Source organism: Actinomadura macrotermitis (assembly GCF_009604375.1).
GTDB lineage: Bacteria > Actinomycetota > Actinomycetes > Streptosporangiales > Streptosporangiaceae > Spirillospora > Spirillospora macrotermitis.
Map to the genome: position 1 here is coordinate 1,450,231 of NZ_WEGH01000002.1, position 105,664 is coordinate 1,555,894.

The 105,664-nt window shown below is 73.5% G+C and carries 122 protein-coding genes, 1 pseudogene and 1 riboswitch (2 of these 124 running past the window's edge); of the genes and pseudogenes, 68 read left to right on the top strand and 55 right to left on the bottom strand.

Annotation, left to right across the window (positions count from 1 at the left end; genetic code table 11):
* Nucleotides 1-99 carry the 5' end (the start) of a hypothetical protein gene (locus ACRB68_RS18695; RefSeq protein WP_153533843.1) on the bottom strand. It extends 480 nt beyond the left edge of the window, so only the first 99 of its 579 coding nucleotides appear in the window; it begins with the start codon at nt 97-99; its stop codon lies off the left edge, out of view.
* A 102-nt stretch (nt 100-201) separates the two neighbouring features.
* A riboswitch (cobalamin riboswitch) is annotated at nt 202-402 on the top strand.
* Between the two features lie 94 nt (nt 403-496).
* Here ACRB68_RS18695 and ACRB68_RS18700 point away from each other — a divergent pair.
* From ACRB68_RS18700 to ACRB68_RS40215, 3 genes are all read left to right on the top strand, one after another.
* Nucleotides 497-2,851, top strand: a complete 2,355-nt coding sequence (locus ACRB68_RS18700) for a ribonucleoside-diphosphate reductase subunit alpha (protein WP_328594400.1) — start codon at nt 497-499, stop codon at nt 2,849-2,851.
* Nucleotides 2,852-2,883: 32 nt separating this feature from the next.
* Nucleotides 2,884-3,879: a ribonucleotide-diphosphate reductase subunit beta gene (locus ACRB68_RS18705; protein ID WP_153533845.1), complete on the top strand. Its 996-nt coding sequence runs from the start codon at nt 2,884-2,886 to the stop codon at nt 3,877-3,879.
* An 85-nt stretch (nt 3,880-3,964) separates the two neighbouring features.
* On the top strand, nt 3,965-4,123 hold the full coding sequence (locus ACRB68_RS40215) for a hypothetical protein (protein WP_194293361.1): 159 nt from the start codon (nt 3,965-3,967) through the stop codon (nt 4,121-4,123).
* 4 nt (nt 4,124-4,127) lie between these two features.
* Here ACRB68_RS40215 and ACRB68_RS18710 read toward each other — a convergent pair whose 3' ends face one another.
* A complete protein-coding gene (locus tag ACRB68_RS18710) occupies nt 4,128-4,868 on the bottom strand; it encodes an AfsR/SARP family transcriptional regulator (protein WP_153533847.1) in 741 nt (246 codons plus the stop codon).
* 455 nt (nt 4,869-5,323) lie between these two features.
* On the opposite strand from ACRB68_RS18710, the gene ACRB68_RS18715 reads away from it, so the two are divergent.
* The 5 genes from ACRB68_RS18715 to ACRB68_RS18735 all read left to right on the top strand — a co-directional run bounded on the left by ACRB68_RS18715 (nt 5,324) and on the right by ACRB68_RS18735 (nt 9,519).
* The gene (locus tag ACRB68_RS18715) at nt 5,324-5,815 is read left to right on the top strand and encodes a hypothetical protein (protein ID WP_153533848.1); all 492 of its coding nucleotides are present in this window, start codon (nt 5,324-5,326) and stop codon (nt 5,813-5,815) included.
* A 218-nt stretch (nt 5,816-6,033) separates the two neighbouring features.
* Nucleotides 6,034-6,342 (top strand): hypothetical protein, encoded by a 309-nt coding sequence (locus tag ACRB68_RS18720; protein WP_153533850.1) that lies wholly within the window; start codon nt 6,034-6,036, stop codon nt 6,340-6,342.
* Between the two features lie 148 nt (nt 6,343-6,490).
* Nucleotides 6,491-8,437 (top strand): sensor histidine kinase, encoded by a 1,947-nt coding sequence (locus tag ACRB68_RS18725; protein WP_153533852.1) that lies wholly within the window; start codon nt 6,491-6,493, stop codon nt 8,435-8,437.
* Nucleotides 8,434-9,102, top strand: a complete 669-nt coding sequence (locus ACRB68_RS18730; RefSeq protein WP_328594401.1) for a response regulator transcription factor — start codon at nt 8,434-8,436, stop codon at nt 9,100-9,102. The genes ACRB68_RS18725 and ACRB68_RS18730 overlap by 4 nt, the downstream gene beginning before the upstream one ends.
* Nucleotides 9,103-9,207: 105 nt before the next feature.
* Complete coding sequence (locus ACRB68_RS18735; protein WP_153533854.1) at nt 9,208-9,519, top strand: hypothetical protein; 312 nt, start codon at nt 9,208-9,210, stop codon at nt 9,517-9,519.
* A gap of 65 nt (nt 9,520-9,584) precedes the next feature.
* Here the strand turns inward: ACRB68_RS18735 and ACRB68_RS18740 are convergent, their stop codons facing one another.
* Nucleotides 9,585-10,298 (bottom strand): AfsR/SARP family transcriptional regulator, encoded by a 714-nt coding sequence (locus ACRB68_RS18740; RefSeq protein ID WP_153533856.1) that lies wholly within the window; start codon nt 10,296-10,298, stop codon nt 9,585-9,587.
* A 128-nt stretch (nt 10,299-10,426) separates the two neighbouring features.
* A complete protein-coding gene (locus ACRB68_RS18745) occupies nt 10,427-11,266 on the bottom strand; it encodes a patatin-like phospholipase family protein (protein WP_153533858.1) in 840 nt (279 codons plus the stop codon).
* A gap of 110 nt (nt 11,267-11,376) precedes the next feature.
* On the opposite strand from ACRB68_RS18745, the gene ACRB68_RS18750 reads away from it, so the two are divergent.
* The 3 genes from ACRB68_RS18750 to ACRB68_RS18760 all read left to right on the top strand — a co-directional run bounded on the left by ACRB68_RS18750 (nt 11,377) and on the right by ACRB68_RS18760 (nt 13,653).
* Entirely contained in the window at nt 11,377-11,985 is a 609-nt protein-coding gene (locus tag ACRB68_RS18750) for a superoxide dismutase (protein ID WP_153533859.1), read from the top strand.
* 133 nt (nt 11,986-12,118) lie between these two features.
* Complete coding sequence (locus ACRB68_RS18755) at nt 12,119-12,532, top strand: acyl-CoA thioesterase (RefSeq protein WP_153533861.1); 414 nt, start codon at nt 12,119-12,121, stop codon at nt 12,530-12,532.
* Nucleotides 12,529-13,653, top strand: coding sequence for a zinc-dependent alcohol dehydrogenase family protein (locus tag ACRB68_RS18760; RefSeq protein ID WP_153533863.1), 1,125 nt, complete (start codon nt 12,529-12,531; stop codon nt 13,651-13,653). The genes ACRB68_RS18755 and ACRB68_RS18760 overlap by 4 nt, the downstream gene beginning before the upstream one ends.
* On the opposite strand, the gene ACRB68_RS18765 is transcribed toward ACRB68_RS18760, so the two are convergent.
* The gene (locus ACRB68_RS18765) at nt 13,643-15,073 is read right to left on the bottom strand and encodes an amino acid permease (protein ID WP_207709730.1); all 1,431 of its coding nucleotides are present in this window, start codon (nt 15,071-15,073) and stop codon (nt 13,643-13,645) included. The two genes, ACRB68_RS18760 and ACRB68_RS18765, sit on opposite strands and share 11 nt — an antisense overlap.
* Nucleotides 15,074-15,309: 236 nt before the next feature.
* On the opposite strand from ACRB68_RS18765, the gene ACRB68_RS18770 reads away from it, so the two are divergent.
* Nucleotides 15,310-15,525: a hypothetical protein gene (locus ACRB68_RS18770; protein WP_153533865.1), complete on the top strand. Its 216-nt coding sequence runs from the start codon at nt 15,310-15,312 to the stop codon at nt 15,523-15,525.
* Between the two features lie 7 nt (nt 15,526-15,532).
* Here ACRB68_RS18770 and ACRB68_RS18775 read toward each other — a convergent pair whose 3' ends face one another.
* Entirely contained in the window at nt 15,533-15,676 is a 144-nt protein-coding gene (locus ACRB68_RS18775) for a hypothetical protein (protein ID WP_153533867.1), read from the bottom strand.
* Nucleotides 15,677-15,803: 127 nt separating this feature from the next.
* The gene (locus tag ACRB68_RS42065; protein ID WP_268890382.1) at nt 15,804-15,929 is read right to left on the bottom strand and encodes a hypothetical protein; all 126 of its coding nucleotides are present in this window, start codon (nt 15,927-15,929) and stop codon (nt 15,804-15,806) included.
* Between the two features lie 217 nt (nt 15,930-16,146).
* Between ACRB68_RS42065 and ACRB68_RS18780 the strand changes: the two genes are divergently transcribed.
* Nucleotides 16,147-16,581, top strand: a complete 435-nt coding sequence (locus tag ACRB68_RS18780) for an Hsp20/alpha crystallin family protein (RefSeq protein ID WP_153533869.1) — start codon at nt 16,147-16,149, stop codon at nt 16,579-16,581.
* A gap of 73 nt (nt 16,582-16,654) precedes the next feature.
* The gene (locus ACRB68_RS18785) at nt 16,655-16,984 is read left to right on the top strand and encodes a helix-turn-helix domain-containing protein (protein WP_153533870.1); all 330 of its coding nucleotides are present in this window, start codon (nt 16,655-16,657) and stop codon (nt 16,982-16,984) included.
* Between the two features lies 1 nt (nt 16,985).
* Here the strand turns inward: ACRB68_RS18785 and ACRB68_RS18790 are convergent, their stop codons facing one another.
* Nucleotides 16,986-17,720, bottom strand: coding sequence for a PaaX family transcriptional regulator C-terminal domain-containing protein (locus ACRB68_RS18790; protein WP_153533872.1), 735 nt, complete (start codon nt 17,718-17,720; stop codon nt 16,986-16,988).
* Nucleotides 17,721-17,784: 64 nt separating this feature from the next.
* On the opposite strand from ACRB68_RS18790, the gene ACRB68_RS18795 reads away from it, so the two are divergent.
* From ACRB68_RS18795 to ACRB68_RS18820, 6 genes are all read left to right on the top strand, one after another.
* Complete coding sequence (locus tag ACRB68_RS18795) at nt 17,785-19,563, top strand: acyl-CoA dehydrogenase family protein (protein WP_153533874.1); 1,779 nt, start codon at nt 17,785-17,787, stop codon at nt 19,561-19,563.
* A gap of 73 nt (nt 19,564-19,636) precedes the next feature.
* Nucleotides 19,637-20,206 (top strand): PaaI family thioesterase, encoded by a 570-nt coding sequence (locus tag ACRB68_RS18800; RefSeq protein ID WP_153533876.1) that lies wholly within the window; start codon nt 19,637-19,639, stop codon nt 20,204-20,206.
* Nucleotides 20,207-20,971 (top strand): crotonase/enoyl-CoA hydratase family protein, encoded by a 765-nt coding sequence (locus tag ACRB68_RS18805; RefSeq protein ID WP_153533878.1) that lies wholly within the window; start codon nt 20,207-20,209, stop codon nt 20,969-20,971.
* Nucleotides 20,972-21,074: 103 nt separating this feature from the next.
* Complete coding sequence (locus ACRB68_RS18810; protein ID WP_153533880.1) at nt 21,075-22,325, top strand: cytochrome P450; 1,251 nt, start codon at nt 21,075-21,077, stop codon at nt 22,323-22,325.
* Nucleotide 22,326: 1 nt separating this feature from the next.
* Nucleotides 22,327-23,427: an NAD(P)-dependent alcohol dehydrogenase gene (locus tag ACRB68_RS18815; protein WP_153533882.1), complete on the top strand. Its 1,101-nt coding sequence runs from the start codon at nt 22,327-22,329 to the stop codon at nt 23,425-23,427.
* On the top strand, nt 23,424-23,822 hold the full coding sequence (locus ACRB68_RS18820; protein ID WP_153533885.1) for a DUF4334 domain-containing protein: 399 nt from the start codon (nt 23,424-23,426) through the stop codon (nt 23,820-23,822). Before ACRB68_RS18815 ends, ACRB68_RS18820 begins: the two co-directional genes overlap by 4 nt.
* Here ACRB68_RS18820 and ACRB68_RS18825 read toward each other — a convergent pair.
* From ACRB68_RS18825 to ACRB68_RS18845, 5 genes are all read right to left on the bottom strand, one after another.
* Entirely contained in the window at nt 23,819-24,931 is a 1,113-nt protein-coding gene (locus ACRB68_RS18825) for a hypothetical protein (protein ID WP_153533887.1), read from the bottom strand. The two genes, ACRB68_RS18820 and ACRB68_RS18825, sit on opposite strands and share 4 nt — an antisense overlap.
* A 46-nt stretch (nt 24,932-24,977) precedes the next feature.
* Nucleotides 24,978-25,589 carry an HD domain-containing protein gene (locus ACRB68_RS18830; protein ID WP_153533889.1) on the bottom strand — a complete coding sequence of 204 codons (612 nt, stop codon included), beginning with the start codon at nt 25,587-25,589 and terminating at the stop codon, nt 24,978-24,980.
* A gap of 24 nt (nt 25,590-25,613) precedes the next feature.
* Nucleotides 25,614-26,246 (bottom strand): TMEM175 family protein, encoded by a 633-nt coding sequence (locus tag ACRB68_RS18835; protein ID WP_194293362.1) that lies wholly within the window; start codon nt 26,244-26,246, stop codon nt 25,614-25,616.
* A gap of 62 nt (nt 26,247-26,308) precedes the next feature.
* Complete coding sequence (locus tag ACRB68_RS18840) at nt 26,309-26,962, bottom strand: response regulator transcription factor (RefSeq protein WP_328594403.1); 654 nt, start codon at nt 26,960-26,962, stop codon at nt 26,309-26,311.
* Nucleotides 26,950-28,062, bottom strand: a complete 1,113-nt coding sequence (locus ACRB68_RS18845; RefSeq protein WP_194293363.1) for a sensor histidine kinase — start codon at nt 28,060-28,062, stop codon at nt 26,950-26,952. Before ACRB68_RS18845 ends, ACRB68_RS18840 begins: the two co-directional genes overlap by 13 nt.
* Before the next feature lie 124 nt (nt 28,063-28,186).
* Between ACRB68_RS18845 and ACRB68_RS18850 the strand changes: the two genes are divergently transcribed.
* Entirely contained in the window at nt 28,187-29,641 is a 1,455-nt protein-coding gene (locus ACRB68_RS18850; RefSeq protein ID WP_153533895.1) for an alpha/beta hydrolase, read from the top strand.
* 332 nt (nt 29,642-29,973) lie between these two features.
* Nucleotides 29,974-30,567 carry a hypothetical protein gene (locus ACRB68_RS18855; protein WP_153533897.1) on the top strand — a complete coding sequence of 198 codons (594 nt, stop codon included), beginning with the start codon at nt 29,974-29,976 and terminating at the stop codon, nt 30,565-30,567.
* Nucleotides 30,568-31,306: 739 nt separating this feature from the next.
* Here ACRB68_RS18855 and ACRB68_RS18860 read toward each other — a convergent pair.
* A complete protein-coding gene (locus ACRB68_RS18860; RefSeq protein WP_153533899.1) occupies nt 31,307-31,531 on the bottom strand; it encodes a hypothetical protein in 225 nt (74 codons plus the stop codon).
* A gap of 36 nt (nt 31,532-31,567) precedes the next feature.
* Between ACRB68_RS18860 and ACRB68_RS18865 the strand changes: the two genes are divergently transcribed.
* Complete coding sequence (locus ACRB68_RS18865) at nt 31,568-32,947, top strand: HNH endonuclease signature motif containing protein (RefSeq protein WP_153533901.1); 1,380 nt, start codon at nt 31,568-31,570, stop codon at nt 32,945-32,947.
* Nucleotides 32,948-33,764: 817 nt separating this feature from the next.
* Nucleotides 33,765-34,340 (top strand): UTRA domain-containing protein, encoded by a 576-nt coding sequence (locus ACRB68_RS18870; RefSeq protein WP_235959439.1) that lies wholly within the window; start codon nt 33,765-33,767, stop codon nt 34,338-34,340.
* A gap of 13 nt (nt 34,341-34,353) precedes the next feature.
* Here ACRB68_RS18870 and ACRB68_RS18875 read toward each other — a convergent pair whose 3' ends face one another.
* The 3 genes from ACRB68_RS18875 to ACRB68_RS18885 all read right to left on the bottom strand — a co-directional run bounded on the left by ACRB68_RS18875 (nt 34,354) and on the right by ACRB68_RS18885 (nt 36,525).
* On the bottom strand, nt 34,354-35,151 hold the full coding sequence (locus ACRB68_RS18875) for a GntR family transcriptional regulator (protein ID WP_153533903.1): 798 nt from the start codon (nt 35,149-35,151) through the stop codon (nt 34,354-34,356).
* A gap of 166 nt (nt 35,152-35,317) precedes the next feature.
* A complete protein-coding gene (locus ACRB68_RS18880) occupies nt 35,318-35,767 on the bottom strand; it encodes an NUDIX hydrolase (RefSeq protein ID WP_328594405.1) in 450 nt (149 codons plus the stop codon).
* Nucleotides 35,764-36,525 (bottom strand): GntR family transcriptional regulator, encoded by a 762-nt coding sequence (locus ACRB68_RS18885; protein WP_153533905.1) that lies wholly within the window; start codon nt 36,523-36,525, stop codon nt 35,764-35,766. Before ACRB68_RS18885 ends, ACRB68_RS18880 begins: the two co-directional genes overlap by 4 nt.
* A 252-nt stretch (nt 36,526-36,777) precedes the next feature.
* Here ACRB68_RS18885 and ACRB68_RS18890 point away from each other — a divergent pair, with 252 nt between their 5' ends.
* From ACRB68_RS18890 to tgmC, 4 genes are all read left to right on the top strand, one after another.
* On the top strand, nt 36,778-37,029 hold the full coding sequence (locus ACRB68_RS18890) for a hypothetical protein (RefSeq protein ID WP_153533907.1): 252 nt from the start codon (nt 36,778-36,780) through the stop codon (nt 37,027-37,029).
* A 195-nt stretch (nt 37,030-37,224) separates the two neighbouring features.
* Nucleotides 37,225-37,521: a putative ATP-grasp-modified RiPP gene (tgmA, locus tag ACRB68_RS40220; RefSeq protein ID WP_194293364.1), complete on the top strand. Its 297-nt coding sequence runs from the start codon at nt 37,225-37,227 to the stop codon at nt 37,519-37,521.
* A complete protein-coding gene (gene tgmB, locus ACRB68_RS18900; protein ID WP_153533911.1) occupies nt 37,521-38,474 on the top strand; it encodes an ATP-grasp ribosomal peptide maturase in 954 nt (317 codons plus the stop codon). The genes tgmA and tgmB overlap by 1 nt, the downstream gene beginning before the upstream one ends.
* On the top strand, nt 38,471-39,643 hold the full coding sequence (gene tgmC, locus ACRB68_RS18905) for an ATP-grasp peptide maturase system methyltransferase (RefSeq protein WP_153533913.1): 1,173 nt from the start codon (nt 38,471-38,473) through the stop codon (nt 39,641-39,643). Before tgmB ends, tgmC begins: the two co-directional genes overlap by 4 nt.
* 4 nt (nt 39,644-39,647) lie before the next feature.
* On the opposite strand, the gene ACRB68_RS18910 is transcribed toward tgmC, so the two are convergent.
* Complete coding sequence (locus ACRB68_RS18910) at nt 39,648-40,556, bottom strand: NAD(P)-dependent oxidoreductase (RefSeq protein WP_153533915.1); 909 nt, start codon at nt 40,554-40,556, stop codon at nt 39,648-39,650.
* A gap of 56 nt (nt 40,557-40,612) precedes the next feature.
* Between ACRB68_RS18910 and ACRB68_RS18915 the strand changes: the two genes are divergently transcribed.
* The 3 genes from ACRB68_RS18915 to ACRB68_RS18925 are packed head-to-tail and all read left to right on the top strand — an operon-like array spanning nt 40,613 to nt 42,834.
* Nucleotides 40,613-40,972 (top strand): hypothetical protein, encoded by a 360-nt coding sequence (locus ACRB68_RS18915; RefSeq protein ID WP_153533917.1) that lies wholly within the window; start codon nt 40,613-40,615, stop codon nt 40,970-40,972.
* A complete protein-coding gene (locus ACRB68_RS18920; RefSeq protein ID WP_153533919.1) occupies nt 40,969-41,949 on the top strand; it encodes a nitronate monooxygenase in 981 nt (326 codons plus the stop codon). The genes ACRB68_RS18915 and ACRB68_RS18920 overlap by 4 nt, the downstream gene beginning before the upstream one ends.
* Before the next feature lie 60 nt (nt 41,950-42,009).
* On the top strand, nt 42,010-42,834 hold the full coding sequence (locus ACRB68_RS18925) for a polysaccharide deacetylase family protein (protein ID WP_328594406.1): 825 nt from the start codon (nt 42,010-42,012) through the stop codon (nt 42,832-42,834).
* On the opposite strand, the gene ACRB68_RS18930 is transcribed toward ACRB68_RS18925, so the two are convergent.
* The 3 genes from ACRB68_RS18930 to ACRB68_RS18940 all read right to left on the bottom strand — a co-directional run bounded on the left by ACRB68_RS18930 (nt 42,831) and on the right by ACRB68_RS18940 (nt 44,608).
* On the bottom strand, nt 42,831-43,799 hold the full coding sequence (locus ACRB68_RS18930) for a YihY/virulence factor BrkB family protein (protein WP_328594407.1): 969 nt from the start codon (nt 43,797-43,799) through the stop codon (nt 42,831-42,833). The two genes, ACRB68_RS18925 and ACRB68_RS18930, sit on opposite strands and share 4 nt — an antisense overlap.
* A gap of 66 nt (nt 43,800-43,865) precedes the next feature.
* Nucleotides 43,866-44,054, bottom strand: a complete 189-nt coding sequence (locus ACRB68_RS18935; protein ID WP_153533921.1) for a hypothetical protein — start codon at nt 44,052-44,054, stop codon at nt 43,866-43,868.
* 2 nt (nt 44,055-44,056) lie between these two features.
* On the bottom strand, nt 44,057-44,608 hold the full coding sequence (locus ACRB68_RS18940) for a hemerythrin domain-containing protein (RefSeq protein WP_153533943.1): 552 nt from the start codon (nt 44,606-44,608) through the stop codon (nt 44,057-44,059).
* Between the two features lie 437 nt (nt 44,609-45,045).
* Between ACRB68_RS18940 and ACRB68_RS18945 the strand changes: the two genes are divergently transcribed.
* Complete coding sequence (locus ACRB68_RS18945) at nt 45,046-45,648, top strand: DsbA family oxidoreductase (RefSeq protein WP_153533945.1); 603 nt, start codon at nt 45,046-45,048, stop codon at nt 45,646-45,648.
* Nucleotides 45,649-45,662: 14 nt separating this feature from the next.
* The gene (locus ACRB68_RS42510) at nt 45,663-48,353 is read left to right on the top strand and encodes a helix-turn-helix transcriptional regulator (RefSeq protein WP_153533947.1); all 2,691 of its coding nucleotides are present in this window, start codon (nt 45,663-45,665) and stop codon (nt 48,351-48,353) included.
* On the opposite strand, the gene ACRB68_RS18955 is transcribed toward ACRB68_RS42510, so the two are convergent.
* The 3 genes from ACRB68_RS18955 to ACRB68_RS18965 form a co-directional block, all read right to left on the bottom strand.
* Entirely contained in the window at nt 48,334-49,227 is an 894-nt protein-coding gene (locus ACRB68_RS18955; protein WP_153533949.1) for an alpha/beta fold hydrolase, read from the bottom strand. The genes ACRB68_RS42510 and ACRB68_RS18955 overlap by 20 nt on opposite strands.
* A gap of 70 nt (nt 49,228-49,297) precedes the next feature.
* Nucleotides 49,298-51,913, bottom strand: a complete 2,616-nt coding sequence (locus tag ACRB68_RS18960) for an AAA family ATPase (protein WP_153533951.1) — start codon at nt 51,911-51,913, stop codon at nt 49,298-49,300.
* A 7-nt stretch (nt 51,914-51,920) separates the two neighbouring features.
* Nucleotides 51,921-54,812, bottom strand: coding sequence for a BTAD domain-containing putative transcriptional regulator (locus ACRB68_RS18965; RefSeq protein WP_328594408.1), 2,892 nt, complete (start codon nt 54,810-54,812; stop codon nt 51,921-51,923).
* An 87-nt stretch (nt 54,813-54,899) separates the two neighbouring features.
* On the opposite strand from ACRB68_RS18965, the gene ACRB68_RS18970 reads away from it, so the two are divergent.
* The gene (locus ACRB68_RS18970) at nt 54,900-55,784 is read left to right on the top strand and encodes an NAD(P)-dependent oxidoreductase (RefSeq protein WP_153533955.1); all 885 of its coding nucleotides are present in this window, start codon (nt 54,900-54,902) and stop codon (nt 55,782-55,784) included.
* 14 nt (nt 55,785-55,798) lie between these two features.
* Here the strand turns inward: ACRB68_RS18970 and ACRB68_RS18975 are convergent, their stop codons facing one another.
* On the bottom strand, nt 55,799-56,617 hold the full coding sequence (locus ACRB68_RS18975; protein WP_153533957.1) for an MBL fold metallo-hydrolase: 819 nt from the start codon (nt 56,615-56,617) through the stop codon (nt 55,799-55,801).
* Between the two features lie 112 nt (nt 56,618-56,729).
* On the opposite strand from ACRB68_RS18975, the gene ACRB68_RS42515 reads away from it, so the two are divergent.
* Nucleotides 56,730-57,338: a helix-turn-helix domain-containing protein gene (locus tag ACRB68_RS42515; RefSeq protein ID WP_207709731.1), complete on the top strand. Its 609-nt coding sequence runs from the start codon at nt 56,730-56,732 to the stop codon at nt 57,336-57,338.
* A 21-nt stretch (nt 57,339-57,359) separates the two neighbouring features.
* On the opposite strand, the gene ACRB68_RS18985 is transcribed toward ACRB68_RS42515, so the two are convergent.
* A complete protein-coding gene (locus tag ACRB68_RS18985; RefSeq protein ID WP_328594411.1) occupies nt 57,360-57,719 on the bottom strand; it encodes a winged helix-turn-helix transcriptional regulator in 360 nt (119 codons plus the stop codon).
* Between the two features lie 94 nt (nt 57,720-57,813).
* Here ACRB68_RS18985 and ACRB68_RS18990 point away from each other — a divergent pair, with 94 nt between their 5' ends.
* Nucleotides 57,814-58,461: an NAD(P)-dependent oxidoreductase gene (locus tag ACRB68_RS18990; protein ID WP_153533959.1), complete on the top strand. Its 648-nt coding sequence runs from the start codon at nt 57,814-57,816 to the stop codon at nt 58,459-58,461.
* A 39-nt stretch (nt 58,462-58,500) separates the two neighbouring features.
* Here the strand turns inward: ACRB68_RS18990 and ACRB68_RS18995 are convergent, their stop codons facing one another.
* Nucleotides 58,501-58,944 carry a nitroreductase family deazaflavin-dependent oxidoreductase gene (locus tag ACRB68_RS18995; protein ID WP_153533961.1) on the bottom strand — a complete coding sequence of 148 codons (444 nt, stop codon included), beginning with the start codon at nt 58,942-58,944 and terminating at the stop codon, nt 58,501-58,503.
* 119 nt (nt 58,945-59,063) lie between these two features.
* Here ACRB68_RS18995 and ACRB68_RS19000 point away from each other — a divergent pair, with 119 nt between their 5' ends.
* Together ACRB68_RS19000 and ACRB68_RS19005 are read left to right on the top strand one after the other, a co-directional pair.
* Nucleotides 59,064-59,756, top strand: coding sequence for a TetR/AcrR family transcriptional regulator (locus ACRB68_RS19000; protein ID WP_153533963.1), 693 nt, complete (start codon nt 59,064-59,066; stop codon nt 59,754-59,756).
* 32 nt (nt 59,757-59,788) lie between these two features.
* Entirely contained in the window at nt 59,789-60,469 is a 681-nt protein-coding gene (locus ACRB68_RS19005; RefSeq protein ID WP_153533965.1) for a DUF5995 family protein, read from the top strand.
* Here ACRB68_RS19005 and ACRB68_RS19010 read toward each other — a convergent pair.
* Nucleotides 60,466-61,044: a TetR/AcrR family transcriptional regulator gene (locus ACRB68_RS19010; RefSeq protein WP_328594413.1), complete on the bottom strand. Its 579-nt coding sequence runs from the start codon at nt 61,042-61,044 to the stop codon at nt 60,466-60,468. The two genes, ACRB68_RS19005 and ACRB68_RS19010, sit on opposite strands and share 4 nt — an antisense overlap.
* Nucleotides 61,045-61,116: 72 nt before the next feature.
* Here ACRB68_RS19010 and ACRB68_RS19015 point away from each other — a divergent pair, with 72 nt between their 5' ends.
* Nucleotides 61,117-61,947, top strand: coding sequence for an enoyl-CoA hydratase/isomerase family protein (locus ACRB68_RS19015; protein WP_153533967.1), 831 nt, complete (start codon nt 61,117-61,119; stop codon nt 61,945-61,947).
* A 49-nt stretch (nt 61,948-61,996) separates the two neighbouring features.
* Nucleotides 61,997-62,596 carry a dihydrofolate reductase family protein gene (locus tag ACRB68_RS19020; RefSeq protein ID WP_153533969.1) on the top strand — a complete coding sequence of 200 codons (600 nt, stop codon included), beginning with the start codon at nt 61,997-61,999 and terminating at the stop codon, nt 62,594-62,596.
* On the opposite strand, the gene ACRB68_RS19025 is transcribed toward ACRB68_RS19020, so the two are convergent.
* The gene (locus ACRB68_RS19025; RefSeq protein ID WP_153533971.1) at nt 62,580-63,512 is read right to left on the bottom strand and encodes an AraC family transcriptional regulator; all 933 of its coding nucleotides are present in this window, start codon (nt 63,510-63,512) and stop codon (nt 62,580-62,582) included. The two genes, ACRB68_RS19020 and ACRB68_RS19025, sit on opposite strands and share 17 nt — an antisense overlap.
* A 128-nt stretch (nt 63,513-63,640) precedes the next feature.
* Here ACRB68_RS19025 and ACRB68_RS19030 point away from each other — a divergent pair, with 128 nt between their 5' ends.
* On the top strand, nt 63,641-64,471 hold the full coding sequence (locus tag ACRB68_RS19030; RefSeq protein WP_153533973.1) for an NmrA family NAD(P)-binding protein: 831 nt from the start codon (nt 63,641-63,643) through the stop codon (nt 64,469-64,471).
* Between the two features lie 70 nt (nt 64,472-64,541).
* On the top strand, nt 64,542-65,681 hold the full coding sequence (locus tag ACRB68_RS19035) for an FAD-dependent oxidoreductase (RefSeq protein WP_153533975.1): 1,140 nt from the start codon (nt 64,542-64,544) through the stop codon (nt 65,679-65,681).
* Here the strand turns inward: ACRB68_RS19035 and ACRB68_RS19040 are convergent.
* Genes ACRB68_RS19040 through ACRB68_RS19050 form a run of 3 tightly spaced genes read right to left on the bottom strand, consistent with a single transcriptional unit; the run spans nt 65,662 to nt 67,851 of the window.
* Nucleotides 65,662-66,438, bottom strand: a complete 777-nt coding sequence (locus tag ACRB68_RS19040; protein ID WP_153533977.1) for a DUF1963 domain-containing protein — start codon at nt 66,436-66,438, stop codon at nt 65,662-65,664. The genes ACRB68_RS19035 and ACRB68_RS19040 overlap by 20 nt on opposite strands.
* Complete coding sequence (locus tag ACRB68_RS19045) at nt 66,404-67,240, bottom strand: cytochrome P450 family protein (RefSeq protein WP_153533979.1); 837 nt, start codon at nt 67,238-67,240, stop codon at nt 66,404-66,406. The genes ACRB68_RS19040 and ACRB68_RS19045 overlap by 35 nt, the downstream gene beginning before the upstream one ends.
* Nucleotides 67,241-67,284: 44 nt before the next feature.
* Nucleotides 67,285-67,851, bottom strand: a complete 567-nt coding sequence (locus ACRB68_RS19050) for a PadR family transcriptional regulator (protein WP_153533981.1) — start codon at nt 67,849-67,851, stop codon at nt 67,285-67,287.
* A gap of 86 nt (nt 67,852-67,937) precedes the next feature.
* Between ACRB68_RS19050 and ACRB68_RS19055 the strand changes: the two genes are divergently transcribed.
* Nucleotides 67,938-69,116, top strand: a complete 1,179-nt coding sequence (locus ACRB68_RS19055) for an FAD-dependent monooxygenase (protein ID WP_153533983.1) — start codon at nt 67,938-67,940, stop codon at nt 69,114-69,116.
* 4 nt (nt 69,117-69,120) lie between these two features.
* Here ACRB68_RS19055 and ddaH read toward each other — a convergent pair whose 3' ends face one another.
* The 3 genes from ddaH to ACRB68_RS42080 all read right to left on the bottom strand — a co-directional run bounded on the left by ddaH (nt 69,121) and on the right by ACRB68_RS42080 (nt 70,650).
* Nucleotides 69,121-69,927 carry a dimethylargininase gene (gene ddaH, locus ACRB68_RS19060; protein ID WP_207709732.1) on the bottom strand — a complete coding sequence of 269 codons (807 nt, stop codon included), beginning with the start codon at nt 69,925-69,927 and terminating at the stop codon, nt 69,121-69,123.
* Nucleotides 69,928-69,991: 64 nt separating this feature from the next.
* The gene (locus tag ACRB68_RS41365; protein ID WP_153533985.1) at nt 69,992-70,522 is read right to left on the bottom strand and encodes a hypothetical protein; all 531 of its coding nucleotides are present in this window, start codon (nt 70,520-70,522) and stop codon (nt 69,992-69,994) included.
* On the bottom strand, nt 70,519-70,650 hold the full coding sequence (locus ACRB68_RS42080; RefSeq protein ID WP_268890383.1) for a hypothetical protein: 132 nt from the start codon (nt 70,648-70,650) through the stop codon (nt 70,519-70,521). The genes ACRB68_RS41365 and ACRB68_RS42080 overlap by 4 nt, the downstream gene beginning before the upstream one ends.
* 134 nt (nt 70,651-70,784) lie before the next feature.
* On the opposite strand from ACRB68_RS42080, the gene ACRB68_RS19070 reads away from it, so the two are divergent.
* The gene (locus tag ACRB68_RS19070; protein ID WP_153533987.1) at nt 70,785-71,150 is read left to right on the top strand and encodes a hypothetical protein; all 366 of its coding nucleotides are present in this window, start codon (nt 70,785-70,787) and stop codon (nt 71,148-71,150) included.
* Between the two features lie 55 nt (nt 71,151-71,205).
* On the opposite strand, the gene ACRB68_RS19075 is transcribed toward ACRB68_RS19070, so the two are convergent.
* A complete protein-coding gene (locus tag ACRB68_RS19075) occupies nt 71,206-71,760 on the bottom strand; it encodes a hypothetical protein (RefSeq protein WP_194293365.1) in 555 nt (184 codons plus the stop codon).
* Between the two features lie 305 nt (nt 71,761-72,065).
* Between ACRB68_RS19075 and ACRB68_RS19080 the strand changes: the two genes are divergently transcribed.
* Complete coding sequence (locus ACRB68_RS19080; protein WP_153533991.1) at nt 72,066-73,004, top strand: XRE family transcriptional regulator; 939 nt, start codon at nt 72,066-72,068, stop codon at nt 73,002-73,004.
* On the opposite strand, the gene ACRB68_RS19085 is transcribed toward ACRB68_RS19080, so the two are convergent.
* From ACRB68_RS19085 to ACRB68_RS19095, 3 genes are read right to left on the bottom strand one after another with little or no spacing between them, the layout of a single operon-like run.
* Nucleotides 73,001-73,633 (bottom strand): nucleoside/nucleotide kinase family protein, encoded by a 633-nt coding sequence (locus ACRB68_RS19085; RefSeq protein ID WP_153533993.1) that lies wholly within the window; start codon nt 73,631-73,633, stop codon nt 73,001-73,003. The genes ACRB68_RS19080 and ACRB68_RS19085 overlap by 4 nt on opposite strands.
* Nucleotides 73,633-74,286, bottom strand: a complete 654-nt coding sequence (locus ACRB68_RS19090) for a hypothetical protein (protein WP_153533995.1) — start codon at nt 74,284-74,286, stop codon at nt 73,633-73,635. Before ACRB68_RS19090 ends, ACRB68_RS19085 begins: the two co-directional genes overlap by 1 nt.
* 4 nt (nt 74,287-74,290) lie before the next feature.
* On the bottom strand, nt 74,291-74,734 hold the full coding sequence (locus tag ACRB68_RS19095) for a MarR family transcriptional regulator (RefSeq protein ID WP_328594414.1): 444 nt from the start codon (nt 74,732-74,734) through the stop codon (nt 74,291-74,293).
* Between the two features lie 80 nt (nt 74,735-74,814).
* Here ACRB68_RS19095 and ACRB68_RS19100 point away from each other — a divergent pair, with 80 nt between their 5' ends.
* A complete protein-coding gene (locus tag ACRB68_RS19100; protein ID WP_153533997.1) occupies nt 74,815-75,657 on the top strand; it encodes an alpha/beta fold hydrolase in 843 nt (280 codons plus the stop codon).
* Here ACRB68_RS19100 and ACRB68_RS19105 read toward each other — a convergent pair.
* The gene (locus tag ACRB68_RS19105; protein ID WP_153533999.1) at nt 75,651-76,172 is read right to left on the bottom strand and encodes a pyridoxamine 5'-phosphate oxidase family protein; all 522 of its coding nucleotides are present in this window, start codon (nt 76,170-76,172) and stop codon (nt 75,651-75,653) included. The genes ACRB68_RS19100 and ACRB68_RS19105 overlap by 7 nt on opposite strands.
* Nucleotides 76,173-76,306: 134 nt before the next feature.
* Here ACRB68_RS19105 and ACRB68_RS19110 point away from each other — a divergent pair, with 134 nt between their 5' ends.
* Entirely contained in the window at nt 76,307-76,846 is a 540-nt protein-coding gene (locus ACRB68_RS19110; RefSeq protein ID WP_153535130.1) for a sugar O-acetyltransferase, read from the top strand.
* On the opposite strand, the gene ACRB68_RS19115 is transcribed toward ACRB68_RS19110, so the two are convergent.
* Both ACRB68_RS19115 and ACRB68_RS19120 read right to left on the bottom strand, forming a co-directional pair.
* Nucleotides 76,843-77,481 (bottom strand): response regulator transcription factor, encoded by a 639-nt coding sequence (locus tag ACRB68_RS19115; protein ID WP_153534001.1) that lies wholly within the window; start codon nt 77,479-77,481, stop codon nt 76,843-76,845. The two genes, ACRB68_RS19110 and ACRB68_RS19115, sit on opposite strands and share 4 nt — an antisense overlap.
* On the bottom strand, nt 77,466-78,689 hold the full coding sequence (locus ACRB68_RS19120) for a sensor histidine kinase (RefSeq protein ID WP_153534003.1): 1,224 nt from the start codon (nt 78,687-78,689) through the stop codon (nt 77,466-77,468). Before ACRB68_RS19120 ends, ACRB68_RS19115 begins: the two co-directional genes overlap by 16 nt.
* Nucleotides 78,690-78,961: 272 nt before the next feature.
* Here ACRB68_RS19120 and ACRB68_RS19125 point away from each other — a divergent pair, with 272 nt between their 5' ends.
* Together ACRB68_RS19125 and ACRB68_RS19130 are read left to right on the top strand one after the other, a co-directional pair.
* Entirely contained in the window at nt 78,962-79,522 is a 561-nt protein-coding gene (locus tag ACRB68_RS19125) for a TIGR03086 family metal-binding protein (protein ID WP_194293366.1), read from the top strand.
* Between the two features lie 70 nt (nt 79,523-79,592).
* Nucleotides 79,593-80,429, top strand: a complete 837-nt coding sequence (locus ACRB68_RS19130) for an SDR family oxidoreductase (RefSeq protein ID WP_153534007.1) — start codon at nt 79,593-79,595, stop codon at nt 80,427-80,429.
* Between the two features lie 12 nt (nt 80,430-80,441).
* Here ACRB68_RS19130 and ACRB68_RS19135 read toward each other — a convergent pair whose 3' ends face one another.
* On the bottom strand, nt 80,442-81,320 hold the full coding sequence (locus ACRB68_RS19135; protein ID WP_153534009.1) for an SDR family oxidoreductase: 879 nt from the start codon (nt 81,318-81,320) through the stop codon (nt 80,442-80,444).
* Nucleotides 81,321-81,558: 238 nt separating this feature from the next.
* Between ACRB68_RS19135 and ACRB68_RS19140 the strand changes: the two genes are divergently transcribed.
* The 3 genes from ACRB68_RS19140 (at nt 81,559) to ACRB68_RS19150 (ending at nt 83,855) form a co-directional block, all read left to right on the top strand.
* Nucleotides 81,559-82,137, top strand: coding sequence for a suppressor of fused domain protein (locus tag ACRB68_RS19140; RefSeq protein ID WP_153534011.1), 579 nt, complete (start codon nt 81,559-81,561; stop codon nt 82,135-82,137).
* Nucleotides 82,138-82,340: 203 nt separating this feature from the next.
* Nucleotides 82,341-83,063: a dienelactone hydrolase family protein gene (locus tag ACRB68_RS19145; RefSeq protein WP_153534013.1), complete on the top strand. Its 723-nt coding sequence runs from the start codon at nt 82,341-82,343 to the stop codon at nt 83,061-83,063.
* A gap of 24 nt (nt 83,064-83,087) precedes the next feature.
* Nucleotides 83,088-83,855: a DUF4184 family protein gene (locus ACRB68_RS19150; RefSeq protein ID WP_153534015.1), complete on the top strand. Its 768-nt coding sequence runs from the start codon at nt 83,088-83,090 to the stop codon at nt 83,853-83,855.
* Here ACRB68_RS19150 and ACRB68_RS19155 read toward each other — a convergent pair.
* Both ACRB68_RS19155 and ACRB68_RS19160 read right to left on the bottom strand, forming a co-directional pair.
* Nucleotides 83,824-85,929, bottom strand: coding sequence for an Rv1355c family protein (locus ACRB68_RS19155; protein ID WP_153534017.1), 2,106 nt, complete (start codon nt 85,927-85,929; stop codon nt 83,824-83,826). The two genes, ACRB68_RS19150 and ACRB68_RS19155, sit on opposite strands and share 32 nt — an antisense overlap.
* Nucleotides 85,926-86,603, bottom strand: coding sequence for a hypothetical protein (locus ACRB68_RS19160; RefSeq protein ID WP_153534019.1), 678 nt, complete (start codon nt 86,601-86,603; stop codon nt 85,926-85,928). The genes ACRB68_RS19155 and ACRB68_RS19160 overlap by 4 nt, the downstream gene beginning before the upstream one ends.
* A gap of 171 nt (nt 86,604-86,774) precedes the next feature.
* Here ACRB68_RS19160 and ACRB68_RS19165 point away from each other — a divergent pair, with 171 nt between their 5' ends.
* A complete protein-coding gene (locus ACRB68_RS19165; RefSeq protein WP_153534021.1) occupies nt 86,775-87,347 on the top strand; it encodes a DUF7691 family protein in 573 nt (190 codons plus the stop codon).
* A gap of 63 nt (nt 87,348-87,410) precedes the next feature.
* Nucleotides 87,411-88,070 carry a hemerythrin domain-containing protein gene (locus tag ACRB68_RS19170; protein WP_235959440.1) on the top strand — a complete coding sequence of 220 codons (660 nt, stop codon included), beginning with the start codon at nt 87,411-87,413 and terminating at the stop codon, nt 88,068-88,070.
* Here the strand turns inward: ACRB68_RS19170 and ACRB68_RS19175 are convergent.
* Nucleotides 88,067-88,753, bottom strand: a complete 687-nt coding sequence (locus ACRB68_RS19175) for a LysR family substrate-binding domain-containing protein (protein WP_328594415.1) — start codon at nt 88,751-88,753, stop codon at nt 88,067-88,069. The two genes, ACRB68_RS19170 and ACRB68_RS19175, sit on opposite strands and share 4 nt — an antisense overlap.
* 55 nt (nt 88,754-88,808) lie before the next feature.
* On the opposite strand from ACRB68_RS19175, the gene ACRB68_RS19180 reads away from it, so the two are divergent.
* The 6 genes from ACRB68_RS19180 (at nt 88,809) to ACRB68_RS19205 (ending at nt 91,271) form a co-directional block, all read left to right on the top strand.
* Nucleotides 88,809-89,192, top strand: coding sequence for a DUF5997 family protein (locus ACRB68_RS19180; protein ID WP_153534023.1), 384 nt, complete (start codon nt 88,809-88,811; stop codon nt 89,190-89,192).
* 75 nt (nt 89,193-89,267) lie between these two features.
* The gene (locus tag ACRB68_RS19185) at nt 89,268-89,633 is read left to right on the top strand and encodes a VOC family protein (RefSeq protein WP_207709733.1); all 366 of its coding nucleotides are present in this window, start codon (nt 89,268-89,270) and stop codon (nt 89,631-89,633) included.
* Nucleotides 89,630-90,172, top strand: coding sequence for a dihydrofolate reductase family protein (locus ACRB68_RS19190; protein WP_153534027.1), 543 nt, complete (start codon nt 89,630-89,632; stop codon nt 90,170-90,172). Before ACRB68_RS19185 ends, ACRB68_RS19190 begins: the two co-directional genes overlap by 4 nt.
* A gap of 51 nt (nt 90,173-90,223) precedes the next feature.
* The gene (locus tag ACRB68_RS19195; RefSeq protein WP_153534029.1) at nt 90,224-90,574 is read left to right on the top strand and encodes a hypothetical protein; all 351 of its coding nucleotides are present in this window, start codon (nt 90,224-90,226) and stop codon (nt 90,572-90,574) included.
* A complete protein-coding gene (locus tag ACRB68_RS19200) occupies nt 90,571-91,014 on the top strand; it encodes a MerR family transcriptional regulator (RefSeq protein ID WP_153534031.1) in 444 nt (147 codons plus the stop codon). Before ACRB68_RS19195 ends, ACRB68_RS19200 begins: the two co-directional genes overlap by 4 nt.
* Nucleotides 91,011-91,271 (top strand): hypothetical protein, encoded by a 261-nt coding sequence (locus ACRB68_RS19205; RefSeq protein WP_153534033.1) that lies wholly within the window; start codon nt 91,011-91,013, stop codon nt 91,269-91,271. The genes ACRB68_RS19200 and ACRB68_RS19205 overlap by 4 nt, the downstream gene beginning before the upstream one ends.
* A gap of 580 nt (nt 91,272-91,851) precedes the next feature.
* Here ACRB68_RS19205 and ACRB68_RS19210 read toward each other — a convergent pair.
* Nucleotides 91,852-92,529: a DnaJ-like cysteine-rich domain-containing protein gene (locus ACRB68_RS19210; protein WP_153534034.1), complete on the bottom strand. Its 678-nt coding sequence runs from the start codon at nt 92,527-92,529 to the stop codon at nt 91,852-91,854.
* 80 nt (nt 92,530-92,609) lie between these two features.
* Between ACRB68_RS19210 and ACRB68_RS19215 the strand changes: the two genes are divergently transcribed.
* On the top strand, nt 92,610-92,759 hold the full coding sequence (locus ACRB68_RS19215; protein ID WP_153534036.1) for a hypothetical protein: 150 nt from the start codon (nt 92,610-92,612) through the stop codon (nt 92,757-92,759).
* Between the two features lie 374 nt (nt 92,760-93,133).
* Nucleotides 93,134-93,526 carry a hypothetical protein gene (locus tag ACRB68_RS41370; RefSeq protein ID WP_235959441.1) on the top strand — a complete coding sequence of 131 codons (393 nt, stop codon included), beginning with the start codon at nt 93,134-93,136 and terminating at the stop codon, nt 93,524-93,526.
* Between the two features lie 75 nt (nt 93,527-93,601).
* Here the strand turns inward: ACRB68_RS41370 and ACRB68_RS42835 are convergent.
* The 3 genes and pseudogenes from ACRB68_RS42835 to ACRB68_RS19230 form a co-directional block, all read right to left on the bottom strand.
* Nucleotides 93,602-93,949, bottom strand: a pseudogene (locus tag ACRB68_RS42835) (DUF397 domain-containing protein); the annotation flags it as partial.
* Nucleotides 93,950-94,108: 159 nt separating this feature from the next.
* Nucleotides 94,109-94,360 (bottom strand): DUF397 domain-containing protein, encoded by a 252-nt coding sequence (locus ACRB68_RS19225; RefSeq protein ID WP_153534039.1) that lies wholly within the window; start codon nt 94,358-94,360, stop codon nt 94,109-94,111.
* Nucleotides 94,361-94,370: 10 nt separating this feature from the next.
* Nucleotides 94,371-95,291, bottom strand: a complete 921-nt coding sequence (locus ACRB68_RS19230) for a helix-turn-helix domain-containing protein (RefSeq protein ID WP_194293367.1) — start codon at nt 95,289-95,291, stop codon at nt 94,371-94,373.
* 186 nt (nt 95,292-95,477) lie between these two features.
* Here ACRB68_RS19230 and ACRB68_RS42520 point away from each other — a divergent pair, with 186 nt between their 5' ends.
* Together ACRB68_RS42520 and ACRB68_RS19240 are read left to right on the top strand one after the other, a co-directional pair.
* Entirely contained in the window at nt 95,478-95,732 is a 255-nt protein-coding gene (locus tag ACRB68_RS42520; protein WP_153534043.1) for a hypothetical protein, read from the top strand.
* Complete coding sequence (locus ACRB68_RS19240; protein WP_153534045.1) at nt 95,729-96,121, top strand: ATP-binding protein; 393 nt, start codon at nt 95,729-95,731, stop codon at nt 96,119-96,121. Before ACRB68_RS42520 ends, ACRB68_RS19240 begins: the two co-directional genes overlap by 4 nt.
* Here ACRB68_RS19240 and ACRB68_RS19245 read toward each other — a convergent pair.
* Nucleotides 96,105-96,254: a hypothetical protein gene (locus ACRB68_RS19245; protein WP_153534047.1), complete on the bottom strand. Its 150-nt coding sequence runs from the start codon at nt 96,252-96,254 to the stop codon at nt 96,105-96,107. The two genes, ACRB68_RS19240 and ACRB68_RS19245, sit on opposite strands and share 17 nt — an antisense overlap.
* 300 nt (nt 96,255-96,554) lie before the next feature.
* Here ACRB68_RS19245 and ACRB68_RS19250 point away from each other — a divergent pair, with 300 nt between their 5' ends.
* Nucleotides 96,555-97,496 carry a GlxA family transcriptional regulator gene (locus tag ACRB68_RS19250; protein ID WP_153534049.1) on the top strand — a complete coding sequence of 314 codons (942 nt, stop codon included), beginning with the start codon at nt 96,555-96,557 and terminating at the stop codon, nt 97,494-97,496.
* The gene (locus ACRB68_RS19255) at nt 97,493-98,104 is read left to right on the top strand and encodes a DJ-1/PfpI family protein (protein WP_153534051.1); all 612 of its coding nucleotides are present in this window, start codon (nt 97,493-97,495) and stop codon (nt 98,102-98,104) included. The genes ACRB68_RS19250 and ACRB68_RS19255 overlap by 4 nt, the downstream gene beginning before the upstream one ends.
* Here ACRB68_RS19255 and def read toward each other — a convergent pair.
* Nucleotides 98,074-98,613 carry a peptide deformylase gene (gene def / locus ACRB68_RS19260; RefSeq protein WP_153534053.1) on the bottom strand — a complete coding sequence of 180 codons (540 nt, stop codon included), beginning with the start codon at nt 98,611-98,613 and terminating at the stop codon, nt 98,074-98,076. The two genes, ACRB68_RS19255 and def, sit on opposite strands and share 31 nt — an antisense overlap.
* Nucleotides 98,614-98,671: 58 nt before the next feature.
* Complete coding sequence (locus ACRB68_RS19265) at nt 98,672-99,832, bottom strand: TerD family protein (RefSeq protein ID WP_153534055.1); 1,161 nt, start codon at nt 99,830-99,832, stop codon at nt 98,672-98,674.
* A 385-nt stretch (nt 99,833-100,217) separates the two neighbouring features.
* Between ACRB68_RS19265 and ACRB68_RS19270 the strand changes: the two genes are divergently transcribed.
* The gene (locus tag ACRB68_RS19270; protein ID WP_328594417.1) at nt 100,218-101,408 is read left to right on the top strand and encodes a low temperature requirement protein A; all 1,191 of its coding nucleotides are present in this window, start codon (nt 100,218-100,220) and stop codon (nt 101,406-101,408) included.
* A gap of 8 nt (nt 101,409-101,416) precedes the next feature.
* Nucleotides 101,417-104,398 (top strand): ATP-binding protein, encoded by a 2,982-nt coding sequence (locus ACRB68_RS19275; RefSeq protein WP_153534059.1) that lies wholly within the window; start codon nt 101,417-101,419, stop codon nt 104,396-104,398.
* Here ACRB68_RS19275 and ACRB68_RS19280 read toward each other — a convergent pair.
* Entirely contained in the window at nt 104,388-105,530 is a 1,143-nt protein-coding gene (locus ACRB68_RS19280; protein WP_207709734.1) for an MFS transporter, read from the bottom strand. The two genes, ACRB68_RS19275 and ACRB68_RS19280, sit on opposite strands and share 11 nt — an antisense overlap.
* 36 nt (nt 105,531-105,566) lie before the next feature.
* Nucleotides 105,567-105,664, bottom strand: partial view of an anthrone oxygenase family protein gene (locus ACRB68_RS19285; RefSeq protein WP_328594418.1) — the 3' portion only. The gene runs 403 nt beyond the window's last position; only the last 98 of its 501 coding nucleotides appear in the window; the start codon falls outside the window, past its right edge; it ends in the stop codon at nt 105,567-105,569.

Genomic DNA, 105,664 nt, shown 5'->3' on the forward strand with positions numbered 1-105,664 from the left:
CACCAGGGCGTGCCCGAGGGTGGCCAGCACGACGCACACGGTGGCGAAGACCACCGCGCGGCAGGCACGGGACAGCGGAGCCGGGGGCTGCGGGGACATGGCCGCTCCATCGTCCCACCTTCCCGGCGCGGACTCCAACCGGGGCGACCCCCGTGACACGCCCTACATCTTGGGGATGCGCGATATCGATCAACTAGATGTAGGGTCTTGCCTCGTGCTGGTCCGCCTCGCGAGGGGCGGCGCGAGAGGGAACCCGGTGCGAGTCCGGGACTGCCCCGCAGCGGTGAGTGGGAACGACCGCCGTCATACGCACTGGACCCCGCAGGGGGCTGGGAAGCGACGGCCAGTAGGACGAGCAGGACGCCCACGAGTCCGAAGACCTGCCCGCACGACGGTACGTCCAGGCCTCGCGGGAGGGCCGGGGGCGGTGCGCGGCGTGCCCGCGCCCCCTTCGCGCGCCCTCCGGCGGGGCGAGCTCGCGAGGGGATTTGAGCACGTGACACAGGAACTGATCGCGCCGCCCGCCACGGCGCCGGGGTTCGCCGCCGAGGTCGAGCGGGCCTGCGCCGGGCTGCCCGGCGCCGACCCGGCCCGGGTGCTGGCCGCCGTCCGCGCCGGGGGCGCCGTGGACGACGCCGCGCTGCGCGAGCTGGCCGCCGGCGAGGCCGCCGCGCTCGTCGCCACCGAGCCGGTCTACTCCAAGGTCGCCGCGCGGCTGCTGAACGCGCAGATCGCCGACGAGGCCGCCGCCGAGGGTGTGCGGACGTTCGCGCAGTCGGTCGCCGCCTCGCACGCGGCGGGCCTGCTGGCCGACGCGCCCGCCGCGTTCGCCGCCGCCAACGCCGAGGCGCTGAACGCCCTCGTCGACGACGCCGCCGACGACCGGTTCGAGTACTTCGGGCTGCGCACCGTCTACGACCGGTACCTGCTGCGCCACCCCGAGACCCGCCGCGTCCTGGAGCGCCCGCAGTACTTCTTGATGCGCGTGGCGGTCGGGCTGTCATATCCCGGCGAAGCCGGGCCGGGGGTCGTCGGGGGTCGTCCCCCGTCGGGAGACGCCGCCGCCGTGGAGGACGTCGCCGAGCTGTACGGGCTGCTGTCCACCCTGTCCTACCTGCCGAGCTCGCCGACGCTGTTCAACTCCGCCGCGCGCCGCCCGCAGCTGTCGTCGTGCTTCCTGCTCGACTCGCCGCGCGACGAGCTGGAGTCGATCTACGAGCGGTACGCGCAGGTCGCCCGGCTCAGCAAGTACGCCGGCGGCATCGGCGTCTCCTGGACCAAGATCCGCTCGCGCGGGTCGCTGATCCGCGGCACCAACGGGCACTCCAACGGCATCGTGCCGTGGCTGCGCACGCTGGACTCCTCGGTCGCCGCCGTCAACCAGGGCGGCCGCCGCAAGGGCGCCGCGTGCGTGTACCTGGAGCCCTGGCACGCCGACGTCGAGGAGTTCCTGGAGCTGCGCGACAACACCGGCGAGGAGGCGCGCCGCACCCACAACCTCAACCTCGCCAACTGGATCCCCGACGAGTTCATGCGCCGCGTCGAGGCCGACGCGGACTGGTCGCTGTTCGACCCCAAGGAGGTGCCCGAGCTCGCCGACCTGTGGGGCGAGGAGTTCGAGGCCGCCTACCGCGCCGCCGAGGCCGCCGGCCGGTACGTCCGGCAGATCCCGGCGCGCCGCCTGTACGGGCGGATGATGCGGACGCTCGCCGAGACCGGCAACGGCTGGATGACGTTCAAGGACGCCGCCAACCGCGCCTGCAACCAGACCGCCGAGCCGGGCAACACCGTCCACCTGTCGAACCTGTGCACCGAGATCCTGGAGGTGACCAGCGACGGCGAGACCGCCGTGTGCAACCTCGGGTCGGTCAACCTCGGCGCGCACGTCGGCGCGGACGGCATGGACTGGGCGCGGCTGCGCGGCACCGTCCGCACCGCCGTCCGGTTCCTGGACCGCACCATCGACCGCGGCTTCTACCCGACGCCTGAGGCGGAAGGTGCGAACAAGAAGTGGCGCCCGGTCGGTCTTGGCACGATGGGCCTGGCCGACGTGTTCTTCAAGCTGCGCCTGCCGTTCGACTCCGACGAAGCGCGCGCGCTGTCCACCCGGATCGCCGAGGAGGTCGCGCTCGCCGCCTACCAGGCGTCCGCCGACCTGGCCGAAGAGCTCGGCACGCTGCCCGCCTACAGCAAGACGCGCACGGCCCGGGGCCAGCTGCACATCGACCACTTCCCGAACGCCGAGCCCGTCCTCACCGACGAGTGGGACGCGCTGCGCGCGCGCGTGGCGAAGGTCGGGCTGCGCAACTCGCTGCTCGTCGCGATCGCGCCGACCGCCACGATCGCGTCCATCGCCGGCTGCTACGAGTGCATCGAGCCGCAGGTGTCCAACCTGTTCAAGCGCGAGACGCTGTCGGGCGAGTTCCTGCAGATCAACAACTACCTCGTCGCGGACCTGAAGGCCCTCGGCCTGTGGACGCCCGCCGTCCGCGAGGCCGTCAAGCGCGCCAACGGCTCGGTGCAGGGCATCACCGACCTGCCCGCCGAGCTGCGCGCGCTCTACCGCACCGCGTGGGAGCTGCCGCAGAAGGCGCTGATCGACATGGCCGCGGGGCGCACCCCCTACATCGACCAGTCGCACTCGCTGAACCTGTTCATGGAGACGCCGACGATCGGCAAGCTCTCGTCGATGTACGCCTACGCGTGGCGCAGCGGCCTGAAGACCACCTACTACCTGCGCTCGCGCCCGGCCACCCGGATCGCGCAGACGACCATCACGCAGTCGGTCCCGGACCCGGACGCCGTCGCGTGCTCCCTGGAGAACCCCGAAGCCTGCGAGGCCTGCCAGTGAACGAGCGGAGCGAGCGAACCGGAGAACACAGCATGCTGCTCGACCCGGGCATGGACCTGACCTTGCGTCCCATGCGCTACCCCGACTTCTACGAGCGCTACCGCGCCGCGATCCGCAACACCTGGACGGTGGAGGAGGTCGACCTGGCCTCCGACCTGGCCGACCTGGCCCGCCTCACCCCGGCGGAGCTGCACCTGGTCAACCGGCTCGTCGCGTTCTTCGCCACCGGCGACTCGATCGTGGCGAACAACCTGGTGCTGAACCTGTACAAGCACGTCAACGCGCCCGAGGCGCGGCTGTACCTGTCGCGGCAGCTGTTCGAGGAGGCCGTGCACGTCCAGTTCTACCTGACGCTGCTGGACACCTACCTGCCCGACCACGACGAGCGCGTCAAGGCGTTCGCTGCGGTCGAGCACATCCCCTCGATCCGCGCGAAGGCCGGGTTCTGCTTCAAGTGGATCGGCTCGATCGACAAGCTGGACGAGCTGACGACCGCCGCCGACCGGCGCGCGTTCCTGCTCAACCTGATCTGCTTCGCCGCGTGCATCGAGGGCCTGTTCTTCTACGGCGCGTTCGCCTACGTCTACTGGCTGCGCTCGCGCGGCCTGCTGAACGGCCTCGCGTCCGGAACCAACTGGGTCTTCCGGGACGAGTCCATGCACATGGAGTTCGCCTTCGCGGTCGTGGACACCGTCCGCGCCGAGGAGCCGGCCCTGTTCGACGCCGACCTCACCCGGCAGGTCACCGCGATGATGGAGGAGGCCGTCGCGGCCGAGCTGGCGTTCGCCCGCGACCTGTGCGGCGACGGCCTGCCCGGCATGTCCGCCGACGACATGCGCGGCTACCTGGAGTACGTCGCCGACCAGCGGCTCGCCCGCCTCGGCCTGCCCGTCCGCTACGGCGCCGCGAACCCGTTCGCGTTCATGGAGCTGCAGGACGTCCAGGAGCTGTCGAACTTCTTCGAGCGGCGCGTGTCGGCGTACCAGATCGGCGTCGAGGGCACGGTCGCGTTCGACGAGGCGTTCTGACTTCTCGCCGTCACGTGAGGTGAGGAAGCTCCGAAGCGGGGTACGGGGCGGATCACGAAGCCGCCCCGTACCCCTGGAGGAGACCATGGCCTCGATCGTCGACCGCATCAAACGGTACGCCCGCAGCCCGCAGGGCCAGCGCGCCCGCGCCCGCGCGACGGCGGCCGCCCGCGACCCCCGCAACCAGGCCAAGGCCCGCGCCCTGCTGGCCCGCGTCAAGGGCAAGAGCGGCCGCCGCCACTGACCGGTCAGGAGACCAGGGACCGTTCCGCCAGGTGCTTGAACAGGCCTTGGAAGTCCGCGCTGGGTTCCAGGCCGATCTCGTCGCGCAGGAGCCGCTGATAGCGGAGGTAGACGCGCCAGGCGCTCACCTGGTCGCCGCGCGCCAGGTGGGCCGCGGCCATGAGCCGGTGCGCCGTCTCGCCGAGCTCGTCGACACGCGTGGCGACCTCGAGGAGCTCCAAGGCGCCCGGCACGTTCCCCGAGGCGTGCAGGTGCTCGGCGATCCGCTCCATCGCGTGCAGGCGCAGCCGGTCCCAGCGGTCCTGCGCGGCGTGCACCGCCTCGCACGGCCAGTCGGAGAGCAGCTCCCGCGTCAGTGGCTCCGGATCCGGGGGGTCCATCCCGGCGAACATCCCGTTGACCGCCCGCTGCGCGATGTGCTCGGCCTCGCGGATGTCCACCGTGACGTTCGCGGCGAGCGCGACATGCGTCGGGGACACCTCCAGGACGCGGCCGCCCGTCTCCCGGCGTATCCGCCATAACGCCTGCCGCAGCCGCTTGGCCGCTTCACGGAGCGGCAGGCCGGGCCACAGCCTTCCCTGGAGAGACGCCCTGCTGAGCCCGCCCGGCTCCAGTGCCACCGTGACGATCAGGCTGCACAGCGCCTGCGGGAACCGGACCTGGGCGGCCCCCACCCGGCAGCGGAAGGACGGGAGGAATTCGAGCCGGACGTTGTCGGACCCGACGTTTCCTGTATCACCATGCATGCCCAGTAGATGCGCGAGACCCCCCGATTGCTGCTCGCCACGACGAGAATTCCGCGGAATCTTCGAGCGTCCGGTCCGCCGCCCCGCCGGTATCCCGGCCGGCCTGCCACAACGCCGATGATCACAGATCCGGGATCGTCCCGGCCTGGTGCGGGCGGCCTCGTCTCCACCCCAGGATCGACCCGTGCCCCCTTGGAGGATCTAGCCGGTCCTGTTCTGCGGCAGGACGCGGGGAGCCCGGCCGCCGGGGTTCACTTGTCCCATGTCCACCGGAAATACTCGGGGCGATTTTTTTGCCCGTCCCAGCTGGGGTGCAGACGCACCGGGGTCGATGGTGAGTCGCTGCGAAGACACATGCGGGACCGTGCGGAGACGCGCCCCCGTTGAGGTGATTCCCGTAGCCCAGAGCGGGCTTCGGCGGGCGGTGGCCCGCCGGCGGGAAAGGAAGTCCCCCCATGAACAAGCAGCGCCTCGTGCAGCGCGCCGCGGGCATCGGATTGGCGGCGACGCTGGGCCTGGGAATTGCGGGCCCGGCCGCGTCGGCCGAGACCGCGGCTCCGCGGAACGTTCCGTCGGCCGCCCAGATCGCCTTGGTGCAGCAGGCCCTCGCCGCGCCCAGCGCGCCCACCGCGACGACCGGCACGACGACCGGCACGACGACCGGCACGACGAAGGCCGACACCGCCCGGTCCGAGGCCGCGCTCCGCGCGGAGGTGGCCAAGCGCGGCTGGAAGTGGTCGGTCGTCAAGAAGGCCTGGAACTTCCTCAAGAAGAGGCTCTCCAAGAAGCAGATCTCCAGGCTGAAGAACGCCGCCAGGAAGGGCAAGGCGGCGTTCAAGCGGGAGTGGAGCAAGCTGCCCTGGTTCGTCCGGTGGAGCATCAGGGTGATGCTCTTCTTCGCGGACCCGTCCGATGTGCTGATCTGGATCTTCACGCACTGGGTGTAGCGTCCCGCCCGGTTCGGTGATGCCGGGCGGCCGATATGCGATCGGCCGCCCGGCGGTCCGTCCGGTAGACCGGGGGATTTCTCGGTGGCTTCATGTGATCTTGCGTGTTCGGCGTGGGGGCGAGGCTGCGTTTTCCGGGGCGGCGCAGGGAGTGCTGAAGGTTTTCGTGTGTGCGCTGTCGATGACCGATCGAATGAGAATGAAAGGCGGGAGAACCGATGGTGTCCAATGACCTGGCAGGGGGCGATGTGGAGCGCGCGGAAGGCGAGAGCGAGCCGAGAACGCTGGTATGGGCCTGGGGGCTGGTGGTCGCTGGGAACTTCATCATGCGGCATTTCGACGACGGCCGGCCCGGCTGGATCGGCCTGGCCATCGGATTCGCCGGGGTGGCGGCGATGCCGTATTCCATGATCACGGGGATGAGGAGCACGGCCGGTACGGCGTCCCGGGTGGCGATCGTCCTCTTCCATGTCGCCGCCGTCGTCTCCTTCCTCTACTTCGCCCTCACCGCGACCTTCTGGAAATGACCGAAGGGGAGGCATGCCGCCCGCAGCAAGCGATCTTGCGGCGTGCCCGCCGTCGCACCTGATGCCCGTGCCCGGCTGACCGCCGGTCGGCCTTGCCCGCAATTCAAGGAAGCTCCCATGGAGGGCGACATGCCCTAGGGTCGCTCGTGTGCGGGCGTGGCGGGACTGCGGGCGATGGCCGAGCGCCGCCGATCTGGGTGTGCCGCTCCTGCTCGCGGCCGTGCAGCTGTCCGCCGCATGGCTGCCGGCCGGCCGGAGCGGCGAACCGCTCGGCCCGGCCCGCTGGACGGCCTTCGCGCTCGCGGTCGTGCTGGGCACGGGCGCGCTGCTGTGGCGGCGGGTCTCCCCGGTGCCGGTGCTGGTGCTGGTCCTGCTGGCCGACGCCGCCGCCGTCATGGCGGCCGGTGCCACGAACGCGCCCGTCGGCGGGATGGCCGACGGTGTCGCGCTGTACTCGCTGGCGGTGCACCGGGGCCGTGGCCAGGCGGTCGCCGGCTGCCTGGCCGGGTTCGCCGTGGCGTTCGCCTCGTACCTGCCGCATGCGCTCGGGCCGGGCGACCTGCTGGCCAACGAGGTGCTGGACGCCGTCTACTACGTGGCCGTCATCGCGTTCGGGCAGCTCCGGCGACAGCGCAAGGCTCTGCGGCGCGACCTGAAAGCCCGGCTCGGGCGGATCGAGCAGGAGCATCATGCCGCCGCCGAGGCCGAGCGCGAACGCCTGGCCCGCGACCTGCACGACGTCGCCGGCCACCATCTCAGCGCTGTGGTGGTGCACACCGCCGCCGCCGCCCGCCGCGGCGACCCCGACCTGGTCCACCAGGCCCTCACCGTCGCCGCCGAGACCGGCCGTGAGGTGCTGCGCTCGCTGAGCCGGCTGGTGGACGTGGTGAGCCCGCACGCCGAAGGCGGTGGACTGAAGGAGCTGCTCCCGCAGCTCTGCCACGGGCTGGACCGGCTGGGCGTCCCGGTGGCGCTGGAAGTCGAGGGACGGGCGCGGAAGCTGCCCGGCGAGGTGACCACGACGGTGTACCGGATCGTCCAAGAGTCCCTCACGAACGTCATGCGTTACGCGCCGGGCGCCTCGGTGCGGGTGACCATCCGCTACGTTCCTGGCGCGGTGGAGCTGGCCGTCGTGAACCGGGTCCCCGCCGGGGGCGGTACCGTTCCGGCGCTCGGCAGCGGGCGGGGCGTCCCGGGCATGCGAGACCGGGCGGCCCGGCTCGGCGGCTCCCTTGACGTCGGCCCAGACCCGGAAGGCGGCTGGTCGGTGACAGCCTGCCTCCCGACGACGGCCGCGTCCGAGTACGGCGCGGGCTGGCCGGAGCTCCTGGACGCTGTGACGATCGCCTTCTGCACACTGCTGCCGACCGTCGTCTTCCTCCCCCCGGACCCGCTGAGGCCGGGATGGTCCGCCGCCGGGGCGGCGCTGATGGCGGTGGTGCTGATTGTGCGGACCGTCCCGCTGTGGTGGCGGCGACGCGCCCCGTACGCCGCGCTGCTCGTGCTCACCGCGACGGACCTGACCCTGGTCGTCGTGGGAGGGCTGTGGTGGCCGGAACTCCTCGAACTGCTCGTGTTCGGCTGCGCGGCGCAGCTGGTCGCGGTCTACTCACAGGCTTGCTATCGGCGCGGCGATCGGCGGACCTGGCCCGCGGCGTTCGTTGCCCCGCTGCCATGGGGCGTTGCCGTCGGCGGGGCGCTGGCCGCCGATCCGGAGATCGCGACGGGCGGCGCGACGCCCGCCGCGTTCGCGTTCGGATTCACAGTCGCCTACCTGGCCACTGCACCCGTCGTGCTTGCGGTGTGGGCCTGGGGTTCGGTGGTCGCGCTCCGCAGCCGCCGTTGGGAGACCACCGCACTGGACGCCGTGACCGCCCGCACGGGCGCGGTCGTGCACGCTGAGCGGACCCGCGTCGCGGCAGGGCTGAGCGGTACCGTCCTGGAACGCACGGCCCGGTTGGTGCGTACCGCCGAGGCGGGCCTCACCGGTACGGGCGGCACAGCGCGGACGGCCGTCGTCGCGGTCGCTGATGAGGCGCGGGCCGCGCTGGCCGACATGCGCGGGCTGCTGGAGTCGCTGGAGGAGAAGGCGTGAGCATCCGGGTCTTGGTGGTGGACGACCAGGCCGTCGTCCGCGTGGGATTCACCGCGATCATCGACGGCGAGCAGGACATGGAGGTCGTCGGCCAGGCCGCGGACGGCGCTGAGGCGCTGCGCGCCGTGGCCGGGCAGCGGCCCGACGTGGTGCTGATGGACATCCGGATGAACGGCATGGACGGTCTGACGGCCGCGCGTGAGCTGGTCTCCATGCGCTCTCCTGCGCGGGTGCTGGTGCTCACGACCTTCCACCGCGACGAGTACGTCTTCGGCGCGCTGCGCGCGGGCGCGTCGGGGTTCCTGCTCAAGGACTGCGACCCGCAGGAGCTGGTGGACGCGATCCGCACGGTGGCCGCCGGCGAGGCGCTGCTCGCGCCCGCGGTGACCCGCCGCCTCATCGACGCCTTCGCCACCGGCACCGTCGCCTCGCCCGTCGCGGACGAGCGCCTGGACCTGCTCACCCACCGTGAGCGCGACGTCCTGGTCCAGGTGGCGCGCGGCCTCAGCAACACCGAGGTCGGCGCGGCCCTCGGTATCGGCACCGCCACCGTGAAGACCCACGTCAACGCGATCCTCGGCAAGCTCGGCCTGCGCGACCGGGTCCAGGCCACGATCTTCGCCTACGACGCCGGGCTGGTCCGTCCCGGCGAGCGGCCGGACTGACCGGTCGTCTCCACCCCAGGGTGGACCCGCGGTCTGCCGGGCGATCGACGGCGGCCGGTCCTGGCGCAGGAAGCGCCGGCCGCCGCGCCGCGGTTTCCTTGGAGCATGGCCCAAGAGAAGAAGCGGACCGGTGTGGGGGCGGCGGCCGGCGAAGAGCCGGTGGACCAAGAGGACGAGGAGGCCGGCGGGTTCGACGGGGAATGGATCCTGCCCGCCGTTCTCCTCCTGGTGGCGAAGGGCGTCCGGGCCTTCGGCGACGAGGGCGTGTGGAACTGGCTGGCCGTGGGCCTCGGCGTGCTCGCGGCGATCGTGACCGTCGGCGTGTTCGTGTCGGCCGTGCGGCGCCGGGCGTACGAAACGCTCATCATCGCCGTGGTGGGCGTGATGATCGCGGGCGTCATCACCTACGCCCGCTAGACCTCTTCATCTGACGGCGCGGGGCGCCCCGCCGCTGGGGGCGCTCCGCCCGTGCCCGGGCCGGTTCACCCGCGGACGAGGTCGCGGAAGGCACGGCTCGGTGCCATGCCGAGGGAGCGGCGCACCCTCGCCTCGTAGGCCAGGTACACGCGGCGCGCCGCGACCGTGTCGCCGAGCGCGGCATGGGCCGAGCACATGAGCTGATGCGGCCTCTCCGCCAGCCCGTCGACCTCCGCCGCGGCCAGGCCGATCTCCAGGGCGTCGCGCGCGTCGCCCGCCTCCAGCGCCGCCGCCGCCACGGTCTCCAGTGCCAGCAGCCGCTGCCGGTCCCACCGGTCGCGCTCCCGCCGCACCGGCTCGTCGGTGACGTCGCGCAGCAGTTCGGTGCCCAGCAGCCCGAGGGCGGCCGGGCCCACCTCCTGCGGGCGCGCCCGGCCCAGCACGATCACCGCGTGGACGACCGCCTGCGCCGTCCGGTAGTCGACCGTGACGCCGCCCGCCAGGCCGATGCGGTCGCCGTCCACCGCGACCAGGGTGTCCCCGGTCCTGGTACGGATCCGCCAGAGCAGCCGGCTCAGCCGCCGGCTCGCCGTGACCGGTTCCGCGTCGGGCCAGAAGCCGGTCTCGACGGCTCTGCGCGTCAGGGGGGCGCTGTCGAGCGCGAGCCGGGCGACCAGCCGGCGGGCCGCTCCGGAGAGCGCGTCCGGGCCTTCGGGGAGGGCGCAGGAGAATTCGGGAAGCAACCGGACGACCGGCTCCCTGGATGCGGCTACCGGCATGACGACCTCCGACATCGACGTTTCCGTGCGGACCGCGGCGGTCCGCGCAGCCGGCGGGCCGTGGCACGAATCCCAGCAGCGTCACGTCTCGGCGGTCTCTCCGGGGCGTCGCCGTGCCGTCTCCGGGGTCAGCCGTTCCAGACCTTGAGCACCTCGGGGGCGGCGGCGCCGGCCTGGGCGCGGCCCGCGTCGAAGGCGGCGCGCCAGAGGCGCGGGCTGAGCAGGTCGAACCCGAACAGGTCGATCGCGGCCTGGTCGGGGCCGACCACGGCCACCTCGGCCGGGGCGAGGCCGCGCACCTCGCGCTCCAGCACCGGGCGCGGCGTCAGGTAGGCCAGCGGCTCCAGGATGACGACCCGCTCCGCGCCGTCCGCGAGGTCGGCGTTGGTCGCCGACCGCGCGCCGCCGTCCATGTAGGCGCGCCCGCCGATCTCCACCGGCGGGAAGACGCACGGCACCGCGCAGCTGGACATGACGGCCTGCGCCAGCGGCGCGCCGGAGTCGCGGTCCCACACCACGAACTCGCCGTCGGCGGTGTCCACGGCGGTGACCCGCAGCGGCCGCTCCGGCCACTCGGCCGACGGCAGCGCCGCGCCGATCTCGGCCAGCCGGCCCGCCATCGCCCCGGTGGGCGCCGCCAGCGCCATCGCGCCGACCCGGCGGCGCGCCTCGCGGGGGTCGAGCGACTCGTCGAACAGCACCGCGAACGCGTTCAGCAGGTCGGTCATGTCCACGTCGGCGGCGGCGGGCGGGAGCGCCTCGTCCCGCGCGGCGACCTCCTCGATGGCCGCCGCCATGTCCACGCCGTGCGCGATGAAGGCGGCCACCACCGAGCCCGCCGAGGTGCCGACGAGCAGGTCGGCGCCGGTGAGGTCGGCGCCCGCGTCCCGCAGGCCCGCGATCAGCCCGGCCTCCCACGCGATCCCGGCGACCCCGCCGCCGCCGAGCACCAGTGCGCGTCCGCCCATGCCGTCCACCTCTCCTTGCCGGACATTCCGCGCCATTTGACCACCAAGCCCCCGTCGTCCCCAAACCGCGCCTAGTATGCAACTGCAACTCATGTGCAATAGTGGTGATCATGTCTGACTACACGCTGCCCGACCTGCCCTACGACTACGCCGCCCTGGAGCCCGCCATCACCGGCGAGATCCTGGAGCTGCACCACGCCAAGCACCACGCGGCGTACGTCAAGGGCGCCAACGACACGCTGGAGCGGCTGGCCGAAGCCCGCGACAGGCGGGATTTCGGCGGGCTGGTCGGCCTGGAGAAGACCTTCGCGTTCAACCTGTCCGGCCACGTCCTGCACTCGATCTTCTGGCAGAACCTGTCCCCGGACGGCGGCGACCGCCCGGACGGCGAGCTGGCCGCCGCGATCGACGAGCACTTCGGCTCCTTCGAGGCCTTCGGCGAGCAGCTGTCCGCCGCCACGTCCCTGGTGCAGGGCAGCGGCTGGGGCGTGCTCGCCTGGGAGCCGCTCGCCGGGCGCCTGGTCGTCGAGCAGGTCTACGACCACCACGGCAACGTCGGCATGAACACCACCCCGCTGCTGGTGTTCGACGCCTGGGAGCACGCCTACTACCTGCAGTACCGCAACGTGCGCCCGGACTACGTCCAGAAGCTGTGGTCGCTGGTGAACTGGGCCGACGTCACGGCCCGCTTCGACGCCGCCCGCGGCGCCGCCTCCTGATCGTGCGGCGTCCGCCAGGCCGGGATCGTGCTCAGAACCTTTCCCTTGCGGCCCGGCGGGCGCCGCACCCCTGTCCCCTCACCGGACGACCCGGGCGGTTCGGTGGGGTATGCGGGTGCATAGGGTGACCCGCATGACGGGCGATTACCTGTACTGGGACAGCGTGCCGACGCGGTGGAACGACAACGACGTGTACGGGCACGTCAACAACGTCGTGCACTACGCGCTGATGGACACCGTGATCAACGAGTGGATGATCAAGACGGCGGGGTTCGACCCGCTGCGCGGCGGCGAGATCGCCATGTGCGTGGAGTCGCACTGCGTCTACAAGGCCGAGGTCGCCTTCCCCGACACGATCAGGGTGGGGCTGCGCGTCGGCAAGCTCGGCCGGTCCAGCGTGCGCTGGGAGGTCGGGATGCTGCGCGGGGACGGCACGCTGATCGCCGAGGGCCACTTCGTGCACGTCTTCGTCGGCCGGGAGGGCCGGCGGCCCGTCGAGATCGCCGGCCGGGTCCGCGAGGAGATGCAGAAGCTGGTGATCGCATGACCGCCACCCGCGCCGCCGTGCTGGTCGAGTCCGGCCGGCCCGCCCCCTACGCCGAGTCGCGCCCGCTGGAGATCGCCGAGCTGACGCTGGACCCGCCCGGCCCCGGTGAGCTGCTGGTCCGGGTCGGCGCGGCCGGCCTCTGCCACTCGGACCTGTCGGTGATCAACGGGTCGCGGCTGCGGCCGCTGCCGATGGCGCTCGGGCACGAGGCCGCCGGCGAGGTCGTCGCGGCGGGGGAGGGCGCCGAGTTCGCGCCCGGCGACCACGTGGTGCTGGCGTTCGTCCCGGCGTGCGGGCACTGCGACCGGTGCGTCGGCGGGCGGCCCGCCCTCTGCGGGCCGGGCGCGCAGGCCAACGGCGCGGGCACGCTTCTCGGCGGCGGGCGGCGGTTCGTCGCCGCCGACGGCTCCCGCCCCAACCACCACCTGGGCGTCTCGGCGTTCTCGGAGTACACCGTGGTGTCGGCGCGTTCGGCCGTGAAGGTCGACCCGGAGCTGCCGTTCGAGATCGCCGCGCTGTTCGGCTGCGCCGTCCTCACCGGCGCGGGCGCCGCCCTGTACAGCGCGCGGGTCGAGCCCGGCGACAGCGTCGCGGTGTTCGGGCTCGGCGGCGTCGGCCTGGCCGCGCTGCTGGCCGCGCGCGCCGCCGGCGCGGCCACGATCGTCGCGGTGGACGTCGTCGCGCACAAGCTGGAGCTGGCCCGCCGCCTCGGCGCCACCCACACCGTCGCGGGCGGCCCGGACGCGGTGGGCGAGCTGCGCGAGCTGACCGGCGGCGGCGCCGAGAAGGTCATCGACTCGACCGGCGTCGTCGCGGTGCTGGAGCAGGCGTACGCGGCGACCCGGCCGGGCGGCACCACCGTCACGGTGGGCCTGCCCGCGCCGGGCGCGCCGCTCACGCTGCCCGCGCTCAGCCTGGTCGCCGAGGAGCGCACGCTGCGCGGCAGCTACCTCGGGTCCAGCGTGCCGCGCCACGACATCCCGCGGTTCGTCGCGATGTACCGCTCGGGGCTGCTGCCGGTGGACGCGCTGCTGTCGGACCGGCTCACGCTGGAGGAGGTCAACGCCGGCTTCGACCGGCTGCACACCGGCGAGGCCGTCCGCCAGGTCGTCACTTTCTGACGTCGCCGCCGCGCTCCAGCAGGGAGTGGCGGCGGCCGTAGAGGAAGTAGACGACGCAGCCGAGCAGGAACCAGATCGCGAACCGCAGCCAGGTCTGCCACTGCAGGAAGGTGATCAGCCAGGCCGAGAACACCACCCCGATGGCCGGCACCACCGGCATGCCCGGCATCCGGAACTTGCGCGGCAGGTCGGGCCGCTTGTAGCGCAGCACGATCACCGCGACGCAGACCACGATGAACGCCAGCAGGATGCCGATGTTGGTCAGCTCGGCGGCCTCGCCGATCGGCAGGAACCCGGCGATGAGGGCCGAGCCGGCGCCGAGGATCCAGGTGATGCGGGTCGGCACGTTGCGGGTGGGGTGGGTGTGGGCGAACCAGCCGGGCAGCAGCCCGTCGCGGCTCATCGAGAACCACACCCGGGTGGCGCCCATCATGAAGGTGAACAGCACGGTGAGGATGCCGAGGATCGCGCCGACGGCGATGACGATGCCGAGGGTGTTCATCCCGACGTCCTTGAACGCCGAGGAGAACGCGGCGTTGGGGTTGATGTCCTTGTAGTCGACCATGCCGGTGAGCACCAGGCAGGCCGCCACGTACAGCACCATCGAGATCGCCAGCGAGTACAGGATCGCCTTCGGCATGTGCCGGGTGGCGTCGGTGGACTCCTCGGCGGCGGTGCTCATCGCGTCGTAGCCGAACACCGCGAAGAAGACGGTCGCGGCGCCGGTGAAGGCCCCCGACAGGCCGAAGGGGAAGAACGGCGAGTAGTTACCGGTGTTGATCTTGAAGACGCCGACCACCACGACCAGCAGCACGATGCCGACCTTGAGGTAGACCAGCGCGGTCTCGAACCGGGCGGCGCTCTTCATGCCGAGGTTCAGCACGTAGGCGATCAGCAGGCAGAGCAGTGCGGCGAACAGGTTCACCTTGTAGCTGCCGGCCTCCACGCCCTTCGGCTCGGTGCCCGGGGCGCCCAGCATCCACGCCGGCAGGTCCAGGTGCATGAAGCCGAGCAGGTCGTTGAAGTAGCCGGATATGCCGATCGCGACCACCGCCACGATCGCGGTGTACTCCAGCAGCAGGTCCCAGCCGATCGCCCACCCGGCGAACTCGCCGAGCACCGCGTAGCCGTAGGTGTAGGCCGAGCCGGCGCGCGGGATCAGCCCGGCGAACTCGGCGTAGGAGAACGCGGCGGCCGCGCTGGCGATGCCGGCGATGAGGAACGACAGCAGCACCGCGGGCCCGGCCGTCTCGTTGGCGACGGCGCCCGCGAGCGAGAAGATGCCGGCGCCGATGATGCCGCCGACGCCGATGGCGGTGAGCTGCCAGAGGCCGAGGGTCCGCTTCAGTCCGCCGGACTCGGTCTCGTCCTCGATCTGCTCGATGGGCTTGCGCCGCACCATGGTCGCCAAGATGGACATGTCACTCCTCCATCCTGACCGGCCCCGTTGCCGGTCAGTGACATGTTTGTGCCCAGGAGGCAAGGTGGCAAGACCGCAAAATGATCACGATCGGCCGGTATGCCGGTGCCGCCCGGCGGCCTCCGCGCCGCCCGGGCCGCGGCCGCGGGCCCCGCGGCGCCGAAAGGCGGCGCGCGGGCGCCGTGCCTGGGTACCGTTCGGGGAGCGGAGGCCGGGGCGACGGAGGAGGCCGGGCGTTGGACGGCGATGGTCGGCGGATCGAGGTGATCGGCGGGTCCGGCGTGTACCTGCTGGTCCTGAAGGGGTCCGGGGACGTCGTCGGCTCGTTCTACTCCGAGGGCGACGGCTGGTGGCGCGGCCGCACCCCGGGCGGCGAGGTGCGGCGGCTGTGGGTGGAACCGGACGCCGAGGAGCCGTGGCGCGAGGTCGGCGAGCGCATGCTGCGGCCCTGACCGGTCCTCAGGACGCCCGCGAGCAGGCGGCGGGCGCCTCGCGCGGCGAAGGCCGCTGTTCCGGGGCGGCGGCCGCGCTCTCGTCCCGTTCGGCAGGGCGGGGCGCAGGCCGCCGCAGCGCCTGGAACAGGGCCCGCGTCACTGCCCACATGAAGTTCATGACATCCCCCGATCGTCCGGCCGCCCGTCAGCGCGCCCGGAGCGGGGCGGCGACGATGGCGGTCCGGTCTATTTGATCATGTAAAAGGCCGGGTCGGGCGGTGTTCGCGGCGTCCCGGTCAGACCGCGCGGAGGGGGTCGATGACCTCCTGCCCGAACCAGGACGCGGTGCTGCCCGCGGTGCCGCCCGGCGTCCGGGCGGACGGCCTCCCCGCGGCGGCCGCGACGCCGGACTTGGTGATCATTCAAGGATCAAAGCGCAGGTGGCGGGCGGTGCGATAGCCGTCGGCGGGTCCTGTTCGCGGCTCGTAAGAACTGGTCACGGACCGGGGCCGGAAAAATCTCGGCGGTAGGATTTGACAACCCTAGGAGGGAGTTGCCTACAATTCGAGTTGTAGGTTTCCTCTGGCACGGAGGATGGGTTTCCCGGGCCGGGCCCGGGGGTCTTCGGAGGTGATCGTGATGCTGCTGACGTCGATCGATCCGTTCGTGCAGGAGTTCGAGCGCCAGTTCGACCGGCTGACCCGCCAGGCCGCCGGCAACGGCGGCGCCGCGATGCCGATGGACGGGATCCGCCGCGCCGACGACGTCGTGCTGCGGTTCGACCTGCCGGGCATCGACCCCGGCTCCATCGAGGTCACGGTGGACCGCGGGGTCCTCACGGTGAGCGCGCAGCGCCAGGAGGAGTACGGCGAGAACGACCGGCTGTTCGTGCGCGAGCGCGTGATGGGCGCCTTCACCCGCCGCGTCTACCTGTCCGAGCACCTGGACGCCGACGCGATCGAGGCCGCCTATGACAACGGCGTCCTGGCCGTGCGGATCCCGGTGCTGGAGCGCGCGAAGCCGCGCAAGGTGGCGGTCCAGCAGTCCGCCGACCAGAAGGCGATCAAGAGCTGAGCGGGCGTCCAGGGGCGCGGCGCCGGCCGGGTCGGCCGGCGCCGCGCGCCGTTCGGCAGGAGGGGAGGACGGCATGAACCTGCCGATGGACGACGAGCACGCGGCGCTGTTCACCGTGGGCCAGGTCGCGGACATGCTGGAGGTGCAGCAGGCGTTCCTGCGCCGCATCGACGGCCAGCGGGTCGTCTCGCCGCAGCGGTCGGCGGGCGGGCAGCGCCGCTACAGCCGGCACGAGATCGGCCGCATCCAGCAGGTCGTCGCGATGATGGACGAGGGCATGACGCTGCCCGCCATCCGGCGCATCTTCGAGCTCCAGCACGAGCTGGCGCTGCTGACCCGCGAACGCGACGAGCTCGCCCGGCTGCTGGCGGCCGCCCGGCGCGAGGACTCCGAAGAGGAGTAGGTCAGGAGAGCAGGTGCTCGGCGAGCAGCCGCTCGAAGCCGCTTTCGAAGCGCTCGTAGTGGGCGCGCAGGTCCTGTCCGGGCCAGTCGCGCGGCAGGAGCTCCTCCGGTAGCAGCGGGTCTCCCAGCAGGTGCCGCAGGACGGCGGCGGAGACGGTGAACTGCTCGGCGAGCGTTTCCGCCTTGTCCAGGGCGGTGCGCAGCGCGCGCGCTGTGGCGGCCCAGGCGGGCAGGTCCCAGAGCACCCCGGCAAGGGAGGCGGCGTCCTGCTCCGGCCCGCCCTTCAGGAAGGTGCATTGGCGTTCGACGATCGCCGGCCGCCGCCGGGCCAGGTTGGCGGGCCGCAGCCACGTCCCCTCGCGCAGCTCGGCGAGGCGCAGCCGCGCCATGGCCTGGCGGAGCGCGGCCCGGTCGGTGGCCGGGCGGCGGTCGGTGACGATGACGGCGATCTCCCAGGAGCCGTCCCAGGGCAGGGTGCGCGGCGCGCGGCTCTCGTCCTGCCGCGCCTGCCGGTCCAGCAGCCGCTCGGTCAGCGCGTAGGCGCCGTCGCGCTGCACCAGGTCCCCGGCGGCGACCATCCGCGACAGCGCCACCCGGATCGTGCCCTCGGCGATGCCGAACAGCTCGCCGGCGCGGACCAGCCGGCGCGCGGGCAGCCGCGGCGGGTGCGTGCCGAGCAGCGTGCTGAGGACGACCGAGCGCGCGGTCAGCGGCCGGAGCCCGAGGGTGTTCGCCATGGTGGCCGGGACCCTATCTGATTACACCCTTCCATCACCTGTCGCTTAACTGTAACGTCCGGGCATGGGCGACTACCTGATCGAACCGGTGGACCGGCTCCCGTTCGGCTCCCCGGCCAAGTCCCGCCGCTACGCGACCGAGCGCTACCAGGGGGCCGCCGGCCGCAACTGGTACACCGCCGACCCGACGCTGCGCTTCCTGCTGCGCCGCCACCTCGGCAAGGACGGCCTGGAGTGGGCCGAGCCCCGGCTGCTGGAGCTCGGCGCGCTGATGGGCGGGCCGATCGCCGAACTCGCCGAGAAGACCGACCGCGACCCGCCCCGCCTGGAGAAGTACGACCGGTGGGGGCGCGACATCAGCCGCGTCGTCATGCCCGCCTCGTTCGAGGAGGCGCGCCGCGCGCTGGTCGCCTCCGGCTTCACCCGGCCCGAGTTCTTCGCCGAGGCCAAGGCCGCCGGGGTGGACGCCGCGCCGCTCGCGGTCGCCTGGAGCTACCTGCTCGACCAGGCCGACATCGGCATGGCGTGCGCGCTCGGCACCGGCGGGGACATGGTCGTCGGCCTCGCCGAGCTGTTCGCGCCCGAGGACGTCAAGGCGCGCGTCCGCGAGCTGTTCGCCGCCGGGATGTTCTCCGGCGAGGCCGCGCAGCTGCTCACCGAGCGCGCGGGCGGCTCCGACCTCGGCGCGCTGGAGTCCACCGCGACACCGGACGGCGACGCCTGGCGGCTGAACGGCCTGAAGTGGTTCGCCTCCAACGCGGGCGGCTCGGCGTTCGTGGTGCTCGCCAAGCCCGAGGGCGCGGCGGACGGCGTCAAGGGCGTCGCGCCGTTCCTGGTCCTGCGGGAGCGCCGCGACGGGGGCCGCAACGGCGTGCGCGTCCGCCGGCTGAAGGACAAGCTCGGCACCCGCTCGGTCGCCTCCGCCGAGATCGAGTTCGCCGACGCCGAGGCGTTCCTGCTCGCGCCCGCGGCCGCACCCGCGGGCCAGGGCGGCGGCGGGGACGGCAAGGGCCTGGCGCGGATGATGGAGCTGACCAACGGCGCCCGCCTCGGCATCGCGATGATGGGCGTCGGCTGCGCGCGCCGCTCGCTCGTCGAGTCGCTCTGCTACACCCGCGCCCGCGAGGCGTTCGGGTCGCCGCTGTACGACCGGCCGCTGATGCGCCGCAAGCTCGCCGAGCTGATCGTGGAGACCGAGGCCGCGCAGGCGCTCGTCTTCGACGGCTACCTGCGGCGCCCCCGGCTGCGCATCGCCGCGCCGCTGGTCAAGCTGCGCGCGGCCCGGCTCGGCGTGACGGCGGCGAGCGCCACGATCGAGATCCACGGCGGCAACGGCTACATCGAGCAGTGGCCCGTCGCGCGCATCCTGCGCGACGCGCAGGTCAACCCGATCTGGGAGGGCGGCGACAACATCCTCTGCCTGGACGTGCGCCGCGCGATCGAGCGCGAGGACGCCCACCTGCCGTTCCTGGACCGGCTCGCCGAGGCCGCCGCGCAGGCCCCGGCCGGCGACGACGCGACCGCCGCCCTGGTGCGGACGCGCATCGGGCACCTCGGCGAGGCGATCGGGCGGTGGCGCGGCCTGGACCCGGTCACCGCCGAGGCGCGCCTGTTCCCGCTCGCCCACTTCATGGCGGACGTGTACGCGGCGGCACTGCTGCTGGAGCAGGCGGGCTGGGAGCGCGCCGAGCTCGGCACCGGCCGCAAGGCGCTCGTCGCACGCCTGTACGCTCGCGCGCACCTGGCCGACCAGGGCCCGCTGAGGGGGATCGACGACCCGGCCGAGGACCTGGCGCGGTTCGAGGAGCTGGCCGAGGGCGCCCTGACCGTGCAGGAGACCTGAGCGCCCGCGTACGCTGCGAAGCGCAGAAACCGAACATCGCTCGGTATTCGCCGCGCGTGAGGAGACACACCCGATGACGACGCCTTCCGTCCAGCGCTCCGGCCCCGCCTCGTCCCGCACCACCGCGCCCGCCGGCGCCGCGGTGCCCGCGCCGTCCGGCCCCGACCCGCGGCTGACCAGCGCGGTCATGGCCGACTACCGGGGCTGCTTCGGCTGCGGCGAGGAGGCGGCGGGCGGCCTGCGCCTCCGCCGCACCGGGGTCGACGACGGCGCGGTCACGGCCGAGTTCGACGTCCGCGCCGAGCTGCAGGGCGCGCCCGGTCTCGCGCACGGCGGGGTGCTCGCCACCGCGATGGACGAGGTGCTCGGCACCGCCGCCTGGCTGCTCGGCAAGCGCTATGTCACCGGCCGGCTGGAGACCGACTACCTGGCGCCGGTGCCGGTCGGCAGCACCGTCCACCTGCGCGCCTGGTGCACCGGGGTGGACGGCCGCAAGGCCTACCTGGAGGGCGAGGGGCGCGTCGGCGGGCCGGACGGGCCGGTCGCCGTCCGCGCCGCCGCCCTGTTCGTCGAGGTCCCCGAGGAACACTTCACGAGGGAACGAGTGAAGCATGGGCACAGCACCAAGGAAAGAGCGAACTAGATGCCGGTACGCACCGAGCGCCAGGGCCCCGTCACCACGGTGATCCTGTCGCGTCCCGAGGTCCGCAACGCCGTCGACGGCCCGACCGCCGCCGCGCTCGCGGACGCGTTCCGCGCGTTCGAGGCCGACCCGGACGCGCACGTCGCGGTCCTGTGGGGCGAGGGCGGCACGTTCTGCGCGGGCGCCGACCTGAAGGGCATCGGCGAGGGCCGCGGCAACCGGGTCGCACCGGGCGGTGACGGCCCGATGGGCCCGACCCGGATGCGGCTCACCAAGCCGGTCATCGCGGCGGTCGCCGGGCACGCCGTCGCGGGCGGCCTGGAGCTGGCGCTCTGGTGCGACCTGCGGGTGGCCGAGCAGGACGCGGTGTTCGGGGTGTTCTGCCGCCGCTGGGGCGTGCCGCTGATCGACGGCGGCACCGTCCGGCTGCCCCGGCTGATCGGGACGAGCCGGGCGATGGACCTGATCCTCACCGGCCGCCCGGTGGACGCCGCCGAGGCGCTGGACATCGGCCTGGCCAACCGCGTCGTCCCGACCGGCGAGGCGCGCCGCGCGGCCGAGGAGCTGGCCGCCGACATCGCGCGGTTCCCGCAGGCGTGCCTGCGCGGCGACCGGATGTCGGTGCTGGAGCAGGACGGCCTCGCGGAGGCGGACGCCATCGCCGGCGAACTGAAGCACGGGATGAACGCGCTGCACGAGGCGGTCGAGGGCGCGGCCCGCTTCGCCGCCGGCCTCGGCCGGCACGGGGACTTCACCGAGATCTGAGCGCCGCCTTCCGGCGGCGCGCCGGGTCCGCCCGCAAAGGTTGACCGAACGGCGTTCGGCTTCTAGGTTCCCAAGCGAAGCCCCGTCCCCGAAGGGAACCCGGATGAGCCTCACCCTGGCGGAGGCGGGCCGCGCGCTCGCCTCGCCCGCCGCCTACGCCGACGATCGCCGCTTCCACGAGGCGCTGGCGCTGCTGCGCCGCGAGAGCCCGGTGCACTGGGTCGAGGCCGCGGGCTACAACCCCTTCTGGGCCGTCACCCGCCACGCCGACGTCATGGAGGTCGAGCGCGCGCACACCCGCTTCCTGAACGCGCCCCGCCCGGTGCTCGGCACCGCCGAGTACGACCACATGAACTCCGAGCGGGCCGCGCAGGGCGCCGCGCTGCGCACGCTCGTCCACATGGACGACCCCGACCACCGGGTGATCCGGGCGATCGGCGCGGACTGGTTCCGGCCCCGCGCGATGCGCGCCCTGGAGCCGCGGGTGCGCGAGCTGGCCCGCCGGTACGTGGACCGGATGGCCGAGCTCGGCGGCGAGTGCGACTTCGTGCGGCAGGTGTCGGTGCACTTCCCGCTGTACGTCATCCTGTCGCTGCTCGGCCTGCCCGAGACCGACTTCGACCGGATGCTGAAGCTGACGCAGGAGCTGTTCGGCGGCGACGACGACGAGCGGCAGCGCGGCGTCACCCTCGAGGAGAAGCTCGCCGTCCTGCTGGACTTCTTCGCCTACTTCCAGGAGCTCACGCAGGCGCGGCGCGCGCACCCGACCGACGACCTGGCCTCGGCGATCGCCAACGCCCGCGTCGACGGGGAGCCGCTGAACGACTCCGACGCCGCGTCCTACTACGTCATCATCGCCACCGCCGGGCACGACACCACCAGCGCCACCATCGCGGGCGGCCTGCGGGCGCTGATCGAGCACCCCGACCAGCTGGCGCGGCTGCGCGCCGACCCCGGGCTGATGCCGCTCGCGGTGGACGAGATGATCCGCTGGACGACGCCGGTGAAGGAGTTCATGCGCACCGCGACCGAGGACTGCGAGCTGCGCGGCGTCCGGATCCGCAAGGGCGACGCGCTGCTGCTGTCCTACCCGTCGGCGAACCGGGACGAGGAGGTCTTCGACGACCCGTTCCGCTTCGACGTCGGCCGCGACCCCAACAAGCACCTGGCGTTCGGGTTCGGCGTGCACTACTGCCTCGGCGCGGCGCTCGCCCGCATCGAGGTCCGCGCGTTCTACGAGGAGCTGCTGCCGCGCCTGGAGAGCATCGAGTTCGCGGGGGAGCCGCAGAACATCGCGACGACGTTCGTCGGCGGCCTGAAGCGGCTGCCCATCCGCTACACGCTGCGCGGCTGAGATGCGCGTCGAGGCCGCCGTCCTGCGGGCCGCGGACGGGCCGTACACCCTGGAGCCCCTGGACCTGGCGGACCCCGGGCCCGGCGAGCTGGTCGTCCGCATCGCCGGCACGGGCCTGTGCCACACCGACCTGCTCGGCCGCGCGCCGGGCGACCGGGTCGCCAAGCCGGTCGTGCTCGGCCACGAGGGCGCGGGGACCGTCGAGGCGGTGGGGCCGGGCGTGTCGCTCAAGCCGGGCACCCCGGTGGTGCTGTCCTTCGACTCGTGCGGCGCCTGCCCGAACTGCAGGGCGGCGCTGCCGGGCAACTGCGCGCAGATGGCGGCGCGCAACATGTACTCGCTGCCGCTGGACGGCGTCCCCCGCCTGAAGGACGCGTCCGGGAACGCCGTCAACAACCGCTGGTTCGGCCAGTCGTCGTTCGCGACCCACGCCCTGACGACCACGGCCAACACCGTCCCGATCCCCCCGGACGTCCCGCTCGCCCTGATGGGCCCGCTCGGCTGCGGCATGCAGACCGGCGCGGGCTCGGTGCTGATCTCCCTCGGCGTCCGCGCCGGCGACGGCATCGCGGTCTTCGGCGCCGGCGCGGTCGGCCTCGCCGCCGTCATGGCCGCCCGCCTGGCCGGCGCTGCCCAGATCATCGCCGTCGACCTCAACCCCGCCCGCCTCGCCCTCGCCGCCGAGCTCGGCGCCACCCACACCCTGCACGGCGCCGACGAGGACCTGCCCAAGCGGATCCGCTCGATCTCCGGCGGCGAGGGCGTCCAGTACTGCCTGGACACGACCGCCGTGCCCGAGGTGGTCGCCACCGCCGTCGCCGCCCTGCGCACCACCGGCGTCTGCGCCCTGGCGGGCGTCGGCTCCCGGCCCTACGCCCTGGACCCGACGCTGCTGCTGATGGGCCGGACGGTCAAGGGCGTCATCGAGGGCGACGCCGTCCCGCACCTGTTCATCCCGCGCCTGGTCGAACTGTGGCGGCAGGGCCGCTTCCCCTTCGACCGCCTCATCGAGACCTACCCCCTGAAGGACATCGGCCGGGCCGAGGCCGACGTCCTCGCGGGCCGCACCGTCAAGCCCGTCCTGCTGCCGGAGGCACCATGATCACCGCATCCGACCCCGCCGCCCTGTTCGACGCGCTGGACCCGGTCACGCCCGGCTTCCTGCTCGGCACCTGGGCGGGCGGCCTCTTCGACGAGACCGGCCGGATGGCCGCGCGCCTGGTCGAGATGGGCTGGTACGGCAAGCGCTTCCACGACACCGAGAACGTCGACCCGCTCCTCTGCCGCTCCGCCGACGGCGGCGTCTACGCCTACGACGGCATGGGCGCGGCCCGCGTCCGCGAGATCGCCTACCGGGGCAAGGTGTCGGCCGCGATGGTCTACGACACCCAGCCGATCATCGACCACTTCCGCCGCTACTCGGGCGACGTCGTCCTCGGCGCGATGGACGCCAAGGGGCAGCCCGGCACCCTCTACTTCCACCTCACCCGCGTCTAGTCGCCCTGGCCGGGGAACTCGCGGTGCTCGTCGACGTCCTTCAGCTCCGCGACGATCAGCGGGGCGATCCGGCGGGCCTGCTCCTCCGACAGCGGGCCGGCGTGGCCGTGAAAGTTGTCGATCTTGAGGTAGGGGTGGTGCAGGCCCGCGTGCTCCTTCTGGTAGATGACCATGCGGTCCCGCTGGTGCGTGGCCTCGATGCTCACCCGGTGCTTGACCAGCAGCGCGGTGGCCTCCTGCCCGCCGGGCACGGTGAGCAGGGCCTTGCGCAGCAGGATGTCCGACTTCAGGCGGTTCACATACCACTCGGCGTTCTCCACCCGATGGGCCTCGTCGAGCAGGTCCTTGTCCTTGGCGGCCTCGCGCGCCTTCGCCAGGTCCTCCTCGGCCTTGCGCAGATGCTCCTCGGCGGCCCCGACGTCCCCGCGCAGCGTGGCGGCGTCGCCGTCGAACACCCGCGACTCGACCCCGTCGGTGAGGTCGACGAACGCCTTGCGGTCCAGGCGCGGCACGCGCCTGCCGTGCGGGAGCCTGCCGAGGCTGCCGAGGCCCTTGGAGCCGAAGACCCGGCCGAGGATCGTCGGGACGGTGAGGCCCGCCGCCCGCATCTTGTGGCCGCCGGTCCAGTCGTCGCGGATCGGCTCGGTCGACTCCTCCCAGATGGCCTTCCCGCTGCCGACCGGATCGGTGACCAGGTTCTTCAGCCCGGACCAGTTGTCCTTGAACCCCTGGTGGCTGCAGATGTGGACCAGGCAGGTGACGAAGGTCGCGCCGTCCCAGACGTCCTTCACCGCGTTCACGGTGCCGCGCCGGATGCCGTCGGTCAGCCCGCACGCCCAGTCGAGCCAGTCGTAGCAGTTGCCGTCGTCGGGCTTCTCCTGTGGGCCGGGACCCTGCGCGGGGGCCTTGCGGGGCCCGGCCGCGTCGGCGACCGCCGGCCGCCCGCCGCCGCACCCGGCGCCGGAGGCGACCTGGCACACCGCCGACCCGATCCCGCCGGAGACCCGGCCGCCCAGCCCGGACACCGCCACCGCCGCGACGACCACCGCGACGAGGAGGAGGACCGCGATGTAGGACGCCGCGCCCTCGCCCCGGTCGGACGCGCGCATGACGGGCCCCTCTCGGCTGAACCTGGCGGCTCACCCTAAAGAAGGATTACGGCCTGTCCCCAGGGTCCGGGGACCCATCCCGGGACCCGGTTTCGTTCATCGCGCGGACGACCCAGTCGAGCGATCCCGTCTCCAGCGCCTGCTCCGCGAGCCGCTTGGCGGAGCCGGTCCTGAGCTGGGCCAGGGAGCTGTCGATCCAGCCCTGCGTCCGGTAGCCCTGCTCGCGGTACTCGATGCCCTGGATCAGGCATTCGAGCTTGTCGGCGTCCCGCGCGCAGGCGGCCTCGGCGCTGTCCGCGCCCTCGTACTCGGCCACCACGCCCGCCACCATGCCGGCGACCGGCTGCGGCAGGCCGCGCGTCTGCCGCGCCGTGACCTCCTCGTTGGACACCGTGGTGACATAGTCCCTGGCCAGATACGGCAGGTCGGTGATGCGCGTCTCCTGGCTGTCGTGGAAGAGGCTGAGCAGCGCGGCCCGCTCGGGGTTCGCGCCCTCCATCACCGCGAGCACGCTCGCGATGACGGCCGCGCGCATCGAGTGCTCCGCGACGCTCTCGGGATCCTTGACGCCGGCGACGAACCACCCCGTCCGCCGGTACCGCTTGAGCAGCCCGATCTCGTACAGGAACCCCGCCAACCGCCCGGTCTCGTGCGTCATACCCCGACCGTAGAACATCGGCTTTCAGCGCCGGAGGCGTTCCACCAGACGACCGCCCGGGGCGGCCAGGACCGGGGTGAACAGCCACGCGATCCAGACGTGCGGCACCCACCAGGCGAGGACGGCCGTCGCGGCGAACAGCGCGCCGACCGACCACGACGCGCCGGCACTGCGCCGGACGTCCACCGGGTCGACGCCCTCGGCCAGCAGGCCCGACCGGTACGCCGCCTCCTTGAGCCCGGCCTCGCTGAACACCATCAGGGCCTCGGCGGCCGCGAAGACGCACAGCGCCAGCGGATCGCCGCTCGTGTGCCCGATCAGGGACGTCGGGTACGGCAGGAACGCCACGAACAGCAGGAGCGGCGCGTGCCACGCCGCCATCGCCCGGTTCAGCCCCGCGAGCTGGTCGCACAGCAGGTTGTGCCGCCTCCAGACGCCCCACAGCAGGAAGAACGCGAGCACGTACGCCAGGAACGAGTCACGCGATCCCCACAGGAACCGCCGCAGGTCGTGCGGACGTTCCAGCACCTCGCCCTCGGGCCGCGGGATCTCGATCACCAGCAGGGTGATGGCGATGGCCAGGACGGCGTCGGTGAACATCGCCATCCGCTCCACGGAGAACCCCGGCGCCGCCCGCCGTACCTCGGTGTCCGCCACGGGGACCGCCTTTCGCTCCGGCACACCCTGGTGATCCGTCATCACCAAGGACGAGCCCACCGTCAGTGAACCCGGGCGCCGTCCAGATAGGCGAGCACGGCACGCACGCGGCGGTGGCCGGAATCGTCCGGCGCCAGGCCGAGCTTGGCGAAGATGTTGCCGATGTGCTTGTGCACGGCGTTGCCGGAGATGCGCATCCGCTCGCCGATGGTGGCGTTGTCGTGGCCCTGCGCCATGAGGGCGAGCGCCTCGTGCTCGCGCGGCGTGAGGGCGTCCAGGGGGGCGCCGGCGCGGTGCGCCAGGAGCTGGGCGACGACCTCGGGGTCCATGGCGGTGCCGCCCGCCGCGACGCGGTGCAGCGCGTCGACGAACTCGGCGACCCGGCCGATGCGGTCCTTGAGCAGGTAGCCGATGCCGCCGCGGCCGTCGGACAGCAGCTCGCCGGCGTACTCGCGCTCGACGTACTGCGACAGCACCAGGACCGGCAGCGCGCCGTGCTCGCGGCGGGCCCGCAGCGCGGCGTGGATGCCCTCGTCGCGGAACGACGGCGGCAGCCGCACGTCGACGATGGCGATGTCGGGGCGGTGCGCGGCGACGGCGTCCAGGAACTCCGCGCCGTCGCGGGCGACCGCCGCGACCTCGCAGCCCTTGGCCGCCAGCAGCAGCTCCAGGCCGCTGGACAGCAGCACGTTGTCCTCGGCGATCACGACGCGCACGGCACCTCCTGGACGGGCAGCCGGACGGTGAGCGTGGTCGGGCCGCCCGGTGGGCTGACGAGGCGGACGTCTCCGTCCAGGGCGGCGACGCGCCGCCGGATCCCGGCGATCCCGGTGCCGCGCGCCTCGTCGGCGCCGCCCCTCCCGTCGTCGGCGACCTCGACCGACAGCACGCCGCCGGCGCACGCGACCCGCAGCGACGCCCGCGTGGCGGCGGCGTGCTTGGCCACGTTCGCCAGCGCCTCGGCGATCACGTAGTAGGCCACCGCCTCCGCCGCCGCCGGCAGCGCGCCGAGGCCGGCGAGCTCGGTGCGGACCGGCACGCCCGCCCGGGCGGCCAGCGCCGACAGCGCCCCGTCCAGCCCGCGGTCGGCCAGGATCGGCGGGTAGATCGTCTGCAGCACCGAGCGGAGCTCGGCCATCGCCTCCTCCGTCGTCTCGTGCGCCTGCCGGATCAGCGTCGCCGCCGGGCCGTCACCGAGCGACTCGCGGGCGAGGCCGAGCTGCATGGCGATGGCCACCAGGCGCGCCTGCGTCCCGTCGTGCAGGTCGCGTTCGATGCGCTGGAGCTCAGCGCCGTGGGCGTCGACCACACCGACCCGGCTCTGGGTCAGCACCTCGATCCGCTCGCGGGCCGACGGCGCGAGGATCGCCAGGCACAGCCGCGCATAGAGCCGCGCCAGCGGCGGGAACGCCCACCAGACCACCGCGCCGAGGACGGCGATCTGCACGGAACCCCCGACCAGCGCCGTCGCCCAGTCGTTCACGTGGACGTCGAAGACGGAGAACAAAGTAGGCCGCCCGTCCGCGGGAAACGCCCACCACAACGACATCGCCACCGCGGCGACCAGGACGTTGCCCAGACACACCAGGGCGGCCAGCCCGAGCGGGAACCCGACAGCGACATGCGTGAACGCCCAGGCGAGATTGCGCCACCCGTCCGGCCGGCCACCGACCGGAACGCCGAGCAGACCGGCGGCCCGCCGGCGGTGCCAGCCCGCCCAGCCGCGCGCCGCCGCCGGCGCGAGCAGCACCGGCAACGCGAGCGCCGTGGCCACGGCAGTGACCAGCGTGCCCAGCAGGAATGCACGGTCACGCATGCGTATTGGCATGGAGCCGATTATCCGTCCCCGCTCCCGGCCGGGCACTACAGCAGGCTGTACCAACACACGTGCGGCCGGCTGTATCGCTCCAGACGGCCGGCCGGAAATAGCGTCCCCGGCCATGAAGACAACCATTGCCGCCCTGACCCTGGCCCTATCGGCCACCGCCGCACCCAGCGCGGCCGCCCACACACCCCCGCGACTCGACTGGAAGTCCTGCGCCCAGGAGGAACTCGACCAGGCGGGCGCGCAGTGCGCGCAGCTCACCGTCCCGCTCGACCACTCCAAGCCCGGCGGCCGCACCATCACGCTCGCGCTGTCGCGCCTGCCCGCCACCGACCGCGCCCACCGCATCGGCACCCTGGTCCTCAACAACGGCGGCCCCGGCCAGGACTCGCTGGGCATGCCCGTGCCGATCCGCGCGGCCATGAAGGACGTCGCCGCGCGCTACGACCTCGTCGGCCTGGACCCGCGCTTCGTCGGGCGCAGCACGCCGCTCGACTGCGGCTGGCCCATCGGCATGTGGCTCCGCTCGGCCGGCGCGACCCGCGCCCGGTTCGACCACCAGGCCGCGGTGCAGCGCGACCTGGCCGAACGCTGCGGCAAGCGCCACGCCGACGTGCTCCCGTACGTCAACACGCGCGACACGGCCCGCGACATCGACCTCGTGCGCCGCGCCCTCGGCGAGCACCGGATCTCCTTCCTCGGCTACTCCTACGGCAGCTACCTGGGCGCCGTCTACGCGCAGATGTTCCCCGGCCGCACCGACCGCATGGTCCTGGACAGCGCGGGCGACCCGCGCAAGTGGGGCCCCAGGGCGATGCAGGGCACCGAGGCCGAGGCGGAGCGCGCGCTGCGCGGCTGGGCGTCCTGGGCCGCCGGCCGTCCCGGCTTCGGCCCCACCCGCGCCCACGTGCTCGCCACCATCAACGGAATCGTCGCCGCCGCCGAGAAGCGCCCGCTGCGCGTCGGCCCCTACGAGGTGGACGACCAGCTGATCCCCTACATCCTCTCCACCGGCCCCGGCAACGACCGCCCCGAGGCCCGCGAGTCGTTCGCCGCCACCGTCCGCACCCTGAACGAGGCCGCCCACGGCCGCCCCGCCGAGCCGGGCCCCGAGCTCAACGGGCTCCTCACCTTCGTCCTGACCAGCACCGGCTCCCCGCTCGCCAGCCCGGCCGCCGCGATCACCTGCGGCGACCGCGCCGCCCCGCGCGACCCGGACACCTACTGGACCGACAACCAGCGCAGCCGAGCGCGCCACCCCCTCTTCGGCCCCCTCAAGAACAACCTCTGGCCCTGCGCCTTCTGGCCGGTCCAGCCCCGCGAGCCCGTCACCCGCATCGCCAACGCCGCCCCCGCCCTGATCGTGTCCGCCACCGGCGACACCGCCACCACCTACAAGGGCAGCAAGGCCATGCACCGCGCCCTGACCGGCTCCCGCCTGCTCACCCTGCGCGGCGCCACGGCCCACGGCATCTACGGCGAATACGGCAACCCCTGCGTGGACACCAAGGTCAACGCCTACCTGGCCTCTGGCGTCCTCCCCGCGGGAAACCCGACCTGCCACCCCTGACCCGGCAGAACACCCCGGACGCCGGCGAGTGCCTCGAGCGCGACCATCTCTTCCTCCACGCCGTTGCGACGACGGCCACCGCCTCTTCCCCCGGGGGCGGTGGCCTCGAAGAGGCGGCGTAGATGTAATGGACGTCGAGGGTTGCCGAGGAACCGAGGGTTCAACAATGACTCACCCAGCGAGCGGCTCCCTGGGAGCCGATGTTGAATAGAGCGCGGATCGCGGCAGGTGCGGCGCTCGGTTCGGTCGTTGTAGGGGCATCGTTTGCCATGTGGCCCGCAGACGAGCGGCGCATACAGCCGGCGCCCTCTGCCCCGGCATGCTCTCTTCCGGTGTCCGTGCTGGCCGCAGAGAAAGACCTGCCCGGTTTCGTCAAGAACGATGAGGAACTCAACACCGGTCTTCCCGGCCGCCCGGGCTTCGGCGGCAGGCCTTCGTTCACCGGCTATGTATGCGGGCACTTCCGTGGCCTCCTCAACCGGGTCGCACTGACACCGGCCAACCGTAAGGACGAGGACCGGCATGCGGCGAAGCTGAACTACCCGCACGGTGAACTGCCCTATGTTCCGCTCGTCGGCCGGGTCGTACGGACACAGAAGACCGCACTTCTGGAGTTCTACGAGGGCGCCTACCAGTTCCGATCGCCCGCCGAAGCCCGTCAGTTCGCTGCCGGTTCCATCGGCTCCAACCGGTTGGACGACGCGCTCAAGGAGTTCCCCTACCGCGTCCCCGGAACCGAGGCCGTCGCATTCAGCGGCGCGATGGACGCTGAAGCCCGTGACGCCGAACACCTCTACCGGATCGTCGCCCGGATCGGCCGATCGGTGCTCACCATCAGCGCACAGGGCGGCCAGGAACTCAGTTGGTCCACAGTCCGGCCAATGGCCGGGACGCTCGTTGCCCGGCTGCAGCAAAGCCCTCCCTAGAGGGGCCCGATGGGACGCCGGCGGACGCGGGCGCCAGTAGACGCGATGGAGGAGAGTTTCACCGGTGGCGGTTCTCCTCCACTACAGCGAAGCAGCACGCCTATGCCCCCGCGGCTCGGCCAGGTTCCTGGTGGCCGGGTGCCCGAGGCAAGGCCCTGCCCGGATGTCGGGCAGGACCCGGCGGATCTCAGCGATCAGGTCGCAGAAGGCTTGCTGAGGGTGGGACGGGTGCTTACGTAGCTGCTTGCTGCGGAGTGAGAGAAAGCCGTCCTGTGGCGGGGTGGCTGGGCTCAGCAGCTACCTCCGGCACGCGTGCTGAGGCTTTTTGCTGGTACCGCTAGTTGGTTACCGCTAAAGGGTCGCCGAGGAAGGCGAAGGGGAGGGCGGGCGGCCAGGCGGCCGCTTGTTGCACCTTGCGTCTTTGACTTGCCTGGCTGGTAGCCGGCTGTCCTGGTCATGTTGCGGTGCTGCGATGCGGCGCTTTGTGAAGTGATGGAAGGACAGCCTGCGGTGCGGTGGCTGAGGTAGGTGGGTTGAGCTTCGCCTTCGGGAGGCTTCGAGGCTTACCAGCTGGACGCCTGGGTGTAGCAGCTGCTGCTGAGCTCGCGTGCTGGGGCCCTTGGGTGGAGGCCGTTAAAGATGCGCCGAGGGCGGTGTGGGGTAGGGAGCCGCATAGGTGGCGGCTTGTTGCGGCTTGGCGTTCTGGCTGCCGAGCTGGGTGGACGACTGGCCTTCGCGCTCAAGCTGGGTTGCATGACGCGGCGCTTTGTGATGTGAAGGAAAAGATGGCCTGCGGCGTGACGGCCGAGCTTGGAGGAGCGAGTTTCGCTTTCCTGGCGGGGGGGGGCAGGGCGGGGTACTGGTCATATTGCTGCGGCATTCTGATCGCAATACACAAAGCCGACAAAATGACGATGGTAAAGAATGCTGTTCGGCATTCCGGTTTATTGTGGACGATCTTCATTGGCTTTAAAATGGTGGGGAAGGTGGAAGGGGGTGGATGGGAATGGCTTCCCTGGCGGAGATCCGGGCATTTCGTGGTGAGGAACGGGAGTGGGAAGACCGTTCCTGGTTCCCGCCCGGTCCGCAGCTGGCGGTGTGCCTGTCGGGCGATAAGAACCGGCTGGGTGACCTCAGTGACGCGGAGTTGTGCGAGCGGATGGCCGCGGCGCGGCGCCAGGCCTCCTGGGCTCAGGCGCAGGAACTCGCGGCGATCGCCGAGCTCGCCGCTCGCCGTCACGCCCAGGACGAACACCATGATCCCGACTACCGCATCCTGTCGGCGCGCGAATCGCTGCTGGAAGAGGTGTCGGTCGCGCTGGCGGTGACCGGGAACGCCGCAGCGACGCTGGTGCACCTGGCCGAACGCCTGGCGCATCAGCTTCCCGGGACGCGGGAGGCGTTGCAGGCGGGGCGGATCGATCTGGCCAAGGCCCGCGCCATCAGCGACGCCACCGACCACCTGCCCGACTCGCTGTGCGCCCGCGTCGAAGGAACCGTCCTGGACGGGGCCGGAGAGCGGACGACGGGCCAGCTGCGCGGCCGCATCAAGCGCCTGGTGCGGCGGCTGGCACCCGCTGAGCTGGAGGAGCAGACCCGGCGGACGGTCAAGGGTCGGCGGCTGGAGCTGTGGGAGTCCGGGCACGGCGCCGCCGGCCTGGCATTGATCGACATCCCCGCCGACGACGCGGCAGCGGTGCACAACAAACTCACCGCTGTCGCGCACGGCCTCAAGCAGGACGGCGACGCCCGGCTGATCGACCAGATCCGCGCCGACCTGGCCCTGCAACTCCTGCACGGCGTCCCCCTGCCCGACGCCGTCCACACACTCCCGGCAGAGGCAGAGAACCCGCCCTCGCTCCCCAGCGACCTTGCGGCAGCCGAGGAAGACAGCGACTCGGTCGCCGAGATCGTCGGCCATGCTGCGCGGCGCAGGCTGGAGGAACTGCGCGCGCATGTGGAGTTCCACGGGCGGCTGGCCGACCTGCCCCGCCTGGCCGCGCGCGCCGTCGAAGACCTGCACGAGCGCCTGGCCCCGCTGCGCGACACCGCCTGCGACCACGGCAAGCTCGGCTACCGGCCACCCACCGCGCTGCGACGCCAGATCGAAGCCCGCCACACCACCTGCGTCTTCCCCACCTGCAACCGGCGCTCCGAGCGCTGCGACATCGACCACACCACCCCCTATGGCGCACACGGTGCGCAGGGAACGACCTGCAGGTGCAACCTCGCCCCGCTGTGCCGACGCCACCACCGGACCAAACAAACAAGCCGGACCAACGAGACGGCCGGGTGGCGGTTGTTCCAGCCCTGGCCCGGCGTCCTGATCTGGATCACCCCTGCCGGAACCTGGCACATCACCCTCCCCAGCAGGCAGTGACCCCAGCCAGATACGTCAACGCCCCAAGGCGGCGGGAGCATGACCGCCTTACTGCTGGGACGCCGCCCTTGCGGCGATCGCGCCACACTCGAAGCCGTCTGCGGGTGAGCTCAGGCTGAGCTGGTCACCGTCGATTGGGCCTGCCGTGACGCTGTATCAGTGCGAACGCGATCCCAGCTGCGCACTCACCGAGGACACACCTGCGCCCAAGCCGCCAACCTGCCGTCTAGCCCGCCCGACCTGCCCGGCGCGCCCAGGAACGCCGGTCGCCTCCAACCATCGACGGCCGCGAACGACCCGTCATGGCGTGGTGCCGAGGATGCGGTATCAGAGGAGGTTCTTGCCGTCATGAACGCGCATGCAGGGACCGGTGCCTTGCAACGCGTCGGTGAGGTGGACCGCGAAGGCCTCACCCATGCGCACGGGCGGCACTGACGGGGAGAGCCAGGCGGCCTCGTCGGTCGAGTGCGCGGCTCCGCTGCTGCCCCGGCAGCGGAAGCCCGGCGAGACGACGCCGCGTCCTATAGTTCTTGTAGACGCCGGTCAGTGTTCGGGCTCGACCTTGGGGCATGTCTCTTCCACGACCTCGCGCTACACGGTGTCGCGTGGACCCTTCGAGCTCGACCACCTCGCTGGGCTGTACCCAGGCGCCGTTGTCACGGCGCTTGATGGCCAGCACGCGGCCCTCGTCCCGGATGACGGCTCCGCCCGCGCTGACCGAGTGGCGGGGTAGGTCGGCCGGATAGTGCCGTCCGTCGTCGGTCATGCAGGTAGTCCAGCGTGACGCGTAAGTGCTCGCAAGCATGATGCGCCGTCCATGATGGATGTCGCGGGAAGTATGCCGACTGGTGAGGAGCGCGCTGTGTGGGTCGCGAGTTCGCTGCCGTATCTGTCTCCTCGGAGCGAGGGGCAGGCGGACCCTTGGTCGCAGGAGGCGGCGCAGGAAGGTCGGCGCGGCACTCAGCGGATCCGCGAGGTCGTCACGGAGGTGCCGCCCGTCGAGGTGGCGGCGGCACTGGGGCTGCCGGAAGGCGCGCCGGCGGTGGTGCGGCGGCGGACGATGCTGCTGGACGATCGGCCGGTCGAGCTGACCGACTCGTGGTACCCGGAAGCGATCGCGGCCGGCACGGCACTCGCCATGCCGGGCAAGATCAAGGGCGGTGCCGTGACGCTGCTGGCCGGCCTCGGCTACACCGTGCACGAGTCACGCGAGGAGATCGAGGTGCGCGGCGCCACGCCGCAGGAGGCCGCCGAGCTGATGATTCCGGCAGACGCACCGGTGATCGTGCTGCGGCGGACGTGCCTGACCGCCGCAGCGGTGCCGTTCGAGGCGACGGTCATGGTGATGGTCCCCGAAGGGCGACGCCTGCGCTACCGGTTGATCGAGGGCTGATCGGCGCCGCGGGTCAGAACTCGTCCAGGCCGCCGACCTGGCCGATGGTGAAGATGTGGCGGGTCGCCGCGCAGATCGTTTCGAGCGTGTGGACGGGTGTCCCTTCCGTGGAGTAGGAGGCCCGGAGCACCTGGACGACCCACTCGCCGGGGTCGAGCGCGAGGGTGTCGGCTTCGAACCGCGTGGCGGGGCGCGCGGTGAGGGTCTCCTCCGCGTGGCCGAAGGCGTAGCCGAGCGCGGTGAGCGCGGCCTGGAGCGAGGGAGAGACGAACTCCGGTTCGGCGATGCGGGTCCCGGTGAACAGGTCCGCCCGGAAGTACGAGGTCGCGATGCGGACGGGGATGTCGTTCGCGGTCATCATCTTCCGGCGCGCGATGACCTCGTCCCCGGCCTGGACGTGCAGGCAGGCAGCCACATGGTCGCTCGCCGGCTCCACGCCGACATAGAGCATCCGGCGTCCTGGGGTGATGCCCTGCCGCTCGGCCTCGGTGAGGAAGAGCGAGGCCGAGCCCCGGGTGGCCGGGTCGGTGGGCAGCGCGCGCTGCACGATCACCTTGGGGTCCTGGCTGACCGGCGGGGCGGGCGCCTTGGCGGCGGGGCCCTTGCGCATCTGCGAGACGCGGCCCGGGGTCACGCCGAGCGCCTTGGCGATCTCCTCCAGGGAGTGCCCGGCCTCACGCGCCTCGGCGATCGCCCCGCGCCGCACCCGGGCCGCCTCCTCGGTGATCCCCTGCTGCTCGGTCATCGCCCGGCTGACGGCCCGGGCCCGCTCGATCGGATCGGCGATGGCGGATATATCGCGCAATGTCATCAAGTCCACGAGATCAGCACTCCGGTTTCCCCAGGACGGGCTTGATGACGATACCCAGTGGCGAGAACGCTGCCGAAGGTATAGCCGAGCGCGGTGAGCGCAGCCTGGAGCGGTGGCCGCTCTGATCTGACCACCGGCGGCCGCGAACGACCCGTCGTAGCGCGGTTCAGAGGAGGTTCTTGCCGTCATGAATGCGCATGCAGGGTCCGGCGTCTTGCAACGCGTCGGTGAGGCGGACCGCGAAGGCCTCGTCCATGCGCTCGGACAGCTCTGACGGGTCGAGCCAGGCGACCTCGTCGGCCTCGGCGGTCGGGCGCGCGGTTCCGCCGACGACCCGGCAGCGGAAGACGAGTGAGACGATGCCGCGTTCCATGTTCTTGTAGACGCCGGTCAGCACTTCGGGCTCGACTTCGACGCCTGTCTCTTCCAGGATCTCGCGCCGCACGGTGTCGCGGGGGTCTTCGTCGAGCTCGACCACTCCGCCGGGCTGGACCCAGGCGCCGTTGTCGCGGCGCTTGATGACCAGAACGCGGCCGTCGTCACGGATGACAGCCCCGCCCGCGCTGACCGAGTGGCGGGGCAGGCCGGCTGGATAGCGCCGCCCGTCGTCGGTCACGGCTCTTGCCGCCAGCTGTAGCTGAGGCGCCACTGGAGAGCGGCGAGGATGTTCACGCAGGCTTCGACCGGACGGTCCTGCGCGTCGATGGCGACGCGCAGGACCTCGAAGACGGGCTGGCCCTCAGAGATCCGAAGGAACCTCGCTTCGGCGGGGTCCGGGGCGCGGACCTCGATCTCCTCGGTGAAACGAACAGGCTCGTGTCCGCGTTCGGCGAGCCTGGAGTAGATGCCCGTGGGGCCGGTGTCGGGCAGTGCCAGGTCGGTGCTGCCGGCGTAGCTCATCGGTATGTACGAAGTGGCGATCTGAAGTGGCACATCTTCGGCGAACATGTGGCGATGGCGGATCAAGGTCCGCTCCGTCTCGCCCAGCCCGAAGAGCTCGGCGATCTCTGCGGGCGGGATGACAGTATCCACGCGGACGAGTTCCGTCCGGGGCGTCAGGCCGGACTTCCGCATCTCCTCGGCATATGCGCTGCTGCCCGTATGGGGTCGGTGCTCTTTGTCGATCCGGCGCACACGTTTCACCGTGGGGATCTCTTGAACGTAGGCACCTCGGCCATGCTCGACCCGGACCAGGCCTTCGGCTCTGAGTACTGCGATGGCCCGATTGATCGAGGTCTGGTTGAGGCCGTACCGCCGTGCCAGTTCCGGCTGACTCGGCAGTGTCGAGCCGGGCGGATGGTCGCCGCGCTTGATCGCGTCCCGCAGGTCGTCGGCGACCTGCTGGTACCTCGATCGCGGCGACTCCAGGTTCATCGCTCACCTCGGCCTGTACGTGGGCTGGGACCGTCATCACCGTATCGCCAGAGCGATCTCAGGCAGCAGCGTGCACTTCGGCTCCGCTCACCTGACTTACTGGTGAGCATTGGCTACCTTATGTGTTCTCACATATGACATAACCATAGAGTGCTCCCAGCGGTCTTGACAGCAGAAGGCCGCCGCGCGGCCGGGGTTTGAGATTGGAACCCTCTCCCGGCCGCGCGGCTTCCACCTCACCAAGGAGGCAGGATGACGATACCCAGTGGCGAGAACGCTGCCCAGGACTCGGAGGACGCCGCGCTCGCCACACTGCGTCGCGACTTCGCCGGCCACCGGATCTGGCGCTCGACGCGCCACGACGGGAAGCCTGGCGACTGGGTCGCGACCCTCCACGACCCGGGCATGGGGGTAGACGCCACCGTCATGCAGCCGTCGCCCGACGAGCTCCGCGCGTCCCTGGAAGCAGAGGCACGGCGTGCCCAGGAGCGGCGGTCGCTCTGAGGAGCGGTCGTGGCCTTCGGACTGGTGGGCCGCATGGCCGGCGAAGACCCGAAGCGCTTGCTGAGGCGTTCACGCCGTCAATTTTCGTCAACGATCCGAGTGCGCCGCAGCCTTGGCCGTCACGCTCTTGGATGGAGGCGTTGCGCCACCCCTCCAGCGGTTGTCACCACTTCCCGAACAGGAGTTGATGTCCCGATGTTCATGAACGCGGACCGTCTTCCTTGCGGTGGGCCACGCCCCGATGCGCCGGATGCCGTGCGCCCGTGGGGTCTGCGCCGGATGGCTCCCTACAAGCACACGATCAGCGTCGGTTTCGTCGCGACGCACATCGATCCCGTCACCCAGATGGGCGCCGCCGCTGACGGCGAGCTCATCGGGGCCAGGCACAAGAGGTCCAACACCGGCACCGAGAACCCGACCGGCACGGGCGGGGGCGATGGCCAGAAACAGGGCGGGGACACCGATCATTCGCAAGACAGCGACCAGGACTGATGGCCGGTCAGCGCCCTGTGCTGGTGGTCACCCAGCCGGACGACGTGACCGCCGACGTCGTCATCGCCGAGCTTCATCGGCGCGGCGTCCCGGTCGTGCGGTTCGACTCAGCCGATTTTCCGCACGCCCTCACCTTCTCGGCGCGTATCGACGGTGCCGGGCTGCGCGGGGATCTGGCGACCGCATCGCGCCGGGCCGAGCTCGGCGCGGTGCGGTCGCTGTACTACCGGCGTCCCCGTGGCTTCGCCTTCCCCGGACTCGACGAGCAGGACGCCCGGTTCGCGACCTTGCAGGCCCGTTTCGGGTTCGGTGGCGTGCTGGCGTCCCTGCCGGGCTGTCTGTACGTCAACCACCCGCACGCCATCGCCGACGCCGAGTTCAAACCGGCACAGCTCACCGCGGCGGCCGACCTCGGGTTCACCGTGCCGCCGACCCTCGTCACGAATGATCTGGCCGAGGCGCGTGCCTTCGCCGCTGAGCAAGGGCCGGTCGTCTACAAGCCGTTGCGGGCCACCTCGTACCGCCAGGACGGCCGGCCCCGCACGGTCTGGGTCGCCGAGGTCGATTCTGCCGACCTTGACGAGTCGGTCGCCGGGACCGCTCACCTGTTCCAGGCCAAAGTGGAAGCCATCGGTCATCTGCGGGTGACCGCGATCGGCGATCAGGTGTTCTGCACCCGGATCGACGCCGGCGACCTCGTGGACTGGAGATACGACTACGACGCGCTGACCTGCACCACCACTCGTCCACCGCCCGGCCTGTCCGAGTTGGTCACCGCCTACCTCAAGCGCTTCGGCCTGGTCTTCGGTGCCTTCGACTTCGCCCTCGACCCCGGCGGCCGAGCGGTGTTCCTGGAATGCAATCCCAATGGTCAATGGGCGTGGCTGGAAGACGAGACCGGCCAGCCCATGACCGCTGCGCTCGCTGATCTCCTTGAACGGGGAACCGCATGACCGTCGACTTCGACACACGCGCCGCGGCTCTGCGGCACGAGCTCGCAGACGAACTCGAACGCACTCGCGACCTTCGCTCGCCCGCATGGCGCCGCGCCATCGAGCGGGTTCCGCGGCATCTGTTCGTGCCCGAGTTCTTCCAGCGGACCGACCCGCCTGGAAAAGGCACGTTGTGGGCGCCGGTCAGCAGCGAGCATGACACCGGCCGATGGCTCGACCTGGCTTACCGGAACGAGACCTGGGTGACGCAGCTCGACGGGCATATCGCCCCGCGCGACGCGGCCGGGCCCGTCATGGGTGAGCCGACGTCCTCGTCATCGCTGCCGGGACTTGTCGTGCACATGCTGGAACTCCTGGACATCGCCGACGGTATGCGGGTGCTGGAGATCGGCACCGGCACCGGCTACTCGTCCGCGCTCATGTCCGACCGGTTCGGCGGTGACGTCATCACTTCGGTCGAGTTCGACCCAGGTGTCGCGGCCAACGCCGCCGCTGCGCTGCGCCGCGCCGGTTACGCGCCGCGCCTGGTGGTCGGCGACGGCCTCGAAGGCGTCCCCGAGCACGCGCCTTACGACCGGATCATTGCGACATGCTCGGTTCGGTATATCCCGCGCGCGTGGCTCGATCAGGTTCGTCCGGGGGGCCGCATCCTGGTTCCGATGACGGGGTGGTTGCACGGTCACGGGCTTGCTTTGCTGGAGGTCGGCGACGATGGGACCGCCGAAGGCCGGTTCCTGCCCGGGACGATCTCGTTCATGATCGCCCGTCCGCAGGCGGCGCCTGAGATCGGCGATGAGCGGCGGAGCGCGGTGTTCCGGGCGCTCGCCGGTGCCGAGCCGCGGCCGGCCGTCGTCGGTCCGGACATCCGTGACGACTGGACCGGACTGTTCGTGGCGCAGCTCGGTGCGCCCGCGGCACAGCAGCAGACGATCCGCATCGACGGCGGCCCCTGGGTCGACTACTTCATCGACGTCGCGAGCGGGTCGGCCGCCTCGCTCACGCCCGAGCCCGGCGGCGGGTGGTCCGTCCGGCAGGTCGGCCCGCTTCGCCTGTGGGACGACGTCGAGGCCGTCGTCGGCCGCTGGCGTGCGGCGGGCAGCCCTCCGCAGGAGCAGTTCCGCATCCGCACGAACGGGAAGTCGCAGACGGTGTCGTGGTGCATGCCGTAGGGCGTCAGCGGACGCGGTGGAGGAGCTCCTCACCGGCGACCAGGCGGCGGCAGTTCTCTTCCGCGACGGCGAAGTAGCGCGCCCACGTCTCGCGGGTCAGCCAGGCCGCGTGCGGCATCACCACGACGTTGTCCAAGGCGAGGAGTGGGTTCGCGGCGGGCACCGGTTCCTGCTCGAAGACGTCCAGGCCCGCGCCGGCCAGATGGCCTGAGGCGAGGGCTTCGAGCAGGGCCTTTTCGTCGATGACGGCGCCCCGGGCGGTGTTCACCACGATCGCGCCCGGCGGCAGCAGGGCTAGGCGGGCGGCGTTCAGCAGGTGGTGCGTCTCCTCGGTGAGCGGGATGTGGACCGAGACCACGTCGCTCGCGCGCAGCAGGTCCTCCAGCGGCCGCCACGCGGGGTCGTCCGGCCGCGGGGTGCGGGTCGTGAACAGGACGCGGGCGCCGATCGCGGTCAGCATGCCGCGCAGCAGCGTCGCGATCTGCCCGCCGCCGAGCAGCCCGACCGTGCGGCCCGCGAGCTCGCCGCCGGTGAGGGACGGGTCGGCCGGCCAGCCCCGCCCGGCGCGGGTGCGGGCGTCGAAGGGGACGACGCGGCGCAGCGCCGCCAGCATGAGCAGCAGCGCGGTCTCCGCGACGGCCTGCGCGTTGGTGCCCGGCATGTTCGCGACCGCGATGCCGCGTTCGGCCGCCGCGTCCAGGTCGATGGTGTTGACGCCGGTGCCGAGCTTCTGGATCAGCCGCAGCCGCGGCGCGCGGTCCAGGTCGGCGGCGGTGAGCGGCCGCAGCACGTGCCAGACGACCTCGGCGTCCGGCAGGAGGGACGCGAAGCGCTCGTCGTCGTGTTCCGGGCAGGTGACGATGTCGAGCCCGGCGGCGGTGTGCTCCATGTCGTAGTGCAGCAGGACGCGCATCGGTGCTCCTCTTCGCGGCTGGTGGACCCGGCTCTTTCAGGTCTATCTTGCCGATCATGGAGCGTGGGCAGGACGCGGGTGTGGCCTCGGCGCTGCGCGCCGCCGCCGAGCTGGTGGCGTGGGTCGCCACGCCGTGGGCGCTCGCGCCGCGTTCGTGGGTACTGGCCGTGGTGTCGGTGGTCGTGCTGATCGGGCTGCCGACGGTGTTCGCGACGCCCGGCGACAAGAAGTCGGTGATCGTCGCGGTGCCGGGGTGGGTCACGGTCGGGCTGGTGCTGCTGCAGCTCGGCGCGGCGGTGGCGGCGTCGTGGGCCGCGTGGCCGGTGTGGGCGGCGGTGCCGGTGAGCGTGCTGTGCGCCGTAGTCGTGGTGACGGAGCTGCCGCGCTGGCGGTGGCTGCTGAGGGGGGACGCATGACTGAGTGGATGCCGGAACTGCCGATCGTGCAGGCGCCCATGGCGGGCGGGGCGGGCACGCCCGAGCTGGCGGCGGCGGTGGCGGAGGCGGGCGGCCTGGGGTTCCTGGCCGCCGGGTACAAGTCCGCCGCGCAGATGCGGGACGACATCGTCCGCATGCGCGCGCTGACGTCCCGGCCGTTCGGGATGAACCTGTTCCTGCCGTCGGAGGACCCGGTGGACGCGGCCGCCGTCGCCCGCTACCGCGAGCGCCTCGGTCCCGGCACCGGCACGCCCGGCCCGCGCGACGACGACTACGACGCCAAGGTCGCCGACCTGCTCGGCGATCCGCCCGCGCTGGTCAGCTTCACCTTCGGCATGCCGGCGCAGGACGTCGTGCGGGCCTTCCAGGACCGGGGCGTGTCGGTGGTCGTCACCGTGACCTCGGTGGACGAGGCGCGGGCGGCGAGCAGCGCCGACGTCCTGTGCGTTCAGGGCACCGAGGCCGGCGCGCACCAGGGCTCCTTCACCAATGACGACCGGGAGCGGCTGCCGCTGCGCACGCTCCTCGCCGCCGTCCGCGAGGTCACCGCGCAGCCGCTGATCGCCGCCGGCGGGATCGGCGACGCCGCCGCGGTCGCCGATGTCCTGGCTCTCGGCGCCGTCGCCGCGCAGGCCGGGACGGCGTTCCTGCGCTGCCCCGAGAGCGGCGCCAACGCCGTCCACAAGGCCGCCCTCGCCGACCCCGCCTACACCGAGACCGCGCTGACCAGGGCGTTCACCGGGCGGCCCGCGCGCGGCCTGGTCAACCGCTTCCTGGCCGAGCACTCGGCGCACGCCCCCGCGGCCTACCCCGACGTCCACTACGTGACGTCGCCGCTGCGCAAGGCCGCCGTCGCGCGCGGTGACGCCGGGGGCGTGAACCTGTGGGCCGGGACGTCGTGGCGGCTGGCGCGGGAGGCGCCCGCCGCGGAAGTTCTGGCCTCCTTGGCGGGATAAATCCCGATTCCCCGATAGATTGCTGGAGATCAGCTGAAGGCGGTCACGGGGAGGCCGAAGGTGCGGTACGGGGGACTGCGGGCGCTCGCGAGCGTCCTGGCGATCGCGGCGTTAGCCGCGGCCTGCGAGAAGCCGGTCGCGTCGGGGCCGCCCGGCACGCAGCCGGGGATGCGGCCGGGCGGCGGCGAGAACTCCGCGGCGGCCTGGGCCAAGTGGGGGCTGAAGCCGCTGCCGGCCGCCCCGCACACGCCCGACGCCAGGCCGCTGAAGCGCCGGAAGGGCGCCCCGGTGCCGGTGTTCTCCAACGTCCCGACCAGGGACAAGGTCGTCTTCGTCACCCTCGACGACGGCGCCGAGAAGGACCCGAAGTTCGTGGAGATGCTCACCGAGCTGAAGGTGCCGGTGACGATGTTCCTGACCGACTCCATCATCAGGAACGACTACGGCTACTTCACCAGGCTGCAGGCGCTCGGCAACCACGTGCAGAACCACACGATGACGCACCCGGTCATGCGGCAGCTCGGCCCGGAAGGGCAGCGGCAGCAGATCTGCGGCGACCAGAAGGTCCTGACCAGGCAGTACGGCACCGCGCCGAAGCTGTTCCGGCCGCCCTACGGCATGTGGAACTCGCTGACCCAGCAGGCCGCCGCCGAGTGCGGCATCGAGGGGATCGTGCTGTGGACGGCGTCCATGCAGATCCACGACATGCAGTACGACGACCCGAACAAGCGGCTGCACCCCGGTGACGTCCTGCTCGCGCACTTCCGCGGCCCCGCGCAGCTGAAGGGCACGACGATGACCGAGATGTTCGCCAACATGCTGAAGCGGATCCAGCGCCAGGGCTTCGCGGTGGCCCGGCTGGAGGACTACCTGCGGGTGCGTTAGAGCCCCGGCTCGTCGTCCTCGTCCATCGTGCGGGTGTCGCGCGGCTCGGCGAACGGCTCGTCGCCCGCGGGGACCCCCTCGGCGATCTTGCGGCCGCGCACCAGCTCGGCGTCGAACTCGGCGCCGAGCAGGATCGCCACGTTGGACACCCACATCCACACCAGGAAGACCACCACGGCGGCGAGCGCGCCGTAGGTCTTGTTGTAGGAGCCGAAGTTGGACACGTACACCGCGAACCCGGCCGAGGCGACGATCCAGGAGCCCATCGCGACCAGGCAGCCCGGGGTGACCCAGCGCCAGCCCGGCTGCCGCACGTTCGGCGACGCCCAGTACAGCGTGGCGATCGCCACCATGACGACGCCGAGCAGGACGGGCCACTTCAGCACGTTCCAGCCGGTGACGAACGCCGACCCGAACCCGAGCAGCTTCCCGGTCTGCTCGGCGAGCCGCCCGGTGAAGGTCACCGCGATCGCGCTCAGCCCGAGCATCAGCACCATCGCCAGCGTGAGGCCGATCCGCAGCGGCGCCAGCTTCCAGAACGGCCGGCCCTCGGGCATGTCGTAGACGGCGTTCATCGCCCGGATGAACGCCGCCACGTACTTGGACGCCGACCACAGCGCGACGGCGAGGCCGGCGAGCGCGAAGACGCCGGCCGTCGGCCGGGTGCCCTGCATGCTCTGGATGATCGACACCAGCGTCTCGCGCAGCTGGCCGCGGGTGATCTGCCGGATGTTGTCGATCAGCGTCTGCTGGCCGGACACCCCGGCGAGCCCGACCAGCGACACCACCACCAGCAGCCCCGGGAACAGCGAGAGGATGCCGTAGTAGGTGAGCGCGGCGGCCCAGTCGAGGAGCTTGTCGTCCTGGAACTCGCGCGCGGTGCGCTTCAGCACCCCCCACCAGCCGCGCCGGCCCAGCTGGCTCGGCTTGTCCGGCGCCTTCCGCAGCAGCACCTTCTTGGTCACGCGCGTCCCCCTCCTCGGTCGGCGGTCCTTTACCCGGCGAGGACGGGTCGATGCGTGTTTTGTCCGCTATGGAATCTCGGTCTGCGGAGTGTAGCCCTCGGCCTCCCCGCCGGGCCCGTCATCGGGCGCGTTCGGCGGATCGGACGGGCTCGGCGCGTGCTCGTCGGCGAACTCGTGGGAGTCCTCCTGCGGCGCGCCGGCCTCGGCCCGGCGGTCGGCCAGCGGCCGGTCGTCGTCGTTCTTGCGCTCGCCCATGGTCAGCCACGCACCTTCGCGATGGCGTCGCGGGCGCGGTCCACGACGGCCGCGGCCGGTCCGGCCAGCAGGTTCTTGGCCACCGACTCGGTGCCCTGGTGCGGGTGCGTCGGCGCGACGGCCTCGGCGGCCTTCACCGCGGCGGCCATGCCGCGCAGCTGCTGCTCGGTCGCCTTCTTGGCGATCTGCGGGAACTCCTCGCGCTCCTCGTGCGCGGCGTGCTCCTCCACGTCCTTGCGGAACTGGGCGAACAGGGCGTCGAACTCGTGCGCGTCCGGGCCGAGCCGCTCCAGCTCGGCCAGGGTGCCCTTGGCCTGGTTCTCCTCCTCCAGCCGGGCGTCCACGACCTTGTCGCCGTCGCTCAGCTCGCGGCGCGCGAACGAGTGGACGACCTCCTCCTCGGCGGTCTCGTGGACCGCCAGCAGATGGCGGAGCCGGTCGAAGGCGTCGTGGCGGACGGCTCCGGTGTTGCCCTCCACGATCGTGAACAGGCGCCGGATCTCCTCGTGCTGCGCGCGCAGCAGGTCGACCACGGTCTCGTTCTTCTCGGTCATGCTTCCTCCGCTTGGATGAACGGTTCGGGCACTGACCTCCTGCCCGCTCAGCGGGCTTCAATCACGACGGACCCCGGGGCCGCCGCACGGGGGGGATGATGCGGCGGCCCCGGGGCGTCCGCGTCCCGGCGGCACCGGAGAACGAACCGGGCGCGGACACGCCGGGCGGGCTGCCAGGGGGGCGTTTCGGAAGCACCGCCCGGACGGGCGGGGAGAACGGCGGAGCGCGGCGCGGAACGCTCCGCAGGGCTCCCCTGCTCGGAGCGGGCCTCGCTGCCGGACCCGTATACAAAGGACGATAACCCGGCCCATAGCACCAGAGAACATTGGCGCCGGGGTGAGGAAGTCCTACCTTGCCGCGACGGCCGGTCATCTGACGGATGCCGCGCGTGCCGTCCGCTTCCTAGCGTTCCAGGGGACGAGGAAAGGGAGCGGACATGAGGCTCGACATGGTGCTGGACATCCCCTGCGTGTGGTCGTATTTCGCCTTCGCCCGGCTGAAGCGGGCCGCCGCCCGGTTCCGCGCGGCGGGCGGTGAGCTGGAGCTCGCGTTCCTGCCGTACCAGCTGAACCCGGACGCGACCGTCGAGGGCGAGCCGAAGGTGGAGGTGCTGCGCCGCTCGTTCGGCGACGACACCGCGGACGCGATCGCGGGCATCACCGCCAAGGCCGCCGAGGAGGGGCTGGTGTTCCGGCACGAGGGCGCGGTCATGTCGAACACCTTCGGCGCGCACCGGCTGATCGCGGTCGCGTCCGCGCAGGGCAGGGGCGAGGCGATGGTGGGGCGGCTGTTCCGCGCGCACCACTCGGACGGGCTGAACGTCGCCGACCCGGCGGTGCTGCGGCGGCTCGCCGCCGAGACCGGGGTGGCCTGGCGCGACGGGGGCGAGGCGGAGCTGCGCGCCGAGCTGGACCGGGTGCGCGGGCTCGGGCTGCGCGGCGTCCCGGCGTTCCTGCTGGGCGGGCGGCTGCTGGCGGGCGCCCAGTCGGAGGAGACGCTGTTCACCGTGCTGCACAACGCGGGCAAAACCGCAGCTTGAGTAGGGTTGCCGACATGCTTGAGGGGCGCCGCGCCGAGACAGAGGCGATCGAACTGCTGCTGGAACGGGCCCGCGGGGGGCGCAGCGGCACGCTGGTCGTGCGCGGCGAGGCCGGGATCGGCAAGTCGGCGCTGCTGGCGCACGCCGCGGACGCCGCCGCCGACATGCGGGTGCTGCGCAGCACCGGCATCGAGAGCGAGCACGGCATGCCCTACGCGGGCCTGCACATGCTGCTCGGCCCGCACCTGGCGCAGGCGGACTCGCTCACCGGGCCGCAGGCGCGGGCGCTGCGCGGCGCGCTCGGCCAGGGCGAGGCGGCGGCCGGCGGCGACCGGTTCCTGGTGGGCCTCGCCGTGCTGACGCTGCTGTCGGACCTGGCCGAGGAGCGCCCGCTGCTCTGCCTGGTCGACGACGCGCACTGGCTGGACGGCCCGACGGCCGAGGCGCTGCTGTTCGCCGCGCGGCGCCTGGACGCCGAGCCGATCGCGATGCTGTTCGCGGCCCGCACCCTGGACGCCCCCGAGTTCGCCGCGCCGGGCCTGCCGGAGCTGACGCTGGCCGGCCTGGACGACGCGGCCGCCGAGTCGCTGCTGGCCGGGCATGCCGCCGGGCTGTCCCCGAACGCCCGCCATGTGATCCTCACCGAGGCGATGGGCAACCCGCTCGCGCTGCTGGAACTGCCCGCCGCGCGCCGTGAGGACCGGGCGGCCGGCTCCACCTACGAGCGGCTCCGCCGGACGTTCGCCGAGCGCCTCGCCGCGCTGCCCGAGGCGACCCGGGCGCTGCTCGCCGCCGCCGCGTCCGACGACCTCGGCGACCTCGGCGTCGTGCTCGCCGCCGCCGGGCGGCTCGGCGCGTCGGCCGCCGACCTGGAGCCCGCCGAGCGCGCGCGGCTCGTCCGGTCCGGCCAGGGCCGCATCGAGTTCCGGCACCCGCTGATCCGCACCGCCGCCTACCAGGACGCGCCGCTGCGGCTGCGTCTGGCCGCGCACCGGGAGCTCGCCGAGGTGTACGCGGCGCGCGGCGACGTCTGCCACCACGCCTGGCATGTCGGGCGCGGCGCGACCGGTCCGGACGAGGGCGCCGCCGCCGTGCTGGAGAAGGCCGCCGAGGTCGAGCGCGCGCATGGAGGCAACGCCGGCACCGCGGTGATGTACGAGAGCGCCGCCCGGCTCAGCCCGGACGCCCGCGACCGAGGCCGCCGCCTCGCGGTCGCGGCGCGGGCCGCCGCCGACGCCGGGATGCCCGCCGAGGCCGTCCGGCTGGCCGGCGACGCCGCCGCCGACCTGGCCGACCCGGTGGAGCGCGCCGGGCTCGTCCTGCTGCGCGCCTCGCTCGCCGACGAGCAGGACCGCGCCGGGGAGGCGCACCGGCTGCTGCTCGCCACCGCGCTGGAGGTGGCCGGCCGCGACCCGGGCACCGCCGGCCGGCTGATGTTCGAGGCCGCGCTGTCGGCCGGGAACGCCGGCGACTTCGGCGCGCTCGCCCGGACCGCCGAGCGGGCGGCCGAGCTCGGCGTGCCGGACGCGGCGCGGGTGCGCGCCGTCGCCACGATGTTCGCCGGGCAGCAGCCGCTGAAAGCCGGCGGCGTCGCCGCGCTGCGCGACCTGCTCGACTGGATGGGCGACCGGGCCGGCCCCCGCGACCGGGTGCGCGCGGCGCTCTGGCACATCATGCTCGGCGACCCGGCGGGTGCCCGCGCCATCGCCGCGCCGCTGGAGGAGCGGTTCCGCGCCGACGGCGCGATCGGGCTGCTGTCCCCGGCGCTGATGGTGCTGTCGCGGGCGCTGCTGATGCTCGGCCGGTCCCGCGACGCGCTGACCGCCGCCACCGAGGGCATGGACGTCGCCCGCGACACCGGCCAGCACCGCATCCGCATCTACCAGGCGACCGTCCTCGCGCTGCTGGCCGCGCAGCGCGGCGACGAGGCCGAGTGCGCCGCGCAGGCCGCCGAGGCGCTCGCCCGCGACGTGCCGCCGAGCAGCGTGCACGCGGCCGGCGCGCTCGCGCTGCTCGACCTCGGCCTCGGCCGCCACGAGGCCGCGCTGCACCGGCTCGCCGCACTGCTGTCGGGGCCGGACCGCCAGGGCGGCATCGGGAGCCTGCCCGACCTGGTGGAGGCCGCCGTCCGCGCTGGCCGCCCCGAGGAGGGCCGCGACGCCGCCGCGGCGTACCGCACGTGGGCCGCGCAGATCGGGCGGCCCTGGACCGATGCGATCGCGCTGCGCTGCGCGGCGCTGCTGGCCCCCTCCGACGACGTCTACGCACGGGCCGTCGAGCTGCACCGGCAGGACACCGTCCCGTTCGAGCGCGCGCGCACCGAGCTGCTCTACGGGGAGTGGCTACGCCGCTCGCACCGCCGCAACGATGCGCGCGCGCTCCTGCACTCCGCACTCGACATCTTCGAGCGGATGGGCGCCACCCCGTGGGCGGAGCGCGCGCGCACCGAACTGCGCGCGGCGGGGGAGAGCGTCGTCGACGCCGGCGTGCGCGACGAGGACCTCGCCGCCCGCCTCACCCCGCAGGAACTGCAGGTCGTGCGGCTGGCGGCGGACGGGCTCAGCAACCGCGACATCGGCGGCCGGCTCTTCCTCAGCCCGCGGACCGTCGGCTACCACCTGTACAAGGCGTATCCGAAGCTCGGCGTGACATCGCGGGGCGAGCTGGCCCGCCTCGACCTCGGGATCACCGCTTCGTCCAGCTGACGATGGCGTCGGCCAGCCCGGCGTGCACCTCGGCGGGAAAGCCGTGGCCCATCCCCTCGACCATCAGCAGTTCGGCGCCCGGGACGGCCTCGGCGATCAGCGCGGAGTGGCCGGGCTTGGCGGGCTCGCAGGTGCCCTCGATCGCCAGTGTCGGCGCGGTGATCCGGCCGAGCGCGTCCGCCGGCTCGAAGCCCGGGTCGGCGGCGAAGGCCCGCTGGTGGTTGGCGACCGTCGCGGGGTCGCGGTCCCGGTCGAAGATCCGCTCCTCCTGGCGGCGCTGCCCGTCCTCGTCGAACGGCAGCCCGGTGCCGTGCAGGACGCGGGCCAGCCCGATCTGGAAGTCGATCAGCGAGGCGCGGTCCGGCGCGGGCGGATTCACCGCCGCCTTGCCGAAGAACTCGATCAGCTCGGGCCGCGGATAGGGCAGGTCGTGCGGGCGGCGCGGCTCGCCCATCAGCGCGCGGGTGAACGTCTCGCCCTCACCGCGCCCGAGCGGCGACGAGGCGATGACGGTGAGCGTGCGGACCCGCTCGGGGTGCTCGGCGGCGATCCACTGGCCGAGGATCCCGCCCGCCGAGTGGCCGACGATGTGCGCCGAATCGATCCCGTAGCCGTCCAGGACGGCGAGCGCGTCGTCCTTCACGTCGGCCCACGTGTAGGGGGTCGCGGCGAAGTCCAGCGCGCTGGACCGGCCGGTGTCGCGGTGGTCGTAGCGGATGACCCGGCGGCCGGCCGCGGCGAGCCGGCCGACGAGGGCGTCCGGCCAGGTCACGCCCTGCGCCATCGACCCGGCGATGAGCAGCACCGGCGGGTGCGCCGGGTCCCCGAACTCCTCGGTCCACAGCTCGACCGGCCCGTTGGTGATGATGCGCATGCGGTGCTCCTGTCCGTTGTGCTGATGACCAGGAGTCTGGCCGGACGCGGTACCGGGGCCATCCGTAGTCCTACTGGCCGCGTGCCGCCCAGTACCGGGCCAGCTCGGTACGGGAGGAGATGCCGAGCTTGGGATAGATCTTGTACAGGTGGTACTCGACGGTGCGCGGGCTGAGGAACAGCGTCGCGGCGACCTCCTTGCTGGACGCGCCGCCCGCGACCAGCCCGGCGATGCGCAGCTCCTGCGGCGTCAGCGCGGCGAGCGCGTCCGGAGCGGGCGCGGCGGCGGCCTCGCCTGCGGCGCGCAGTTCGGCCAAGGCACGGTCGGCCCAGGGAGCGGCGCCGATCCGCCCGAACGTCTCGGCCGCCGCGCGCAGCGGCGCGCGCGCGTCACCAGCACGGTGCGCGCGCCGCAGCCGCTCCCCGTAGAGGAGCGCGGTGCGGGCCTCGTCGAACGGCGATCCGGCGTGCAGCCGCAGCGCCTCCTCGTAGAGCGCTACGGCGTCGTCGCCGTCCGCGAGCAGGGCGCGGCAGCGGGACAGCAGCGCGCGCGCTTCAGACGTCGCGGCGTCGGACGTCCAGCCTTCGTAGGCGGACAGGGCCTCGCGGGCGGCATCCGTTTCGCCCGCGAAGACGGCGGCCTCGATCCGGTCGGGCGCGGACCGCCGCACCGACGCCGGATGCCCCGCGCCTGGACCAGCCGTGACCATCGAGGCGAACCGGGCGTGCGCCGCCGCGAACCGGCCGAGCGACAGGTCCAGCATCCCGAGCGCGTAGACCGCGACGCTGACGCGCAGCCCGACCCGGTGCGGGATCGCGATGGCGAGGGCCTCGCGCGCGTACTCGGCGCACTCCTCCTCGCGCCCCTGGATCGCCGCGACGGCGGCGAGATTGGCCAGGTGGGCGGCGGCGGAGTTGGTGTAGCCGGCCTCGCGGGCGAGCGCGAGGCCCTCCTCGGCGACGGCGGCGGCGAGCGCGAGGTTCCCGGCGATGCGCTCGCCCGTCGAGACGAACTCCAGCACGACGGGCAGCTGCCCGGCCGTCCCGGACACGCGCGCGATCCGGCCGGCGCGGACGGTGAGCGCGGCGGCCACGTCCGCCTCGCCGAGGTAGGACGCGGCGGTGGCCGCCCACAGCAGCTCGGCGGCGGTGGTCAGGCCGTCCGCCTGGGCGAGCGCCGCACGCAGCAGCGGGCCGCCGCGTGCGAGGTCGCCGCTCAGCGTCGCGCCGATGCCGGTGAGGACGTCCCGCAGGAACGGAGCCGGCGTCTTCTCGGCGCGGTGGCCGATGTCGACGAGCGCCGCGATGTCGCCGACGTGGCCCGCTGCCTCGGCCGCGTCGGCGAGCGCCCCGGCGTCCAGCAGGATGCGCTGGGCCTCGGCGGCGTCGCCGGAGTTCAGCTCGAACCGGCCGCGCAGCCGGGCCAGTTCGGCGAGCAGCTCGGGGTCCTCGGCCAGTTCCCGGGCGGCGGCCAGGCACGTCTCGGCCTGTCCGGGACGGCCGCCGAGCCACGCGGCGGTCGCGGCTGCGGCGAGGCGGCGCGCGCGCACGGCCGGGTCCGGAGTGAGGTCGGCGGCGCGGGTCCAGGCGGTCGCGGCGTCGGTGTGGCCGCCGCGTGCGTCGGCCCGCGCGGCGGCGTCGGCCAGCTCGTCCGCGACGGCGGCGTCCCGGCCGACGGTGGCGGCGGCGCGGTGCCGGGCCCGCCGGTCGGCGTCGCGGGCGGCCACCGCGAGCGCGGCGTGCGCGCGGCGGCGGTCGGCGGGGGTGTAGGCGGCGGACCGGATCAGCGGGTGCCGGAAACGCAGCGCCGGGCCGTCCACGGTGATCAGCCCGGCGGACTCGGCTGGGGACAGGTCGCCCGCGTCCGCGCCAAGCTCGCGGGCGGCGCGCAGGATCGTGTCCAGGTCGCCCTGGCCTTCGGCGGCGGCGACGAGCAGCAGTGCGCGGGTCGCCTCGGGCAGCCGCGCGAGCCGTTCGGCGAACAGCGCCCCGCCGACCGGCAGCGGGTCGGGCAGCGGCTCGCGCCCGGCGAGCTGCGCGGGGGACAGGACGCGCGCGGCCTCGGTGAGCGCCAGCGGGTTGCCGCCGGTCAGCTCCACCAGGCGGTCCCGCACCGGGGCCGAGGCGCCGGGCAGGAGGGTGCTCGCGCTCGCCGCGTCCAGGCCGGTGACGTGCAGCGACGGCAGGCCGCGGGTGGGCGCCGGGTCGCGGGTCGCGGCCAGCAGGGCGACGCGTTCGCCGCCGAGGCGGCGGGCCGCGAACAGCAGCGCGTCCGCCGAGGCCCGGTCGAACCACTGGAAATCGTCCAGCAGGCACAGCAGGACGCCGTCGCCCGCCGCCTCGGTGAGCAGCGACAGCACCCCGGCCGCGACGAGGAAGCGGGCGTCGGCGGTGCCGGGGGCGAGGCCGAGCGCGCCGCGCAGCGCGTCCCGCTGGGGGACGGGCAGGGCGTCCAGCAGGCCGGTGACCGGGTGCAGCAGCTGGTGCAGGGCGGCGAACGCCAGGCCCTGCTCGGGTTCGGCTCCGGTCGCGCGGAGCGTCCGGACGCCGTCGGCGGCGTCGGCGAGGAGCGCGGACTTGCCCGCGCCCGGTTCGCCGTGCAGGACGAGCGCGCCGCCCGCCCCCGCGCGGGCGCCCTCCAGCAGCGCCCCGATCGCGGCCTGTTCGTCCCCCCGACCTTGCAACATGCCTGGATTATCCCGCCAGGCGGGCCCTGATCCGATCGACGTCGCCGCGCTCACCGGGCGGCAGCGGCACCCCGGCCGCCGCCCGCAGCCCTTCCGCTTCGGCGAGTAGCCGGGTCGCCTCGGCATGCTCCCCGGCCAGCGAGCGCGCCCCGGCGAGGCCTTCCAGCGCGAGCGCGACGGCGCGCGGATCGCCGGTGCCGAGTGCGATGGCGTGCGCCTCGCGGTGCAGCGCCAGCGCCGCGGCGGCGTCGCCGCGCTGCTCGGCGACGAACCCCAGTTCGGTAAGCGCGAACGCGACGCCGGTGCCGCCGCCGATGCGGCGCAGCCAGCCGAGCACCGCGCGCAGGTGCGTCTCGGCGGCGCCCAGGTCGCCGCGCCGCCGGGCGACGAGGCCGAGCCCCACCTCGGCGAACTCCTGCGCCGACCGGGCCGCGTGCCGCACGGCCAGCCGGTGCGCCTGTTCGTGCAGGTCGCGGGCCTCGTCCAGGTCACCGGTGAGCAGCGCGACGCGGCCGAGCCCGGCGAGCGCGAACGCCTCCTCGGACTTCATGCCGAGCTCCCGGGCGAGGCGCAGGCAGTCGCGGCGCAGCGCGGCGGCCCGCGGGTAGTCGCCGGTGATCTCGGCGGCGCGGCCGAGGGCGTCGGTCGCCTCCAGCGTGCCCCAGGCGTCGCCGAGCTCGCCGAACAGCGCGCGGCTCTCGGCGGCGTCGCGCTCCATCGCGGCCAGGTCGCCGCGCACCACGGCCGTCTTGGCGCGGGTGGCGAGGGCGGCGGCGGTGCCCCAGCGGTCGCCCGCCGCGCGGAAGCCGGCGAGCGCCTCCTCGATCCGCGCCTCGTTGGCGGCCAGGTCCCCGTAAGGCCAGTGCGTGAAGCTGAGGAACCAGCGCGCCCAGGGGCGGTCGTCGCGGGCGAGCGCGGCGAGCCGCAGCTCCTCGGAGTCGCTGCCCTCGCCGGACAGCATGGTGAACGCGGTGTGCCAGGTGAACGCCTGCGGGACCGCGGCGGTGGCGCGGCGGGCCTCACCGGCCCGGCCGCGCAGGAACCAGTACCAGGACAGGGCGTCGACGAGCCGCGGCGCGTACTCGCCGACAGCGAGCGCGGCGCGCAGGTTCGCGGCCTCGGCGTCGAGCCGCGCCAGCCAGGCGACCTGTTCGGGACCGCGCAGCAGCGGGTCGGCGCGTTCGGCGAGCCCGGTGTAGTAGCGGGCGTGCCGGCGGCGGGCCTCGTCCTCCTCGCCGGCCTCGCGCAGCCGCTCCAGGGCGTAGGCGGCGACCGACTCCAGCAGCCGGTACCGGTCGCCGGTCCGCACCACCAGCGACCGGTCGACGAGCCGCGCCAGCACCCCGGCGGGCCCGCAGGTCGCCTCGGCGGCCTCCAGTGTGCAGCCGTCCGCGTGCACCGCGAGGCGGCGCAGCGCGGCGCGCTCCTCCTCCGGCAGCGGCTCCCAGCTCCAGTCGATCACGGCGCGGAGCGTGCGCTGCCGGGCCGGGCCGCCGCGCCGCCCGCCGTCCAGCACGCCGAACCGGTCGTCCAGCCGCTCGGCGAGCCCACGCACGCCGAACGCGGGGACGCGGGTGGCGGCCAGCTCCAGCGCGAGCGGCAGGTTGTCCAGCCGCTTGCAGATCGTGGCGATCCACGGCTCGGACTCGGCATCGGGTATCAGGCCGGGGGCGCGCGCGGCGAACAGCGCCGCCGCGTCGTCCGGTGCGAGCGGCGGCACCGCCAGCACCCGCTCGCCGGGGACGCCGAGCGGTTCGCGGCTCGTGGCGAGCACACGCAGGCCGGGCGCGGCGGCGAGCAGCCGCGCGGCCAGCTCAGCGACCGGCTCGGCCACGTGTTCGCAGTTGTCCAGCACGAGCAGCAGCCGCCGGGGGCGCAGCGCGTCGGCCAGGCCGGCGGGGGACTGGTCGCGGACGCCGAGCGTCCCGGCGACCAGTTCGGCGAGTTCGTCGCGGGGGCGGGCCGCCGCCAGCTCCACCAGCCACACGTCCTCAGGGTGTGCGGCGGCGGCCTCCAGCGCCAGCCGCGTCTTGCCGACGCCGCCGGGCCCGGTCAACGTCACCAGCCGCGCCGCCGCGAGCAGCGCGCCGGTCTCGCGGACCGCCGCGTCGCGGCCGACCAGGCGGGTGAGCGGGGCGGGCAGGTTCGAGCGGCGCGGCGTGAGCGCCGGGTCCTGCCGCAGGATCGCCTGGTGCAACGCGGCCAGCTCGGGCCCGGGATCCGCGCCCAATACTTCGCTGAGGCGAACTCGTAGGTCGTCATAACCGGCGAGGGCCTCGCCCTGCCGCCCGGCCCGGTACAGCGCGCGCAGGTGGACGGCGCGCAGCCGCTCGCGCAGCGGATGCTCCGCGACCGCCTCGGCGAGCTCGTCGGCGAGCGCCGCGTGCTCACCGAGCGCGAGCCGCGCCTCGGCGTGCTCCTCCACGGCGGTGAGGCGCAGCTCGTCCAAGCGGGCGACGGCGGGTCGGGCGAACTCCTCGTCGGCGAAGCCCGCGAACGCCGGTCCGCGCCACAGCGCGAGGGCATCGGAGAGCAGACCGGCCTTCGCCTGCGGGTCGTCCACCGCGCGCGCCTGCTCGACGAGCGCGGCGAACCGGACGGCGTCCACTTCGCCCTCGACCGCGTAGCCGGGCGGCCGGGTCACCACTCGCGCGCGCCCGCCCGGCTCGGCGTCCTCCAGCGCGCGGCGCAGCTGCGACACCCGCGCCTGGAGCGTGCCGGCCGGGTCGCGCGGCGGCCGCTCCGGCCACAGGGCGTCGATCAGCCGGTCGGCGGACACGGCCTGGCCGGGGCGGGTCAGCAAGGCGGCGAGCAGCGTGCGGACCTTGGCGTCGGGGACGCGCACCGCGGTCCCGTCGCCGGACCACACCGCGAGCGGACCCAGCACCCCGAAACGCACCTGATCAGCGTAGCCGTAGCGGACCCGAAGCCGTCCCGAAGCGCCCCGGACCAAGGTGGAGCACGCAACCCACCCGAAGGAGAGCAGATGCCCGCCAAGTCCCCGGTCACCGTCGTCGGCCTCGGCCCGATGGGCGCCACGATGGCCGCCGCCTTCCTGGCCGCCGGCCACCCCATCACCGTCTGGAACCGCACCGCGGCCAAGGCCGCCCCGCTCGCCGCGAAGGGCGCGGCGCTCGCCGCCACCCCGGCCGACGCCCTCGCCGCCGCCGAGCTGGTCGTCATCAGCCAGACCCACTACCAGGCCATGTACGACTCGCTCGGCGGATCCGAGGCCGCGCTGAAGGGCCGCACGCTGGTCAACCTCAGCTCCGGCAGTCCCACCGAGCTGCGCGCCGCCGCCGACTGGGCGGCCGGGCACGGCGCCGTGCTGCTCACCGGCGGGATCATGGTGCCGCCGCCCGGCATCGGCACGCCCGGCGCCTACGTCCACTACAGCGGCCCGCGCGACGCCCTGGACCGGCACCGCGCGACGCTGGAGGTCCTCGGCCGCGCCGACCACCAGGGCGACGACCCGGGCCTGGCGATGCTGTTCTACCAGGCCGAGCTGTACCTGTTCTGGTCCACGCTGGCCGCCTACATGCACGCGGTCGCGCTGGTCGGCTCCGCCGGGGTCCCGGCGTCGCGGCTGCTGCCGTACGCCGCCGGGAACACCGCCGCGCTCGCCGGGGACGGCCCGATGGGCTTCCTGAAGATCCTCACCGCCGAGATCGAGGCCGGCGCCTACCCCGGCGGCGAGAACAGCCTGCTGATGCAGAAGACCGGCGCCGAGCACCTGGTGCACGCCGCCGCCGACGCCGGCATCGACACCCGCGGCCCGGCCGCGCTGCGCGACCTGTTCCAGCGCGCGGTCGACGCCGGGCACGGCGCGGACGGGCTGTCCAGCGTCATCGAGGCCGTCCGCAACCCCTGACCCGGCGGGCTCGGTCAGCCGATCGGCGGGGCGAGGTAGTCCAGCGCGTAACCGTCGCCGGAGGGGGTCACGCGGGCGATGCCGGGTGAGTCCAGGTGGGCGCCGGCCACGAAGTGGTGCGGCCGGGTCAGCCGTTCGAGGAGCGCCGCCCGCGCGGCACGGGCCTGGGGCTGGTCGCCGTCGAGCTCCCAGGACACGTTCGGCCGGCCGAACTGGAGCGTGGGGACGTGCACGGTGTCGCCCCAGGCCAGCAGGTGGCCGGTGCCGCTCCTGACGTCGTAGACGGTGTGGCCGGGCGTGTGGCCCGGTGTCGGGACCGCGGTGATCCAGTCGTTGATCGCGACCTCGTCCGACACGGGCACGACCCGGTCGCGGATCGGCTCGAGCCGCCCGGTGAACACCGAGGCGTCGCCCGCGCCGATCCACACGCGCTCGAGTCCGGTGAACGCCTCGGCGCCGTCCGGCGTGATCAGGCCGCTCACGTGGTCCTCGTGCCGGTGGGTGATGGCCGCGTCGGTGACGCGCGCGCGGTCGATCCCCGCCTCGTCCAGCGCGTCGTAGATCAGTCCCATGGTGGGGTCGTGCCAGACGTCGGACGCGCCGGTGTCGATGAGGACCGACCGCGTGCCGTCGGTGACGAAGAAGGCGTTGACCGACAGCCGCAGGTTGTCGCCGGCCAGCGGGACGGCGGCCGGCAGCTCGCCGAGCGCGTCCCCGTCCTCGTCGCGGAGCCGCGTCGGCGGCATGTCGATGTACCCGTCCCGCAACGAGACCACCTGCAGTTCGCCGAATTCGAACGTGGCATGGAGCCGGCCACTCGAGACCAGACGCATGGAACCCCCCTCGTGTCGAGCGCGCGGCGCTCGTCTTCAATAGAAGACATCATCTTCTTTAGAAGAAACCCTACACTGTGGCCGGCGAGGTATCCATCGATCGGGGAGCACGGTGGCCCAGCAGGACGAGAACGCGGCCGAGCCGCGGCACGGCGACGACCCGGCCGGCGCGTTCGGCGGTAACGTGCGGCGGCGCCGCGAGGAGGCGGGCCTGACGCTGGAGCAGTTGTCCACGCGGTCGTCGGTCAGCCGGGCGATGCTGTCCAAGGTCGAACGCGGCGAGAAGAGCCCGACGATCGGCGTGGCGTCCAGGATCGCCCACGCGCTCGACGCGCCGCTCTCGGACCTGATCGGCGCGTCGGCCGCCGCCGCGTCCGGCGCGGCCGTCGTCATGCGCAAGGACGAGCGCCCCGTCTTCCGCGACCCGGAGACCGGCTTCGAGCGGCACATGGTGTCGGCGGCCCCGGGCGCGGGAGGGGCCGAGATGATCGCCCACTACCTCCCCGCGCAGGTCTCCACCGGCCTGCTGCCCGCCTATCCGCCCGGCACGGAGAAGCAGATCGTGGTGCTCGACGGCACCCTCACCGTCATGATCGGCGGGATCAGCGAGGCCCTGGACGCGGGCGACTCCCTGTTCTTCCAGGCCCACACCGACCACGGCTTCGCCAACCGGACGAACGCCCCCTGCGAATACATCATGGTCATCACCCGCAGAACCTGACGGGAGCCGGGCCGTCCGGCGTCAGCGAGACCGGCCGGACTCCTCGCGGGCGTCCAGCAGCTCGTCCCAGTGCTCCTCGGCCCAGGCGCACGCCTCGTTGATCGGGCCGAGCATGCTGCGGCCGAGCGGCGTCAGCGCGTACTCCACCTGCCGGCCGTGCTCGGCGCGCGAGACGAACCCGTCGCGCTGCAGGTTGCGCAGCGTCGTGGTGAGGACCTTGGCGGTGACGCCGCGCAGCGGCACCCGCAGTTCGGAGAACCGCCGCGGCCCGTCCTCCAGGCAGCGGATGACCAGCGGGGTCCACTTGTCGCCGAACCGGAACGGCGACAGCGTGGACGGGCAGACCGGGTCGAACATGTCGGGATCCAGAGGAGCGCGCACAGGGCCAAGGTATCCGAGAGGAAACCACCCCCTTCAGTAGCTTTCGGGCACCGGCCGGTCAGCGGGACCGGCCGGGTTCCGGAAGGGGACCACCATGGCCAGGATCATCGTTTTCGGAGCGGGCGGCCGGGGCGGCCGCGCGGTCGCCGCCGAGGCGCGCCGCCGGGGGCACGAGGTCACCGCGGTCGTCCGCGACCCGGCCGCGCACCCCGGCCTGGACGCGGTCGCGGGCGACGTCACCGACCCGGCGTCGGTCGCCGCGCTCGCCGCCGGGCACGACGCCGCGGTCAACTCCACCTACAGCCCCGGTGCCGACCCCGCCGAGTTCTTCGCCGCCGCATCGAACGCCCTGGCCGAGGGGCTGCCGTCCGGCGTCCGGCTGGTGTCGGTGGGGCTCGCGTCGGTCCTGCCGGACGCGTCCGGGACGCCCCTCATGGACACCCCCGGCTACCCGCAGGAGTACCGCGGCTTCTTCCTCGGCCACGCCGCCGGGAACGACGCGCTGCGCGCCGCGCCGGCCGGGCTGGACTGGGTGGTGCTGAGCCCGTCCGGCGACTTCGACCACAGTGCCTCCGACCACAGTGCCTCCGACCACGAGGGCTCGCGCACCGGCTCCTACCGGGTCGCGCCGGCCGACCCCGAGAGCCGCATCTCCTACGCCGACTTCGCGATCGCCGTCCTGGATGAGATCGAGCGGCCGCGCCACCACCGCGTCCACATCGGCGTCGAGGAGGCCCGCTGACCGACGGCCCGGACCCGCTCGCGCCGGGGCGGCGCGGTTCTAGGAGATCTTGAAGACGGGGACGCCGGGGGCCAGCTCGGCCAGGCGGGCGTCGTCGGCGTCCTTGATCGGGCCGTCGAAGAAGCGGGCGACCTCCCAGCCCCAGCGCTTGAAGTAGGCGCGCAGCAGCGGGTTCTTCCGGTCGTCGGCCAGCTCGGTGGCGGTGAACTCCTCGGTGCGGCGGCCGAGCCGCAGCTCGCCGCCGCCCGCGGCGCGCATGTTGCGCACCCACTGGGTGTGGCCGCGCGGCGCGACCAGGTAGCGCTCGCCCTCGAAGGTGAGCAGGTTGACGGGGGTGGTGCGCCACTCGCCGCTGGTGCGGCCCCGGACGGCCAGCAGCCGGCTGCCGAGGAGGCTGACGCCGCGGCGGGTCAGCCAGGCGACGGCCTTGTTGAAGTAGATCTCCATGCCGGCGCCCTGGATGTTGCGGGTGGTGGCGTCCATCTCGGCTCCCTTTGTGAGCAGTGCTCTCGTTTGAGATCAGTGTGCACGATCCGGGCCGGGCGTGCAAGAGCACTGCTCTCTAATTTGTTCAGCGCTCTCTGGGATGGCAGACTGCGGGCATGAGCGCGAGCCGGACGGCACGGGAGCGGGCCAGGGCGGAACTCACCGCCGAGATCAAGCGGGAGGCGCGGCGGCAGCTCGCCGCCGCCGGGGCGCAGGGCCTGTCGCTGCGCGCGGTCGCCCGCGAGCTCGGCATGGTCTCCTCGGCCCTGTACCGCTACTTCGCGAGCAGGGACGAGCTGCTCACCGCCCTGATCATCGACGCCTACGACGCGGTCGGCGCGGCGGTGGAGGCGGCCGAGCGGGCGGCCGGCCCGGGATACCGGGAGCGGTGGCGCGCGGCGTGCGGCGCGGTCCGGGCGTGGGCCGTCGCGCACCCGCACGAGTACGCCCTGGTCTACGGGTCGCCGGTGCCCGGCTACGCCGCGCCCGAGACGACGCTCGTGCCCGCCGCCCGCGTCCCGCTGGTGCTGTTCGGCGTCGTCGGCGACGCCTGGCGGGCGGGCGACCTGCCGGCGCCCGCGGACGATCTGGCGGCGGAGCTGGACGGCCAGGCCGCGCGGGTCGCCGCGGCCGTCGCGGAGGGCCTGCCCGGCCCGCTGGTCGTGCGCGTCGCGATCGCCTGGACGCAGCTGTTCGGCACGGTCGGTTTCGAGCTCTTCGGGCATCTGGCCGGCACCCTGGACCCGGCCGGGCCGTTCTTCGAGCACGCGGCCGAGCGGATGGCCGACCTCGTCGGCCTGCCTGCCTGACCAGCACCGGTGCGGCGTTCTAGGCTGGGGTCATGGGCGCGATCGCGGACGTCGTCGACCGGATGCGGGAGATCGACCGGGAGCTGGACCCCCGGGACGGAGTCGCCTGCTTCAACCGCGTCTATCTCCGCGTCACCGAGCTGGTCGCCGCGCGGCTCACCGAGGGGTTCTTCGAGGACGGCCGGTTCGTCGAGCGGCTGGACGAGCTGTTCGCCGGCCTGTACTTCGCCAACGTGGCCGACGGCGGCGCCGACCCGTCTTGGCGCCCGTTGTTCCAGGCCCGCGACGACCACGCCGTCTGGTCGCTGCAGTTCGTGCTGGCCGGCATCAACGCCCACGTCAATCACGACCTGGCGCTCGCGGTGGTCGCGGCCTGCGCCGAGCGCGGCGTCGAGCCGGGCACCCGGCCGGTGCACGCCGACTTCCTGCGCGTCAACGAGCTGCTCGCGCAGGTCGAGGCGCAGGCGCGCGGCGAGGTGGAGCCCGAGCTGCTGAAGTTCGCCACCAAGGAGGCCGAGGCGCTGAAGCACATCGTGGGCAGCTTCAGCATCGCGCGCGCCCGCGACATGGCCTGGTGCACGGTGGAGGCGCTCTGGCCGCAGCGCGAGATCCACCGCCTCTACGACACCTCGGTGGCGATCCTGGCGCAGACGGTCGGGCTGACCGGGCGGCTGCTGGTCACGCCCGTCATCCCGGCGAGCGCCTTCGACTAAGGGGTCAGCACGCGGCGCGCGGCGTCGCCGAGCAGCGCGACCTGCTCGGCGGACGGCTCGGGCACCTGGCCCGTCAGCCACATCCGGCACAGTTCCTGCGCGGGCCCGAGCCAGAGGACGAACGCCGTCGTCAGGTCGAGCGGCCGCAGCGCGCCGTGGTGCCGCTGGACCCGCCACCACGCCAGCACCTCGCCGAAGAAGGCGCGGTTCTGCTCGGCGAGGGCGGCGGCGCCGGGGTCGTCCTCGCGCGGCCGCCGTTCGGTGAACAGGAACCGGGCGTGCTCGCGCTCGCGCGCGCACCAGGCGACGTGGAAGGCCACGATCGCCGCGACCGCCTCGCCCGGGTCGGGGTGGCGGCGCAGCTCGGCGGTGAACTCGCGCTGGTAGCGGCCGAGCGACGCGGCGAACAGCGCCGCGACCACCTCCTCCTTGCTCTGGAAGTGGTGGTAGAAGCTGCCGACGCTGACCCCGGCCTCCTTGCGGAGCGCGGTGAGCGTGGTCGCGGCCGCGCCGTCCCGGCCGAAGCAGGTGAGCGCGGCGCGCAGGATCCGGTCCTGCCCCGAGTCGCCGTCCACGGAACCGGATTATGCCCTTGCAGAACTCTACTCGTTGGTAACAGAATAAAGTTCTATCGCTGAGGAGGCCCCATGTCCTATGCCGAGATCGCCGCGCAGGCCCGCGCCGACACCCGCACGCTGGTCCGGGTCGAGCGCCGCCCCGGCCACGCCGTGGTCACCATGTCCGACCCCGGCAAGCTCAACATGCTGAGCGCCGCGATGACCGTCCAACTGCAGGACGCCCTCGCCGAGCTGACCGCCGATCCCGAGGTGCGCGCGATCGTACTGACCGGCGCCGACCCCGGCTTCAACGCGGGCGGCGACCTGAGCCTCATGGCGGACACGGTGCGGCGCCTCGCCGACCCCGCCGACGAGGAGGGCGCCACCATGCCGTGGCGCTGGATCCGGTACCAGTTCGGTGGCTGCGTCCGGCTGATCGCGGGCAGCGACACCCTGGTGGTGTCGGCGCTGAACGGCGCCGCCGCCGGCGTCGGGCTGGCGCTGGCGTTCGCCTCCGACCTGGTCGTGGCGTCCGAGCGGGCCGTGATCGTGCCCGCGTTCGGCCGGCTCGGGCTGCTGCCCGAGGTCGGCACGAGTTGGCACCTGACGCACCGGCTCGGCTACCAGCGGGCCGTCCAGTACTACCTGTCGGGCGAGCACATCGACGCCGCCAAGGCGCTGGAGTACGGCCTGGTCAACGAGGTCGTCCCGCACGAGGAGCTGCTTGCGCGCGCGCTGTGGTGGTGCGAGCGCGCGCTGGCGACGCCCGAGCACGCGCAGCTCATGGCCGTCCCGCTCCTACGCCAGGCCGCGTCGATGACGTGGGAGCAGGCCCTGGTCATGGAGGAGTTCGCCGAGCCGAACTGCTTCACCACCAAGGACTTCGCCCGCTCGGTCGACGCCATGCTCGGCCGGCGATGAGTTCGGCGGCCCGCCGGGGTCTGCACCTCCGACGAGAGGAGCGGCAACCATGGGCAAGGTCATCACCGCCGCGAGCATGTCCCTGGACGGCTACATCGCCGGCCCGGACGAGTCGGGCTTCGACCGCCTGTTCGCCTGGTACGGCAACGGCGACCAGGTCGTCGAGACCGCCCATCCGGAGCTGACCTGGCACATGACCAAGGCGAGCGCCGAGCTGCTGCGGCGCGACATCGCGGCGCTCGGCGCGTTCGTCGTCGGCCGCCGGCTGTTCGACCTCACCGGCGGCTGGGGCGGCAGCCACCCCTTCGACCGCCCCGTCGTCGTGGTGTCGCACAGCGTCCCGGACGGCTGGCCGCGCCCGGACGCGCCGTTCACCTTCGTCTCCGACATCGGCGCGGCCGTCGCGCGGGCCCGGGAGCTGGCCGGCGGCCGCGACGTCGGCGTGAACGGCGGCACGATCGCCCGCCAGTGCCTGGCCGCGGGCCTGCTCGACGAGATCTGGGTCGCGCTCGTCCCGCTCCTGCTGGGCGGCGGCACGCCCTTCTTCGACCACGTCGCGAACGCCCCGGTCGACCTGGACGGCCCCTTCGAGATCGTGCCGGACCAGGGCGTCACCCACCTGAGGTACCGCGTCACCGCCCGGCCGTAGCCGCCTCGGCGGGGCGGCGGTAGCGGCCCGGGGGAGTGCCGTACGCGCGCTTGAACGCCTTGGCGAACGCGAACTCCGAGGCGTAGCCGACGCGCCTCGCCACGACGGCGATGGGGTCGTCGGTCTCGCGGAGCAGCCGCCCGGCCGTGGTCATCCGCCACCGCGTCAGGTAGGTCAGCGGCGGCTCGCCGACCAGCGCGGTGAACCGCTGCGCGAACACCGAGCGCGACAGGCCGCCGCGCGCGGCGAGCTCCTCCACCGTCCAGGGGCGGTCCGGCTCGTCGTGGACGCACTGCAGGGCGCGGCCGACCGCCGGGTCGGCCAGCGCCCGCGCCCAGCCCGCGGCGGGCGCCTGCTCGTCCGCCCAGGCGCGCAGGATGTACAGCAGCATCCCGTCGATGAGGGCGGGGACGATCCCGTCGCCGCCGGGGCGCTCGCGGTCGAGCTCGGCGGAGAGCAGGGCCACCAGGCCGGTCAGCTCGGGGTGCCGGCCGGGCCGGGCCGGCAGGTGGACGATTTCCGGCAGCGCGTTCAGCAGCGGGTGCGGGCGGGCGCGGTCGAGCTGGTAGGCGCCGCAGAGCAGCACCGAGCGCGCGCCGGGGCCGTCGATGCGGAACCGCCCGATCGGCGACGACGGCGCGGACCGGCTGGGCGCGAAGGGCGTCAGCGGGGTGGCCGGGGCGTCGGCGAGGGCGTGGGCGCTGCCCGTCCGCAGCAGGACGATGTCGCCCGGCCCGAGCGCCAGCGGCTCGCCCGGCGCTTCGGGCAGCAGCCAGCAGGTGCCCTGGAGCACGACGTGGAAGGCGCTGCCGGTGATCGCCGGGAAGTCCAGCCCCCACGGCGCCCGCGCCACGGTGCGCGCCGCGCGGGGCCGGCCGGTGCGCATGGCGGCGAGCACGTCGGAGAGCACGTCCATGGCCCAGATCCTATATCCGCACACCTGGATACCAGGACGATCAGACATGGAATGCGGACGATCTGCCATTCATCATCCTCCGCGCCCTGCCTAGGTTGATCACGTACCGACCGAACCGGAGGAGAACGATGAACACCGTGGTGATCGGAGCGACCGGCAAGACCGGGCGGCCCGTCGTGGAGGCCCTGGCAGCGCGCGGCGTGCGGGCCCGCGCGGCGAGCCGCCACCCGGCCGGCCCGGACGGGGTCCGTTTCGACTGGGCGGACCGCGCCACCTGGGAGCCCGCGCTGCGCGGCGCGGAGGCCCTGTACCTGGTCGGCCCCTACGCCCTGCCGGACGGCGCCGGGCTGCCCGGCGAGCTGCTGGCCGCCGCGCCGGGGGTGCGCCGGGTCGTCCTGCTCTCGGCGCTCGGCGCCGATGTGGCCGGGGACGAGCTGCTGATGGCGGGCTGGGAGGCGGACGTGCGCGCCTCGGGCCGGGAGTGGACCGTCCTGCGGCCGAACTGGTTCCTGCAGAACTTCGACGAGGGCGCCTTCGCCGGGCTCCTCCGCGAGACCGGCACGCTGGCGCTCCCGGCGGACGACGCCCCGGTGGCGTTCGTCGACACCCGCGACGTCGGCGAGGTGGCGGCCGCCGCGCTCACCGAGGACGGCCACGGCGGGCGGACCTACGTCCTGTCCGGCCCCGAGGCGCTGACCCACGCCGCGGTCGCCGAGTCCCTGGGCGCGGCGGCGGGGCGGGACGTCCGCTATGTCCCGATCGACGAGGAGCAGCACGCCGCGGCGCTGCGCGCGGCGGGCGCGGACGAGGGCACGGTCGCCGGGATGCGGGCCCTGTTCCGGATGGTCCGCGACGGGGTCTTCGCGCCGGTGACCGGCACCGTCGAGCAGGTCACCGGGCGCCCGCCCCGCTCCCTGAAGGCCTACGCCGAGGAGCGCGCCGCCGCCTGGCGCCCCTGACGGGATTGGGCCTGGCGTCCCCCCGCTCCATGCTCTACAACTTGTAGTACTACAAGAGGTAGGAGATAGCATGCGCGTGATCATCGCCGGGGCGGGGATCGCCGGGCTCGCCGCCGCCCGCGGCCTGCTGGCCGCCGGGCACGAGGTGACGGTGCTGGAGGAGGCGCCCGCACTGCGCACCGGCGGCGGCGCCGTCACCCTCTGGCACAACGGCGCGGCGGCGCTCGCCGCGCTCGGCGTGCGCGCGGACGGCCTCGGGCCGCCCCTCGGGGTGCTGCGGCTGCGCACCCCCGCCGGCGCCCGCGGCGCGGACATGGACGCCGGCCGCCTGTCGGCCCGGCTCGGCGTGGTGGCCCGGGGCGTCCGCCGCTCCCGGCTGCTCACCGCCCTGGCCGCGGACCTGCCGCCCGGCACCGTGGAGTTCGGCGCGCGCGTCACCGGCCTGCGCCCCCGCGGCGACGGCGTCCGCGTCGCCACCGCGGGCGGCGAGCGCACCGCGGACCTGCTCATCGGCGCCGACGGCGTCCGCTCCGCCGTCCGCGCCGCCCTGATCGGCGACGGCCCGGCCCGCCCCACCGGCCTGGCGTCGTGGCTGTGCCTGCGGCCCGCCCCCTTCGACCCCGGCGCCGACGGCCTGCAGATGCTCGCCCCCGACGGCGACTGCGGCTTCATCGGCGCGGGCGACGGCCTCCTGCAGTGGTGGTTCGACACCCCCTGGCCCGCCCCCGCCGGCAAGCCCCTCGACCTGCTGCGCCGCCGCTACGGGCACTGGGCCGCGCCCGTCCCGCAGATGCTCGACACCCTGACCGACGAGGACCTGGAGCCGTTCGCGCACACCCGGCACCGCGTCCCCCGCGTCTGGGGCCGGGGGCCGTGCTTCCTGGTCGGCGACGCCGCGCACGCGATGCCGCCGAGCTTCGCGCAGGGCATGAACCAGGCGCTGGAGGACGTCGCGGTCCTGCTGCGCCACCTGGCCCGCGACCCGCGGACGGCGCTGCGGGCCTACAGCCGCGACCGCCGGCGCCGCGCCGCGGCGGCGTCCCTCGTCGCGACGCGCTTCGTCTCCCAGACCGCGCCGGGGAACCTGCACCTGGGCGCGCCCGTCCTGCGCTCGATGTCCCTGGCCCCGGACCTGGTGACGACGGCCGCCTACGGCCTGCTCATCCGCGCGGTGAGCAACCACCTGGCCGTCACTGCTGGACGATCATGAGGGTGCGGGAGAGCCACGGCGCGGCCCGGTCGACCATGAAGTAGGCGTCGCCGAAGTCGCCCCACTGCCAGCTCTGCCGCTCCTGCGTGTCGATCATGCGCCCGTCGGAGGAGAGCTGGAGCAGGCACCACCAGTCGCCCTCCCAGCCCTCGCGCCGGGCCTCCAGGGCCGGGTCGTCGTGGACGGGCTGGACATGGCCGCCGACCTGGTGGTGCGGAGCGCCGTCGACCTTGTAGCGGTCGCCCCACTCGTCCAGCAGCTCGTACAGGCCGTCGCGCTCGTGCAGGTGCTCCATCCGCTCGTCCCAATAGGAGGGCAGTGTCAGCATGGGGGAGAAGCGGACGGGCTGCGGCAGGTAGGCGGTCGCCTGCGCGGGCGCCTCGACGACCTGTCCGGCGCCCGCCGCCAGGACGGCCCCCGCCTCGTCCAGGTCCGGATACGGGTACTCCCGGTACTCCTCGTAGGGCAGGTCCGGGTCGTAGTGGAAGAAGTTCAGCAGCCCCTCGCCGGGCAGCCCGAGCTCCGCCACGTCCAGCACGGCGAGCAGGGTGAGCGGCAGCCCACTGGCGTGCGGCCACGTCGTCCCCTCGGGCAGGACGGCCCCGCCCCCGAACCGGGACCGCCCGGCCTCCGCCGCGTCGCAGAAGTCGATCCGCAGAGCGGGCTCGGCCATCGCGAGCACCTCGGCGGCCGTCGCGGGATCGAGCCGCGCCGCGCACGCCTCAGCCAGCTTGTCGCGTTCCACACCGATCGTCATGACCGCCCACGATATTGCGCCCGCGCCCCTGAGCGATCACCAGTCGGGCGGGGACCCGCAGGGGGCCATCGGGGCCGTAGGCGACGTCGAGGACGGGGCGGTCCGCGAGGGCTTCGGCGGCTCCGGCCGCCAGGGCCAGGGCGATCTCCTCGCCCGGGCAGGGGCGCCGGCCCGCGCCGAACGGCAGGCCCGCCGCCGCCAGGTCCAGCACGACGCGCGTGCCGTCCGGGGTGAGCCGGGCGGTGGCCCGGACCGGCGGGTCCAGCCGGAGCGCCTCCTCCGGCGTCGTGCGCAGGACGAGGCAGGCGGCGATCAGGCCGGCGGTCGCCTCGCACGCCTGGACGAGCAGGCAGCCGAGCGTGGCCGTCCGGGCGCCGAGCAGGCGTTCCAGTTCCGGTACGGCGTCGTCGGCCGCTGCGGTGGCGGCGGGAGGCGCGCCCGGCGGGTAGGCGGGCGCGATCACCGCGACCAGCCCGGCGACCTCGGCGCTCCGCCCGGCGGGCACGCCGAGCGCCTCGGCCAGCACCGCGACCGGCACCGTGCGCAGCGCGGGCATGAGGTCGGTGTGGCCGGGCGCCGCCGCCAGCCGCGCGCGGACGGCCGCGCGCAGCGCCCCGGTGTCGACGGGCCGCAGCGCCCGCACCGCCTCGTCCCGCCGCGCCGCGTGCCGGTCGCCGTTGCTGAACCGGCTGACCGAGCGGCGGAACTGCGCCATCGGTCCGCCGCCGTCCGGTTCGGGGACCGTCAGCCGTGCATCGGACAGGGCCGCGAGCACTTCGGTGCGAACAGGCGATTGCGTCATGGCTTCGACGCTAGGGCGATGTCACTTCCATGCCCGGCGAAGTGTCACTGGGCCGGCTCCCAGGTGAGGCGGCCCGCGTCGATGTCGTCGATGACCGAGCGCAGCCACCGCTCCTCGGCGTCCCGGACGACCCGCAGGTACTCCGACTCCAGCAGGGAGACGCGGGGCAGGTCGCCGGCGGGCGGGACGTCCGGCTCCGTCCGGGTGCGGGCGAGGTGGTCCGCGCGGCGTTCCAGGGCGGCGCGGGCCTCGGCCGGCGAGATCATCAGCAGCAGCGACAGCGCGGCGGGGAACTCGGGGAACTCCTGTTTCGGCTCGGCCAGCATCCGGTCGAGCCAGTCGCGGGCGGTGCGCCGGCCCTCGGCGGTGAGCTCGTAGACCGTCCGCTCGGGATAGGCCTGGTCGCGCTCGGTCTCGCGGACCCGGATCAGGCCCGCGGCGGTCAGCCGGTCGATCGTCCGGTAGAGGCCGGCGCGCTGGCCGACGTTGACGACCTGGTCCTTGCCCCACTGCTTGAGCAGCCGCTGCATGCCGTAGGGGTGCAGCGGCTTGTAGTGCAGCAGCGACAGCACGGTGAGGGCGAGCGGGGAACTGCGCGTGGGGTCGGCCATGCGCACAGACTAGCCACGGAACTACTAGTTGACGTGAAACTAGTTTCAGTGTGACTATGAAGTTATCGACACCGATGGGAGCGGACATGAGCGCAGCACCTACCAGCACGGTGAAAACGGCCCTGGTCATCGGCGGCGGCATCGCCGGCCCCGTGACGGCACTGGCCCTGGCGAAGGCGGGCATCGCCGCGACCGTGTACGAGCGCCACGCCGAGGCGGCCGGCGGCGTCGGCGCGATGCTCAGCATCGCGCCGAACGGCATCGCCGCCCTCGGCGTCATCGGCGCCGACAAGGCCGTCGAGGCGGTCGGCCAGCCGGTGCCCGGCGTGGTGATGGCGGACGCGACCGGCCGCCGGCTGGCCGACTTCCACGGCTTCCCCGGCCTGCCCGCCACCCGCGCCATGGCGCGCGCCGACCTGTTCCGCGCGCTGGCCGGCCACGCGGTCGCCGAAGGCGTCCCGATCGAGTACGGCAAGCGGTTCACCGGTGCCGAGGAGACCCCCGGCGGCGTCACCGCGCACTTCGCGGACGGCTCCACCGCCTCCGCCGACATCCTCGTCGGCGCGGACGGCATCCGCTCGACCGTCCGCGCCCTCATCGACCCGGACGCGCCCGCCCCCGCCTACGGCGGCGTGCTGAGCTTCGGCGGCATCGTCCCCGGCGACGGGGTGCCGGCCGAGGAGGGGATGATGCACTTCGCGTTCGGCCGCGCCTTCATGGGCCACTGGGCGCTGCCCGACGGCCGGATCGTCTGGTTCGGCAGCCTGCCCGCCGAGTCCCCGCTGACGGCCGCGCAGGTCCGCGCCGTTCCCGCCGCCGACTGGCTCGCGCGGCTGCGCGGCCTGTACGCCGGGCACGTGCCGGGCGAGGAGCTGCTCGCCCGCACCCGTCCCGAGGACCTGATGGCGGTCGGCCCGATGGAGGCGATGCCGGACGTCCCGCGCTGGCACCGCGGCCGGATGGTGCTGGTCGGGGACGCGGTGCACGCCCCCTCGTCCAGCTCCGGGCAGGGCGCGTCCCTGGCGATCGAGAGCGCCGTGGAGCTGGCCCGCTGCCTGCGCGACCTGCCGGCCGCCGGGGCGGCCTTCGCCGCCTACGAGCGGCTGCGCCGCCCCCGCGTCGCGATGATCGCCGGGGACGCGGCCGCCAAGAACAAGGCCAAGGCCGGCCAGTCCGGCGGCAAGCCCGCGATGCCCGCCCCGGAGCAGATGTTCGCGCCCGTCCACCGGTACCGCATCGACTGGGAGCAGGCCGTCACGGCGTGACGGCTCAGGCGGCCGGCTCCCACTCGTACATCTCCAGCGTGCAGCACTTGGGCCCGCCGCCGCCCTGCTGCAGCTCGGGCAGGTCGACCGGGACGGGCTCGAAGCCGCGCCGCTCGATCTCCGCCGCCAGGTGCCGCGCCGACCCGTGCATGACCACGTGCCGCCCGTCGGAGAAGGCGTTCAGGCCGAGCTCGTCCGCGTCGTGGTCGTCGGCGATGATCGCGTCGGGGAAGTACCGCTCCAGCAGGCGCCGGCTGTCGGCGGAGAACGCCTCGGGGTAGTAGGCGATGGTGTTCCCGTCCAGGACGCACAGCGCCGTGTCCAGGTGGTAGAACTTCGCGTGCACCAGCTGCAGGCCGAGGACGGGCCGCCCGAGGAACTGCCCGGCCTCGAAGTGGGCCGCGGCGTCGGTGCGGAACCCGGTGCCCGCCAGCAGGAACCGGTCGGTGAGCAGGAAATCGCCCTCGCCCTCGCTGGTCGCCTCGGAGACCCGCACCCGGTAGCCCGCGTCCTGGAACCACGCCGCGTGCGCCGGCCCCTCCCCGGCGCGCTCCTCGCTGTGCGGCCGGGCGACGAACGCGCGCCGCCCGACCACGACCGCGCCGTTGGCGGCGAACACCATCTGGGTGAGGCCCGGGAGCGGCTCGATCAGCTCGACCTCGTGCCCGAGCCGCTCGTAGACGCCGCGCAGCTCCGTCCACTCGCGCAGCGCGGCGTCGCGGTCGGTCGTGGGGTTCTCGGGCGTCCAGGGGTTGTCGTCGGTGATCTCGTAGTGGCGCGGCGCGCACATCAGCAGCCGGCGCTTGCCCATGATGTTCCCTTTCGTTGCCTTTGCGCCCTGCATCTGCCCGGGGCGCCCCAGGGAAAACGGCGCGCTAGCCGTGGCGCCGGCGGCGGACGGCGTAGGCCGCCGTCACCGCCGCCAGCAGCGGGCCCCACGCGACCAGCGGCAGGTAGCACGCGTAGAGGATCACGGCCTTGGCGCCGTGCGGCAGCTCGGGATCGGTGTTGTCGAAGCCGAAGACCAGCGGCGTCCAGATCGTGATCAGCGCGACCGAGCCGAGCGCGGCCGGGACGATCGCCGCGAGCGGGCGGACCGGCCTGCCGCGCAGGAACGGCACCCAGCGCGGCCAGGTCTCGCCCCACGGCCGGACGAGCCCGAGGCCGAGGAACGCCACCGCCTCCGACACCGCCGTCAGCGTGATCACGTAGGGCAGCACGAACCACGGGCCGTTCGCGGGGTCCTGGGAGCCGGTGAAGCCGGCCGGCAGGCCCAGCCCGAACAGGATGCGCCAGATCCCCGACGGGATCGCGCACCACAGCGTGGCCTGCGCGGCCAGGTCGGCCCAGCGCGGCACCGGCCCCTTGGTCACCGGGCCGGCCGGCGCCTCGGTCACGGCGGTCATCGGACGCTCCCGGCGGCGCTCCGGGCGGCGGCGCCGGACTCGTCCGGCCCGGTGGCCAGCATCGCCCCGGCGATGAGCGCCGTGAGAAGGGCGACCACCATGAGCTTGGTCCGCAGCTTGCGGTTCATTGGATCCTCCCTGGTCCTAGGGGATCCACGATGTCCGCCGGACCGGCCCCGGCGGTTCCCCCGTACGGGCCGCCGTCCTCCCTCCCGAGGGGGAAACGACGCGTGAGCACGGTGGGCCGGGGAAGGCAGCGGATATGACCGTGACGAAATTCCAGGATCTTCCGCTGGCCGACCGGGACCGCGAATGGGACGGATCGGCCGCCGACAAACGCGTCCGGGACTGGGCCGACGCCGAGGACTCCCCGGACGCCGCCTACCGCGACGCGCACCTGTGGTACGACGGCGACAAGCCGGGCAACTTCGGCAGCTACAAGCTGCTGATCGCCGACGTGGTCGGCGGGAAGCTGACGGCGGTGCCGCGCGGGATCATGGCCGCGGGCGGCGTCGTCGACGGCGCCCGCGGCGGCGTGAAGATCCCTGAGGACGAGGTGCCCCGCGTCAAGGCCCACCTGGCCAGGTACTACGAGAAGATGGGCGACACCCCGCCCTGGGAGCGCTGACCCGCACGCCCGGGGGGCGTGGCCCGCGGCCGGCCGCGGGCCACGCGTCCGGCGGTCAGAGCCGGCTGGTCTCCCAGTACTTCCAGCCCTCCTGCTCGGTGGGGATGTTGCCGTAGAAGGCGTCCAGCAGGACGGTCTTGCAGGACCGCCGCACCGCCATCTTGTAGAACAGCACCCGGTAGCCGATCACCCGGTAGCGGATGTGCCCGTACTTGTTGCGAGAGATGTCGTGGGTGTACCAGTGGCCGACGGTCACGGTGTTCGACTTGGTCGCCGACTTGCTCACGTGGCCCTTCACCGTGGCCCACACCGCCCCGATGGACGCCTCGGCGCCCTTCTCCAGCGTGGCCGACTTCGTCCAGCTCCGGTCGATGCGGCCGGTGACGGTGCCGCCCTTGCCGTCGACGAAGGTGGTCCTCGGCACCCAGTAGCTGACCGCCTTCTTCCACTTGACCGTGTAGTAGGTCTCCTCCGGGCAGGAGCGCGCGGGCTTGCCGTGGGAGACGGACCTGCCCGCGGGGGCGGACGGGGCCGCCAGCGCCGGCGTGGCGGAGACGGTGAGGGCCGCCGCCGCGGCGACGCCCATTCCGATCGTGGTGAACCTGCTCAACATTCCTCCTGTGTCACGGGCGGGGATTTCGCCGGGCTTCTCTGGTGCGATTTCTCGATGGCGAACCGGAATGCCGCACAGCCGGGATGAGGGCCTCTCCGGGAGCGGCCGGCGACGCTTTCCGATGCGGCGCCAGGTCGATCGCAGTGAGCATTCAACCCCCCTGTGACCAGCCAGAACAGCACGAACGGGCGTTCGGAACGCACCCGAATGCAAGCGGCCGTCCTGATCAGGGATAACCCCGCGCGCGGCGGGCCGTTCCGTTCGCCCTGGACCTGCCGGGACCGTTCTGGGACACTCGCGCGATGACCGCCACTGAGCCCGGCAGGAACGCGCTGCTCCCCGCCGGGGTGACCTCGGAGGAACAGTTCGTGGTGGCCTTGAAGGGCCTGCGGGAACGCAGCGGGCTGACCTTCAAGGAGATCGAGCGGGCGACCTCCGCCGAGGGCGGGCTCGTCCTCCCGGCGTCCACCCTGGCCACCGCGCTCCAGCGCCGCACGGCGCCCCGCCGCGAGATGGTCGCCGCCCTGGTGCGCGTGTGCGGCGGAAGCCCCGGGGACGTCGCGGAATGGCTCGCGCTCCGCGAACGCCTGGTGCACGCGGTGAAGGACACCCCTGACGAGGTGGAGCAGCCCGGCGAACCCGCGGTGGAGGACGATGCGCGGACGCGCCGGGCGCCGGGCGGGCGCGTCGCGGGCGCCGTGGCCGTGGTCCTGTTCCTGTGCGGGGCCGCCGGTGCGGCCGGCCTGCGCTGGTCGTCAGGGGAGACGGGCGGGACGCCGCATGCGACCGGCGCGGCACCCGTCCCGGCGGCGCCCGCGCGCGTCCGCCCCGACGGGGACCTGCTCAAGATCGGTGGTTTCTGCCTGTCCGAGCACGAGGGCGACCAGACCGGGCGGATCTACCTGGCGGACTGCGCGCACAGCTTCCCGCCCCGCCGCCTCACCCCCTACGGCGACCTGTGGCGCGTCGCCACCGAGCACCCCCGGTTCGGCGCGGGCTGCATGGGGGTGGTCGACGGATCGGCCGCGCCTGGCACCGCCCTGTCGGACGACACCTGCGGCCGGATCCAGACCGACCGGTTCGTGCTCCGCGCCGCGCCGGGCGGCTACCGGCTCCTGCCCGAGAACGACGACCTGTGCGTGGGCGTCAAGGGGACCCCGCGCGCCGCCGCGCCGGTGCTGCAGCTGCCCTGCGACCAGCGTGCGCCGGGGCAGTCGATCACCGTCACCCGCAGGCCCTAGCCCGGGTCGACGACGAGCGCGGGATGGTCCGGGGCGTCCACCTTGATCGCGATGTCGGCCGTCCGCAGCGGCCGCACCTGCTCCTCATAGCGGGCGTAGGCGGGCAGCGTCCACCGCTCGCCGTCCGGCGTGCGGCGCGCCAGGGCGCCCGCCGACAGGTGCAGGTGGACGGCCAGGTCGAAGGGGAGCCCGCGGCCGAGGAGCAGCGCCCCGTCCAGCAGCAGGACGCCGCCGGGCGGCACGTCCCGGTAGGGCGCCCGGGTGGCGCGGTCGCGGGCGCTGTCCCACAGGGAGGGCAGCATCTTCCCGGTGCCGCCCGGCCCGAGCGGGGCGAGCACCTCCCGGACGAGGCCGCCGGTGTCGAGCCAGTGGTCGTAGTAGACGTCGGGATCATGGCGCCCGAACTCGTACCGCAGCGACGCCGGGCGCAGGAAGTCGCGCGCCGACACCCGCACGACGGCGCGGCCCCGCGCCCGCACCGGCTCGACCAGGGCGTCGGCGAGCGCCCCGGGCCTCGCGGCGGGCGGGCCGTCGACCGCGACCCGCAGCCACCCCTCGCGCGGCGCCGCGACCACCCGCTCGCACAGCTCCTCCACCACGAGCTCGGGCGATATCGGACGTAGACGCATCACTTCATCGTGCCCCACGACCGCCAGAAGTCGTGGGCCTCGAGTGCCGCGCCGAAGCCCTCGCCCTCCTCGACCGCGGCCCGCAGCAGCAGATCCCCGACGCCTTCGCCGCCCAGCCAGCGCCGCAGCGTCTCATCGTGCGGGGCGCCGAGCGCCGGCATGCACGTGATCAGCTCCGCGATGCGCCGGACGGTCCCCGGCGTCGCGCGCCGTTCCCATTCCCGCAGGTGGAAGCCCAGATCGCGGCCCAGGATGAGCACGGCCCGCACCGCCTCCTCCAACGGCATCGCCTGAGGGCACTCCAGCAGCCAGGCGTCGAAGAACCTCCGCAGCGCGGCCTGCTCGGGCTCCGGCCAGTCGTCGCCGATACGTCCCGCCAGCATCGGGAGGTCGGCCCATCGGCCCATCGCCAGCAGTTCCAGCATCCGGGGCAGGAAGTACTTGTACTCCTCGACGCCGCCCCACGTCCCCATGGCCTTGATCAGGTAGGGGAACAGGTCGGGTTCCGCCAGCTCCCGCAGGGGCGCGTTCCGTAGCGCGGCGACGTCCTCGGCGCGCAGGCAGTGCTCGCAGAAGTCCCCCTCACGGGGAGGCCGGTACGCCCCGAACGCCGAGTACAGCGTGGCGACCGCCTCCGCCAGTTCGCGGGTCATGCCGCTAGGACGCCTCGGTGCGGGCGGCCGACGGGGTGAGGTGGCGGGCCAGGACGTCCAGGGCGGCGGCGACCTCGCGGACCGCGGCCGGGTCGGCCAAGGCCGAGGCGAGGGCGTCGTCGATGGTGGTGGCGCGGACCTCGGCGACGCGGGCGGAGGGCCGCGCGGCGGGGCGGATGAGCCGGCGGCGCCGGTCGGCCGGGTCGGGCGCGGCCTCGACCGACCCGGTCTCCTCCAGCCGGGCGACGGCGGTGGAGACCTGGCTCTGCGGCAGGCCCGTCCGCGCCGCGATCTCGCCGACCGTCGTCCCGGGGTGGGCGACCAGGTCGCCGAGGACGACGAGCACCGCGCGGACCGGGCCCGGCGGGCCGGACTCCGGCCGGGGCATCGCCCGCTCGCCGATCTTCATGAGGGTGCGGCCCAGCAGGAACAGCTCGACTCCGTTCACGGGCCCTAAGGTACATCAAAGTAGATATATCTATTTCGATGGGTTAGGGTCGGGGCACCGCCCGGCAAAGGAGATCCACCATGACCACGGCCACCGCCGAAACCCTGTCCGTCCCCGGAGCCGTCCTCCACTTCCAGGTCGAGGGCAGCGGCCCCGTCCTGCTGCTCTCCCAGAGCGGCGAGGGGGACGCGGACCGCACCGTCGACCTCGTCCCGCACCTGGCCGGCGCCTTCACGGTCGTCACCTACGACCGCCGCGGCCTGTCGCGCAGCACGCTGGACGACCCCGCCCGCCCCGTCACCATGGCCGACCACGCCGACGACGTCGCGCGGCTGCTCGCCGAGGTCGGCGGCGGCCCGGCGCTGATGGCGGGCTTCAGCATGGGCGCCGCGATCGGCCTGCGGACCGTGGCCCGGCACCCCGGCGCGCTGCGCACGCTGATCGCGCACGAGCCCGTCGTGCCGGCCCTGCTCCCCGCGGCCGGCCGCGCCGAGCACGTGGCCGAACTGGCGGCCATCCAGGCCGCCCACGCCGCCGGCGGCCTGGCCGCGGCGTTCCCGGCGATCACCCGCCACCTCGGCATCGACCCCGCGCACGACGAGACCGAGGACGGCCTCACCCCGCAGCCGCTCACGCCCCGCCGGCAGGCCAACTTCGGGTTCTTCATCGGGACGGAGTTCACCGCCGTCATGACCGACGGCCTCGACCCGGCCGAGGCATTGCAGGCCGCCGCCCGGGCCGGGACGCGGATCGTCCCCGCGATCGGCCGGACGACCCGCCCCACCGTGCACACCTACCGCTGCGCACTGGCGCTGGCGGCGCGGCTCGGCACCGAGCCGGCCCTGTTCCCCGGCGGGCACAACGGGTGCACCGCGTTCCCCCGGGCGACGGCGCGGGTGCTGAAGGACGTCCTCGCTCAGTGAGCGAAGCGCCAGCGGGTCGCGCCGTGCGGCTCGGCGGTGGCGACGCCGACGGCGGTCCGGGCCGTGAAGCGGTAGAGGTGCCACGGCGGCGGTCCCGCGCTCGGCGCGCTGTAAGGGGCGGTCAGCGCGTCACCGGCCGCCTCGGCGGGCCAGCCGCCCGCGCTGTAGACGCCCGCGAGCCTCTCCACCGTCGCGGTGTCGGTGACCCTGGCCGCCTCGCCCTCCAGGACCAGGTCCAGGCCCCGCAACCGGATGGAGACCGTGCAGGCCGGGTTGGCCGCGAGGTCGCGCGACTTGCGGGTGCCGGGCCCGCTGGTGAAGTACAGCTCGCCGTCGACCCAGGCGGGGCCGATCCCGGCGGAGTGGGGGCGGCCGTCCGGCGAGGCCGTCCCGAGGAACACCGGGGTGTCCTCGGTCAGCTCCTTCTCCAGTCCGCCGAGGGCCCTGCTCCAGGGCAGCACATCGTTGTCGTAGCGGTCGAGGTTGGTGGTCTCGACGGGCTCGTGGTGGGTCATCTCGTCGCCTCCAGCGGTATCGCGGACGAAGATGGAGACCGCCGCGCGCCCGCGAACTCATCGGCGGACCCGGGCCTAGGCTCGTGTCCGTGACCGACTTCTTCCCAGGTGACACCCGCAGCAACCGGGAGCGCATGCTGGCCGGTGACCTCTACCTCGCGGACGACCCCGAGCTGGCCGCCGCCTCGAAACGCGCCATCGCCCTCGCCCACCGCTACGGCGAGATCTACGCCGCCGACCAGGACGCGGCCCGGTCTGTCCTGGAGGAGCTGCTCGGGTCGATCGCCCCCGACGCCCACATCCGGCCCCCGCTGTACGTCGACTATGGCACCCACATCACCGTGGGCGCGGGCACGTTCGCCAACTACGGGCTGACCGCGCTGGACGTCGCGCCCATCACGATCGGCGCCGACGTGCAGATCGGCCCGAACGTGCAGCTGCTCACCCCCACCCACCCGCTCGATCCCGAGCAGCGGCGCGCCAAGCTGGAGGCCGCCGAGCCGATCGTGATCGAGGACAACGTCTGGCTCGGCGGCGGCGCCATCGTGCTCGCGGGCGTCACCATCGGCGCCGACAGCGTCATCGGCGCCGGCGCCGTCGTCACCAGGGACGTCCCGCCGGGCGTCGTCGCCGTCGGCACCCCGGCCAAGGTGATCCGCCGCCTGAAGGGCTAGGACTCGTTCAGATAGGCGAGGACGGCGCGGACACGGCGGTTGGTGTCGTTGTCATCGACGATGCCGAGCTTGCCGAACAGCGAGGTCGTGTACTTGCTGACGGCGCTCTCGCTGAGGAACAGCCGGCGGCTGATGGCCTGGTTGGACAGCCCCTCGGCCATGAGGGCCAGCACCGAGTGCTCGCGCTCGGTGAGGTCGCCGAGCCGCCGGGTGCCGTTCAGCAGCCTGGCGATGACGGCCGGGTCCATGGCGGTCCCGCCGGCCGCGACGCGCTCCAGGGCGCCGACGAACTGGTCGGCGTCGAACACGCTCTCCTTGAGCAGGTAGCCGATGCCGCCGGAGCCGTCGGCCAGCAGCTCCCGCGCGTACAGCTGCTGGACGTGCTGGGACAGGATGAGGATCGGCAGGCCGGGCGTCTCGGCGCGCGCGGCGAGGGCGGCGCGCAGGCCCTCGTCGGTCTGGGTGGGCGGCATGCGGACGTCGATGACCGACACGTCGGGGCGCAGCGTCCGCAGCGCCTCCAGCGTCTCGGGACCGGTGGACGCCGTCGCCACCACCTGGTGCCCGTACGCCTCGATCAGGCGGACCATCCCGTCGCGCAGCAGGTAGAGGTCTTCGGCTACAAGGATGCGCATGGCACCGCCATCCTGGCACGGGTCGGGCCGCCCGGCGGACTGGTGATCTCCAGGGTGCCGTCGAAGACCGCGAGGCGCTCGCGCAGCCCGGCGAGCCCGCCGCCGTCGCGGTCGCCGGCGCCGCCCCGGCCGTCGTCCTGGACCTCCACGACGATGCCGGTCCCGTCCTGGGCGAGGGAGACGCGCGCCCGGGACGCCTGCGCGTGCCGGACCGCGTTGGTCAGCAGCTCCGCGACGCCGAAGTACAGGGCCGACTCGACGGGGGCGTCCAAGCACAGCCGGACCTCGGCGTCGACCGCCACGTCGAGCGGGAGGTCCAGGGCGAGCAGCCGCACCGCGTCCACCAGCCCCCGCTCGGTGAGGATCGGCGGGCTGATCCCCTGCACCAGGTCGCGCAGCTCGGCCAGCGAAGCGGCCGCACCGCCGCGCGCGTCCCGCAGCAGCGCCCTGGCCTGGCCGGGGTCGGTCTCCATCAGCTTCTCCGCGGTCGCCAGGGAGATCCCGAGCGCGACCAGCCGGGCCTGCGCGCCGTCGTGCAGATCGCGCTCGATGCGGCGGATCTCGGCGGCCTGCGCGACGGTCAGGCCGGCGCGCTGCGCGGCCAGCTCCGCCACCCGCCCCTCCATCGCCATCGCCGACGACGGGCGCAGGAACCGGACGGCCACTGGCTCGAGAAGCCGCCAGGCGAACGGCGCCGCGGCGACGGCCACGACCAGCCCGAGCAGCCCGATGCCCCGCACGGCGACGGCCATGACCACTCCGGCGACCGGAACGCACACCACAATCGGCGCGACCAGGACGAACCGCAGATCGCGCCAGTTGGCTGGATCGTTCCACCGGATCCGCCACTTCTGGTCCATGGCGGCGTCGCGGCGGGTGCGCTCGTAGGAGAAGCCGTTCCACCAGTACCCGGTGGACAACTGCACCAGCGGCCCGGGCTCCCGGTATCCGGCGGGGATGACGGTGCCAGTCCACCGCGCCACCAGGAACCGGACCGCCCGGCAGACCGGCCGGGACAACCCGAGCGTGCCCGCGCACACCAGCACGAACGGCCCCACCCACGACCATGGGTTGGCCGCGTTCCACCAGATCGCCCACGCCACGGCCACGGCCCACACGGCCGGGATCAGCAAGGTGACGCCCGCCACGACGCACGACCGTACGAACCCCACCCCGACACGCGCCGCCCAGGCCCCCGCTTGCCGCATGACTCTCCCTCTGCCGCTTTCGTCACCGCTCGACCGGTGCCCCTCAGCCTGCACCGGCCAGAGCCCTCCACCACCCGAATCCACCCGAAAGTAGGCCTGGCCCCACCCACCCGTACACCCAGGCCGACCGAACACTCCTCACCCGAAGCGTCACCGCCCGGTCGTCGACAGGCGCCCCACCAGAAACCTCCTTGACGGCTTGGCGCAGAGCGTGTGGCATGACCCCGAGCGGAGCCCTCCACTCACCCACCCGTGCCCCAAGGACAGCCGACATGGTGCCCGAAGGCTTCATCCGCGCACTGGACGGATTCGAGGCGGTCCTCGTGGCCGTCCCGCCGGACCGGTGGCTTTCCCCTTCTCCCTGCGAAGGCTGGTGTGCCGTCGACGTGGCGGGCCACGTCATCGCCGGCCTGCTGGTGGTCGAACACCGGGCCGCCGGCCGCCCGCTGCCGGAGGCCGACCCCGACTGGCGCGAGACCGCCGGCGAAGACCCGGCGGCCACCTGGCGGGCGGTACGCGCCAACATGACCGCCGCCCTGACCCCGGACGCCCTGTCCCGCCGGATCCGGCTCGGCTTCGGACAAGAGGTGGCTCTAAGCGAATGGCTGGAGCAGTATCCGCTGGAGTTGCTCGTCCACACCTGGGACCTGGGCCAGGCCACCGGCCAGAACGTCGACCTGGATCCGGACCTGCTGGGCCCCGCCCTGGAGACGGCCCGACGCTTCGCCCCCCAGGGCCGCGAAGCGGGGATGCTGGGCCCCGAACGCACCGTCCCGGACAACGCCGACGCCCAGTCCCGCCTCCTGGCCCTCTTCGGCCGGAGCGCGCAATAAGGACCCCGCCCTCCGCAAAGCGGCCCGGCTCTCAGCCAGGCGGCTGTAGCCGGTCCTCATACTGGTGGGCATGACCGATGGCGACGCGGCCGGGTATCCCGATTCCCGGCTTCCGTTACCGCTGAGCGGCCGGGTCGCGGTGGTGACCGGCGTCAGCCGGCGCGCAGGGATCGGATACGCGATCGCCCGCCGCCTGGCCTCAATGGGCGCGAGCCTCTTCCTGCACCATCACGTCCCCCATGACCGAGAGCAGCCCTGGGGGGCCGACCCCGCTGGAACGCAGGCCGTCGTGGACGGCGTCGCCCAAGCCCTGACCGACCCGCGGGCCATGCTCGCCCATCGCGGCCTCGATCTGGCCGATCCCGACGCACCGGAGCAGCTCATCGCGGCCGCGCGCGCCGAACTCGGGCACCTGGACATCCTGATCTGCAATCACGCCCGCAGCGGCGGGGACGGGGCGCTGGGCGACCTGGACGCCGCCATGCTCGACGCCCACTGGGCGGTCGACACCCGCTCGACCATCCTGCTCACCCAGGCTTTCGCGGCCCAGCACGACGGGCGCCCCGGCGGACGCGTCGTCTTCCTCACCTCCGGCCAGGACCTGGGGCCCATGCGCGGCGAAGTCGCCTACGCCGCCGCCAAAGGCGCCCTGTCCTCGATCACCCGCACTCTGGCCGACCACCTCGCGGACCAGGCGATCACTCTCAACACCGTCAATCCCGGCCCCGTCGACACCGGCTACGCCGCTCCTCAGGACCTGGAAGCCGTCCAGCACCGTTTCCCCGCCCGCCGCTGGGGAGAACCCGACGACCCCGCCCGTCTGATCGCCTGGCTGACCACCGACGACGCGGCCTGGATCACCGGGCAGATCATCAACACCGAAGGCGGCTTCCGCCGACATGATTGACGAGCCCTTGCGTCAGAAGTAGTGGCCCTCGTCCAGGTCCTCCAGGAGGCCGGGGCGGGTCGGCTGCCAGCCGAGCAGTTCGCGGGTCAGCGCGCTGGAGGCGGGCTGGTCGACCGACAGCAGCGGCCCCAGGAAGCCGAAGTCCTCGGCCGGTGCGGGCGACGTCTGCAGGTCGAGGTGGCGCCCGATGACCTCGGCGATGTCGCGGGTCGGCACGCCTTCGTCGGCGACCGCCTGCAGCACCGAGCCCGCCGGGGCGTGCTCCAGCGCGAGGCGGAACAGGTGCGCGGCATCCAGGACGTGCACCGCGGGCCAGCGGCTGCTCCCGTCGCCGACATAGCCGGAAACGTCCGCATCGCGCGCGATGCCGATCAGGCGGGCCAGGAAGCCGTGGGTGTCGCCTTCGCCATGGACCGACCGGGGCAGCCGCACCACGGACGGGCGGACGCCGCGCGCCGCCATGTCCAGAGCCGCCTTGGCGTTGGCGTCCCGGCCGGCCGCGGGCGAACCGGGCGGCGCCTCGTCGCGCTCGGTCGCCACCCGCCCCGGAAGCGCGGGTGTTCCGGCGGTCACGACCAGGGGCTTGCCGGACCCCTCCAGCGCGGCGCCCATCACGGCGATGGCGCGCGCATCGGTCTGGATCGCCTCCTCGAACCGCGCGAAGTCGTGAATGAACGCCAGATGGACGACCCCGTCGGAGTCGGCGGCCCCCTTGCGCAGGATGTCCGGGTCGTCCAGGCCGCCGCGCAGCACTTCGGCCCCTGCAGCGGCGATGGCGGCGGCCGAGGAATCCGACTTGGCCAGCCCGACGACCTGGTGCCCCGCCCCGATGAGCTCGGGCACGACAGCCGACCCGACCCACCCGGACGCACCCGTGACGAACACCCGCATGAACTGCTCCTTTGATGGCCCGACTCGAGCTAGGACTACCCGGACATGCCAGGAGTAAGGTCAAGCGACGGTGAGCTGCCCATCATGTTCACCGGGCCAAGGGCATTTACGCCCGCGTAGAACCGGCTCCCTACCGGTGAGCAGGGCGGCCGCTAGGCAGGAGTATCGACAACCTGATGTCGAAGATGGTCTTCGTCAGCCGCGCCACCCTGACGTTCACCGCAGTGGAAACACGCGCATGAGCGCCGAAGCACACAGGATCTTGCACAGCCATTTGGCAGCGCAGTTCGAGGGACATGAGATCGCATGCGTAAGCGGGGTGGCCGGGCCGATCGAACAGCGGATCCCCGGCTTCCGGGTCTTCCGCATCGGGCCCGGTCCTCGATTCCAAGGCTGGACCTATGTCACGTCCGGTTGCTGGCAGGTCACCGCGGCTGAACAGGACGGCCATGGGCTGGAATTCGTCTTGATGGCCGACCGGGACGACTGGCAGCACCTGGAATCGGTGACGATGAACGCCTACTACCACGCCGGTCCGCCGCGTCAGAGACTCGACCACGGACACGTGGTCCCCATCGGACGGCCCTGGTTCGACGATTCCGCCTGTGACCGCTACCTGGTCTCGCTGCCCTACCCGCTCGGCCCCGACTTCGAGTCCTGCTCCTGGAGCAATGGGCACATACGAATCCTGTGGCTGCTGCCGATCACTCTGGCCGAACGGGACCTGTGGCGCGAGCAGGGATTGGAAGCCTTGGAGTCCCGTTTCGATGAGGTGGGCATCGATTTCGCCAACCCGGACCGTCCTTCCGTCGCATAGCCGGAACGACTCGGGGCTAGGGTGGACGGCGATGACCACCGGGACGGCATTGCGCCATACACGGATCGGTGACCCGGTGCTCTGCTGAGCGCCGGACGGGCCGCCGCGGGCCCGCCGTCCGATCGAGGATCTCGCGCCGCCGCGCGGGCTCCGCCTCCATCGTGTCGATCACAGGCTCACCCATCGACACGACAGGAGAGAACATGCCCACCAAGACGGTGCAGATCCCCACCCCCGACGGCCAGGCCGACGCCTTCGCCGCCTTCCCCGACCACGGCGGGCCGCACCCCGGGGTGCTCATGTACGCGGACGGCTTCGGTCTCCGGCCCGTGCTGCGGGAGATGGCCCGGGAGCTGGCCGGGCACGGGTACTACGTGCTCGTCCCCAACTACTTCTACCGGCACGGGCCGGCGCCGGTGGTCGAGCTTCCCGGGTACATCGGGGAAGAGGCCCGGCCGGCGGTCTTCGCTCAGGTGATGCCCTTGATCGAGGCGCACACCACTGAGCGTGTCCTGAGCGACGCCGGCGCCTATCTGGAGTTCCTCGCCGCGCAGCCCGAGGTCGGCGCCGGGCCGGTCGCGGTGACCGGCTACTGCGTCGGCGGCCTTCTGGCGGTGCGCACCGCCGTGGCGAATCCCGGCCGGGTGGCCGCTGTCGCCGCTTTCCATGCCCCCGTAGGCGCCGCAGGGCCCGAGGGGCTGACCGCCCGGGCCCACTTCGGCCACGCCGAAAGCGACATCACGCCCGAGGCCCTCGCCGAGCTGAACCAGGTCCTGGACGCCACCGGTGTCGACCACACCTCCGAGATCTACCCCGGCACCGTGCACGGCTTCACCATGTCCGACACCGACGCGTTCAGCCCCGCCGCGCTGCGGCATCACTGGGACCGCCTGCTCGCGCTCCTCGACCAGGCTCTTGATCGTTAGGGGTGGTGCCGCCAGCATGGCCGGATGCCGTTCACGCTGAGCCATCCGGCCGCCGTCATCCCGCTCGCGCGCGGCCGCCTGGTGCCGTCGGCGCTGGTGGTCGGCTCGGTGGTCCCGGACGTGCCCTACTTCTTCGGGCTGGGCGGGCTGCGCGGCGCGACGCATGTGCCGTGGGGGATGGTCACCGTCGATCTCGGCCTCGGGCTCGGGCTTTTCGCCGCCTTTCACCTGCTCTGGAAGCGGCCCCTGCTCGCGCTCACCCCGGCCTGGGCGCACGCGCGCCTGGCCGGGCCCGCGGCCGGGTTCCGGCGACCGATGCTCCCGTGGGTGGTGCCGTCGATCCTCGTCGGCACCGGGACGCACCTGTTCTGGGACGCGTTCACGCACCAGCGCCACAGTTTCGCCGGCGCGCTGCCGTGGCTGGTCACGACGTCGTGGGGAGGGCTCGCGCTCAACCGCTGGCTGCAGTACGCGAGCGGGGTGATCGGCGCGGTGGTCGTGGTGGGGTGGCTGGTCCGGTGGGCGCGGTCGGCGCCCGCCGTGGCGGTCCCGTCCGGACGCCTGCCGGGCCGGGCGGCGTGGGCCGTGGCGGGCTGGCTGACGGCCGCCACGGGTGCAGGCGTGCTGCTCGGCGCGATCACCTTGATCAATCAGCAGGACGTGCCGCGCACGTTCCACATGACGCTCGCGAGCGCCGTCGAGGGCGGTATCGCCGCTTTCGCCCTGGCGCTGAGCATGTACGGGCTCGCGTGGACGGCCCTCAGCCCGGCCGGCGAGCGCTCCGGACGGTAGGAGGCGCGGCGTACCCCAGGCGCAGGATCAGCGCGACGGCCTCGCCGGCGGGCGCTCCGAGCAGCTCCAGCAGCCGTTCGCGCAGGTCGAAGGCCCCGTCCTCGAAGCCGGGGACCACGGCGAGCTCCTCGCGCGTCCGGGCGTACAGGAAGACCGGCGACGTCGGCTGGACGGCCAGGCCGCGGCGGTCGGCCTCGATCCAGGCGCGCTGCACGGCCGCGCCGCCCCGCGCGTATCCGGCGAGGCCGGCGTCGGCCGCGTCGAAGGTGACGGCGAGGAGCGCCCCGGCGGAGCGGACGCGGTCCAGGGAGTACTCGCCGAGCGCGGCACCGCCGCCGAAGGCGCGGACGCGGGCCATCACGTCGGGCCGGCCGCCGATGTCGAGCTTGGCCAGCTCGTCGGGGGCGGGCTCCAGGGTGCGCAGGTCGAGCCCGGTGCTCAGGTCGTCGCCCGGCCGGCGCAGCTCGGCGAACATCTCGGCGTGCAGGGCGGGCGTGAGGTAGCGGATGCGGTCGGAGACGGCCAGCAGGACCGCCGCGGCCTCCAGGTCGTCCCGGGCGGTGATCGCACGGATCGTCCCGCCTTCCAGGGCGGCCGCCTCGGCGAGGGCCTCCAGGACGGCGGGGTCGAGCGGGGTCCCGTCGCCCAGGCGGCGGTTGGTGTGCCGGGTCGTCACACCCGGCAGGTCGCGGGCCAGCCCGGGATCGGCATCGGTGCCCCACCGCAGGGTCGCGGTCAGCGCGCCCGGCCCCTCGCGCAGTTCGGTGGCGCCGAGGACGCCGCGCGCGGCGGCGGCGACCCGCGCGTTGTAGAGGGCGGCGCCGACGGCCACGGCGCTGCCCCGGTAGCCGATGTCCATGCCGCTGGTCGCCGCCGGGTCCAGTTCGATCCGGAGCCGCTCGGCGTCGGCGGTGATCGTCCACGGCTGGACGTTCCCACCGGACGGCGCCAGGCCCGCGCAGACGGCGACGGCCTCGGCGGCGGGGAGCGCGGCCAGGTCCGCGACCGTGGGGAACCGGGGCGGGGCGACCCCGCTCCAGTCCGGGTCCGCGGCGGCGGCGGGCGGGGCGAGGGCGTCCAGGCTCTCCTGGATGTCGACGCGGGTCCGCCCCGACGGCAGCGGCAGCCCGAGCCCGATGCGGCGCACCGCCGCCGCGACGGTGGCGCCGCCGAGCTGGACGTCGCCGCCCAGCTGCGGCCAGCTCGGCAGGGTCCGGTCGATCTCCACCAGGCTCGCGGCGAAGTCGGCCGACATGCCGTGCGCGTCGAGGATCCGGATGACGTACGGCGCCTTGTCGCGGGTCGGCAACCCGGCCAGCTCGGCGCGGCCCGCGCCGTTCAGCATCCCGTGGAAGGGCGGCCGGCCGGGCTCCAGGTCGTAGCGCTCCACGTCGAGCAGGCCGCGGTCGCTGGTCTCCATCAGCAGCGGCACCCGGTGGCGGCCCGCGGCCTCCCGGACTGCCAGCTTGATGTCGAGCGAGTCGCACTCCTCGACGACGACCGACAGCCCGGCGAAGAAGTCGTCGACCACCTCGTCGGTGACGCCCATCGGGTAGACGGTCACCGGCAGGTAGGGGTCGAGTTCGGCGATCCGCCGCGCGGTGATGACGGCCTTGTTCACGCCGAGGTCGAACAGCGAGGCGGGGATGCGGTTGAGGTTCGCCAGCTCCAGGGTGTCGAAGTCGGCCAGGCGCAGCTCGGCGCAGACCCCTTCCAGCGCGAGGGTGTGCGCGATGGCGTGCCCGACGCTCTGGCCGACGACGCCGATCCTCAACGCGGCGAGCCGGTCCTGCTCCTCGCGGGTCAGCTTGTTGCGGTTGCGGTCCAGGCGGACCAGGCGCATCGTGCGCGGACCCGGCAGCGCGACGAGCCGGTTCCGCCACGGGTAGTAGACCCAGCGGTCGTCCTCGGGGCCCTCGCCGGTCTCCGGCGAGCCGAGCAGTTCCGCCAGCTCGGCCCTGATGGGGGCGCGCAGGTCCTGGACCCCGACGCCGGGACGCGCGCGCAGCCCGTCGAGCGCGGCGGCGTCCCGGGCGGGGTCCAGGATCAGGGGCCGGTGGTCGTGCTCGGTCATCTGCTGCCTCTCAGCTGGGTGAGCTCGTCGTCGATCAGCGCCTTCTGCGCGGCCACGGCTCCCCGGTGGTCGTGGGCGTCCCACCAGAGCGGGACGGTGCGGTAGCGGGGGTCGGGGTAGGCGACGGGAGCGACGTCCGCGGCGACGGTGGCGCCCACGTCGAGGTAGCGGCCGAGCGCGTGCGCGGAGGCGGTGAGCAGGGTGTAGCGGACGCCGTGCAGCCACGCCGCGTGGGCCGCGCCGCGGGCGACGGCCGCGCCGAGCCCGGCGTGGCGGGCGCGGCGGTCCACCCAGACCGCCTTGGCCTCCACGATCCCGTGGGGGAGGCGCCGGGCGAGCGCGTCGCGGAAGGCGTCCTCGCCGGGGCGGCCGGTCCAGGCGCGCAGCGCGTGCACGTCGGCGAGGCGGGCGTAGGGGGCGAGGATCCGCAGGCCGGCGACCGCCTCGCCGCCTGGGTCCAGGGCGACGATGAACCGGGACGTGGTCCGGCCGTCGCATACACGGGGGAGTTCGAGCGCGGACTCGACCCCGAAGTGCCGGTAGGTCTCCAGCGCGCCGCGCAGGAACCCCTCCCACAGCCACGGCTGCTCCGCGGGGGCCGCGACCCGGAACACAAGGCCCGACACCGCGTCCCGGAACGACGCCTCGGTCCCGGCGCGGAGGGGCATGCCCAACGACGGCTCCTTGTTGCGCGGACATTGCACGACAGCCGGTGACCTTAGCGGCCTGTGATGAAATTCCAGTGATATCCCCGTGTCGAGGTGCCGATCACCGCGCCGGACGCGCCGATCCTGACGGACCGTCCCGCTAGCCTGCTTCATGATCGTCGCGACGGAGGGACCCCCATGGGCTACGGGATCATGCCTTACTCGGTGAACATCAACGTGCTGCGCGAGCCGCACGCCCACGCGTCCGAACCCGACGTCTTCCTGGAGTGGATCCAGGGCCAGTACTGCGAGGGCGGCGAGTTCGACCCCACTCCGGAGTCGATGCGGGAGCTGTTCTACAACGAGCCGTTCACCGGTGAAGGCCACATCTACGGCTACACCCTCAAGGCGCTCTGCGAGGTCTTCGGCGGCCCCCTGGACAACGGCCACTGGTACCCGTTCGGTTCGGAATGGCCCGGCACGGTGCAGGCCGCGCTGACCGGAGTCGGCGTGCAGTTCGACCCGAACGACCTGATGTACTCCGGTTCGCCGGTGCCGCTCCCGCGCATCGACGACTTCCCGCTCATCGGTTACGTGGAGCGCAAGGAGGCGCTGCGGCTGGCCGCGGAACTGGACGCCGCCGACCTGTCGGCGATCGAGGACCGCAGCGTCGCCGGGGCGGTCACGGAACTGCACGGCTGGCTGAAGCGGTGCAACGACAAGCCCGGCGACGAGTACGCGTCCTACGACCTGGTCTGCTTCTACCACTGACCCGGCGGCGCTCTCCAAGCCGCGGCCAAGCCGACTCCAAGAGGCCGGGCGCAGCCTTGGGGCATGACAACGACGCAGACCCACACCGCCCGCCCGTTCACCCACTCCATGGTCGTCATCCACCGCGGCCTCCGCCGCGAGTCGCGGCTGCTGCCCGCGCTGGTCACCGCGGCCCGGCCCGGCGACCTCCCGCGCGCCCGCGCGCTCGCCGCGCACCTGTCGGACTACCTGCTCGGCCTGCACAACCACCACACCGGCGAGGACGAGCTGATCTGGCCGCTGCTGCTGTCCCGGGTCGACCTGGACGCCGAGATCGTGCTGCGGATGGAGGAGCAGCACGAGCGGGTCGCCGCGACCATCGAGCGGGTGCGCGCCCTGCTCGGCCCCTGGACGCTCACGGCGGACGAGGCCGCCCGCGACGCCCTGGCCGCCGCGCTCACCGAGCACCGCGCCGTCCTGGCCGAGCACCTGGACGACGAGGAGGACAACCTGCTCCCGCTGGCCGGCCGCCACCTCACCGAGGCCGAATGGAACGCCCAGGGCGACCACTTCGTCCGGCACACGCCCAAGAACAAGATCTTCACGCTCCTCGGCGTCGTCCTGGAGGACGCGACCCCCGAGGAGCGCGCCGACTTCCTCGCCGCCCTCCCCGCTCCGGCCCGCGTGTACTGGCGCCTCTACGGCGCCCGCCACCACGCCGCCCGGATGAAGAAGCTGCGCTAACCCCGGCGGCGCGGCGGCTGGCGACGGCGCTTGGGAGCGGAGGGTTTCTGCTGGGGCTTCTTACGGGCGGGCTGCTGCTGAGGGGCGCGGCCACGGGAGCTGTTGGCGGTGCGGCCGCGGACGATGCCGATCAGCTCTTCCATGAGGTCGCTCGTCTCGCCTCCGGGCCAGGCCAGGCCGATCTGGGACTGGGGGGCGTCGGTCACGGTGCGGTAGGTGAGGTCCTTGCGGTGGTGGAGGCGGGCCAGGGACTGGGGGAGCAGCAGGACACCGGCCCCCGTCGCCACCAGCTCGACCGCCTCGGCCGTGCTCCCGGGCCGGGTGAAGGCGGGCTCCCCGGGGCGGATGTCCCAGGTCAGGACGTCGTCGAGCGGCTCGAACACGTCCTCGTCGGCGAGATCGGCGAGCTCCAGTTCCTCCACCGCGGCCACCGCGTGGTCCTTCGGCACCACCACCACGGTCGCCTCCAGGTACAGCGGGATCACCTGGAGGGCCTCGCGGTCGACGGGCAGGCGCACGAACCCCGCCTCCGCACCGCCGTCCCGCAGCAGGGGGACGATGTCGGCGGCCGGCGCCGGGACCAGCCGGAGCGGCACCTCCCGCACCCGCTCGGCCCACACCCCGGCCCATTTCCCGGGCGTCACCCCCGGCGCATAGGCCAGCCGGAACTCACCATTGGTCACCTCATCACCCTAAGGTCCGTTCGGACAGCTCCCACCGCTGGCTACCCTTGGGGGTATGAGCACGTCCAGGGCGAAGTCCCCGCAGACCATGAAGCCCGTGACTGCGGCCAAGAAGCTGGGGATCCTGCTGTCGGCGGCGCCCGCCGAGTTCCAGGAGGGCACCGTCTCCCGGGACGAGCTGAACGCGCTCCAGGCCGACCCGCCCGCCTGGCTCGCCGAGCTGCGCCGCGAGGGCCCCCACCCCCGCCAGGTCATCGCCGCCAAGCTCCGCGTCTCCGCCTCGGGCCTGGCCCGCGCGGGCATCACGGGCCCCCTCACCACCGCCGAGATCGAGGCGCTGAAGGCCGAGAACCCCGAGTGGCTGCAGCGCGAGCGCGCCAGCCTGGCCGAGGTCCGCCGCGAGGAACTGCGCCTCAAGGAGCAGCGCGACAAGTCCTGACCTCGGACTCTCGGCCGTTCCCCGATGAGTTTCGGTCACCGGCGCGGTCGGTCCCCTCGAAGGGGAGTGGTCCGAGTGGATCTGTACAGCATCATGCCGGTGCGCGACCGCACCAAGGCGCGGGAGTGGTTCGGGGTGTTCTTCGGACGGCCGGCGGACGAGGTCATCGGCGCGGAGCACCTGTGGCAGGTCGGGGAGAACGCCTGGATCGTCGTCGATGACCGGGAGGTACGCGCCGGGCGGGTCGGCATGGCCATGGTCACGCTCGGCGTGACCGGCCTCGACACCATCCTGGAGCGGCTGGCCGCGCACGGCATCGGCCACGAACCCGTGGAGACCTACAGCAACGGCGTGCGGCACGTCGTCGTGCTGGACCCGGACGGGAACAGCCTGTCGCTCGCCGAACCGCCGGCCGTCAGCATCCGTGGAGAAGACGCATGAGCGACGTGGGTTTCGGCACCGGCAAAGTGGTCGTGAACCGGGCGATGTCGCTGGACGGCTTCATCGCCGGCCCTGACCACGCGATGGACTGGATCGGCGAGTACCTGACCCCGGCCGATGTCCCGGAGGTCATGGCGGCCACGGGCGCCATGCTCATCGGCCGGGGCACGTACGAGGTCGCCAGGCGCATGGAGCCCCAGGACAACACCTACGACGGGGGAGCGCGGTTCGTCCTCACGCACGAGCCTCCCGCCGACCCGGCCCCTGCCTTCACCTTCCTCACCTGCGGACTCGAGGAGGCCGTTGCCACGGCGCGCGGCGCCGCGGACGGCAAGAACCTGGAGATCCTCGGGGCCGACGTGGCCGCCCAGTGCCTGCGGCACGGGCTCGTCGACGAGATCCTGGTGTACGTCCTGCCGCTGCTCCTGGGCGACGGCGTCCGCTTCTCGCCCCCGGGCCTCGGCAGGATCGACCTGGAACCTTTCAGCAGCACCCGGTCGGGCGCCGTCACGACGCTCCGCTTCCGCGTGCGGAAGTAGGCGCGGCCAGGGCTTGCATCCGGTACCGAGGTACAGGCTTACCGTCGGGACATGGAGCAGACACAGGCGGGCCAGGGCTGGGCGCCGCAGGCGTGCACGCTGCCGACGGCCGAGCGGCCGTTGCGGGAGGCGGAGTTCGACGCGCTGTTCGCCGACGCCGTCACCGAAGTGCGCCAGGTGGCGCCCGGACGGGTGCGGTTGCGGTTGCGGGCCGAGCCGCAGGTGGCCGGCCGCGCGGCCGAGCTGGCGGCGCGTGAGACGGGATGCTGCTCGTTCTTCACCTTCACCCTGACCGCCGCAGGCGGCGAGCTGATGCTGGAGATCGACGCCGCCGACGAGCACGCCGGGGTGGTGGCGGCCCTGGCCGAGCGCGCCCGCAAGGCCGTCGGAGGCCGGGCATGACCGCGCAGCCGGGGCTGCGGAGCGGGCAGGTCGCGGCGGCGGCCGGGGTGAACCCGCAGACGCTGCGCTACTACGAGCGGCGCGGCCTGCTGGCCGAGCCGGAGCGGTCGCCGGGCGGGCACCGGCTCTACCCGGCCGGGGCGGTGACGCTGCTGCGGGTGATCAAGACCGCGCAGCGGCTGGGGTTCACCCTGGAGGAGGTCGCCGACCTGCTGGAGGCCGGGACGCACCGGCACCGGCGGCCCGACGCCGGGCTTCAGGAGCGCGCCCGGGTCAAGCTGGCCGAGGTCGAGCGGCGCATGGCCGACCTGGAGGTCGTCCGCACCACGCTGCGGCAGGCCATCGACGCCGGCTGCGACGACCTGCTGACGTGCGCGGACCAGCCGTGCTGCCCGCTGCCGTTCGCCGAACTCGCCGATTCCGAGGAGCAGCCACGATGAAGAGGACCGGACCCGGGCTGGGCATCCTGGCGGCGGCGGCGTGCGCGGCCTGCTGCGCGCTGCCGGTGCTGACCGCCGCCGGGGTGCTGAGCGGCGGGACGGCGGTGCTGCTGGCCGACGGCCTGCCACTCGCGGCGGCGCTGGCGGCCGTGGCCGCTTTCGCCTGGGCCGCGTACCGCAAGCGCCGCGGCTGCGGCGGGTCGTGCGCGGGCACCGAGGACGTGAGCGGGTGCAAGTGTTCGGCCACCCGCGCCTGACCGGCGCGACCAGGCCCCCAGAGACCCTCCGTCCTCTGATCACGCTCGCGCTCGGCGGGCGGGACGGCCGTTGGGCCCGGGCGTTGGCGGTGAGTTCGCCCGGAGAGCTCGGCCCGCCGCATGATGCGGGTCGCGTCGGGTGCGGGCGCGAGGACGGATCAGCGGGGTTCCTGGTGCCGCAGGCAACGATCAGGCTGCGCGGCGCCAAGGTCGCCGAGCCCGAACGCGAGGCCGACCGGACCCGCGCGACCCGGCTGGATCGGGCCGCCCTGCCGGCCGAAGCGCTGTCATGAGCGCCGCGCAGTTCGGCGTCTCCCCAGGCAGATCCGCCGCATCGTCGCCGAGCCGCGCAAGGAGTTCCTGTCCCGCGCCGCGCGGCTGTGCCCCCAGGGCCTGACCTACCGGCAGATCGCCGCCGAGAATGCGGCTCCGGCACCGGCGGCTGGCTCCTGCACCACGCGCAAGAACACCGCACGCGTGACGGAAGATCAGCCGGGGATCGTCCGGCGTCAGGCCGCGCTGACACCGCGACGGCCCGCGGGCGGCGACCGAACGGTGAACGGCGATAGCGGACCGGGTGCTAGGCGTCGCCCTCCGGGGGAAAGTGATCCGGGTAATAGCCCTTCTCGAAGTACTGCAGCGTTGCCACGTACAGCTCGCCCGCGCCACGGCAAATTGGGCACACCGGGACGATCTGACACTCCGGACAATGCCGCCGTCCGCGTTCCTCGTCCGGCACCCAGCCGCGCCCGTAACACGCCGGGCACAGCCCCAGGCCGTCGCACTCGTAACACAGCGCATAACCGGGGGACAGGTTGCCGGCGCTCTTCAGCGGTTCGGGCCGGACCCGTGGCTGCGGTGTGTCGAGCGCCATCGCCGGAGTGCCGGCCATGTACAGCACCACGGGAGAGACCACCGACACCCGGACCTTGATCGTGATGTCCTCGCTGCGGCCGGTGACCAGGATCGCGTCGGCGACCTCCTCCTCCACCGTCCAGCCCGCCGCGGCGAACGCCTCGACCGCCCGCCGGGCCATCTCCTCCGGCGATACGTCTTGGGGCCGGGCGCCACGGATCGTCGCCCTGTGGTCGAACCGCAGCGGCTCATGCCAGTCGGCGACCCCCGGATACTCGAGCCGTACGGCCTCGACCGCGGGCGCCGCCTCCGGGGTCAACCGCCCCACCAGGTCGAACAGCTCCGAGCGCATGACACCGCCGAGCCTGTCCAACTCCGCCCGTGCTCCCGGAATCTTTCCCATCGCACCTCCTCCACCGCGATCAATTCACGACGGCGCGGCGGGGCGCAAGAGCCGGTCAGGGGTGCCACCGGAACACGGCGGTGCTGCTGACCGACGGCCTGCCGCTCGCGGCGATCGCGGCAGCGTCCGCCTTCACCTGGGCCGCGCACCGCAAACGGCGCGGCTGCGGCGGGACGTGCGCGGGCACCGAGGCCGTGAGCGGGTGCAACTGTTCGGCCACCCGCACCTGACCAGCGTGTCCAAGCCCTGTGGTGGTGATCCTTCGGTCTCTGGCCCTGCCCGCGCCGTCCGGGACGGCGGGGCCTGGCCGATGTGTCAGGGCGTGTGCGAACACCAGGGCCTGCTGTTGGGCGGCCAGGGGCGTCGCCACCTCGTAGCCCGACGCCGAGGTCGTTGGGCATGCAGGACGCGGTGACGCGCCGCAGGGCGACCTTCGCGGGACCTGGGGAACGGGTCGGCCGCACGTTCGGCACGAACATCTCCGCGTGAGGTGAAGAAGCCACACGGACCAGGCCGAAAGCTGCCCTTCGAGGTGCGCGGTAAGCCTGGCCCGCCCCTTCGCCGGCGCTCACCGAGCCGGTGGCGTGGGTTGTAGGGTCTTGCGGTGATCTTCAGGCGGCGGGACGCGGTGACGGCGGCATCCGCCGGCGCCGCGCTGGTGCTCCTGTTCTCGGCCGACAGCGTTCTCGGATCACCGGTTCGCGAAAGCACGGCCGCGTGGAAACTGGGCTACGGCATCGCGGCGAAAGAAATGACGCAAAGCCCGCCGCCTGTTCCCGGCGAACGGCTCGTTCTCAGCAGCTATGCGATCAGCGGCTCCACTTCCTTGCGGGAACGTTGCGGCTTGCTCTACGGGTTCGAGCATGATCGATCGGCAGGAAGCTCCTCGCCCGTCTGGCCCGTCCCGCCCGAGATCTCTTCCAGCGTGACGGCGTCGCGTGAGTACCGCGCCGGGTGGATCGATCGGTGCGTGCACGATCGGGCACAGCGACACTGAACCCGCCAGGCAAGGTGTGGATGTCAGTGGTGGTGTCGGCCTTGAGGCCATGACACGGGCGCGCCGGGCGGCGCGGACGGGCCCGGCGGGGACTTTGAAGTCGCGGACGGCGGTCAGGTGGTTGTCTGCGCCCGCTTCGACGCATTTGCCCTGGGGGTGTGAACTGTGGCTGCTCGTGCTCGGCGGGCGACGTGGCCGGGAGGTTGGCGGTGAGTTCGCCCGGAGGCTTGGCCCGCGGCAGGGTTCTTGGTGCCGTAGGCGGCGATCAGGTTGTGCTGCGCGTCCGGAGGCATCGACTGCGAACCCTGCGCAGGACGTATGGGGGCTGGCCGATGGCCTGCCGATCGCGGCGGCGGGACGTGCGCCGACGCCGTCGGCGTGAGCGGGGAGCGCTGTCCGGCCACCCGCGCCTGACCAGCGCAGGGGCCCTTCGGCCTCCGACCTGCCCGCGCTCGCCGTGCTCGGGGGCGAGGACGGGCCGCCCTGGGGCTGTGGTGTCGTGGGCGGTGTCCAGCAGGGGAGCGTGACGGGTTCAGCGACGGCGAACCCCGCTGGGCTGACTGGCCATGGGGGTGGGGTGTGTCAGATGGTGGCGTCGGCTTTGATGTCGGTGAGGAGGGCGCGCCAGGTGGCGGGGGCGAGCGCGAGGACGGGGCCCGTGGGGTCCTTGGAGTCGCGGACGGCGATCAGGTGGCTGCCTGCACCTACCTCGATGCACTCTCCTTCGTCCGGGGTGCTGTGGCTGCTCTTGCGCCAGGCTTGGGCTAGTTCGACGCAGTTGCCCTCCGGATGCGAACTGTGGCTACTCCTGCGCCAGGCAGTTGTCACCTGCATGGAAGATCCTTCATCTCGGATGGTGTGACTGTCCTTGCCCAGATGGCCGGCGTTGCTGTCTCCAGTGCCGCCGGTTCCGAGGTACGTTGCGCGGGCTGGCCGGTTGCTGTGCAGCCAGTTCCTCTACCAGCGCCAGAGAACTCTCCTCGTCGAGTGCCCCTTCGAGCAGTTGCTCGAACGCCCTTTCATGTTCCGCGACTTGGTGCTCGTTGTCCACGAAGACCGATTTCGCGAACTGTTCGAGCACGCTGACGGTGAGGGCTCCCGGAGGGCGCAGTGTCAGGAGGACGTACGGTGAGGCGATGCCCAGGTAAATGCCTGCTTCCTGCGGGATGATTCGCAGATGCACGTGGCTCCAGCGGGCCATCTCGGCGATTCGGTTGATCTGGCCGAGCATGACTTCCGGGCCGCCTACCTCGTGAAACAGCACTGACTCGCTGATGACGGAGATGAAGTGCGGCGGATGGGGGCCGGTCATGATCCGTTGGCGGTCCATGCGGAAGTCGAGCAGCGCCCCCGTCCTTTTGGCCGTTTCGGACAACTGAAGGCTGAAGAGGGCACGGGCGTAGTCGTACGTTTGCATCAAGCCAGGGACTACGCAAGCCTCGTAGTTGCGGATCAGAACGGAGTCCTGCTCCAAACTCATGAAGTCCAAGGCGGCAGCTGAGATGTGGCCCTCGTAGGGGCGTTCCCAGCCCTTGCCGTTGGTGCGGGCGGCCAGGTGCAGCAGGGACTCGCGGAGGGGGCCCGGCGGCACCCCGTAGAAGTCCAGCAGGTCCGTGAGTTCCTGCGGCTCGATCGAGTGCAGTCCGTTCTCCAGCGTGCTCAGCCACCCCTTGGAGCGGCCATAGCGCCGACAGGCCGTCTCGATCGTCATCCCGCTGGCCTCGCGGGCCTTGCGGAGCGCCGATCCGATCCGGCGCAGGCGCACGGAGGGCTGGGTTCCCGACGGGGGCATCTGCCCAGCGTGTCACGGAGGGTGGCCGGACGGGTGAGAACAGCGGCCGACTGAACGTTCACGACGAAAAAAGTTCAGTCGGGGCGTGAACATCGGACAGCACCCCAAACGTACAGCGAAGGTGACGGCGACTCCGAAACAACGCGAAGGGAGCCGCCGGTGTGGGCCACGAAGACGCGATTCGAGCTGCTGGTCGGGCTGGCATGGGAGCTGCGGACGGTGCCGGTGACCACGGCGCTGCTCATGCCCGGCAACGGGGAGGCGGTCCTGTGGGTGACGAGCGCGGGCGGGCGCCAGGAGGCCGTCCTGGCGGCGATCACGCCGGGCGAGCGGTGGCGGCTCATGTGGCGCGGCCGGCCGCTCGATCCGGAGCCGCTGACGGCGGTGGCCCGGCGGATCGCGGCGGACCTGTGACGGTGCTCGGCGCGATCACGCTGCCGGGGGTGGAGCGGTCGGTGGGCTCGGCCCGCCGGTTCCTGCGCGATCTGCTGCCCGAGGGCGGGGACGTGCTCGACGACCTGGTCACCGTGGGCAGCGAGACCGTCTGCAACGCGATCACGCACACCGCGTCGGGGCGGGAGGGCGGCCTGGTCACGATCGTCCTCGCGGCGGGGGACGGGTTCTACCGGCTGGAGGTCGCCGACGACGGCGCGCGCGGCGCCCGCCCCCGCGTGCGGGACGCGGGGGCGGGCGCCGAGAGCGGCCGGGGCATGCGGATCGTCGACGCCCTGGCCGGCGCCTGGGGTTACCGCGCCGACGGGGCGCGGACCATCGTGTGGGCGGAGTTCAGCGTCCGCGGTTGAGCTGCCGCGTCGGCAGCTGCCGCACGTTGCGCCGGGTGTTGGCGAACGCCGCCGACCGGACGTCGGACTTGTTCTTCTTCCCCTTCTTGGCGACGGGGAAGGCGTTGTTGTTCTCCTGAATCGGGGTGCGCAAAACAGACCTCCGGGCAAGCTGGAATTCGGCCGCGAAAGGGCCGATGGAAAGGGTGGAGAGCGCGCCGGACGCATGCCTTCGGACCCGCGTGAGCAGGCAGGACGGCGAAAATCAGCGGCTATGGCGCGAGGGATGCGGGAGCGGGCCGCGAAAGGCGCGGCGGCTCAACCGGAGGAATCAAAGCTTCATGCCTCAGATATTAACCACAAGATCACGGGTGTCAAGGCATATTTTTCGATGGCGCGATCGGTGGGGTAGGCGTCGTTGACGCCATCTCCGGCGTTCGCCCAGGCTGGAGGCATGCACCGCGTCGCCTTCGTGATCTTCGACGGGTTCCAGTCGCTCGACCTGACCGGCCCCTTCGAGGTCTTCCAGTACACGGGCCGCTACGACTGCCGGGTCGTCGCGGCCGAGCCGGGCCCGGTCCGGTCCAGCAGCGGGCTGCTCGTGCACGCCGAAGGGCTGCCGGACGGCGGCGCCGACACCGTCATCGTCTCCGGCGGCCGGGGCGTCGAGGCGGCCTGCCGCGACGAGCGGCTCACCGGCTGGCTCACGGCGGCGGCCGGAAAGGCCCGCCGGACGGCGTCGGTGTGCAGCGGCGCCTTCCTGCTGGCCGAGACGGGCCTGCTGGACGGCCGCCGCGTCACCACGCACTGGGCCCGCGAGCGCCAGCTGCGGGAGACCTATCCGCGGGTCACCGTGGACTGCGATCCGATCTTCATCCGGGACGGCGACGTGTGGACCTCCGCCGGCGTGACGGCCGGCATGGACCTGGCGCTCGCCCTGGTCGAGGACGACCACGGCCACGAGGTCGCCTACGACGCGGCCCGGGAGATGGTGATGTTCCTGCGCCGCCCCGGCAGCCAGTCGCAGTTCGGCGTCTCGCTGTGGGCGGTGCGGCCGAAGTCCGACCCGATCCGCGACGTGGTGCAGACCGTGCAGGCCGACCCCGGCGGCCGGCACAGCATCGCCGACCTGGCCGAGTGCGCCGGGCTGAGCCCGCGCCACCTGCAGCGCCGCTTCACCGGCGAGGTGGGCATGCCGCCCGCCGCGTACGTGGAGCGGGTGCGGGTGGAGGCGGCGGGCCGGGCCCTGGCCGAGGGGGACGAGCCCGTCGAGGCCCTCGCCCGGCGGCTCGGCTTCGGCACCGGCGAGACCCTGCGCCGCGCCTTCCACCGGCAGGTGGGCGTGGCCCCCTCCGACTACCGCGAACGATTCCGAGCTTTGAAGGAGCACGCATGACCACGTACGGACTGCTGATCTTCGATGGGGCCGAGGAGCTGGACTACGCCGGCCCGTGGGAGGTGTTCACCGCCTCGTCGATGCTGCGCGAGGACCGCGACACCGCCGTCCTGATCGCCGAGGGGGCCGGGCCCGTCCGGTCCGCCAAGGGCATGCGGGTGCTGCCCGACCGCACCCTGGACGACCACCCGCCGCTGGACGTCCTGCTGGTCCCCGGCGGCGTCGGCGCCCGGCTGGAGGCCGCCCGCGACGACTCGGCGCTGAAGCCGTGGATCGCCCGCACCGCGCAGGACGTGGCGTGGACGACCAGCGTCTGCTCAGGCGCGGTGCTGCTGCACGCCGCCGGCGTCGTCAAGGGCCGCCGCGTCGCCACGCACTGGAGCGCGGAGGACTCCCTGGACGCCCACGATGACGTCACCGTCGTCCGCGACGCCCGCTACGTGGTGGACGGCGACCTGATCACCAGCCAGGGCGTCTCGGCCGGCATCGACATGGCGCTCTGGCTGGTCGGGCACCTGCACGGCCGCGACCACGCGCGGGCCGTGCAGCGCTACATCCAGTACGAGCCCGCGCCGCCCTACTCGGCCGAGGTGCCCGCCTCCGCCTGAGCCTCCGCCATCTCGCGCAGCACCCGCTTGCGCCGGCGGGCGGAGAGGCGGTCGATGTACAGGCGGCCCTCCAGGTGGTCGGTCTCGTGCTGGAGGCAGCGGGCGAGCAGCCCGCTGCCGTGCACGGTGACCGGCTCGCCCTTGACGTCGAAGCCGTGGCAGACGGCGTGGTCGGGGCGGGCCAGCGGGGCGTGCGGGCCGGGCACCGACAGGCAGCCCTCGTCGGAGTCGTCGAGCCGCCGGTCCGCCGCCTCGGGCAGCACCAGCGTCGGGTTCACCACGACGCCCTTGCGCGGCACGTCCTCCTCGTCGGGGCAGTCGTAGACGAACACGCGCAGGTCGACGCCGATCTGGTTGGCGGCGAGGCCGACGCCGTTCGCGGCGTACATGCTGGCGAACATGTCGTCGACGAGTTCGGCGAGCGCGTCGTCGAACGCCTCCACCGGCCTGCACGGCTGGTGCAGCACCGGCGTCCCCACCAGTGTGATCGGTCGCGCCTGTCCGGTCATGCCCGCCCTTTCTCCGAGGTCCTCGAAGCAGGGTAGTCAATGCCGGCCGGGCCGGGGCTCACCCGCCCTTGAACTCGACGGGCCCGCTGCTCATCCGGAAGTTGCCGTTGGAGTACAGCGCGGGGCGGGCCTCCTGGTGGTTCCCGCTGTACTTCTCCACGTGCCTGATCTCGACGCCGCCCGGGACGGTGAAGTCGATGAGGGCGATGGCGACCCAGTAGGACAGGTTGCGGTTGCTGAAGAGCGGCGCGGTGACGGTCGATCCGCGCCCGTCGGTGACCACGGCGCGGGCGCCGTAGGACTTGAACGACCCGGTGCCGTTCTCCACCGCGCTGTAGGCGCAGATAAGGACGTAGCCCTGCAGATCGGGCCGGCGGATGGTGATGGTCTCCCGCCCGGGTGCGCGGGCGTCGCCGTCCAGGGCGATGTAGGGCGGTTCGGTGGCCGAGCCGAGCCGCCGGTAGTAGACGACCTCCTCCGATTTCACCGGCCGGGCGCCCTTGGGGGTGACGTGGCCGCGGGGAACGCAGAGGGCGTACAGGTCCAGGTCCGCGCCGGCCCGGCGGCGGAGCCCGCTGCCGCCGTCCCATTCCAGGGAGGCGGTGATGACGAGGCCGGGTTCGTCCTTGCGCATGTTGATCGTGGCCTGGCCGCCCTTGACCAGGTCGACCCGCCCGAGCGGCCGTGCGGGCGCGGGCGCCGCCGGGGCGGGCGCGGCCGGGCCGGGGTCGTCCACGACGATGCCGAAACTCGCGGCCAGGCCGGCCAGCCCGTTGGACCACCCCTGCCCGACGGCCCGGACCTTCCAGCCGCCCGCGCGCCGGTACAGTTCGACCAGGACCGCCACGGTCTCGCCGTCGCTCATCGGCGGCGGGGCGAACGCCAGGCGCGCCGTGCCGCTCTCCAAGCTCGCGCGCGGCGTGCTGCGCGCGTCGAAGCGGGCGTGCGGATGGCCGACGTCGATGCTCGCCACGACCGCGATCCGCTCCACCTCGGCCGGGACGCGGTGCAGGTCCGCCGTCACGATGTTCCCGGAGACGGTGATCCCGTCCTGGACGGGGTGGTTGTAGAACACCAGATCGTCGTCGCCCCGCACCTTGCCGTCGGAGTTCAGCAGGACGGCCGACACGTCGACCGGAACATGCGCGGCGGCGATGGTGATACGGCAGTGAGCGCCCGGAAGAGGCGCGTTCCCCCCTTTGGGAAGGTCGAGCGTCATTCATGCCCCCTGATGTGGCCGTTCTCGAAGAGGAGCGGCCCATCATGGCGGCGTTAATGGCGTCGCGCAGGAGATTTCGGGTTTCGTCCGGAAATGGACGAAACGCAGCCGAGGGACCGCCGGGTCCGGGAGCGGGAACTCTTTCGGGCCCGGCGGCCTCCCCCCTCCCTCGGTGCGGGCGCCGCCGGATCCGGGGGCGGCGGACCGGCGCGCTCGCGAGGGATTCAACGATAACCTCGCAGGTCAGCCGGGTGAAGGGGTGGCGGCATTACAGTTGTTTCCCACCGTTGTCCGGGTCGCGGGGTGAGTTATTGCTGGTGACTCTCCGTAACATTCGCGGGGTCCGGGCGGCGGCTTAGGTATGCCCGAAAACCCGGAGGATCGTGTGCCGCCGAACGGATCGCCGCCGCCCCGAGCCGGAGGGCTCCTGCCGGGCCTGCCCGCGCGCAGCCCCGACGAGAGGCACCGGACCGCCACCCCGCTGGAGTTGTTCTTCGACCTGTGCTTCGTGACCGCCGTCGCGCAGGCGGGCGCGCGGCTGGTGCACGCGGTGGCCGACGATCACGTCGCGCACGGCGTCGGCGGTTACGCAGTGGTGTTCTTCGCCATCTGGTGGGCGTGGATGAACTTCACCTGGTTCGCCTCGGCCTACGACGACGACGGGCCGCTGTACCGGATCACGACACTGGTGCAGATCGCGGGCGTGCTGGTGCTGGCCGCCGGGATCCCGCGCGCGTTCGAGCACGCCGACCTGTCCATCGCGGTCGCCGGATACATCGTCATGCGGCTGGCCATGTGCTTCCAGTGGCTGCGCGCGGCGTCCGGCGAGACGGGCGCGGCCCGCGTCGTCGCGCTGCGTTACGCCGCCGGGCTGGCGCTCGTGCAGGCGTGGTGGGTGCTGCTGCTGTTCCTGCCGCACGGCTTCGTGTGGTGGGGCTTCGCGATCGGCGTCATCGGCGAGCTGGCGGTGCCGGTGGTCGCCGAGCGGGCCCGGCGCACGAACTGGCACCCGCACCACATCGCCGAGCGGTACGGGCTGTTCACCATCATCGTGATCGGCGAGACGGTCACCGCCGCGACCGTGGCGGTGCAGAGCGCGCTGGACGACCAGGCGGGCCTGGTGCATCTGCTGCCGATCGCGGCGGGCGGCCTGCTCATCGTGTTCGCGGCGTTCTGGATCTACTTCGCGGCGCCGGTCGCCGGGCACCTGACGTCCACCCGCCGCGCGCTCGCCTGGGGCTACGGGCACTACCTGATCTTCGCGTCGGCGGCGGCGATCGGCGCCGGGCTGGAGGTCGCGGTGGAGGAGACCGAGCACAAGGCGCACGTGTCCACGCCGGTCGCATCCGGTGCGGTGACGGTCCCGGCGGCGCTGTACCTGGTGACGGTCTGGGCGCTGCACGCCCGGCACGTCAAGCGGGACGCGGCCGAGCAGTCCGTGCTGCCCGTCGCCGCCGTGCTGGTGCTGGCCTGCACGTTCGCCGGGCACTGGGCGGTGCCGCTGGCGGGGCTGGCCTGCGTGGCGGCCGTCGCCGCCGGGGTCGCGCTCGCGGCGCGGAGCCTGCCCGCCCGATAATCCCCGGTATGCGATTCGGGGTGCTAGGGGAGACGCGCGCCTGGCACGACGACGGCACCGAGGTCATGCTCGGCGGCCCGGCGCGGCGGGCGCTGCTCGCGCTGTTGCTCGCCCGGCCCGGGGAGGCCGTCCCGGCCGGGCGGCTGATCGAGGACCTGTACGGCGACCCGGAGGCGGGCAATGCGCTGCAGGCGCAGGTGTCGCGGCTGCGCCGCGCGGTTCCGGTCGAGCACACCCCCGCCGGATACCGGGTCGCGGCGGCGCCCGAAGATGTGGACGCTGGCCGGTTCGAGCGGCTGGCGGACGAGGGCCGTGCTGCGCTGCGCGCGGGTGACCCGGCGCGAGCCGCCGTGCTGCTGCGCGAGGGGCTCGGCCTCTGGCGCGGCGAGGCGTTCGCCGACTTTCCCGATCATCCGGCGGGGGCGCGCCTGGCCGAGCGCCGCCTTGCTGCCGTCGAGGACCGGATCGAGGCCGATCTCGCTCGCGGCGAGCCCACCGGGCTCGTCGCGGAACTACGCGAACTGGTCGCCGCGCATCCGCTGCGGGAGCGGGCGCGCGAGCTGCTGATGCGGGCGCTGCGCGCGGAGGGGCGGCCCGCCGAGGCGCTCGCCGCGTTCGCCGAGACTCGCCAGATGCTCGCCGACGAGCTCGGCGCCGACCCCTCGCCCGGCCTCGCCGGGCTGCACCGCGAGCTGCTGCGCGGCGGGCCTGCCGCGCCGCCCGCGCCGCTCACCGGGTTCGTCGGCCGGGACGAGGACCTGGCGGCGGTGGCCCGGCTGCTGCGCACCGCCCGGCTGGTCACGCTGCTCGGCCCTGGCGGCGTCGGCAAGACCCGGCTGGCCGTCGAGGCCGCCGCCGCGCACCCCGGCGAGGTGTGCTTCGTCGCGCTCGCCCCGCTGCGCGACCCCGCCGATCTGCCGCGCGCGATCCTCGCCGCGCTCGGCCTGCCCGAGACCGGCCTGCTCGCCCCGGCCGCGGCCGACCCGCTGGCGCGCGCCGCCGCCGCGCTGGCCGAGCGGCCGCCGCTGCTGGTGATCGACAACTGCGAGCACCTGGTGGAGGCGGCGGCCGGGGCGGTGTGGCGGCTGCTGTCGGACTGCCCTGACCTGCGGGTCCTGGCGACGAGCCGGGAGGCGCTCGGGATCACCGGCGAGCACCTGTGGCCCGTCCGGCCGCTGCCCGGCGACGCGGCGGTGCGGCTGTTCGCCGACCGGGCCGCCGCCGTCCGGCCCGGGTTCATCCCCGGGGATCAGGTGCGGGCGGTCTGCCGGGCGCTGGACGATCTGCCGCTCGCGATCGAGTTGGCCGCCGCGCGGCTGCGCTCCCTGGACGTCGCCGCGCTCGCCGCCGGGCTGGACGACCGGTTCGCGCTGCTGGCGCGCGGCAGCCGCGCCGGCGACGCCCGGCACCGCACGCTGCGCGCCGTCGTCGTGTGGAGCTGGGACCTGCTGGACGAGCCCGAACGGCGGGTCGCGCACCGGTTCACCGCCTTCGCGGGCGGCGCGACGGCCGCGTCCGCGCGGGCCGTCTGCGGCGGGCCCGGCGTGGACGCCGTCCTGGAATCGCTCGTCGACAAGTCGCTGCTGGAGGTCGCGGGCGGCCGGTATCGGATGCTGGAAACGATCCGCGCGTATGCCGTGGAGCAGCCAGGTGAGGACGCCTCGCGCGCCCACGCCGAGCACTTCCTCGCCCTCGCCCAGACCGCCGCGCCGCACCTGGTCGACGAGGGGCAGCCGCACTGGCTCGGCGTGCTCGCCGCCGAGCACGACAACCTGCTGGCCGCGCTGCGCTGGGCCGTCCGCGCACAGGCTGTGGACATCGCCCTGCCACTTCTCGGCTCGATATCCACATACCTGTGGATAAAGGGGGTCGCCGGTGCGGCGGCGTCGCTCGCGGCCGAACTGCTGCGCCTGCCGCCGCGGCCGGGGCTGGAGGAGGAGTACGTGGCGTGCGTCCTGGTCGCGGGCGGCGACCGGGACCAGGTGCACGCCGCCGCCCGGCTGCTCACGGCGAGCCGCTCCCGCCGCTACCCGTTCCTGGCGTTCCGGTGGCTGCTCGCCCACGCCGTGGACGGCGACCTCGGCGCCGCGTTCGCCCTGCTCACGGCCGAACGGGACGGCCCGCACCCGTGGTCGCGCGCCGCCGCCCACATGATGCTGGGGTTCCCCGAACTGGCCGCCGGGCGGCTGGAGGCGGCCGAGCGCGAGTTCGCCGAGGCCGCCGCGTCCTTCGGCGACCACTGGGGCAAGGCGATGACGCTGGACGCCCTCGCCGGCGTCGCGGCGCTGCGCGGCGACGACGCCCGCGCGCTCGCGCTGACCGACGAGGCGCTCGCGCTCACCGAGGGGCTCGGCGCTGTGGAAGACCGCGCCGACCTGCTGTGCAACCGGGGCGACTTCCAGCGCGACCCGGCCGCCGCCCGCGCCGACTACGAGGCCGCCGCCGCGCTCGCGCGGCGCGCGGGCAGCCCCACCTACCTCGCGGCGGCGCTGCGCGGCCTCGGCGACGCCGCGTTCCGTGACGGCGACCTCGCCGCCGCCGGGCGGCTCTACCGCGACGCGCTCGACCGGTTCGATCCGGCGTGGATGAAGAGCGTCGGGAACCGGGTGCGCGCTCTCACCGGCCTCGGCCGGATCGCCGCCGCCGAGGGCGACCCCGCCGCCGCCTGCGCCCGCTACCTGGAGGCGGTGGAGGCCGGAACGACGGTCGGCGCCACCTTCGAGAGCGCGCGCGGCGTCCTCGCACTCGCGGAGCTCGCGCTAGGGGAAGGCGACGCAGAGGGGGCGGCACGGCTGCTCGGCGCCGCTGCTGCTCTACGAGGCGTGCCCGTCGACGAATCCGACGTCGCGTCCAGCGCGCGCGCTGTACTCGGCGATGCCGCCTACACCGCCGCCTACGAAACCGGCGCCCGCCTGTCCCACGCGGATGCCCTGCGCCTGGCCGGTCTGCACGAGGCGGCCGTCAACCGCGCCCTGGCCGTCACCCCCTGATCCGGTCGTACACGGCCGGGGCGAGGGCGGCGACCAGGACGGCGGCGGCCACCGCGAAGCCCGTCGCGTAGGAGGACCCGGACACCACGAACCCGAACCCGACCGCGCCGATGCCCATCCCGCCGTCGTAGGCGAGGTTCCACAGGGCGCTGACGGCGCCGAAGTCCGCGCGGTCCGCACGGTCGAACATCAGCGACAGGCTGACGTTCTGCGCGATGCCGAAACCGGCGCCGAACAGGGCGACCCCGGCCAGAACCGTCACCGGCGACGACGTCCAGACCAGGGCGCCCGTCCCTGCCGCCGCCAGCGCGACGGCCGGGCCGAGCAGCAGCCGCGCCGAGCCGTACCGCCCGGCCAGCCAGCGGGCGACGGGGATCACGCACGAGTGGACGAACAGGGCCGCCGCGGCGAGATGGCGGTCGGCGACCGCGAGCGGCAGGAACGTCGGCAGGACGCCCGCGACGAGGGTGACGGCGCCGAACACCAGCGCCGGGCGGGCCAGGGCGCCCCGGCGCAGCGCCGCCACGACCCCGGCGGCGTGCGCGGGCGGCGGCGGCAGCGCGGGCAGCCCGGCCACGCACACCAGCGCCGCCAGCGCCGCCGCCGCGCCCGCGATGAAGACGGGGGTGTAGCCGGCGCGCTCGCTCAGCCAGACGCCGAGCGGCAGCACCACGATCCCCGGGAGCCCGACGACCACCCCGTACAGGCCGAGCGCCTCGTCGCGGCGGCCGGCCGGCGCGATCTCGGCGACCAGCGTGACGCCCGCGACCATCAGCACCCCGAAGCCCACGCCGCGGACCAGGCAGACGGCCAGGACGAGCGGCAGGCCGCCGGACAGGGGCAGCGCGAGGGCCGGGACACCCATCAGGACCAGCCCGGCCGCCACGACCGTCCGCGACCCCAGCCGCGCCATCAGGCGCGGCACGAAAGGCTCGGCCAGCACCGTCGTCAGCATCATCGCGCCGGTGCACAGGCCCGCGCCGCCGCCGCCCGCGCCGTGCGCCGCCACGTACAGCGGCACGACCGGCATCAGCAGGAAGAACGACACGAGCGAACCCGTCAGCACGGCGAACACCAGCACCAGCGGGCGGGTCAACAGCGGACGGGTGGTGGGGATGTCCTGAATGGTCACCCCACCACCCTGCCGTCCCTCAGGCCGCCTGAACACTCAGCCGAGGTTGCGGCCGTGCACGATCAGCGCCCACACCAGGGCGGCGAACGCGCCGGTGGACGACACCGCGCGGACGATGTTCCAGGTCACCCAGC

What these genes read in the sequence shown, in the direction of transcription:
- ACRB68_RS18935 (WP_153533921.1), bottom strand. Translation starts at nt 44,054, where the DNA reads ATGGGCGAGCGCAAGAACGACGACGACCGGCCGCTGGCCGACCGCCGG.
- ACRB68_RS18790 (WP_153533872.1), bottom strand. Translation starts at nt 17,720, where the DNA reads ATGGCGAACACCCTCGGGCTCCGGCCGCTGACCGCGCGCTCGGTCGTC.
- ACRB68_RS19025 (WP_153533971.1), bottom strand. Translation starts at nt 63,512, where the DNA reads ATGGACGTGCTCTCCGACGTGCTCGCCGCCATGCGCACCGGCCGGCCC.
- ACRB68_RS19090 (WP_153533995.1), bottom strand. Translation starts at nt 74,286, where the DNA reads ATGACCCGCGAACTGGCGGAGGCGGTCGCCACGCTGTACTCGGCGTTC.
- tgmC (WP_153533913.1), top strand. Translation starts at nt 38,471, where the DNA reads ATGACCGTCGACTTCGACACACGCGCCGCGGCTCTGCGGCACGAGCTC.
- ACRB68_RS19105 (WP_153533999.1), bottom strand. Translation starts at nt 76,172, where the DNA reads ATGACCCACCACGAGCCCGTCGAGACCACCAACCTCGACCGCTACGAC.
- ACRB68_RS18735 (WP_153533854.1), top strand. Translation starts at nt 9,208, where the DNA reads ATGGCCCAAGAGAAGAAGCGGACCGGTGTGGGGGCGGCGGCCGGCGAA.
- ACRB68_RS18990 (WP_153533959.1), top strand. Translation starts at nt 57,814, where the DNA reads ATGGCCAGGATCATCGTTTTCGGAGCGGGCGGCCGGGGCGGCCGCGCG.
- ACRB68_RS18710 (WP_153533847.1), bottom strand. Translation starts at nt 4,868, where the DNA reads ATGCATGGTGATACAGGAAACGTCGGGTCCGACAACGTCCGGCTCGAA.
- ACRB68_RS19150 (WP_153534015.1), top strand. Translation starts at nt 83,088, where the DNA reads ATGCCGTTCACGCTGAGCCATCCGGCCGCCGTCATCCCGCTCGCGCGC.
- ACRB68_RS18940 (WP_153533943.1), bottom strand. Translation starts at nt 44,608, where the DNA reads ATGACCGAGAAGAACGAGACCGTGGTCGACCTGCTGCGCGCGCAGCAC.
- ACRB68_RS42065 (WP_268890382.1), bottom strand. Translation starts at nt 15,929, where the DNA reads ATGATCACCAAGTCCGGCGTCGCGGCCGCCGCGGGGAGGCCGTCCGCC.
- ACRB68_RS18795 (WP_153533874.1), top strand. Translation starts at nt 17,785, where the DNA reads ATGGGCGACTACCTGATCGAACCGGTGGACCGGCTCCCGTTCGGCTCC.
- tgmB (WP_153533911.1), top strand. Translation starts at nt 37,521, where the DNA reads ATGGCCGGTCAGCGCCCTGTGCTGGTGGTCACCCAGCCGGACGACGTG.
- ACRB68_RS19085 (WP_153533993.1), bottom strand. Translation starts at nt 73,633, where the DNA reads ATGCGTCTACGTCCGATATCGCCCGAGCTCGTGGTGGAGGAGCTGTGC.
- ACRB68_RS18860 (WP_153533899.1), bottom strand. Translation starts at nt 31,531, where the DNA reads ATGAAGATCGTCCACAATAAACCGGAATGCCGAACAGCATTCTTTACC.
- ACRB68_RS18850 (WP_153533895.1), top strand. Translation starts at nt 28,187, where the DNA reads ATGAAGACAACCATTGCCGCCCTGACCCTGGCCCTATCGGCCACCGCC.
- ACRB68_RS18890 (WP_153533907.1), top strand. Translation starts at nt 36,778, where the DNA reads ATGACGATACCCAGTGGCGAGAACGCTGCCCAGGACTCGGAGGACGCC.
- tgmA (WP_194293364.1), top strand. Translation starts at nt 37,225, where the DNA reads ATGTTCATGAACGCGGACCGTCTTCCTTGCGGTGGGCCACGCCCCGAT.
- ACRB68_RS19050 (WP_153533981.1), bottom strand. Translation starts at nt 67,851, where the DNA reads ATGGCCGACCCCACGCGCAGTTCCCCGCTCGCCCTCACCGTGCTGTCG.
- def (WP_153534053.1), bottom strand. Translation starts at nt 98,613, where the DNA reads ATGACCGGACAGGCGCGACCGATCACACTGGTGGGGACGCCGGTGCTG.
- ACRB68_RS18885 (WP_153533905.1), bottom strand. Translation starts at nt 36,525, where the DNA reads ATGAACCTGGAGTCGCCGCGATCGAGGTACCAGCAGGTCGCCGACGAC.
- ACRB68_RS19145 (WP_153534013.1), top strand. Translation starts at nt 82,341, where the DNA reads ATGCCCACCAAGACGGTGCAGATCCCCACCCCCGACGGCCAGGCCGAC.
- ACRB68_RS18845 (WP_194293363.1), bottom strand. Translation starts at nt 28,062, where the DNA reads ATGCGTGACCGTGCATTCCTGCTGGGCACGCTGGTCACTGCCGTGGCC.
- ACRB68_RS19120 (WP_153534003.1), bottom strand. Translation starts at nt 78,689, where the DNA reads ATGCGGCAAGCGGGGGCCTGGGCGGCGCGTGTCGGGGTGGGGTTCGTA.
- ACRB68_RS40215 (WP_194293361.1), top strand. Translation starts at nt 3,965, where the DNA reads ATGGCCTCGATCGTCGACCGCATCAAACGGTACGCCCGCAGCCCGCAG.
- ACRB68_RS19115 (WP_153534001.1), bottom strand. Translation starts at nt 77,481, where the DNA reads ATGCGCATCCTTGTAGCCGAAGACCTCTACCTGCTGCGCGACGGGATG.
- ACRB68_RS18875 (WP_153533903.1), bottom strand. Translation starts at nt 35,151, where the DNA reads ATGACATTGCGCGATATATCCGCCATCGCCGATCCGATCGAGCGGGCC.
- ACRB68_RS19100 (WP_153533997.1), top strand. Translation starts at nt 74,815, where the DNA reads ATGACCACGGCCACCGCCGAAACCCTGTCCGTCCCCGGAGCCGTCCTC.
- ACRB68_RS18755 (WP_153533861.1), top strand. Translation starts at nt 12,119, where the DNA reads ATGACGGGCGATTACCTGTACTGGGACAGCGTGCCGACGCGGTGGAAC.
- ACRB68_RS18780 (WP_153533869.1), top strand. Translation starts at nt 16,147, where the DNA reads ATGCTGCTGACGTCGATCGATCCGTTCGTGCAGGAGTTCGAGCGCCAG.
- ACRB68_RS18705 (WP_153533845.1), top strand. Translation starts at nt 2,884, where the DNA reads ATGCTGCTCGACCCGGGCATGGACCTGACCTTGCGTCCCATGCGCTAC.
- ACRB68_RS42080 (WP_268890383.1), bottom strand. Translation starts at nt 70,650, where the DNA reads ATGAACCGCAAGCTGCGGACCAAGCTCATGGTGGTCGCCCTTCTCACG.
- ACRB68_RS18800 (WP_153533876.1), top strand. Translation starts at nt 19,637, where the DNA reads ATGACGACGCCTTCCGTCCAGCGCTCCGGCCCCGCCTCGTCCCGCACC.
- ACRB68_RS18815 (WP_153533882.1), top strand. Translation starts at nt 22,327, where the DNA reads ATGCGCGTCGAGGCCGCCGTCCTGCGGGCCGCGGACGGGCCGTACACC.
- ACRB68_RS19180 (WP_153534023.1), top strand. Translation starts at nt 88,809, where the DNA reads ATGAGCACGTCCAGGGCGAAGTCCCCGCAGACCATGAAGCCCGTGACT.
- ACRB68_RS19135 (WP_153534009.1), bottom strand. Translation starts at nt 81,320, where the DNA reads ATGCGGGTGTTCGTCACGGGTGCGTCCGGGTGGGTCGGGTCGGCTGTC.
- ACRB68_RS18955 (WP_153533949.1), bottom strand. Translation starts at nt 49,227, where the DNA reads ATGCGCATCATCACCAACGGGCCGGTCGAGCTGTGGACCGAGGAGTTC.
- ACRB68_RS19265 (WP_153534055.1), bottom strand. Translation starts at nt 99,832, where the DNA reads ATGACGCTCGACCTTCCCAAAGGGGGGAACGCGCCTCTTCCGGGCGCT.
- ACRB68_RS19070 (WP_153533987.1), top strand. Translation starts at nt 70,785, where the DNA reads ATGACCGTGACGAAATTCCAGGATCTTCCGCTGGCCGACCGGGACCGC.
- ACRB68_RS19200 (WP_153534031.1), top strand. Translation starts at nt 90,571, where the DNA reads ATGACCGCGCAGCCGGGGCTGCGGAGCGGGCAGGTCGCGGCGGCGGCC.
- ACRB68_RS18765 (WP_207709730.1), bottom strand. Translation starts at nt 15,073, where the DNA reads ATGTCCATCTTGGCGACCATGGTGCGGCGCAAGCCCATCGAGCAGATC.
- ACRB68_RS18820 (WP_153533885.1), top strand. Translation starts at nt 23,424, where the DNA reads ATGATCACCGCATCCGACCCCGCCGCCCTGTTCGACGCGCTGGACCCG.
- ACRB68_RS18785 (WP_153533870.1), top strand. Translation starts at nt 16,655, where the DNA reads ATGAACCTGCCGATGGACGACGAGCACGCGGCGCTGTTCACCGTGGGC.
- ACRB68_RS19140 (WP_153534011.1), top strand. Translation starts at nt 81,559, where the DNA reads ATGAGCGCCGAAGCACACAGGATCTTGCACAGCCATTTGGCAGCGCAG.
- ACRB68_RS18995 (WP_153533961.1), bottom strand. Translation starts at nt 58,944, where the DNA reads ATGGACGCCACCACCCGCAACATCCAGGGCGCCGGCATGGAGATCTAC.
- ACRB68_RS19155 (WP_153534017.1), bottom strand. Translation starts at nt 85,929, where the DNA reads ATGACCGAGCACGACCACCGGCCCCTGATCCTGGACCCCGCCCGGGAC.
- ACRB68_RS42510 (WP_153533947.1), top strand. Translation starts at nt 45,663, where the DNA reads ATGCTTGAGGGGCGCCGCGCCGAGACAGAGGCGATCGAACTGCTGCTG.
- ACRB68_RS18805 (WP_153533878.1), top strand. Translation starts at nt 20,207, where the DNA reads ATGCCGGTACGCACCGAGCGCCAGGGCCCCGTCACCACGGTGATCCTG.
- ACRB68_RS19165 (WP_153534021.1), top strand. Translation starts at nt 86,775, where the DNA reads ATGGGCTACGGGATCATGCCTTACTCGGTGAACATCAACGTGCTGCGC.
- ACRB68_RS19205 (WP_153534033.1), top strand. Translation starts at nt 91,011, where the DNA reads ATGAAGAGGACCGGACCCGGGCTGGGCATCCTGGCGGCGGCGGCGTGC.
- ACRB68_RS18720 (WP_153533850.1), top strand. Translation starts at nt 6,034, where the DNA reads ATGGTGTCCAATGACCTGGCAGGGGGCGATGTGGAGCGCGCGGAAGGC.
- ACRB68_RS18960 (WP_153533951.1), bottom strand. Translation starts at nt 51,913, where the DNA reads ATGTTGCAAGGTCGGGGGGACGAACAGGCCGCGATCGGGGCGCTGCTG.
- ACRB68_RS19195 (WP_153534029.1), top strand. Translation starts at nt 90,224, where the DNA reads ATGGAGCAGACACAGGCGGGCCAGGGCTGGGCGCCGCAGGCGTGCACG.
- ACRB68_RS18825 (WP_153533887.1), bottom strand. Translation starts at nt 24,931, where the DNA reads ATGCGCGCGTCCGACCGGGGCGAGGGCGCGGCGTCCTACATCGCGGTC.
- ACRB68_RS19005 (WP_153533965.1), top strand. Translation starts at nt 59,789, where the DNA reads ATGGGCGCGATCGCGGACGTCGTCGACCGGATGCGGGAGATCGACCGG.
- ACRB68_RS19190 (WP_153534027.1), top strand. Translation starts at nt 89,630, where the DNA reads ATGAGCGACGTGGGTTTCGGCACCGGCAAAGTGGTCGTGAACCGGGCG.
- ACRB68_RS18865 (WP_153533901.1), top strand. Translation starts at nt 31,568, where the DNA reads ATGGGAATGGCTTCCCTGGCGGAGATCCGGGCATTTCGTGGTGAGGAA.
- ACRB68_RS19170 (WP_235959440.1), top strand. Translation starts at nt 87,411, where the DNA reads ATGACAACGACGCAGACCCACACCGCCCGCCCGTTCACCCACTCCATG.
- ACRB68_RS18830 (WP_153533889.1), bottom strand. Translation starts at nt 25,589, where the DNA reads ATGACGCACGAGACCGGGCGGTTGGCGGGGTTCCTGTACGAGATCGGG.
- ACRB68_RS18750 (WP_153533859.1), top strand. Translation starts at nt 11,377, where the DNA reads ATGTCTGACTACACGCTGCCCGACCTGCCCTACGACTACGCCGCCCTG.
- ACRB68_RS19045 (WP_153533979.1), bottom strand. Translation starts at nt 67,240, where the DNA reads ATGACGCAATCGCCTGTTCGCACCGAAGTGCTCGCGGCCCTGTCCGAT.
- ACRB68_RS19055 (WP_153533983.1), top strand. Translation starts at nt 67,938, where the DNA reads ATGAGCGCAGCACCTACCAGCACGGTGAAAACGGCCCTGGTCATCGGC.
- ACRB68_RS18745 (WP_153533858.1), bottom strand. Translation starts at nt 11,266, where the DNA reads ATGGGCGGACGCGCACTGGTGCTCGGCGGCGGCGGGGTCGCCGGGATC.
- ACRB68_RS18715 (WP_153533848.1), top strand. Translation starts at nt 5,324, where the DNA reads ATGAACAAGCAGCGCCTCGTGCAGCGCGCCGCGGGCATCGGATTGGCG.
- ACRB68_RS18975 (WP_153533957.1), bottom strand. Translation starts at nt 56,617, where the DNA reads ATGCGTCTGGTCTCGAGTGGCCGGCTCCATGCCACGTTCGAATTCGGC.
- ACRB68_RS19255 (WP_153534051.1), top strand. Translation starts at nt 97,493, where the DNA reads ATGACCACGTACGGACTGCTGATCTTCGATGGGGCCGAGGAGCTGGAC.
- ACRB68_RS19015 (WP_153533967.1), top strand. Translation starts at nt 61,117, where the DNA reads ATGTCCTATGCCGAGATCGCCGCGCAGGCCCGCGCCGACACCCGCACG.
- ACRB68_RS18740 (WP_153533856.1), bottom strand. Translation starts at nt 10,298, where the DNA reads ATGCCGGTAGCCGCATCCAGGGAGCCGGTCGTCCGGTTGCTTCCCGAA.
- ACRB68_RS19125 (WP_194293366.1), top strand. Translation starts at nt 78,962, where the DNA reads ATGGTGCCCGAAGGCTTCATCCGCGCACTGGACGGATTCGAGGCGGTC.
- ACRB68_RS18760 (WP_153533863.1), top strand. Translation starts at nt 12,529, where the DNA reads ATGACCGCCACCCGCGCCGCCGTGCTGGTCGAGTCCGGCCGGCCCGCC.
- ACRB68_RS19000 (WP_153533963.1), top strand. Translation starts at nt 59,064, where the DNA reads ATGAGCGCGAGCCGGACGGCACGGGAGCGGGCCAGGGCGGAACTCACC.
- ACRB68_RS19030 (WP_153533973.1), top strand. Translation starts at nt 63,641, where the DNA reads ATGAACACCGTGGTGATCGGAGCGACCGGCAAGACCGGGCGGCCCGTC.
- ddaH (WP_207709732.1), bottom strand. Translation starts at nt 69,927, where the DNA reads ATGGGCAAGCGCCGGCTGCTGATGTGCGCGCCGCGCCACTACGAGATC.
- ACRB68_RS18920 (WP_153533919.1), top strand. Translation starts at nt 40,969, where the DNA reads ATGACTGAGTGGATGCCGGAACTGCCGATCGTGCAGGCGCCCATGGCG.
- ACRB68_RS19250 (WP_153534049.1), top strand. Translation starts at nt 96,555, where the DNA reads ATGCACCGCGTCGCCTTCGTGATCTTCGACGGGTTCCAGTCGCTCGAC.
- ACRB68_RS19275 (WP_153534059.1), top strand. Translation starts at nt 101,417, where the DNA reads ATGCGATTCGGGGTGCTAGGGGAGACGCGCGCCTGGCACGACGACGGC.
- ACRB68_RS18910 (WP_153533915.1), bottom strand. Translation starts at nt 40,556, where the DNA reads ATGCGCGTCCTGCTGCACTACGACATGGAGCACACCGCCGCCGGGCTC.
- ACRB68_RS18945 (WP_153533945.1), top strand. Translation starts at nt 45,046, where the DNA reads ATGAGGCTCGACATGGTGCTGGACATCCCCTGCGTGTGGTCGTATTTC.
- ACRB68_RS19080 (WP_153533991.1), top strand. Translation starts at nt 72,066, where the DNA reads ATGACCGCCACTGAGCCCGGCAGGAACGCGCTGCTCCCCGCCGGGGTG.
- ACRB68_RS18915 (WP_153533917.1), top strand. Translation starts at nt 40,613, where the DNA reads ATGGAGCGTGGGCAGGACGCGGGTGTGGCCTCGGCGCTGCGCGCCGCC.
- ACRB68_RS19130 (WP_153534007.1), top strand. Translation starts at nt 79,593, where the DNA reads ATGACCGATGGCGACGCGGCCGGGTATCCCGATTCCCGGCTTCCGTTA.
- ACRB68_RS41365 (WP_153533985.1), bottom strand. Translation starts at nt 70,522, where the DNA reads ATGACCGCCGTGACCGAGGCGCCGGCCGGCCCGGTGACCAAGGGGCCG.
- ACRB68_RS19110 (WP_153535130.1), top strand. Translation starts at nt 76,307, where the DNA reads ATGCTGGCCGGTGACCTCTACCTCGCGGACGACCCCGAGCTGGCCGCC.
- ACRB68_RS19210 (WP_153534034.1), bottom strand. Translation starts at nt 92,529, where the DNA reads ATGGGAAAGATTCCGGGAGCACGGGCGGAGTTGGACAGGCTCGGCGGT.
- ACRB68_RS18870 (WP_235959439.1), top strand. Translation starts at nt 33,765, where the DNA reads ATGATGGATGTCGCGGGAAGTATGCCGACTGGTGAGGAGCGCGCTGTG.
- ACRB68_RS19020 (WP_153533969.1), top strand. Translation starts at nt 61,997, where the DNA reads ATGGGCAAGGTCATCACCGCCGCGAGCATGTCCCTGGACGGCTACATC.
- ACRB68_RS19035 (WP_153533975.1), top strand. Translation starts at nt 64,542, where the DNA reads ATGCGCGTGATCATCGCCGGGGCGGGGATCGCCGGGCTCGCCGCCGCC.
- ACRB68_RS18775 (WP_153533867.1), bottom strand. Translation starts at nt 15,676, where the DNA reads ATGTGGGCAGTGACGCGGGCCCTGTTCCAGGCGCTGCGGCGGCCTGCG.
- ACRB68_RS19040 (WP_153533977.1), bottom strand. Translation starts at nt 66,438, where the DNA reads ATGACGATCGGTGTGGAACGCGACAAGCTGGCTGAGGCGTGCGCGGCG.
- ACRB68_RS19225 (WP_153534039.1), bottom strand. Translation starts at nt 94,360, where the DNA reads ATGCAGGTGACAACTGCCTGGCGCAGGAGTAGCCACAGTTCGCATCCG.
- ACRB68_RS18970 (WP_153533955.1), top strand. Translation starts at nt 54,900, where the DNA reads ATGCCCGCCAAGTCCCCGGTCACCGTCGTCGGCCTCGGCCCGATGGGC.
- ACRB68_RS18810 (WP_153533880.1), top strand. Translation starts at nt 21,075, where the DNA reads ATGAGCCTCACCCTGGCGGAGGCGGGCCGCGCGCTCGCCTCGCCCGCC.